A 115,343-nucleotide genomic window follows, 5' to 3' on the forward strand; every position below is an offset into this window, starting at 1 on the left:
CTGCCTGAGTATATGTTACCTGGCTTTATGATGCAGATTGATGCCTTGCCACTGACTCCAAATGGGAAGCTGGATGCAAAAGCACTGCCAGAACTAAATGCATTAGCAGGACAGGAATATATGCCACCAAGAACTAAAACAGAGAAAGTCATTACGGACATATTTGAAGAAATCTTAGGAATATCTCCAGTCGGAATAGAAGACAGTTTCTTTGAACTTGGCGGAGATTCTATTAAAGCGATTAAGGCCGTTTCGAAGTTACGGGAAAAAGGTTATAAGCTTTCTTTCGCCGCATTAATGTATCAGCAGACCCCAAGAAAGATTGGGGAAAATATTCAAATGGGAGAAGTAAATCAAGTATACGAACAGGGAGAAATCAATGGGGAAAGTCCATTAACCCCTATACAACTAGAATTTTTCAATAAGAATCACGTCGTACCTAATCATTATAATCAGGCCTTAATGTTAAGAAGTGATGAGCCATTTGACATACCTAGTTTAAAGACAGCAATTACTGAAATCATTAAACATCATGACGCTTTAAGAAATGTATATGACGGACAACGTCAAATCACGCTGTCTACAGAGGAAAGCAAGCTATATGATTGGTATGAAAAAGATTATACAAAAGTGCAAGATGTATCGAAAGAGATAGAGTATGCCAGCGATAAATTACAGGCAAGCATAGACCTAGCCACCGGGCCTTTAGTAAAAGTAGGGCTGTTCCATTCAGACAGTGGAGATCATTTACTAATTTGTGTACATCATCTGGTCATAGACGGTGTATCATGGAGAATTCTGCTGGAGGATTTATTTAGTGGATATCGACAAATACAAGAGACAGGTAAAATCACGCTGCCAATGAAAACGGCTTCGTACAAGGAATGGGCGAATGCTTTAACACAATATGCTAAGAGTGAAGTGCTTTCAGATGAAATAGCATACTGGAAAAATATATCGGATAAATCAAATAGTACTGAGACATTCAAGAGTACACAAACAGCAAGTGGTCAATATAAAAATAAAGTAGTGAAAGTGGACTCTGAAACGACGAAAAAGCTGTTGCTCGAAGCTGGAAAGACATATAAAACAGAAATAAACGACTTGTTACTGGCATCGCTGACCATTGCAGTAAAAGAATGGAGAAACTCTAAGTACCTAACCATAGAAATGGAAGGTCACGGGAGAGAGACAATAGATAGAGAGATCGCCATCGATCGTACAGTTGGTTGGTTTACAAGTGTATATCCTATTATTTTGGAGACAAAAGATACTGTTGAAGAAAGCATTTTGGAGACAAAACAAACATTGAAACAGGTCCCTAATCATGGAATTGGATATGGAGTTTTGAGATATCTTGGTGAGCATAGCGGACTTGAGATGAGCGCAGCAATAACATTCAATTATCTTGGAGAATTGGATAACGAGATAGACAGAATTGAAGGAATATCCATGTCGGGAATGCCATTAGGAAGAAGTATGTCAGAAAAAAATTCATCAGGAATGGGATTGTCTCTAAATGGGGCTGTTTTAAATGGGCAACTTGAATTTGACATCATATATGATACTGGATTGTATACTGACGAGGATGCTCAAACATTGGTATTGGCATATGAAAGAGCAATTAAGGATGTTGTCGAAACGTGTTTAACCAGAAAAGGAACAGTAAAAATGCCATTAGATGAAACATTAATTGGTGATAACCGTGATGGCGATCTAAAGTGCATGATACAAAAACAGTTGAATTATTATGGAGATAACCATATTAAAACACGTTCTACTTTAGAATGTCCTGTATTGACAGGACATGAGGACTTCTTGCGACCGGATACAGAAATTATTACTGAAATCATAACAATAGAAGGAACGGCAGAGAACGCTTCTTTATCACTCAGAGGAATAATTTCCAGGCATGGGGCATTAAGAACGAAATTAAATCAAAAAATGACCTATTTAGAAGAATACGATTATTCAGATGAGTGGGAAATTCCAGTAGTGAAAGGAACCTTAGAATTATCTGCAGAACAATTTAAAGAAATTGTGAATGAAATGAGTTTTCTAACTGATGATAAGCTGTTATCTAGATTTTTAATCGTAGAAATAGATGCAGACCATTGCTTAGTACTTAGTGCAATTCATCATTTAATATGGGATGGAGTCTCACAAGATTTGTTTAAGGTTATGCTTCATGAAACTTTGAACAACAGACTTACCACTCCCTATAACTATTCTTTCATAGAATATTGCAAAATGATTAAAAAGAAAGTTGACGAACTGGAAATTCCTGATGCTCAAGAGTCTAACATGGAAGAGTATATTGAAGCTGCTAAACAATCAGCTGATTTGGTCTCTCGACGAGACACTAAGAGGTCTACAGAAATTCATGTAAAACTAAATGAGTTACAATATCAGAAATTTAGCGAACAACCCATTAATACAGCAGTAGAATTTATATCAAGGCTTATGTATAGTGACTTACCTGAAGAATTAAATAACATCCCTGTTTCTGTTTTGACACATAACAGAGATGAATTCAATAAGGAAATGTTGGGGCTAACTTTAAATTTAGATTATTCAATTTATGATAGGAAAAGTAAAACGCAAAAACAGCTTTTATCAACATCAGAAAAATCGAGTATTAATCAATCTGCAATTACAGAAAAGTTGTTTCTTATAGCACAAAAGTACGGTTTTAATGAAATGTCCCATCGCATTCCAATCATTAATTATCAGGGAGTCCTTGATAAGTTTGCAAGTAGAGATGACATATCACTTGAGAAGATGTTTTTACAAACACAGATTATAGAGTCTGAAGATTTTGGAGTTAGCATGCACTTTTACATTCAAAATAGTACTCTAATTGCTCGCATTACAGGCATTACAATTGAAGAAGAGCTCCTTAATGATGTCATGAAGAATATTTAATGTTGGATCTTACCCGTAAAACCACCCGCTATGCGGGTGGAGGGGTCATAAAAAGACATATGATGCCGGATCATGTGCATATGCTCGCGGTCCCACCCAACATATCTGAAATATGCACATGATCTAGCAATAAACAATTGGAGTGTAAATTAGACATGCTCTAAATGAAATTAGAAACAAGAAGGGGGGCTTATAGTATGAATGAAAAAATTTCAAAAAGCATATACAAAAAGAATATAGGCTTATTTATTTTGTCCTGCTTACTTGGTATCATGACATCTATTCTGTTTATTGCATTGGCAATTATACTACAAAAGTTTATTGATTATTCTATTAATAAAGATATTGACAATATCTTTAAGGTGACTACTGTTTCCGTTATTTTATTGCCTTTAGGTGCAGTGGGAATGTATGTGGGGTATGCTGTTAAAAATTTATATACAAAAAGGGCAACGTTAAACCTGAAAAATACCCTTGTTGAAAATATTTTGCGGTTAGATATGAGAAGTTTCAACAAGGAGAGTAATGGAACCTACATATCACGATTGTCAAATGATATAACGATAATTCAAAACGATTATATAAAAGGGACCGTGGAAATATTTGTTCAGCTAGCTATGCTTGTAGGCGGAGTGCTTGCGATGTTTATCATTAATTCATTCCTTGCATTGAGTATATTACTCACTTGTATCATTCCACTTGCAGTTTCGAGTATATTTAATAATCGTATGCAAAAAGCACAAGGTGAAGTGGCTGAGCAAAATAAAAATTATGTATCTTTCATTAAAGATATATTGTCTGGAAATCAGGTTGTTAAGAGCTTTAACATCGAAAAGGAGATTTTTGAAAGGGCAAAGGCAAAGGCGAACAAGCAGGAAAAAGCAAAAATGGTATACGAAAATCTGTTGTCACTCATTATGTCACTTACTGATATTTCAACTTTTCTTGTTGCTGTAGTCATATTTATTGTGGGTACTCAGCAGCTAATGAAAGGAGAAATTACAGTAGGAGAGATTATGGCTTTTATTCAATTGTTAAATTGCGTAACAGTTCCCATTAATAGACTCATAACCGGTTTTACCAAAAGGCAGGCCAGTCGGGCTTTATTAATGAATTTCAATAAAATTGGAGAGGCAAAAACGGATCAAACTCAAAGAATTGATATCCCTAAATTCAGTAATAAAATTTCTCTAAATGGGCTTTCGTTAAGCGTAGATGGGAAAAAAATTTTAGATGATATTAATTTTGAATTTGAATATGGAAAGTCTTATGCCATTGTAGGAACAAGTGGGAGTGGAAAGACAACCTTATTAAAGATGTTGACTGGGTTTTATGATGGGTATGAAGGAAATATCAGGTATGACGGGGTTGATCTTGAGAAAATAAGTGATCAGTCCATTTTCCAAAATGTTAGTTTTATTCATCAGGACTGTTTTATCTTTGATGATACGATTGAACAAAATATTAAATTGTTTCGTGAATGTGACACAGATGAGTTTGAGCAAGTCATAAAGAAGAGTATGTTACAGAAATTGATTCATGACAGAGGCGGCTTTGATGTATTATGTGGAGAAAATGGAATCCATTTTTCAGGTGGGGAAAAACAGAGAATTTCTATAGCAAGAGCACTCCTGAGAAAATCACCTATATTTCTTATGGACGAGGCGACTTCAGCGTTGGACAATCAAACAGCTAGTGACCTTGAGTGTATGTTAAGTGAAATGCAGGGCATTACGAGAATTTCCATTACTCATAGGCTGGATGAATCAATTCTTAGTGGATATGATGAAATTGTCTTATTGAATAATGGGAAAATTGAAGAACACGGCACGTATCATAAATTAATGGAAGCCAAACAAAGATTTTATGCATTGAGTATGTTGAGTAGACATAATAATGATCTTTTAATAGAGAAGGTATAACTAGTCTTGTATTTTAAATCTCAATGGTTGTTTTGGACAGTTTTGATGCTTGTATAAGATGAAAGGGGTGTCGTACGGATGGAGCAAATCGCAGTTGTTGGGTGTGGCGGAATGATCGGTGAAGTCATCTGTAAGAACTTATGTAAAGACTTTATAGTTAAGGGCGGACAGCGGCGTGAACCTACAGCATTAATGAACCTTAATAATTTTAACTACCAATTCCTGGATGTTTCTGACTGGGAGAACTTGATTGCGTTCTGTACTGATTGTACGGTTGTCATTAATTGTGCAGGGCCTGAATTTGTAATTAAAGATAGAGTTGCTCAGGCAGCCATGAAAGTAGGAGCAAAATATGTTGATGCTTCCAATGCTTTATTATTGAATCAGGAGCAAAAGCTAGAGCTTAAAGCTAACGGTGTAAATTACATAGGAGCTGGTTTTTGTCCTGGAATTACAGGTCTGCTATTAAAACGAGTGATAAATCATTTATTAGACGAAACTAAGCATGTGAATTGTTATATTGGTGGTGCGGAACATTATACGAAAACTTCTATCTCAGATATATTAATGAGTGGCCATAGTGTAATTGGAAAAACAGACTCTTATTGGAGTGATCATTGTGTTAAAACGGAAAATATAAATATGATGCAGAAAGAATTTGTACCTGAAGTGGATGTTCCTGTCTATAAGAAACCGTATTTAAGTCAAGAGATCATTGATATTCTGGAAGTTAGTTCGGTACAAGAACTTCACTGGTACAATATAGCGGCAAATGATTATATTTTCCGTTTGGCAATGCAATTTTATCAAATGCAACTTGAGTCTTCGGTTGAAGAAGCAATGAAAAAACTAGACATTAGCTTAGAGGAGCAACCTAAAGAGGAATGGATAGCTTTAGTCATTGATGCTACAGGAGTGAAAGATGGAAAGAATGTTAGGTGCAGATTGAATTTACAAATGGAAACGAGTTCAGAGTTAACGGGTACAGTGGCTGCCGAAATCGCCCGACAAGCTGTTTCGAGTAATAGACCTAATGGTACCTACTGGGCTTATGAAGTGCTTCCTATAGATTTTATGAATCAATATGTTTTTTCTAATAAGCATGATTTTTATGAGGAAAAGTATGTTGAAATAAAGAAATGATATGACTAGGTTACATGGCGTACATCTGATATTTATTGGATAGGGGGGAGTACATTATAAAAAAGCTTTTACTTAAGAGATTACCGTTGATTTCACTTGGAGTTATAGCTTACATACTGACAAAATACGCGCAGAACCATCAGGATTGGGCGGAAAAATACAGTAGGTCTGTATATCCGTTATTGTCAAAAACAGTAGGATTTGTACCTTCTTGGGTCAAGTTTTCTGTTAGTGAATGGCTCGTCGTGTTGGTTGTGTTACTATTTCTATTTTATATCGTTTATTATGTGCGCAAGGTCATCATGAGTAAAGGTGCACGTAAGATGGTAGTTTATCGTGGTGCTCTAGGAATCGTTACGATCTGTAGCGTGATATATTTTTGTTATACTATTTTGGGTGGAATAAACTATTACAGATATTCTTTTTTGTCTTATACCGAATATAAAGAAGAGAACTACAGCAAGGAGGAACTGGTCAAATTGAGTAAGTCGCTTGCCGTTGAAATGGAATTGGCAAGGGAAAAGTTAGCGGATACTGATCTTTTGGCTCATGTACCAGAGGTTTTTGATTATTATGCACAACACGCAGTGTTCTCGATGCAAATGTTATCAAAGAAATATCCTGTTTTGGAGCATTCATATTCAACACCAAAACCAGTGGTGATGTCAAAACTAATGTCGCATGCAGGGATACATGGTATTTTTGTCCCTTTTACTTATGAATCCAATATCAATGTTAATGTGCCAGTTTTTTTGGTGCCTGCTACTATGGCGCATGAATTGGCACATCAGAGTGGTTTCATGCATGAGGATGAGGCTAATTTTATAGCTTATCTGGCATGTAAGCAGCAGGATGATCCAATGATACTATACAGTGGTTTATTTCTGGCATTTGATTATTCTATATCTGAGCTAAAGAAAGTGGATCCAGATAAGGCGTCTGATATAATGTCCAGTCTGTCCAAAGCGGTGCGGCATGATATAGAACAAAATGAGCAGTACCGGGATAAGTATGAGGGTGTTATTTCAAGTATTTCAAGAAATGTAAATGACGTATATCTGAAGGCAAATAATCAGACAGACGGTTTGAATAGCTATAGTGATATGGTGAATTTATTGCTGGCAGAGCAGCGAGAGATAGAGAAGTACAATTAAATGTATCTTGAATACTTATAGGTTTATATAGTAATGATAGTGGGCTCAAGTTGAACATAGGAGTGAGTGAAATAAATAAAATAAAAGTATTTCCTATTCCATATGCTGGAGCGTCGGTAAATGCATATTATGAATGGAAAAAACTACTGCCGGATAGATATGAATTGTGTATATGTGAATTGGCTGGAAGAGGAACTCGATTCACAGAGCCTTGTTACCAGTCTGTTGGTGAAGCAAGTGAAGATATCGCCAAAAGAATAAGTGAACAATTAGAATATGACGATGAATATGTTATATTTGGACACAGCATGGGAGCCTTATTGACTTATGAGATATATTATAAACTTAAGCAAATGGGAACTAAGGAACCAAGGCATCTGTTTTTTTCTGGGCGAGATGCTCCACATATTTTTGAAAAGAGAGAAGACATTGAAAATATGACTAATGAAACTTTCTTGACAAAGGTGGAACAATATGGGGGAATACCAGAGGAGTTTTATACAAAAGAGATTATGGATATGTTTCTTCCGATTTTGCGAGCAGATTTTATAATTTTGGACAATTATAAGTTTCAGCCCAAAGCAGAAAAAATAAGTTGTGGAGTAAGCGTTTTTTATGCGGATAGCGATTTTTCGACTCATATCAATGAAATGCATAAATGGAGTGAAGTTGTTGAAGGGAATGTGAAATTTCATAAGTTTAAAGGAGAACATTTTTTTTTGAATCGGTATCCTAATGATATTGTAAATACTATTGTTAAAGATACAGAGACTTATTCTTGTTCATGAGAGATTCCTCGTTTCGTCAATGTTGGTGTGGTAACTTACATTGTACAAGAGGAATCTCTCTTTCGCATTCATTTTTTGGTAGAATTTAGATAATCGACAGACGTGTTATTATATAAATCTAAAAAGATTTTGGTTTAGACTTTCTTTTCTTTGTACAGTTTGAATGTGTTTTGAAATATTATATTTAAAATAAATTTTATCAGTCTGAGAATCCTTCAATGATTGTTACTTAATTTTGCTTAATTATAAAAGTAATATTCAATAATTGTTTTAGGTAGGTTTTAGTAAGGAGAATTATGAAAAAAATTAAGAAAAAACATTGGAAATAATAAGCTTTCAGTTTTAAGCCCGGTGCCGCTAACAACACGGCGGCCGGGCTTTTTTCACGGCCGGATTACGATGTCAGCGCCGAACTTGATCGGAACTCTCAGCCATTTACATTCCCCTTTTCTCTTGTAAATAAAAAGATTCTAAAACTAGAAAAGGTTCCGGAAAGCAGATGCTTACGGAACCTTTTTCGTTATGCCGAATGGCTTTTTTTCGTCTGAACGGTTTCCCTGGACTTGATACCAAGTGATACGAACAAGCCGATCACAGAAACTCCGATCAATATGATAAACAGAATATGAAACCCGGAGATTAAACCGATCAGCGCTGAAGAAATAATGCTTCCGAAATAACGGAAGGTGGAGAAAATCCCGGATGCGATGCCGGACATGCCCGGTTCTACCGTCGCAAGAGAAGATACCTGCATGCTCGTCAGCCCCGCACCTGACGCGATGCCTCCGACAATAAGCGATGCCATAAGAAACGGAACGGAATGGGAATAAACCAAAAGCAGAAATAAGAGATTGGCTACAGCCATCAGCCCGAAGGACAGAAAAATCATTCTTCGCGCGCCCCATTTCTGATGCAGCTGAGCTCCGCCCCAGTTGCTGGCGGACATGAAAACAGAAAAGACTGACAGCGCCATGCCGCTGTGCGATGTATTCATGCTGAAGTGGCCGGTCATAAAGAGCGGCATAATCAATAACACGGCGTACATCATTAAATTGCTTAACAGAACCGACAGATTGGCGCTCGTAAAGGTCGTGTTTTTAAACAGGTCAAAATCAATAATCGGATGTTTCGTGCGCAGCTCCCGCCTGAAAAATAGCGGAACAAATACGAGAATGAGCAGTGCGTACACCCAATAGCCCAAAGAGCTTTCATTTTTCGTCAGAAGAATAATAGATACTATGCTTCCGGCAAGCAAAACGGACCCGATGATATCAAGCGGAGCGTCAGACGTTTCTTCTTTATATTTAGGAAACATCACTAATGCCGTCACAAGTGCGATTGCAAGAAACGGAATGTTGACCCAAAAGATCGAATGCCAGCTGAAGCTCTCAATTAAAAGAGAGCCGATAAACGGACCGAGAGCCGCACCAAGCCCGGCACCGAGGCCGAAAAAGCCGAATACTTTCGGAAGCCGTTTTTCAGACACGACATGGCGGATGATGGCGATGCTGTTTGGCGTAAGCAAAGCGCCGCCGGCAGCCTGAAGCGCCCGGAAGAAAATCAATAAGAAAAGACTTGGCGAGAGGGCGCACCCCAATGATGCGATGAGAAAAAGGCCGACGCCCCATAAATACATTTTTTTGTTTCCGTACATATCACCGAGTTTGCCGGCAATGGGCTGTGTCACGGCCATCACGATTAAATACACGGTCACTACCCATGTGATGCTGGCAATTGATTCGCTGAATGAGCGGGAAATGGATGAAAGGGCGACTGCGATCATCGTAGAATTGATGGGAACGAGTATGGCTCCCAGCAAAAGCGAAACGATCAGCGCCCATTCTTTCTTTGAACCCATCCTTCATCCTCCTTGGAGCCGGAAAATGACCGGCCGGTAATGCCTTTCATGAAAATCTCAGTGCTGTGTTTCAGCATCGTTTCCTCAGAGAGAGTAATGACTCTTTTTCCCAGCTGCAGCCGGTGTATAAAATAACCGAAAATCATCGTCATAAAGACGTCTGCATTAGCTTCTTCGCTGCCGGGGCTTATCATATTTTTCTTTGTCAGCTCCTTAAAGTAAACGATTAAATGCTTTTTCACGGATTGCGGATATACGACAATATCCTGCAGGACGTCTTCGAATAGTTCCGGTTCGCGCAGGCAGATGCGGAACACTTCTTTTTTTTGTTCCAATTGCTGAAGAAGGGTCGCGGCGAAATGAAGAAGATCCTCATACAAATCGCCTTCCGCCTTGGTGATCATGCTTTCCGGAACCGGCGTCTGCTGTTCAATCATGGCTTTCATTAATCCTTGTTTGTTTTTAAAATTACGGAAAATCGTTGCTTCGCTTACTTTTGCTTTTTCTGCGATTTCTTTTGTTGTCGCTGCGCGGTATCCTTTTTGGATGATCAGATTCATCGCGGCGTCAATAATTCTCTTGTTCGTCGTTCTCAACATGTTTCACCTCGCGTAAATACTGGCAGGACAAGTATACACCCGCCCTGCCCGTCAATAAAGAGGGAAACCTAGCATGAAGCGCGTTTGACAATCGTAATCTTGCCGTTTGTCCCGTCCACCGTGACGATATCTCCGTCGTTGAGCCTGTCAGTCGCGGCACGTGTGCCGAGAACGGCCGGGAGCCCGTATTCCCTCGCGATGATCGCCGCATGTGACAGGATGCCGCCCGTGTCCGTAATGACGGCCTTTGCATCCTGGAACAGACTGGTCCACAGCGGTGTCGTCATTTTGCAGACAAGCACGTCTCCTGTTGAAAAACGGGAAAATTCACTTGCGTCACGAATGACTTTCACAGGGCCGCTTGCGATTCCGCTTGACGCCGCAAGTCCGTAAATTTGATGTTCAGTGTTTTTTTCATCTTCTGTGATGGAGCCGGTAATCTGTTCAGCCGTTTTCAGCTGTTCCGAAGTCGGAGTCCCGAGATAAGCGGGGGCTTCAAGCAATTGATATTGCTGGAAGAGCTGTTTTCGTTCAGCGGCTTTTTCCTGCATCGGAACCGGCGACGCCAGCGCTTTCTCGACTTCATCGCTGTATAAGTACCACATATCCTCCCGATCATCGATTACGCCTTGTTTTTGAAGCAGCCCGCCGATTTTCAGAAGGCAAAGGCGTGCTTTGGCGTCCAGCATCGCATCAATATAAAAATGGTGATCATCTTTGATGACGGATGAAGACAATGTCCACTGATAATAGCGGTCAAACGTCTCCCGGAAGCCGTCATCTTCAATTCTATCCATAAAGTCGGCGTAGAGCTGTTTTCGTTTTTCTATCGTTTTATGAAACTCACTGTCAAAATCGTATCCGTTCCGGACATAGTTCTGAATGTTGGCCAAAGCGAAATAAGGGTTTTCCGCCCAAGTTTCTTCAATCAGATCATGACTTTTCACGGATCTCCAGCCGTATTCCTGTAAAAATTCACCGACTTGTTCGAGAAAGCGTTTTCCCTCATTTGATTGCAGAAGCGTCTGATGCAGCTCATCGGCATGAGAAACCGTAAAGACGCGCCGCAGCTCAGGGCTGTCTTTTACTTGTCCGGACAGCAGCCAGAGCTGTCTGTCGGTCTCCAATGACTTATTCATGACGCCAGCCAGCATTTCGTACAGAAGGGATGTGTTTTCTTTCTCAACCTGTCCGTACATGGATTCCAGTATCATGTTTAACGCAACCTGCGGAAAGACAATATTGAAATGTTCTGCGTATCCTTTTAAATAGAAGTCTTGCAGGTTTCGGAACGCATCAAGGGCAGTCTCCGGCGTATGGTCTGTATGCGCCAGTTCGTCCAGCTTTTGATAAAAAGGCAGAAAGGTTTCCTGAATAATATCGTACATGCGGTCAGCCAAGACGGGGAAAAGCGCTTCTAACTGTTCTGCGGGCAGCTTGTCGTCCGTCTTATGCTGTCTGGAAAAAACACGGCCCTGATGAAGTTTGACACGCTCGATTTCGATGCCCATTACAGGGAATGCCTTCGTGCTCTCTTTGAGGCCGTATTCCAAAGCCGGCACAATGAGTGAGGCGAATAACGGGCTGACGGGGCCTTCAATATTGGCCTCCATATTGAGCCAAAAATCTTTCTGATCCCGGGGCGTCATGATAAATTCCCGTTCTTCGTCTGCCGCCTTCTGATCCTGCACGATCGTTGTAATCGGCCTGGCCTGAAGCAGATACAGCTTATTTTCGGCAAATCCGAATTCGAGATCCACGGGATAACCGTACAGTTCTTCCGTCTTTATCGTCAGCATGGCAAGCTCTTTGACGCTCTCGTCATCAAGGCAGAAGCGGTTTCTCATGTCAGCGGTCGTCTCTTTTTCCGTCACGCCTTCGTCTTTAGAAACGATATACATTTCTTTTAAGCCGATTTCTTTTTCAATCTGAAATGTGTCTTTATTGACGATAAATGTGTCGGGCGTCACGCTGCCGGAGACGATTGCTTCTCCGAGACCGTAGCTCGCGCTGATCATCAGTTCTCCGTCATCGTGTGTGACGGGGTTGCGGCTGAAAATGACCCCTGAAACCTCGGAATTGATAAGCCCTTGCACGACAACGCCCATTAACGGTTCTGCGGTGTCATTGTTCATTTTCTCTTTATAACCGCTGACCCGCGCCGAGAAGAAGGAAGCCCAGCATTCTTTCACTTTTCCGAGAAACTCTTCTTCTGTTTTGATATTTAAATAGGTTTCGTACTGACCAGCGAAAGAAGCGCCTTCAAGATCTTCGGACGCGGAGGAGGAACGTACGGCGACAGAGGCGTATGATTCTCTCAATTCATAAAACGACGCGGTCAGTTCCTCCCGAAGCTCTTTTGAAAACGTGCCGTTCATAATGGCGCGCTCCATCTGTTCCTGATCTGCTTGAAGCCCGTTGTCTTCCATAAAACGTGTCAGGGCATTCGTCTGAATGATAAAACCGCCGGGAACGGGCAGCCCGTTTTTCGTCAGTTTAATCAGGTTCATTCCTTTTGCTCCTGCAGAGCGGCTCGATTCTTCCGCTTTTTGAAATCGCACTGAATACATGCGGTATGACCCCCTTTTTTTTCCTCATCCAAGAAAATGATAGTAAACACTATCATTACATTGTAAAGAGGGAGGAAGAAACTGTCAAAGATACAAAGACCTAAACCTTCTCATCCTTTCGGCTGAAGAAAGGTAATTCGATTCATCTGGTTAATGGTTCAATGGATTTATATTCACAATTTTTTTGACAGATGATTGAAGACTGCTGAAAAAGGGTATTGTGATAGCAGGGGAACGATTGTCCGATTCTTCATTTTTTACTATAATCAGATGAGATGAAGAATTCCCGAGGAGGGTTTTTGTGATTACAAAAGCCGTTTTTGCATTATGTTTCCCTTTTATGCTGGTCGTCCTTTTTACGCGCGTCACGTTTAACCACTATGTGGCGATCGCTCTCACAGCCGCACTGCTTTTCGCATCCTATTTAAAGGGTTACACCGAAACGTATTTTATCGTTGGATTGGATGTCGTATCGCTGGTGGCCGGAGGGCTGTACATGGCCAAAAAAGAAGCAGACAAAAAGAAAGACAATGCCTGACATGGTGAATATGAAATAGAATGCCTGCTTTTACGCCATAAAAGCAGGTTTTTTATACAAAAATTGACTTGGTAAAAACAAACCATCGAACTTTAGTTCGTATTTTTAGTGATTTTGCCCGTCATTGTGTTACTATATCAATAGGAAGATTTCGTAAAGAAACGGAGGCTTTTTTGTGAAAGATCGTTTTGAGTTAGTCTCGAAATATCAGCCCCAGGGAGATCAGCCGCAAGCGATTGAGAAGCTTGTCAAAGGCATACAGGAAGGCAGAAAACACCAGACTCTCCTGGGTGCGACAGGGACGGGCAAAACCTTTACCGTGTCCAATCTGATTAAAGAAGTGAATAAACCGACACTGGTCATTGCCCATAACAAAACCCTTGCCGGACAGCTGTACAGCGAGTTTAAGGAGTTTTTCCCGAACAATGCTGTCGAATATTTTGTCAGCTATTACGATTACTATCAGCCGGAGGCGTACGTGCCTCAAACGGATACTTTTATAGAGAAAGACGCAAGCATTAATGATGAAATTGATAAACTGAGACACTCCGCGACGTCCTCTCTGTTTGAACGGAGAGATGTCATTATTATCGCGAGTGTGTCATGCATATACGGTCTCGGTTCGCCTGAAGAATACCGGGAAATGGTTGTGTCGCTCAGGCCGGAAATGGAGATTGAGCGGAACGAGCTGCTGAGAAAGCTTGTGGATATCCAGTATGCCCGCAATGATATCGACTTTCAGCGCGGTACGTTCCGCGTGCGCGGAGACGTTGTGGAAATCTTCCCGGCTTCCCGTGACGAACATTGTATCAGAGTGGAATTTTTCGGAGATGAAATTGAGCGGATCAGAGAGGTCGACGCTTTGACCGGAGAAATTCTCGGCGACCGTGACCATGTCGCGATTTTCCCGGCTTCCCACTTCGTCACCCGTGCGGAAAAGATGGAAAAAGCGATTCTGAATATTGAACAGGAGCTTGAGGAGCGCTTGAAAGTGATGCACGAAAACGGCAAGCTCCTTGAAGCGCAGCGGCTTGAGCAGCGGACGAGATATGATCTTGAAATGATGCGGGAAATGGGTTTTTGCTCAGGGATCGAGAACTATTCAAGACATTTGACACTCCGTCCGCCGGGCTCTACGCCGTATACGCTGCTTGATTATTTTCCGGACGATTTTATGATTGTCGTTGATGAATCACATGTGACGATTCCGCAGGTGCGCGGCATGTTCAACGGTGACCAGGCGAGAAAACAGGTGCTTGTCGATCACGGGTTCCGCCTGCCGTCAGCGCTTGACAACCGTCCGCTCCGATTCGAGGAATTTGAGAAACACATGCACAATATCGTGTACGTGTCGGCGACTCCGGGACCGTATGAAATTGAGCATACGCCGGAAATGATCGAGCAGATCATCAGACCGACGGGACTCCTCGATCCCCTCATTGACGTCCGGCCGATCGAAGGACAGATTGATGATCTGATCGGCGAGATACAGGCGAGGATTGAACGGAATGAACGCGTTCTCGTGACGACTTTAACGAAAAAAATGTCAGAGGATCTGACCGATTATCTCAAGGAAATCGGCATCAAGGTCAATTATCTGCATTCCGAGATTAAGACGCTTGAACGGATTGAAATCATCCGTGACCTCCGCCTCGGAAAACATGATGTGTTAATCGGCATCAACCTGCTGAGGGAAGGGCTTGATATTCCGGAAGTGTCACTTGTCGCCATTCTCGATGCGGATAAAGAAGGCTTCCTCCGTTCTGAACGTTCGCTGATTCAGACGATCGGACGGGCGGCACGAAACGCGGAAGGCCGCGTCATCATGTATGCCGATAAAATCACGAATTCGATGGAAATCGCGATTAATGAAACGAAGCGCCGCCGGGAACAGCAGGAGCGCTTTAACGAAATTCACGGCATTACGCCGCAAACGATCAATAAGGAAATCCGCGATGTGATCCGCGCGACGCAGGCCGCTGAGGATAAAGAAGAATATAAAACAAAAGCCGCGCCTAAACTGGCGAAGATGACGAAGAAAGAACGCCAGAAAGTCGTTGAGCAAATGGAGCACGAAATGAAAGAAGCGGCCAGAGCGCTTGATTTCGAGCGGGCGGCAGAGCTTCGTGATTTACTGTTAGAGCTTAAAGCGGAAGGATGATGAACACATGGCAATTGACCGGATCGAGGTGAAAGGCGCAAGGGCGCACAATTTAAAAAACATTGATGTAACGATTCCGCGGGATCAGCTCGTCGTCGTGACGGGGCTGTCCGGATCGGGAAAATCATCCCTTGCCTTTGACACCATTTACGCGGAAGGACAGAGGCGGTATGTTGAATCGCTTTCTGCCTATGCGCGCCAATTTTTAGGACAGATGGATAAGCCGGACGTTGATGCGATCGAAGGGCTTTCTCCGGCGATCAGCATTGACCAGAAAACAACAAGCCGCAATCCGCGGTCAACCGTCGGAACGGTAACGGAGATTTATGATTATCTCCGGCTGCTGTACGCGAGAGTCGGGAAGCCGCACTGCCCGGAGCACGGCATTGAAATTACGTCGCAAACGATTGAACAGATGGTTGACCGGATTCTTGAATATCCGGAGCGGACGAAGCTTCAAGTGCTTGCGCCGATCATCTCAGGCAGAAAAGGCGCCCATGTCAAAGTGCTTGACCAAATCAGAAAGCAAGGTTACGTAAGGGTGCGGATTGACGGAGAAATGGCCGAGCTTTCCGACGATATTGAACTTGAAAAAAACAAAAAGCATTCCATTGAAGTAGTCATTGACCGGATTGTCGTCAAGGAAGGGGTTGCCGCCCGGCTTTCCGACTCACTGGAAACCGCGCTCCGCTTAGGGGAAGGCCGTGTCATGATAGATATCATCGGTCAGGAGGAGCTGATGTTCAGCGAGCATCACGCCTGTCCGCTGTGCGGTTTTTCTATCGGAGAGCTTGAACCCCGGCTGTTTTCGTTTAACAGCCCGTTCGGCGCCTGCCCGACTTGTGACGGTCTCGGCCTGAAGCTGGAAGTGGACCCTGAGCTCGTCATTCCCAATCCTGAGCTGTCATTAAAAGAACACGCCATCGCGCCGTGGACGCCGATCAGTTCACAATATTATCCGCAGCTGCTTCAGGCGGTCTGCCGCCATTACGGCATTGATATGGAGACTCCGGTCAAAGACCTGCCGAAGCATCAGCTTGATAAAGTGCTGTACGGCAGCGGCGATGAACGGATCTACTTTAAATACGAGAATGATTTCGGACAAGTGCGCGAAAATGAAATTGAATTTGAAGGTGTGCTGCGCAATATCGAGAGACGGTATAAGGAGACAAGCTCCGATTATATCCGTGAACAGATGGAGCAGTACATGTCACAGAAGCCGTGCCCGACGTGCAAAGGCTACCGGCTGAAGAAAGAAGCGCTTGCCGTTTTGGTAAACGGGCGCCATATCGGCACCATTACCGAGCTTTCCGTCGGCGATGCGCTGGAATTTTTCAAAAACCTGACGCTGTCTGAGAAAGATATGCAGATTGCCGATTTAATTTTAAGAGAGATTGTGGAGCGGCTCAGCTTCTTAGATAAAGTCGGTCTTGATTACCTGACGCTGAGCCGGGCGGCGGGAACGCTGTCAGGCGGAGAAGCCCAGCGCATCAGGCTTGCGACGCAGATCGGCTCCCGTTTGTCAGGCGTCCTGTACATTCTTGATGAGCCGTCCATCGGCCTTCACCAGCGTGACAATGACCGTCTGATCAGCGCGCTGAAAAACATGAGGGATCTCGGCAACACACTGATTGTCGTGGAGCATGATGAAGATACGATGATGGCTGCCGATTATTTGATAGATATCGGTCCCGGCGCCGGCATTCACGGCGGCCGCGTCATATCGGCGGGGACGCCTGAAGAAGTGATGAATGATGCGGACTCTCTGACCGGACGTTATTTGTCAGGGGCTCAATTCATCCCTATGCCTCCGGAGAGAAGAAAGCCTGACGGCCGGTTCATTGAAATCAAAGGCGCTTCAGAAAACAACCTGAAAAAAGCGAACGCCAAATTCCCGCTCGGCACTTTTACGGCGGTGACAGGTGTGTCCGGTTCCGGAAAAAGCACGCTTGTGAATGAAATTCTGCATAAGGCGCTTGCGCAAAAGCTTCATAAAGCCAAAGCGAAACCGGGAAGCCATAAAGAAATCAAAGGCCTTGACCACCTTGATAAGGTGATCGACATCGACCAGGCGCCGATCGGCCGGACACCGAGATCAAACCCGGCAACTTACACGGGCGTGTTTGATGATATCCGCGATGTCTTCGCGCAGACAAATGAAGCAAAGGTGCGCGGCTATAAAAAAGGCCGGTTCAGTTTTAATGTAAAAGGCGGGCGCTGTGAGGCCTGCCGCGGCGACGGCATCATCAAAATTGAGATGCACTTCCTTCCTGACGTGTACGTTCCGTGTGAAGTGTGCCACGGCAAACGTTACAACCGGGAGACGCTGGAGGTCACATACAAAGGAAAAAGCATTTCTGACGTTCTGGATATGACGGTGGAAGATGCTCTGTCTTTCTTTGAAAATATCCCGAAAATCAAACGCAAGCTTCAAACGCTTGCCGATGTCGGACTCGGGTATGTGACGCTCGGCCAGCCGGCGACGACGCTGTCAGGCGGAGAAGCGCAGCGCGTCAAGCTTGCTTCCGAACTGCATAAGCGTTCCACCGGCCGGACGCTGTATATTTTGGACGAACCGACGACAGGCCTCCACGTTGATGATATCGCAAGGCTTTTGGTTGTGCTTCAAAGACTCGTCGATAACGGAGATACCGTTTTGGTCATTGAACATAATCTCGATATCATTAAAACGGCGGACTACATCGTCGATCTGGGACCTGAAGGCGGAGCGGGCGGCGGCATGATCGTAGCCTCCGGGACGCCTGAAGAAGTTGTCGAAGTGAAAGAATCATATACGGGCCGCTATCTGAAACCGGTAATGGAACGTGATAGAAAACGAATGAAAACATTGCTGGCCGAAAAAGAAACGGCAGCCACGTAATAGATCAATAAAAACAGCCCAAAACTCATCGCGTTTTGGGCTGTTGTTGTTACAGGCTTTTTTTCTGTTGGGGAAGCTGTCTGCTTAAATGCATTAAGTCCTGCAGAATATGGGTGCTGCTGCTGTCCAGCAGCACTTTTATATATTGGATATCATGGGAAATGGGAAGAGGGGCTGCTTTGATCTGTTCCAATTCAGCCAGCATTTCGCTGTTCATTCTTTTCTGTTCGCGAATTAAATTTCGAAGACTCTCTTCCGTTACTTGGGCGTTTTCGGGATCTTTCTCCATTTGTATGTCCTCCTTGCATACGGTCAGGCTTTGTTACATATTGTAATCGGTTCGGGGAAAAGATTCTATAGTGAAATCTCTGAAATCAAAAATTACGTATAACGAAGCATGTCCTTAGCATGAAAATGAAACCCGCCCATTCGTCATACGTATGTATAAGGAAGGGTTTTTACATTACGGCACAGGGAGTGTTTTTATTGAACCGAAATCAAGCGATTATCGCATCAATCTGTTATTTCAGCGTGTTTCTCGCACCGCTCATTCTTCCGATTGTGGCTTACTTTGTCGTCGATGAAAAAGAGACGAAGCGGCATGCCATGCGCGCTCTGATTTCCCATATCATTCCGTTTGCGGGATTGCTGATTGTGACCGCGGGTGTTGTCGGCGGATTGATTACGGCTCAAGGGGAGAGTATGGTGCCCGTTTTTGTTATGATAACAGGAGCAGCTGTTTATTTTCTGATCCTCATCGGAATGGTCATTTGGAATATCGTGCAGGGAATTAAGGTGTTACGCCAGGTGTAAGAAAAGTCGGGGGAGGAGTTTTGTATGAAACAGGAGAAAGAACGGATTTTAAAGCTTGTGGAAGACGGCATGCTGACGGCGCAGGAAGCACTGACGCTCATTGAAAAACTGGATCATGAATATAAAGAAAAAGAAGAGCAGATCACCGCATTATCTGCGGAGGTCCAGGAACCTGCGGAAGATTTCGAAAGCGGGGCAAAAGGAAGCCAAAAGCCGTCGCTCGGGGCGAAGCTGTTCGACTGGATTGATTCTGCCGTCAAAAAAGTGAAGGAAGCGGATCTTGATCTGAATTTCGGCCACGCACACGAAGTGCAGCATATTTTTCAATTTAAAGACAGTGAATTCTCGGCCATTGATATGCAGATCGCAAACGGCAGCGTCAATATCGTGCCGTGGGCGGATGAAGATATCAGAGCGGAGTGCCAGGCGAAAGTGTACCGGGCGGACAGTCAGGAGGCGGCGCGCACCGCATTTCTTCAGCACATTGAGTGTGAAGTGAAGGGCAATAAGTTTTTTGTCCGCACGGAAAAGAAAACGATGAAAACCAATGTCACGCTTTATGTTCCCCAGAAAGAGTACGATAAGATAAGAGTGAAGCTGTTTAACGGACCGATCAGAGGGGAACATTTACATGTAAAAGAATTCTCGGCGAAAACGACAAACGGCGTTCTGTCATTTTCTCATTTGACGGCTGATAAAGCGTCGGCGGAAACGGCTAACGGACAAATCAAGCTGGCCGGACATCAATGCGGAGCGATTGAAGCGGAAACGATCAACGGCTTGATTGATTTGCGCGGATCGAGTGAATCCATTGACGTTCAAAGCTTTAACGGCAATATCATGCTTACCGTGACAGCGCCGCACTGCCGCTCCATCTACACGAAAACGACGACCGGAAACGTGGAGATCGCTCTGCCTGATGATTCGGCGGTGAAAGCGGAGCTGAAAAGCAATCTCGGCTCTCTCAGCCATGAGCTGATTGATGCGGAAATTTTAAAGGAAAAGAATGACACCATTCAAAAAGAACTGATGCTGGCATCAAATCAAGGCCATGATCAGCATCTCTCGATTTTCTCAGAATCGTTAACAGGAGCCATTAAGCTCAAGCATACTCAGAGGTGATTGGATGAAAAGACTTTACCGTTCAGAAAAAAATCGTAAAATTGCCGGCGTCGTCGGCGGTTTGGCGGAGTACATCAATATGGATGCGTCGCTTTTGCGCATTATCACCGTTGTATTAGCGCTTGTCATGCCGGGAATCGTGCCGATTGTATATATTATCTGGTGTTTTGTTGTACCTTTAGAAGGAGATTTGAAATAAATGATCAAATGGGCAGTCAGCATTTTAGTAAATGCGTTATTATTAATCGTTATCGCGGGATATTTTGATTCCGTCCATATCAGCAGTATCGGAGCGGCTGTCATCGCCAGTGTGATTCTTTCTGTGTTAAATGTGCTGATCAAACCGATCATCGTCATATTGACATTGCCCGTCACGGTTGTGACCCTCGGCCTCTTTCTGTTTGTCATCAACGCCATTACGTTAATGATGACCGCAGCCTTGATGGGAGACAGCTTTCAGATTGACGGGTTCGGCACCGCCATTTGGGCATCCGTCGTGCTGTCCGTTTTCCACTTGCTGATTCAAAAAGGCATATTGGAGCCGCTTAGAAAAGGGTAAAAAACGAGCTGTCCCGAGAGGGCAGCTTTTTTATGTGCGGTTTACATAAGCGGCGGCCTCCTGACGCAACATAATGCATAGGGAGGTAATGAGATGAAACTTGTGATGACGCTCTTTTTTCTGATTGGTTTGCTTTGTGTAAGTCCTTCTGCGGATGCGGCGCGCAAAGAATCGGCAATCCCCGTGAATCAGCAGGAATTCGGACAGCCGCCTCATTACATACCGCTTCTGGAGAATCCTCCCCAAATCGAAGTAAAGGCGGAAATGAAAAGAAACCTGTTCATACAGGCTCATGTACGGAATGCTGACTATCAAGCGTTTTCGGCGTTTCTTTTTTATAAACAAAGCAATGAGCTGGGGTTTAAAATGGTGCCGATGGAGCCCGCGCCAGGCGCAATCCGGCTGTTTACGGCCCAGGTTTCAAAGCGGGATATCTGGAATGGAGAATTGGAATATTACCTCGTATTCACCAACGGCAGACAGCGGGCGGAATCGGAGAAAAAGCGGCTGAAGCTGGACGGCTATCAAGCCGATTTGAATCATATTCCCGAGCTGATGATTACGGAGCTTGCGGTTGATACGAAAAATGAAGACGGCGCTGATGCCTATGAATTTATCGAGGTGTATAACACGACGGACAGACCCATTCATTTTAAAGACTATCACATCCGCTACCGCTATCCGAAGGAAGGGCCGGAATCAGATATGATATGGAGGCCGAAAGAAGATACCGTCATTCCGTCAGGCGGGACTTACGTGTTTTGGCTGAGACGCGCCGCATCAGAACTGACGATAGATGATTTCAATCGCTATTACGGGACACGCCTGAAGGAGGGAGAACATCTCGCCGTCATCGAAGGGACGGACGGAATGTCCAACGGCCGCCCGCGTACGGTGGTGCTGTCGGCAAATACCGGAAAGGGTATCGCCTCAGCGCATTACCGGAAACACGCTTTCCGCCGGCTGACTTCTTTGCTGTACAAATATCCGCTGAACGGAACGGGAGAATTGCTGAGGATCTCCACGAGTGAGCATAAGCCGTCACCGGGCTCTGTTTTTCAGGCGCAGATCCCGCAGCAGAAAAGGGTGATAAAACCCGACAAGGAAAAACCGGTCATCGAAGACCTTACAGACAGAAAGCCCGTCCGGCCCGCTGAAAGCATTGAATTAAAGGCTGACATAAAAGACAAAAACCTTGTCAAAACAGCCGCGTTTTATTACCGGACCAATGAGAAAAAACCATTCAAACGAATTCTGGCCGAAAAAGACCGCAACGACAGCTTATACCATCACATTCTTTATTCCCCGGAACTGCTCGGCCAGGATCAGCTTGAGTATTATATCGCAGCCAGTGATGGAGAAAATGAAGCAAAAACGCCCGTCAAGATGATTGACATTGAACAGACGAGCAAATCACACGGACTCAGAATGAATGTTGAACCCGAAGATACGATATCCGGCACCTATCTGCTCAAAGCGACTTCCGACGTCAGCCCCGATAAGATCAAGCTGTGGATTGACGGCAAACGGCAGGAGACCCGGCCGGCCTTGGAAAAAGAAGTCTATTTCGCCTTCGATGCCCGGAAAACGAATCTTTATTTTCAAAACACCGTCATGATGGAAAACGAGGTGCTGCACATTTTTGACGATCCGTCTCACCGCTACAGAACACACTCGGTTCTCCTTCCGGAACGTCTGCTGCAAAAAGGGGGCAAAACACAGAAAGTATCCATCCGTTCGGGCTCAAAGGTTTCTCCATATGACACGGGAGAGAATCGGGATGATTTTGTCGTGAAACATGCCCGTCTGGTGCTTTCCGACGGAACGGTGATCAAAGATGGGAAGACGGACCCGGCTGAGCAGCTGTTTATCGGTGACGGCAGGCGGGCGAATCAGCAGAAGACCTTCTCATTCAGCCTGCCGGATCATTTGTTTACGTCACGGCTGCTGCCGTGGAACACGGCGAAGCTTTCGGAAGGCTATCACCACATTTTTGTTAGCGACGGTGAGGAGCAGCTGAGCCAGTCTGTGCGGGTGGACAATACGGGGCCGAAGATTGTCCCGAATATTAAAGAAGGCGCGGCGCTGAAAGGTAATGTTGAGCTGAATGCGGACATCCGTGACAAATGGAGCAAAGTGGAAGAGGTCAAAGCGTTTTTGGACGGAGAAAGCATTACGCTCCCGCATCACACGTCATCAGCCGATCTTAAGCCCGGAAAACATACCCTTACTATCATTGCGGCAGACCTTGCCGGAAATGAAACAACCTCCGTCCGCACCTTCCATATCAAACGGGAGGAGCCGAACCAGCCGGAGCTTGCTGATCAAAAAATCGGCGCCCACAAAGCAAAGCTGTCCGTCCGGGTAAAAGACCCGACGAAGGATGACATGAATGTATCATTTTACCGGGGCTTCCGTTATACCGCGCGGAATCCGGGCAGCGTGAAAGTGTATAAACACGCCTCATTAACGGAACCGCCGAGGGGCATAAAAGAAAATGAAATGCCGTTTACCCTGCCGGAAATGAACCGCATCTCGGCAAATGACGGAAAAACCGTTTCGGCGGAAAGTATGGAGCGTTTTCCTTATCACCGGTTCGAAGTCTCCGTTGACCCGTCTATCGACGAAACGGATCTGGCCGAGGCGGTCTGGAAAGGAAGCTCTCTGCCCGGCCGAAAGGTAACCATGTATATTTGGAATTACCGGACAAGCCGCTGGCAGGAGGCGGACAGCGTCCTTGCCAAAGATAAAAAGCCGTTTACATTAAAAGCCGCCGTTTCCGCAGCGGATGTGGTGAAGAACTCAAAAATGAATGTCATCGTGCAGGATCAAATACCTGCGAAAGGCAATTATACGTTTGTCTGGATGTCGGATACACAGTATTACGCACAAGGGCACCCGCACATTTTTGACAAAATGACGGAGTGGATCAAAGAAAATAAGGAAAAGCACAATATTAAATATGTCTTTCATACTGGTGATATCGTCGATGATTCAATGGTGATGAAACAGTGGAAAAACGCCGATCACTCCATGCGGACGCTTGATAAGGCGGGGATTCCGTACGGAGTGCTTGCCGGCAATCACGACGTCGGCCATAAAGACGGCACATACCGAACCTTCGGGGATTTCTTCGGGAGCCGCCGGTTTGAACAGAACATGCATTACGGCGGATCATACAAAAATAACCGCGGGCATTATGATCTGCTGTCGGCAAGCGGGAACGATTTTATTATGATTTATATGGGCTGGGGCATTACGGAACAAGAGATTGACTGGATCAATCAAGTGCTGAAGAGGTATCCGGACCGAACCGCCATCTTATGCTTTCATGAGTACTTGCTTGTGAGCGGGAATCGAAGCCCGATCGGGGAAACGATCTATCGAAAAGTCGTCAAGCCGAATCGCAATGTGGCGATGGTATTAAGCGGCCATTACCATAATGCCATGAAAAAAACCGATGCGCTTGACGATGACGGGGACGGAAAACCGGACCGCCTCGTCCACCAAATTCTGACCGACTACCAGGACGGTCCGGAAGGGGGGCAGGGCTTTATGCGCATGATGCAATTCGATCAGGCTGCCAATCAGGTTCACATGTTCTCCTACTCGCCGTACACGGATGACATCAATTACTATGACACCGATCTGTTCGCTGATAAAGACGAATTCTCAGCAGAAATGGATTTACAGCCGAAGAGGAAAAGGGTGGCGACCGATTATTTTGAATGCAACGTCTATACGAACGAACTGCTCGGTCATAAAAAACACGTAAAAAGCGGAAAAACCGCAAATTGGGTCTGGGACGGCCTGCAGCCTGATTCCGTTTATTACTGGTACACCGTCGTTAAGGACCCGTACAACGGCAAAACAATATCACCGCTGTGGATGTTCAAAACGGGAAATACGCCGTATCGCCCGGCTCCGGATCAGTTTGATTTCAGGCATGCCTCAAACCCATAACGAAAAAAATACAGCCTGCTGATCACTCAGAAGAAAATCTGACGGTCAGCAGGATTTTTTCTGTACGTAAATGGCGGCGCCCTGCTGTAATAAGTGCTTTTGACTTTTTTATGTCCCTTTTCTATACTAAAATCGATTGGTTTTCGTAATATGCAGGAGGAAACATAATGAACAGTAAAACCGGGACAAAAGAAAGAATTATTCAAACCTCTGCATATCTTTTTCAGATTCAGGGATACCATGCGACTGGTTTGAACCAAATTATAAAAGAGAGCGGAGCACCCAGAGGGTCTGTGTATCATCACTTTCCAAACGGAAAAGCAGAACTCGCCATTGCGGCGATCAAATATACGGGAAGATGCGTTGAAAAGCAAATACAGAATAGTATGTCTCAATTCGCGGACCCTATAGAAGCGATTCAGCACTTTATTCATGTAACGGCTGAACAGTTTAATGATCCGCAGAATATTGAGGGCGTGCCGGTTGGATTGCTGGCGGGTGAGACCGCTCTGATCAATGAAACGTTAAGATGCACATGTGTTGAGGTGTTCAAGAAGTGGACGGATGTGTTTGCGGCAAAATTTCTTGAGCATGGGTTTGAACAAGAGGAAGCGGAGAAGCTCGGGGTGACAATCAACTCGATGATTGAAGGCGCAATCATGTTTTCACTGGCTCATAAAAACAAAGAACCGCTGCTGCTGATTTCAAAACAGGTTCCGTATATTGTCCAAAACAGAGGGTAGCATTTTATGACTCTTTTCTTTATAAAAATAGCTACCAGAACCCCAGCCTCTTTGTTTTGACAGAGTCATAGAGAACATTCACCGGCTTGATTTGAAAATGGCAGATCAAAAAAACATCTCCAACCCGTAACGGTTGGAGATGTTTCATTTCACCCTGTCCATATAATGCACGAATGTGTAGCGGTCGCCTCTGTAGGCGGATTTGACGTGCTCAAAGGCAGTGCCGTCCTGCAGATAAGTGGTCCGCTTGATATAGAGGACGGGGGCGCCGGGCTGGATACCGAGCAGCTCAGCTTCTTCCTCGGAAGCGGCTCCCGGTTCAAGCTCTTGTTTTGCCCGTGAGATCGGCATCTGATTGTACGCTTCAATATGCTCATACATGGATGATTGAAAATGGGAGGCGTCCAGTTTTCCCGCCTTGTCAAACGGGATGTACGAGGCTTCAATCGCCATCGGGATATCATTCGCCAGCCGGACGCGGATGATTTTATGAAGCGTTGCCGGATAGCCGCATCCCAGGATAGAAGATAATTCTTCCGTCGCCTGAATCAGCTGGTATTCGGCAAGTCTGCTCCCCGGCTTCATGCCCCGGCTTCTCATATCTTCCGTAAAGCTTGTCAGCCCTTGAAGCGGCTGTTCCATCTTCAGTTTGCTGACGAACGTTCCCCGGCCTTTCTGCCTGTATAAAAATCCTTCATTCACCAGATTGGAAAGCGCCTGGCGCACCGTCATTCGGCTGATGCCGAATTGTTCGGCGTATTCCCGCTCCGACGGAAGCAGCGCATCCGCTTTCAGCTCGCCGTTTTTGATTTGTGTTTTTAATTGTTCCATAATCTGAAAGTAAATCGGAATCGGAGATTGTTTATCAATCTGCATAGGTCAAATCCTTTCAATCGCCGCCCGCAGCCTGTTCATCAATCAAGACCGTCACATCCGGATGCGCGTGCAGGGCGGAGGCGGGGAATGCTTCGCTGATGCGCCCGTCCAGAAGCTGCTTCACCGCTTGGGCCTTGCTTTTTCCGGATGCCATGATCAAAATCCGTTTGCCGGACAAAATCGTCCCGATCCCCATTGTCAGGGCTTTTACAGGGACTTGATCAATTGACGGAAAGTACCGCGCATTCGCCTGTCTTGTCTCTTCATTCAGCTCAACAACATGGGTTCGGGATTCAAATGGCGTCCCGGGTTCATTAAAGCCGATATGGCCGTTGTGTCCGATGCCTAAAAGCTGTATATCCGCTCCGCCGAGTGTTTGAATCAATCGGTCATAGCGTCCGCATTCGGCATCAAGATCGTCTGCCCGTCCGTCAGGGAGAAAGTGGCGGTCCTTTCGGCTGTCGATATGTGCAAAAAAATGTGTATTCATATAATAATGATAGCTGTTTTTGTCCTCGGGAGAAAGCCCGGCGTATTCGTCAAGGTTGATCGTCGTGACATTTCGGAATGACAAGCCCTCTGAGCGGTGCATCCGCACAAGTTCTTTGTATACGCCTTCAGGAGTGCCCCCCGTCGCAAGGCCGAGAACGGCATCCGGCTTTTGTTTCACTGTTTCAGCGATAATCGATGCGGCTTTTTCACTTAATTCTTCATAATGTCTGCATGTGATAACGTTCATGTCCAATCAGCCTCCCTTGAGATATATGCGGTGTTTCCGCGGCAAATCGTGGCCAGCACGCCGCACTGTCCGTCCGTCAGAACAACGTCGGCGTCTTTTCCTTCGGCGATGCTTCCTTTACGGTCGAATATGCCGAGGCGGCGGGCCGCATTTGCCGATGTCATATTTGCTATATCCGGCCATGAGCAGTTTGTAAACCTGCGCATGAGCGCTGCGCCTTCATTCATTTTTAAAATGGAACCGGCCAGCGTCCCGTCAGAGAGAAGCGCCGTGTCCCCGCGAACGGTGACTTTTTGTCCGCCGAACTCGTATTCTCCGTCCTTAAGCCCTTTTGCCCGCATGGAGTCTGTAATCATGATCAGGTTTTGGCTTCCTTTCGCCAAATAGGCAAGCTTTACAGCCAGAGGATGGGAATGAATGCCGTCAGTGATCAGCTCCGCCGTGATGCGGCCGCAGGCGAGAGCCGTACCGATGCCCCCCGGCTCACGGTGATGAAAGGAGCTCATGGCGTTGAAGAGGTGCGTCATATGCACCGCCCCGGCATCCGCCGCTTTTTGTAAAAGCTCGGCTCCCGCGTCTGTGTGTCCCATTGACGGGATGATGTTTTGTTTTTTTAAATAACGGATCAGGCTGAAATCAGGATCTTCTTCCGGCGCAAGCGTCACAATTTTGATCAGCCCTCCCGAGAGCCGCTCCCATTTCTGAAAGAGCCCGGCATCAGCAGGAGTAATCCATTGTTTCGGCTGTGCTCCCGCCTTTTTCGGAGAGACAAACGGTCCTTCTAAATGAATGCCGATCAACTCAGCGCCTTTTTGGGCCTGCGGTGAGGAAGACGCCCATTTTCTGGCGTTGACGAGCGCTTTTTCAATGTTTTCGTGCTGCTGTGTGATCGTTGTCGCTAAAAAAGAGGTTGTTCCTTCTTCGGGCAGCCGGGCGGACATTGTATCAAGAGCTGCAACATCAGCATCCATCGTATCCGCGCCGTATCCGCCGTGAATATGGATATCAATCATTCCGGGAAGTGCATACGAACCCTCGGGCGCCTTCCATTCCTTCTCATACGTTTCTTGCGGTCTTGTTTTCCCCGCGTAAGAAATGATGCCGTTCTTTATACCGAGAAATCCGTTTCGGATGATTTCTTCTTCTGTTACGATGTCCGCACCGCTGATTAACAAGCTTTCAGCCACTTTAAAACACGCCTTTCTGGTTAGTTGTTAGTTTTATTTTACTCTTTTTCAGACTAGTTATCTAGACCAGTTATGCCGGAATTGTATAAATCTGTTTTGGTTCAGACGGTAAAGTGATAAAATATAACTGTTCAAAGCTCGGAACATCCCAGAACAGGAGGAACATATCTTGGCAAAGGTTCGGACCAAAGACGTAATGGAGCAGTTCCATTTAGAATTGATCAGCGGAGAAGAAGGGATTAACCGCCCGATTACGATGAGTGATTTATCACGGCCCGGTATTGAAATCGCCGGTTATTTTACATATTACCCGAGAGAACGGGTGCAGCTTTTAGGAAAAACGGAGCTGTCATTTTTTGATCAGCTTCCCGAGGAAGATAAGAAACAGCGGATGAAATCGCTGTGCACCGATGTGACGCCGGCTATCATACTTTCCAGAGATATGCCGATCCCGCCGGAGCTTGTAGAAGCTTCCGAGCAAAACGGTGTGCCTGTGCTCAGATCCCCTCTGAAAACAACCAGGCTGTCAAGCAGGCTGACGAATTTTCTTGAGAGCCGTCTCGCGCCGACAACGGCCATTCACGGCGTGCTTGTGGATATATACGGCGTCGGCGTGCTCATTACGGGAAAAAGCGGAGTCGGTAAAAGTGAAACGGCGCTGGAGCTTGTCAAACGAGGCCATCGTCTTGTCGCGGATGACTGCGTTGAAATCCGGCAGGAGGATCAGGATACCCTTGTCGGGAACGCGCCTGATCTGATTGAGCATCTGCTCGAAATCAGGGGGCTCGGCATTATAAATGTCATGACGCTGTTCGGAGCGGGCGCCGTCAGAAGCAATAAAAGAATTACAATCGTCATGGACCTTGAGCTTTGGGAGCAAGGGAAACAATACGACCGTCTCGGACTTGAAGAAGAAAAAATGAAAATCATTGATACGGAAATTACAAAACTGACCATTCCCGTTCGCCCGGGGCGGAATCTCGCCGTTATTATCGAAGTTGCGGCGATGAACTTCAGATTGAAGCGGATGGGCTTGAATGCTGCCGAGCAATTCACGAATAAGCTGGCGGATGTCATTGAGGACGGCGAACAAGACGAATAGGAGTTGGCAATGATATGAATGAAGCAGGAACACCAATCAATCCGATTGCCTTTCAGCTCGGGCCTTTATCCGTGCACTGGTACGGAATCATTATCGGCGCGGGCGCGTTATTAGGGCTTTGGATGGCCATGAGGGAGAGTGAAAAGCGGGGGCTGAATAAGGACATTTTTATTGATCTTGTTCTTTTCGCCATCCCGATCGCAATCATTTGCGCAAGGGCATATTATGTGCTTTTCGAGTGGAGCTATTACTCGGAACACCCCGGGGTAATCATTAAAACTTGGAAAGGCGGCATTGCGATTCACGGCGGATTAATCGGCGCGATCGCAACGGGAATTGTCTTTTCAAAAGTAAGAGGCATCTCATTCTGGAAGCTGGCGGATATTGCCGCGCCGAGTATTCTGCTCGGTCAGGCCATCGGGCGCTGGGGAAACTTTATCAACCAGGAGGCTCACGGTGAAGCGGTCAGCCGGTCATTTTTGGAAAGTCTGCATCTTCCGGATTTCATCATTAATCAGATGTACATAGACGGACAATATTATCACCCGACGTTTTTGTATGAATCGCTGTGGAGTTTTGCGGGCGTCGTGATTCTGCTTCTGCTCCGCCGCGTGAACCTGCGCAGGGGCGATCTGTTTTTGACGTATGTGATCTGGTATTCAATCGGCAGATACTTTATTGAGGGAATGCGGACGGACAGCCTGATGCTTACGAGCCAGCTTCGGATCGCGCAGGTCATTTCCATTGTGCTGATTGTACTTGCGATTATTTTAATGATTTTCAGACGCATGAAGGGGTATGCCGATAAGCGGTATGCCGACACGGACTGACGCCTGAAATCGGAAAGGACATAAGATGACTGATAAACGTGTAACCGCCATTTTATTCGATCTCGACGGCACGCTGATTGACACGAATGAACTGATTATCGCTTCTTACCTTCATACGCTTGATCATTATTGCCCGGGGCAGTTCAAAAGGGAAGATGTGCTTCCGTTTATCGGCCCGCCTCTGTATGAAACGTTTTCAGGCATTAATGCTGAAAAGTGCGATGAGATGATCAGCATGTACAGAGCATTCAACCATGAAAAGCACGATGAGCTCGTCACGGAGTACGAAACGGTTTATGAAACGCTTGATGAATTGAAAAAAGCGGGCTATCAGCTCGGGATTGTCACCACAAAGCTGAGGGATACAGTGAATATGGGATTGAAGCTGACAGGCATCGGGGCGTTTTTCGATACTGTCGTCACGCTTGATGATGTTAAGCATCCGAAGCCTGACCCCGAGCCTGTGCGGCTTGCTCTCAGCCGGCTGGGGTGCGATCCGTCGGAAGCCATAATGGTCGGTGACAATTATCACGATGTCATGGCGGGCAAAAACGCCGGCACGAAATCAGCCGGCGTCGCGTGGACGATTAAAGGCGCACAGGCGCTTTCCGCCTATGAACCCGATTATATGCTCGAGAAAATGAGTGATTTATTGCACATCACCGGAGTGAAGTAATCCGTGAGAAAAACAGACCGCCATCCGGTTGCAGGTGCAAATTCATTGTGGCATGTTTATCAGACGGTTCCCTTTCTGAAGGTGATGAAAAATTTCATCATCATTCAGATCGCAAGGTATACGCCGTTTTTAAGCGTGAAAAACTGGCTGTACCGAACCTTTTTGAAAATGAATGTCGGAAAACAGACGTCATTCGCGCTGATGGTGATGCCGGATATCATGTTTCCCGAAAAAATCACTGTCGGAAAAAACAGCATCATCGGCTACAATACGACGATTTTGGCTCATGAATACTTAATACATGAGTACCGGACCGGTTTTGTCACAATCGGTGACGAGGTGATGATCGGGGCAAACACAACCATTCTGCCCGGCGTCACCATCGGGAGCGGAGCCGTTGTATCAGCCGGCACGCTGGTGCACAAAGATGTCCCGGCCGGGGCGTTTGTCGGAGGAAATCCGATGCAGGTGATCTATACGGACGAAGAAATGAAAGAACGAATGGGAAAACCCCGCTGATTAAGGTCAGCGGGGTTTTTTTATGACTTGATCACAATGGCCTGGCTGCCCATCTGCTTCCAGGCTTTTTCAAAGTCAGATCGGTCTGTTTTTCTGTTTTTATAGCCGTAAGGATCATTGACGTATACATAATCGTGATCATAACCGGTGACGGCCACGCTATGCATGCTGAACGTAATGTCGATCTTTCCGTTCGGCGTATTCCAAGTCTGCATATTATCAACCGGCTTAAAGGATGTGGTGGTAATCACCCAGACCGGCCGTCCCTTTTCAAGCTGGCGGTACACTGAAGAAATGTCTTTTCCCGTCAGGTCATATACTTTGTTTCCCGCATATTCTTTGGCAAGTTTATCAATCGGCTCATGATAAACGCCTAAACCCGGGCCGTTTTCCATATCTCCTGCAAATCCTTCACTCGGATCTCCCTTCAGCCCGCTGCTGTATGTGAGCGGAACTTTATTGATTTTATCCGCCAATGTATTTTTTGACACATGATATCCGGCATTGTTCAAAATCATGGCAAGGCTTGTCACCTCACAGCCATTGTACAGTCTGGGAGAATCCATCTGTCTGTACAGAACGACATTCAGCGGTGACGCGCTCCCTTTTAACGGTGTTTTCTCATCAGGCTCGTCGGACTGCTGATTAAAAAAATTCAAATGAATATCGTTTGTATAGATGTTATATCCCAGATAGACAAGGATGGCTGTCAGAATCAGCACACATAATGTTCCAAGCGTCTTCATTATTACTCTCCCTTGTTTCTGATGAAGCTATTCTATGTATTATAGCACTTCTGCTCAATATGATTCGATCGTTCCGGTATGTTTACAGGTTTGTTCATTCTTTAGCCATGTTTATGGAAAAGAATAGGCGGACATTGGGCGTTGCAATTCATTCTTTTATCTGCTAACATATTATCATATTAGCGAACTAAAGGATTCGGAATTTTCCTTCAGATAAAGCGGAGGTGTAAAAGGCAAATGTTTATGTTTGAGAAACCGCATGGCATGAGAGATACGCTGCCCGGTTTATACGAAGCCAAGAAAAAAGTCCGTTCCACACTGACGGATTTAATTGATAAATGGGGTTATCAGTTTATGGAGACGCCGACCCTTGAATTTTATGAAACAGTAGGCGTCCAGTCAGCTATTGAAGAACAGCAGCTATTTAAGCTTCTCGATCAGGACGGAAAAACGCTTGTGCTTCGGCCTGACATGACCGGACCGATTGCCAGGGTGGCGGCGTCTAAGCTGCACAAACACAATCATCCGCTCAGAGCGGGGTACGCGGCAAGCGTCTATCGCGCTCAGGAGCGGGAAGGCGGACGTCCGGCAGAATTTGAACAGGTCGGCGCGGAGCTGATCGGCGACGGATCAACAAGCGCGGACGCCGAGGTGATTGCGCTGGCGGCCGGCGCTTTGAAAAACGCGGGATTGCACCGGTTTAAAATCGCGATCGGCCATGCCGGACTCGCTGATGAGCTGTTTGTCGAGGTTTTGGGCAATGCCGAGCGGGCGGATGTTCTGCGGCGCTTTCTCTTTGAAAAGAATTACGTGGGATACAGGGAACATGTCAAATCGCTTCCGCTTTCTTCAATAGACAAAAGCCGGCTGCTCGCACTTCTGGAATTGCGAGGCGGGAAAGAAATCTGCGCCAAGGCGGAGGAGATCATCGGCATCTCCGGACAAAGCTTGATTCAGGAGCTGGAAGACCTGTGGGACATTCTTGAGGATTACGGGTGTGCCGAGCATATTCGCCTTGATCTGAATATGGTCAGCCATATGAGTTATTACACGGGAATTTTATTCGAAGTGTACGCGGCAAATGTTGGTTTCGTCATCGGAAGCGGCGGACGCTATAACAATCTTCTCGGCCATTTCGGCAGTCCCGCTCCCGCCACGGGTTTCGGGCTCCGTATCGACAGGCTGATTGAAGCGCTCGGCATCCAGGAAGAAACTAGTGAAGCGGACGCTGTGATTTTCAGCAAGGAGCAGCGGGCGCAGGCCATTTTATTCGCGGAGGAAGAAAGGGCGAGAGGCAGAAAAGTCGTCCTGCAGGATTTAGCGGGCATTGAAAATATCGATCATATGACAAAATCATTCGTAAACGTCACATACTTTATCGGTGCAAGAAAGGAAGAGCAGAATGGGTAAGGTACTCACAATGGCAATGCCAAAAGGACGGATATTCGAAGAAGCGGCCGGGTTGCTGCGGCAGGCCGGGTACAGGCTCCCCGAGGAGTTTGAAGAATCGAGAAAGCTGATCATTGACGTTCCTGAAGAAAATCTCCGCTTTATTCTGGCAAAGCCGATGGATGTGACGACTTATGTCGAGCATGGCGTCGCTGATGCCGGTATTGCCGGAAAGGATGTCATGCTTGAGGAAGAGCGTGACGTGTATGAGGTGCTCGATCTGAAAATCAGCAAATGCCATCTCGCCGTTGCGGGGCTTCCCGGAGCGGATTGGAACGGAGTCGCCCCGAGGATTGCGACGAAATATCCGAATGTTGCGTCAAGTTATTTCAGAGAGCAGGGCGAGCAGGTGGAAATCATTAAGCTGAACGGTTCGATTGAATTGGCGCCTTTAATCGGCCTTGCTGACAGAATCGTCGATATCGTATCAACCGGGCGGACATTAAAGGAAAACGGTCTCGTTGAATCAGAACATATTTGTGACATCACATCGCGTTTTATCGTCAATCCGGTCAGCTACCGCATGAAGGATGATGTAATCGACGAAATGGCGGCCAGGCTGGCCAGGGTTGTGGAAGGAGAAACGGCACAATGAAAATAACCGCAGTAAAAAGAAGCGAGCGGTTCTCACTGAAGCGTTCCATCGACAGCGGAACCGAAGAGCAGCGGAAAACCGTCAGGGGGATTATTGAAGACGTCAGACAAAACGGTGACAAAGCCGTTTTGGCCTATACAAAAACATTTGACGGCATCAGCCTGAATCAAATGGCCGTGAGCGCAGAGGAAGTCACCGAGGCGTACCGTCTGCTTGATGATCAGCTACTGGAAGTGATCAGACAGGCGATTGCCAATATGAAAGAATATCACGAACGCCAGCTGCAATCTTCTTGGTTTTACCATCGCAATGACGGCACGATGCTCGGGCAGAAAATAACGGCGCTCGATTCCGCGGGCGTATACGTGCCGGGCGGGACGGCCGCTTATCCGTCTTCCGTTTTAATGAATGTCATCCCCGCTCTCGCTGCGGGAGTGGAACGGATCGTTCTCGTCAGTCCTCCGGGAAAAGACGGCCGCCTTTCGCCGGGCGTTCTGGCGGCGGCGTCTGAGCTCGGCATAAAGGAAATTTACAAAGCGGGAGGCGCTCAGGCGATTGCCGCGCTCGCTTACGGAACCGAAACGATACAGCCTGTTGATAAGATCACGGGTCCCGGCAATATATTTGTAGCGCTCGCGAAGCGCGAAGTCTTCGGCGTTGTGGATATTGACATGATTGCCGGGCCCAGTGAAATCGTGGTCCTGGCAGACGATACGGCGGTGCCCAAAGAAGTCGCTGCTGACCTGCTTTCACAGGCCGAACACGATACGCTCAGCTCAAGCGTGCTTGTCACCGACTCACGGAAGCTTGCCGAAGCTGTATCAGATGAGGTGAATAAACAGCTTCAGACACTGCCGCGTAAAGAAATCGCCGAAGCGTCGATCAAGGATCACGGCCGCATTTATATTACGGAATCGATGGAAGATGCGGTGGACACGGTGAATGCGCTGGCGCCCGAGCATTTAGAAATTATGACGCATTCGCCGGAGGCTTTGCTTGGAAGCATCAGACACGCGGGAGCGATTTTCTTAGGACGATACAGCGCTGAACCGGTCGGCGATTATTTTGCCGGACCGAATCACGTTTTGCCGACAAACGGAACGGCGCGGTTTTCAAGCCCGTTGAATGTAACAGATTTTCAAAAGAAATCGAGCATCATCTCTTACAGCCGGAAGGCATTTGAAACGCACGCAGACAGCATTTCCGCCTTCGCGAGACTGGAAGGGCTTGAAGCGCACGCAAGATCGATTGAAGCGAGAAACGGAGGAATGACCGATGAGAAAAGCGGAACGCGCCAGAACAACAAATGAGACCGATATTAAGCTGGCTTTCGAAATAGACGGAGAAGGAAAAGCCGACATCAGCACGGATGTGCCGTTTATGACTCATATGCTTGATTTGTTCACAAAGCACGGGCAATTCGATTTAACTGTTGACGCAAAAGGCGATACGGAGATAGATGATCACCATACGACTGAAGATATCGGCATCTGTTTAGGGCAGGCTTTTTTGGAGGCGCTCGGTGATAAAAAACGGATCAAACGGTACGGATCAGCGCTTGTGCCGATGGACGAAGCGCTCGCCCAAGTCGCCGTAGACCTGAGCAACCGGCCGCACCTTGAGATGCGCGCTGCATTTCCGCAAGCGAAAGTCGGAACGTTTGATACCGAGCTGGTACATGAATTCCTATGGAAACTGGCGCTGGAAGCGAGAATGAATCTGCACGTCATCGTTCATTACGGCACGAATACCCATCATATGATAGAAGCCGTGTTTAAGGCGCTTGGCAGAGCGCTTGATGAAGCGTCATCCATTGATCCGCGCGTCAAGGGTGTGCCGTCTACGAAAGGAATGCTGTAAATGATCGGTGTAATTGATTACGGTATGGGCAATTTATTCAGCGTATCGAAGGCGCTGGAACGCGTCGGCGTCCCGTATGTCGTATCAGACCGGCCGGAAGAGCTTGAAAAAGCGGATGCTTTTATTCTTCCCGGTGTCGGATCGTTCAGTGACGCCATGGACAATTTACGCAGCACGAAGCTTGATCAATTCATACACCGTATGGTTGACGAGGGTAAGCTGCTCCTCGGCATCTGCCTCGGCATGCAGCTCATTTTCGAAGAAAGCACCGAAAACGGCTCTGCAAAAGGACTTGGTTTATTAGCCGGAAAAGCTGTGAGACTCAAAGACAGAGATGCCGAAGGAAACAAGCTGAAGGTGCCGCATATGGGCTGGAACCGGCTGACGTTTCACCAAACGTCTCCTTTGCTTTCGGAAGCGGAAGAAGGCTTCGTTTACTTTGTCCATTCCTATTATATAGACGGGATGGAAGACGGCGATCTTCTGGCAAGCGCTGAGTACGGCGTTCGTGTTCCGGCCATCGTCGGGAAACGCAATGTCTTCGGTGCCCAGTTTCACCCGGAAAAAAGCGGTACGGCCGGAATGGCGATCTTAACGCAATTTACAAAAATGGCAGCGGAACAGAAGGTGAAGAAATGAACGCTTTTACATTATATCCGGCAATCGATATGAGAAACGGCAAATGCGTCCGCCTCATCCAAGGCGATTACGGCAAGGAAACGATATACGGTGACTCTCCTTTAGATATGGCGGCGCAATTTGCACAAGAAGGTGCCGAATGGATTCATCTCGTGGATCTTGACGGCGCGAAAGCAGGCAGGAAAGTAAACGACAGGCATGTTCTTGACATTGCGCGTCAGCTTGATGTCAAAGTCGAGATCGGCGGCGGGATCCGTTCTGAAGCGGATGTGTACGGTTATTTATCACAAGGCGTTGATCGCGTCATTCTCGGCAGCGCGGCCGTTTCCGATCCGGCATTTGTGAAGAGCATGCTGAAACAATACGGCGGCAAAATCGCGATCGGCCTTGATGCAAGGAACGGATATGTCTCGACGGAAGGCTGGCTGGAAACATCCTCGGTAAGAGCGGCCGATCTGGGCTGTGAATTGGCGGCCGAAGGAGCGGAAACCTTCATTTTCACGGATATTGCAACTGACGGCATGCTGTCAGGACCGAACATCGAAAGCACCGTTCAGCTCGCAAAAGCAACGGGAAAAACCGTCATCGCTTCAGGCGGAGTCAGCTCAGTCGCCGACCTCAAAGCACTGGCCCGCTTCAAAGACGCCGGCGTATCGGGAGCGATTATCGGAAAAGCGCTGTATACAAAACAATTTACATTGGCTGAAGCGCTCAGCGGGGTGAAGGACGCATGATCACGAAACGAATCATTCCGTGTCTCGATGTGAAAGAAGGACGCGTCGTCAAAGGCATTCAATTTCTCGGGCTGAAAGATGCGGGCGATCCTGTCGAGCTGGCCGAAGCTTACGACAGGGAGGGCGCTGACGAACTTGTTTTTCTCGACATTTCCGCCTCTCACGAAGGCCGCAAGACGATGACAGACGTCGTAGAACAGGTTGCGGCAAAACTGGCGATTCCGTTTACGGTCGGCGGCGGAATTAATCAATTAAGCGATATGAAACGAATGCTTCGCGCCGGCGCTGACAAGGTATCCGTTAATACAGCGGCCGTCCTCCGCCCCGAGCTGATTACGGAAGGAGCGGATTTTTTCGGCTCGCAATGCATCGTCGCGGCGATTGACGCAAAGTATGACGAAGATTCGGATTGCTATAAAGTGTACACACACGGCGGCAGACAGAAAACCGACTGGGAAGTCACGGCCTGGGCAAAAGAAGCCGTCAGCCGGGGAGCGGGCGAAATCCTGCTGACAAGCATGGACGCAGACGGTGAGAAAACAGGCTTTAATCATACGCTCACACAGCTTGTCACACGTGCCGTCCCGGTGCCCGTCATTGCGTCAGGGGGAGCCGGCAGCGCGCGCCATATGCTTGAAGCCTTCACGATCGGTGAAGCGGACGCCGCGCTTGCAGCTTCCATTTTCCATTACAAAGAGACATCTATAAAAGAAGTGAAAGATTATATGAAGAAACACGGGGTGAATGTGAGATGAAACGGGCAGATGAACTGCGGTTTGACGAGGCCGGACTGATTCCCGCCATCGTACAGGATGCGGCAAGCAAAGAAGTGCTGACACTGGCTTATATGAATCGTGAATCCTACGAAAAAACGATAGAAACGAAAGAAACCTGGTTTTACAGCCGTTCACGGCAGGAGCTGTGGCATAAAGGAGCGACATCAGGGAATACCCAAAAGGTGAAAGCCATCCGTTATGACTGCGATCAAGATGCCCTCGTCGTGCTTGCGGAGCCCTCAGGACCCGCCTGCCATAAAGGAAGTTACAGCTGCTTTTCTCCGGAAAAAGCGGACGCGCAGGATCGTTTCGGCATCTTAAACGAACTGGAAAGCGTAATCGCCAAACGGCAGGCGGAGATGCCTGACGGAGCCTACACAACGTATCTGTTTCGGGAAGGCGTCGATAAAATCCTCAAAAAAGTCGGCGAGGAAGCCGCAGAGGTTATTATCGCCGCCAAAAACCGCGACCATGAAGAATTAAAATGGGAAGCGGCGGATTTGCTGTATCATTTGCTCGTTCTTCTGCGTGAGCAGTCGCTTCCTTTGGACGACGTGCTTGACGTCCTTGCGAAACGCCATTCAGCATCTGAGTAAAACAAACCTCACGGAGAGATCCGTGAGGTTTTTAATCTATCAAACTTAAACATTCAATTAAATATTCCTTATTTCCGCAACCGGAGGCAGATGAATTTGATAATATTGACTAATAGAGTTTATTTTGGTTTTTGTCAAAAATGTACGTTTTGTTCATATTCCGTTCATGCACATCCGTTATAGTATAAACAGTGATATAGGAGGAAAACATATGCCGAATAAACAACCAAAACCTAAAGGGAAATTCAGCTCATTTTTTTCATTAGTCAAAAAAACAAAACCATCATACGGTATGCTGGCCTTCGCGCTGTCTCTCAGTATTGTGACAACGCTCGTCAGCCTGCTGATTCCGCTATTGACAAAGCAGCTCGTTGACGGCTTTTCCATGTCGTCGCTGTCAGGCGTGCAAATCGGAATCATCGCAGCCGTGTTTATCGTACAGGCCGCATTAAGCGCCTACGCCACCTACGCCCTGAACTACAGCGGCCAGAAAATCATCTCGGGACTGCGTGATTTGTTGTGGCAGAAATTAATTAAACTGCCCGTCTCTTATTTTGACAAAAACGCCACGGGAGAAACGATCAGCCGTGTCACCAATGACACAATGGTGGTAAAAGAGCTGATCACAAACAATATCAGCGGATTTATTACCGGAATCATTTCCGTTATCGGGTCACTGACGATCTTATTTTTCATGAACTGGAAGCTCACATTGCTCGTGCTGATCGTCGTGCCGCTGGCTGCGGTGATTTTAGTGCCGATCGGCCGGAAAATGTTTAAAATTTCTCGGGAAACACAGGATGAAACGGCGAGATTCACCGGATTATTAAACCACATCCTCCCGGAAATCAGGCTTGTAAAAGCGTCAAACGCTGAAGAAGCGGAATACGGACGCGGAAAAGCAGGCATTATGGCGCTCTTTAAACTCGGGCTGCGTGAAGCGAAGGTGCAGTCGCTCGTAGGCCCGCTTATTACACTTGTATTAATGGCGGCGCTGGTCGCTGTCATCGGGTACGGCGGGATGCAGGTGTCATCCGGTGAATTGACAGCCGGCGCACTCGTTGCCTTTATCCTGTATTTGTTTCAGATCATTATGCCGATGGGCCAGATCACTTCATTTTTCACACAGCTTCAAAAATCCGTCGGCGCAACGGAACGGATGATTCATATTCTTGCAGAAAAAGAAGAAGATATCCAAACCGGAAAAGCCATTGAAAACGCAGATCAGCCGATTAAGCTTGAACAAGTCTCATTCGGCTACAAAACAGATCAAGCCATCTTAAAAGACATTACGGCTACGATTGAGGCCGGCAAAGTCACCGCGATCGTCGGACCGAGCGGCGGCGGAAAAACAACGTTATTTAAGCTGCTTGAACGATTCTACAATCCGACTGCGGGCAGCATCCTGCTCGGAAATGAACCGATTGATGCGTATTCCCTTGAGTCATGGCGGGAGCATATCGGCTACGTGTCGCAAGAAAGCCCGTTAATGTCAGGCACCATCCGCGACAATATCTGCTACGGATTAAAACGCGAGGTGACTGATGAGGAACTGAGGCAAGCGGCTGACATGGCCTACGCCCTGCAATTTATTGAAGACTTACCGAAGAAATTTGAAACCGAGGTCGGTGAGCGGGGAATTATGCTGTCAGGCGGACAGCGCCAGCGCATCGCTATTGCCAGAGCGCTCCTTCGCAACCCGAGCATTCTGATGCTTGATGAAGCGACATCAAGTCTGGACAGCCAATCTGAAAAATGGGTGCAGCAGGCGCTGGAAGTTCTAATGGAAGGCCGCACCACCATCGTGATCGCCCACCGTTTATCCACGGTTGTGGATGCAGATCAGCTTCTCTTTGTCGAACAGGGTGAAATCACCGGACGGGGCACACACCATGAATTAATGGCATCCCATTCGCTGTACCGCGATTTTGCGGAGCAGCAGCTGAAGCTGAATGCCGACTTAGAAAACAAAGCTGTGTAAAGCAAGACTTTATGAATAAAAAGCAGCTGAAAAAGCTGCTTTTTATTTTGTAGACGGAGTTCTGTTCATAGAAAGCGGAGGTTAAATCATGAAAAAACGCACAAAGATTTTTTATTGTCACGCGGCCGTACTGCTCGTATTCATGACTGCCGGGTGTACGGGCGGTAACGATGATGAGCCAGGCCATTCTTCAAGTCCGGCCGGGGGAAGCAGCATCAACAAGGCTGAAACAGCATCAGCGGCAGAAAAAAACGAACCCGTAAACAAAGATTCACATCACGTCTCTGCGGACAAAAGCGAACCGGATAACATGTCGACAGATTATTCTCCTCTGCAAATTGAATATGCCCGCATCTGGCTGCAGCTTGGGGAAAATCAGCAGATAGATGAATTGAACGTTCGCCGCATTCCGGCCGGAGCACTCGTCAACCCTGACGATCACACGAGCGCCCGCTATCCGGAAGATGTTACGCAGTTAGCAGGCTCCCGGTTAATCGATGGGTCAGTCACTTACAGCAGCAACGGCGACGGCACCATTCAGGTATACAATGTTCCTTTGCGCTGGGAGTCTCGTGAAGATACTGATCAAGGCGTAATGAAAGAAGTGACGGAAGAGATGATCCGCCATACAAAAAAAGTGTCTGTTGATACAGGAGACAATGAAAAAATAAGACGGTTAATAGACATCATGTCGATTCATTAAAAGAAGACAGGCAAAAAAGCAGAAGGAGGGATTTTCATGGCTGTCATATTGGTTGCGGATGACGACCGCCATATCCGTGAGCTTGTCCGCCTTATGATGGAGCAGAGCGGTTTTGACGTCGCAGAAGCGGAAGACGGGGAAGCGGCGGTGCGGCTGATCGAATCCGCACCTATAGATCTCATCATACTGGATGTGATGATGCCGAAAATGGACGGGTTTGAAGTCAGTGAAGCCGTCCGCAGCTTTACGGACATTCCGATTTTGATGCTGACGGCAAAAGGCGAAACGCAGGACAAAGTGCAAGGTTTTACTTCCGGAGCGGATGATTATCTCGTCAAACCGTTTGAGCCGCTTGAGCTGGAAGCAAGGGTCAAAGCATTGCTGAAACGGTACCGGATCACCGCTGAAAAACTGCTGACCATCGGAACGGTCACATTAGATAAGCAATCCCGCACCGTAACGCGCGGCGGCGGAGCGGGATTGACACTGCCCCGGCGTGAATTTGAGCTTTTATTTAAGCTCGCCGGTTATCCGAATAAGACGTTTTCAAGAGAACAATTAATAGAAGATATTTGGGGCTTTGATTATGAAGGTGACGAGCGGACCGTTGATGTGCATATTAAAAGGCTGAGAGAACGGTTTCCGGAAAAAGACTATCCGTTTGCCATCCATACGGTGCGGGGGCTCGGGTATCGGTTTGTGGTGACAGGATGAAACGGATCTTCAGAACGGCTGGGAAAATCATCATCCTTCTCACCGTCACCGCATTCTTATGGCTGGCGGCTCATCTGATCGTTCAGGGATTCGGTCTCATATGGCCGATTTTGCTTGTGCCGTACGCCGAGCAGATTGTGACGCTTTGGCTTGTTTTCGGCCTGCTGTTTGTAACGATGTTTATTTTTTCAAAGTCAGCACGTGAAAGACATCATGCGATCTGGGATTCGCTGACCGCCACGATCAAGCAAATGTCGAGCGGCAACTTCACAGCGGCCGCTTCCCGGAAAATGGAGAAGATTGAGCGGAACCACCCCGTGACGAAATTGGCTGATGAACTGTCGACACTCGCCGCGGAACTGAGTGAAATGGAAAAACTGAAACAAGAATTTATTTCGAACGTTTCCCATGAAATCCAAACCCCGCTCACTTCATTAAAGGGCTACGCGCATCTTCTGAAAAAACCGGATTTATCATATGAGGAGCGGGGGCGCTACTTACACATCATCGAAACAGAAACAGAACGATTATCAAAAATCAGTGAAAATCTGCTGAAGCTCACTGCGCTGGACCGCCAAACCGAACCGATACAAAAAAAACCGTTCCGCATTGACAAACAGCTGCGGCGCACCATATTGACCTGTGAGCCTGAATGGTCCGCCAAACAGATTGAGTTTCTCATTGATTTACAGGAGTCGTATGTGTACGGAGATGAAGCGCTGCTCAGCCAAGTATGGATGAATCTGATTCACAATGCCGTAAAATTTACCGGTGAAGGCGGCCGCATTTCCGTTAAAATTGCAGATCTGCCGGGAGCGGCGGCTGTCGAAATCGCCGACGACGGAATCGGAATGGAGCCTGAACAGGCGGAGCGTGTATTTGAACGGTTTTATAAAGCGGACAAGGCGAGAAACGCAGGGGGAAGCGGGCTCGGTCTGTCCATCGCCCAAAAAATCGCAGAGCTGCACGGCGGTTCGATAGAGGTTGAGAGCAAGCGCGGCGAAGGAACCCTTTTCCGCGTCATTCTTCCAGCCGATCCTCGTGAAAAAAACAGCTAAAATCTGGTCGAACCAGCCAGTAAAAAACGAAGCCGATCCTGTCTTTTGAACTATTGAGGCGAAACCGTTTTATGGTATACTACTGACGGTAATACGTATAAAACGGAGGATATTTGTGGGAAAACACACTTCTGAACAGAAAAAGCACGCGCAAATTGTCCAGCTGCTTCAGGATGGACAATATTTTTTTCATAAAGGCTTAAAAGCATATAAAGATCGGAATTTAAAACGGGCCAGCAAACTGATTCAGCGGGCCGTCCACCTCGAGCCGAATGATTCCGAAATGCTGTCCCGGCTGGCCGTCATTTATTCTGAAATGGGCCACTACCAGCAGTCAAATGAGCTGTTTGACTTTATTTTGGTGAACCTGAAAGAAGAAATGCCCGAGTGTCATTACTTTAAAGCGAATAATTTCGCGCATTTGGGGCTCTTTCAGGAAGCATACAAAGAAGCAGCGGCTTATTCAGATGCCGATCCGGACGGGGAATTCAGCGAAGAGATTGAAAATCTGATGGAGCTTTTGGATTTCGGCGAAGCGGGTGAAAACGAATCGCTCTATGACCAGGATGAGCTGCTGATCAGGCAGGACCGGGCAAAAACGCTTCTTGAGAGCGGCCAGCTTCATGAAGCGGTTGTCATGCTTGAAGAGATTACGGCCGATTATCCCGAGCTTTGGTCTGCATACAACAACCTGGCGCTCGCTTACTTTTACTCAGGCAATGTCACAAAAGCGAAACAAACGGTATTCGAAGTGCTTGAGAAAAATGAAGGCAATCTCCATGCCCTGTGCAACCTCCTTGTATTCTGCTATTACGAGAGGGAAGATGAAAAAGTCGGAGAATTGAGCGAAAGGCTCGCTAATGTGTATCCGATTTTATTCGAACAGCGCTATAAGCTGGGGGCGACGCTTGCGCTTGTCGGCAGACATGATCTCGGTTATAAATGGCTCCGTTCTCTTTACAAAAGCGGGTTCGAAGGCGACGACACGTTTTATTACTGGCTTGCCGCCTCAGCCTACGGGACAGGCCGCACAGAATTTGCGGAAACCATTTGGAAAAAGGCAGAAGCCGAATTTCCCGAATCAGACCGGCCCGCGCCTTGGGCGGAGCGGCAGGAACCGCTGCCTGCTTCACTTGAACAGCGGCTTGCCGCCTATTATATCAGCAGCGCTGAAGGAGAGCGGAACCAGCTTGAAAAAGTTCTGACGGCAAAACGCGCCGTTTCACCGTTTGAACAAGATTTCGTCAGACTGCTGCTTTCCGGTGAAAAAGGCGCTTCAGGCGTTTCCGGTGATGCGCTGTTCACGTATCGGACGGTCAAGCTTCTGGAGAAAGCGGAAGCCGACAGTTTAAAAACTGACGTCATGAGCTGCTGGGTTTTTCACGTCATTCAGCACATCCGCGCCGCCGCTGCCGTACAGAATGAGCGGGCGTGGGCCGCAGCCATCGCATATGTATGGAAAGAAGCAAACGGCGAAAAAACGACGAAAAAAGAAACGGCCGCCGTTTACGGTATAACGCCGGCAACACTTTCGAAATACATCAGACAAATAGATGATATATTAGAATAAAACCGATTCTTTCTATATAAAGAGTCGGTTCTTTTTTTATCAGAAAGGGGCAAAACAGAACTTTACCGCCGAAAAAAGAGGTATTCATACGTATTTTTTTGCTTTTTGAATCGAAATCGGGCTGTAATCACCGTTTATTTTGCAAAATATGAGATTTGCAATCACATTGAAATATAACTGTAATAAAAATTGTCGAAACATGATGGTATAATGAGTCTCGTACATAAGAGATTAGTTTATTTTACATGTGCTGTATAATCTATACCAATTTAAAAGATTTAAAGATTCATACATAAAAATCATCAGCCTCACGGGTATGTGAGGGAGCGTAACTTTGATGTTCATAATAGAATTCCAAATGAGAACAGGTTTAAAGTAAAAGGGAGGAAAGAAAAAGTGAAAAAGAGTTTATTAACACTTGGTTTGGCTTCCGTCATCGGGACAAGCAGTTTTTTGATCCCGTTTACAAAAACTGCATCGGCGGAAACATTAGACAGCAAAAAAGCGAAAATTGAAAGCAAGCAATCTGAGGTGGCTTCAAGCCTTGAAGCAAAAGAAAGAGAATTGTCTAAGCTTCAGGACAAGCAGGCTAAGATTGAAAAAGAACTGAAAGACATTAACGCTAAAGCGTTGGATACAAGCAATAAAATCGAAGATAAAAAAGCTGAAAACGAAAAAACGAAAAAGCAGATCGCTGATTTGAAAAAAGAAATCAAAGAAACAGAAGCGCGTATTGAAAAACGCAATGACATCCTGAAAAAACGCGTTCGTTCTTTACAGGAAAACGGCGGTTCTCAAGGATACATAGATGTTCTTTTAGGGGCGACAAGCTTCGGAGACTTCATTTCCCGTGCGACTGCGGTATCTTCTATCGTTGATGCGGATAAAGAGCTGATCAAACAGCAGGAGCAGGATAAAGCGAAACTCGAAGACGCAGAAGCTGAACTTAACGTGAAGCTGAAAAAAGTTCAAGATGATCTTGCGAAACTCGAGTCTATGCAAAAAGACCTGAACAAACAGCTTGATCAGAAAGACAAGCTTTTTGACGAAGCGAAAAACGGACAGAAAAAAGCGGCTTCCGCTATCTCTGATCTGAAAAAAGAAGCATCAAAGCTTGCAAACGAAAAAGCTGACACTGAAAAAGAACAGAAGCGCATTAAAGCTGAGCAGGCTGCAGCGGCTGCCCTGATCAAAAAACAGGAAGAAGCGCAAAAAGCTTCTGAAGACCAAAACCAAAAAGATGACAGCCAGCCGGCACCGGCGGTTAAAACTGTGAAAAAAGCGGCTGTTTCAACATCATCTGATTCATCTGACAGCTCAAGCAAACCGAAGAGCACTTCAGGCGGATCATCTCATAACAGCGGCGGTTCAGATGATTCTGACGGCGGATCTGTTATTTCAAATTCAGGCGGTATTGAAGGCGCGATCAGCGTAGGTTCAAGCCTTGTGGGTCAATCCCCGTACAAATTCGGCGGCGGACGCACTCAATCTGATATTAACAACCGTATTTTTGACTGCTCTTCATTCGTACGCTGGGCTTATGCTAACGCAGGCGTTAACCTCGGACCTGCAAGCGGCACAAACACAGATACATTAATCGGAAGAGGTAAAGCAGTAAGCGCGTCTGACATGAAACGCGGAGACTTAGTATTCTTCAATACGTATAAAACAAACGGCCACGTCGGCATCTACTTAGGTAACGGAACGTTCCTGAACGATAATACATCACACGGTGTATCCATTGATTCTATGAGCAACCCTTACTGGAAGAAAGCATTCAACGGCAATGTAAGACGTGTCGTGCAATAATGAATAAGACAAGGGCCTTCTATCCCGGAAGGCTCTTTCTTTATTTGTATACCCGCTCAGGAGCCGACTAATCATGGTTTCTCAGAAAAATGAGCAAAAAAATAGCGAATTGCCCTCAGATTTAATAGGATATGGGTAAGGAATACGATTGATGGGGATTCTTATCCATATAGGGTGCGCCCCATTTCGAAAAGGAGTGAATCATGGTGTCAGAAGAAAAAATTTATGATGTGATCATTATCGGCGCGGGTCCGGCGGGGATGACCGCTGCTGTTTACACATCACGAGCGAACTTATCCACATTAATGATCGAAAGAGGAATTCCGGGCGGCCAGATGGCCAACACGGAGGATGTTGAAAACTATCCGGGTTTTGAAAGCATTCTCGGGCCTGAACTTTCTAATAAAATGTTTGAACATGCGAAAAAATTCGGTGCGGAATATGCGTACGGCGATATTAAAGAAATCGTTGACGGCAAAGAATATAAAACGGTCAAAGCCGGTTCAAAAGAATATAAAGCGCGCGCCATCGTCATTTCTGCCGGAGCGGAATACAAAAAGATCGGCGTTCCCGGCGAAAAAGAACTGGGCGGCCGCGGCGTATCGTACTGCGCGGTTTGTGACGGCGCGTTCTTTAAAAATAAAGAGCTTGTCGTTGTCGGCGGCGGAGACTCCGCCGTTGAAGAAGGCGTCTATCTGACACGCTTCGCTTCAAAAGTCACCATCGTTCACAGACGTGACAAATTGCGGGCGCAAAGCATTCTTCAGGCGCGTGCTTTTGACAATGAGAAAATTGACTTCAAATGGAACAAAACCGTAAAAGAAATCCATGAGGAAAACGGAAAAGTCGGCAGACTTACTCTTGTGGATACCGTGACGGGAGAAGAGGAAGAATTCAAAGCTGACGGCGTCTTTATTTATATCGGTATGCTTCCGCTTTCTAAACCATTCGAAAACTTGGGCATCACAAATGAAGAAGGCTACATTGAAACAAACGCTCAAATGGAGACAAAAGTTCCGGGCATTTTCGCCGCGGGAGACATCCGTGAAAAAACGCTCCGCCAGATCGTAACGGCGACAGGCGACGGAAGTATTGCGGCTCAAAGTGTTCAGCATTATGTGGAAGAGCTTGAGGAAACGCTCAAAACCGTTAAATAATCACTGTAATGTTCAGTTTTTGAATCGTTACTGTGTTTTAATTACGCTGTAACACGGGTGAAATACTGATGTTTTAAGATGAATGTAGTAATTGACCCCCTTTTTAATGAATACACTTTGGCACGGATTCCAGTATCCGTGCCCTTTTTTTGCGATTTTCTGTTTTCTGTCAAATAAAAGAAAAGGATGTCGGTGTCTCTGCATTGTGAGAGACATGCCGAAACGGTATAATGAAGAGACGATGATTTGTTGAGAAGGTTAGGTGACGTACTTGTGCAAAGAGTGACAAATTGTGTGCTGCAGACAGATGATCAGGTTCTCCTTCTCCAAAAGCCGAGACGGGGCTGGTGGGTCGCGCCCGGCGGGAAGATGGAAAGCGGCGAGTCCGTCAGAGATTCCGTCATCAGAGAGTACAGAGAAGAGACGGGCATTTATATACTGAATCCGCAGTTAAAAGGCGTGTTTACCTTTATTATTAAGGAACAGGAACAAATCGTGTCAGAGTGGATGATGTTTACTTTCGTCGCCGATTCCTACACGGGGCGGAATGTCGCTGAATCAGAGGAAGGCGTTCTGAAGTGGCATGACGTAAAAGATATCCACAGCCTTCCGATGGCCCCCGGAGACGGGCATATCCTTGATTTTATGATCAAGGGCCAAGGGCTTTTGCACGGCACCTTTACGTATACGCCGGACTTCGAGCTGCTCAGCTATCGTTTAGATCCGCAGCTTATCAAATAAAAGAAAGACCGCAGGGGGGAGAAAGATGAGTATGAATGAAAACCATGATATTCAGCTCGTCATCATTACGGGAATGTCTGGAGCGGGGAAAACCGTCGCCATTCAAAGCTTTGAGGATCTCGGCTATTTTTGCGTCGACAATCTGCCGCCTTCCTTGCTGCCGAAATTTTTGGAGCTGATGAAAGAATCAAGTTCAAAAATGAGCAAGGTCGCGCTTGTCATGGATCTGCGGGGACGTGAGTTTTTTGACAGGCTGATTGAGGCGCTGGATGAAATGGCGGAAAATCCGTGGATTACACCGCGCATTCTCTTTTTAGACGCTAAGGATTCCATCCTTGTGACGAGATACAAAGAAACGAGGCGTTCTCACCCGCTGGCCGCTACCGGGCTTCCTCTCGAAGGAATCGCGCTGGAACGCCAGCTGCTTGAAGAATTGAAAGGGCGCTCTCAGCTGATTTATGACACATCGGATATGAAACCGCGTGATCTGCGTGAAAAAATCGTGGCGCATTTCGCCACGAACCAAGGTGAAACATTTACAGTGAACGTAATGTCATTCGGGTTCAAATACGGGCTTCCGATAGATGCCGACCTCGTGTTTGATGTAAGGTTTCTGCCGAATCCGTTCTACATTGAAAGCATGAGGCCGCTTACGGGGAAAGATGAGGAAGTGTCATCCTATGTGATGAAGTGGAACGAAACACAAAAGTTTATTGAAAAGCTTGTTGATCTGCTCGGCTTTATGCTTCCGTCTTATAAGCGGGAAGGTAAAAGCCAGCTTGTCATCGCGATCGGCTGTACGGGCGGCCAGCACCGCTCCGTCACGCTCGCTGAGTATTTGGCTGACTATTTTAAAAAAGATTTCTATACTCATGTCACTCACCGGGACATTGAAAAGAGAAGCCGGAAATGAATAAGAAGCCGAAAATCGCAATCTTCGGCGGCGGAACGGGTCTGTCCGTGCTGCTTCGGGGGTTAAAGCATAAGCCCGTTGATATTACAGCGATTGTGACAGTTGCTGATGACGGCGGAAGTTCAGGCCGTCTGCGGGATGAACTTCAAATTCCGCCGCCGGGTGACATCCGTAACGTACTGGCCGCTTTGTCAGATGTTGAGCCGCTCGTTGAAAATCTGTTTCAGCACCGTTTCAACAAAGGAAGCGACTTAACCGGACATTCGCTCGGCAATTTGATTTTGGCAGCGATGACAAATATAACCGGTGATTTCTTTCACGCTGTCACCGAAATGAGCAAGGTGCTGAATGTCCGCGGCAGAGTGCTGCCGGCTGCTAACACCAGTGTCGTTCTTCACGCTGAAATGGAGGACGGGCAGGTCGTCTCCGGAGAATCGACAATCCCTTCTTACGGCCAGCGGATTAAACGGGTGTTTCTTACGCCTGAAAAAATTGATCCGCTCCCGGAAACGATTGACGTCATCCGTCAGGCCGATTTAATCATTATCGGTCCGGGAAGCCTGTACACAAGCATTCTTCCGAATCTGCTCGTGCCGAAAATCGGAGAAGAAGTCGTCAAGGCTGCGGCCAAAAAAGTATATATATGCAACGTCATGACACAGCCCGGCGAGACGCTGCAATACAGCGCGGCCGACCATGTCAAGGCGCTGAACGATCATATGGAGCAGCCGTTTATCGACACGATCTTAATCAACAATGAGGAGATCCCTGACGAAATCAAAAGCAAATATGCGAAAGAGCTGGCCCGGCCCGTCGACTTCAATATTGAAAAGCTGAAATCCATGGGGCTTGAGGTCATCAGGGATCAGATTATCACGTATAAAAATGGCGTAATCCGTCACGATACACATAAAGTGGCTTCTCTTCTTGTCGATTTATTAAGGGACTAGAGGCCTTTTGAAATGAGGTGGCTAATATGTCATTTGCATCGGAAACAAAAAAAGAACTGACGAATCTGGAAGTGAAGGACTGCTGCGCCAAGGCGGAGCTGTCCGCGCTGATTCGGATGAACGGTTCCCTGTCATTTTCAAACCGCCATCTCGTGCTTGACGTTCAAACCGAAAATGCGGCGATTGCCCGCCGCATTTATACATTGCTGAAGAAACAATATGATGTATCGGTCGAACTGTTAGTCAGAAAAAAAATGCGGCTGAAAAAAAATAATGTTTATATTGTGCGCTTTTCTGAAAATGCAAAGCTGATTTTAGAGGAATTGAAAATCCTCGGAGAGAACTTTGTATTTGAACGGAATATTTCTGAGGAACTGGTGGCGAAACGCTGCTGCAAACGTTCTTATATGAGAGGGGCGTTTTTGGCGGGGGGATCTGTGAATAATCCCGAAACCTCGTCGTACCACTTGGAAATCTTCTCGCTTTATAAGGAACATAACGATTCATTATGCGCGCTGCTGAATGAATTTCATCTGAACAGCAAAACGCTTGAACGGAAAAAAGGCTATATTACGTATTTAAAAGAGGCGGAAAAAATCACTGAATTTCTGAATGTCATCGGCGCTCACAATTCACTGCTGCGTTTTGAAGATGTGCGGATTGTCAGAGATATGAGAAACTCAGTGAACCGCCTCGTCAATTGTGAAACAGCAAACTTAAACAAAACCATCGGTGCTTCGCTCAGACAGGTGGAAAATATTAAATACATTGATGAACGGATCGGTCTTGAAGCGCTGCCGGAAAAGCTTCGCGAAATTGCGCAGCTGCGGATTGATTATCAGGAGGTCACGCTGAAAGAACTGGGGGAAATGGTTGCAAGCGGGAAAATCAGCAAATCCGGCATCAATCACAGGCTGAGAAAGCTCGATGAAATCGCAGAACAGCTGCGTACAGGACAAAGCATCACTTTGAAATAACCGTACAGAAAAGGGGAGATCTTATGGTTCAGGAGAAAGTGGAAGTGCGTTTAAAGACGGGTTTGCAGGCGCGTCCCGCTGCATTGTTTGTACAGGAGGCAAATCGCTTTGCATCAGATGTGTTTCTTGAGAAAAACGGCAAGAAAGTGAATGCCAAAAGCATTATGGGATTAATGAGCCTGGCGGTCAGCACGGGGACGGAAGTCACTCTGATCGCTGAAGGCGATGATGAAAAGGAAGCGTTGGAAAAGTTGTCCGCTTATGTGCAGGAAGAAGTGTAAACACTTTGTAAGGGGGACGGAACGATGAATGAGTTTCTGAAAGATTGTTATCAAACGATAGGCTGGGAAAAGGATTCCCTCGATTTCAGCAACCTGCCGGAGTTTTTAAAGGCGCTCGCGTATCGGTTTCCGTTTGAAAATCGCGCGGTTTTGTCCAAAAAAGAATATGACGTCACGAAAGAAGGGCTGTGGCGGCACATGGTGAAGGAACCTCATGGCGGCCTTTGTTATGACTTGAACGGACTGCTTTATTTCATCCTGAAAGATGCCGGATTTGATGTCAAATTGATCCGCGGAACGGTCTGGAAAAACGGCTGGGCGCTGCCCGGCACACATGCGGCCGTACTTCTTTCCGCCGGAGGGAATGAGTACATCGCTGATGCAGGCTTCGGCCTCAATCTCGCCATGCAGCCTGTGCCGATGTCGGGAGACGAGACGGTATCAGCGGCCGGAGCGTTCCGCGTGAGGATAGAAGAGACGGAATTCGGGACATACCTGCTTGAAATGAACAAAGGGGACGGCTGGCAGACAGGTTACGCATTTTCGCTTGAAGAAATCGATGAAAAGGACCTCAAGTCTATGAAACAAACAATCTTTGAACATGAACGCTCTCCTTTCAACAAACGCCTGCTTGCTTCTAAGCGGACACCGGAAGGGCACATGGTTCTGTCTGAACGCAATATAACAATAAAAAAACACGATGGCACGGCGGAAAACAGCAGAATAGACCGGTCAGAGTTTGAAGAAAAATTTACTGCTCATTTTATATGAAGCTCGCAGGTTCTCTGCAAAAAAAACGGCCTCCGCAGGGAAGCCGTTTTTTGTATGTGTTTATCTCATTTTTGTAAAGGTTTTATAATGATCTGTCGTCTTATAAATCAGCCAGTCGCTTGAGTAAAGAATCCGGTCTGAATTTCTGAAGCCTGATGTATAGTTAATATCCGCTTCACGCCACGTCCGTCCGCTTTTGGCAGGGAGTTTGCCTTCCCTGTTTGAGAAGATGTCTCCGCCGATGCTTTTCCCCGGAGCGACGTCTGCCAGATTCCCCTTTGATGCAACCCAGCCGAGGGCCTGTGCTTCTGACTTTGTAATGTAATTATCAGGAAGCTTATGATAGGTCTGAAGATAATCCGCAACCCCGTCAAACGTGTTGATAACCTGTGCTTCAGTGTGCGCCTTGTGAGAAGATGTATCCGTCTTGGCAGCCGTGGAAAACAGCATCCCCGCCGCGGAGAACAGCACCAGCAAACAAACGGAAATCCACGATAATCGTTTTTTCAAAGCAATACCTCCCATTTTTATCATGTGAAGCTGATTCCTTTTCATTGTATCAGCATCGAGAGAAAGGAATAGAAAGAATTTAAAAATAGTACTTTTGATCTAGCAAAAAAATAAACCCCGGCTGAAACGGCCGGGATTTTTCATCTCATTGAAATTCCTTCGTGAGGTTTTTCGGCGTTTTTCCGTATACGGCGTCAATCATGTTTTGTGCGGCTTGCTTGAACATATTCAAGCGGATTTTTGCCGTTGCTGACCCGATATGCGGAAGCAATGTGACGTTTTCCAGCTGCAGGAGCGGATTGTCTTCGGCGATCGGCTCTTTTTCAAACACATCTAAACCGGCGCCTTTTATCCAGCCCTCCTGCAATGCGCGGATGAGCGCTTTCTCATCAACCGTCTTTCCCCGGGAAATATTGACGAAACATGCCGTATCTTTCATCAATTTAAATTCCCGCTCTCCCATCATATGATACGTTTCGTCAGTAAGCGGCGTAATTAACAGCACAAAGTCTGATGTTTTCAGCAGTGTATCTAAGTCGGCATATGTAACCCCGAGTTCCTTCTCAGCGTCCGGTTTTCTGCTGCGGTTATAATACAGCACGTCCATATCGAAGCCGAATTTTGCCCGTTTGGCAGCTTGTTCACCGATTCTGCCCATGCCGATAATTCCTAATGTCTGATGGTGGACATCCATACCGAAAAGAGATTCTTCCTCAACGGTTCCCCATTTGCCGGCGCGGACGAATCGATCCAATTCGGCAACCCGTCTGGCGGAAGACAGAATTAATGAAAAAGCCAGATCAGCGACAGTGTCATCTAACGTGTACGGTGTATGCGTGCCGACAACCCCGCGTCTTTTCATTTCTTCAATATTAAAATTATCATAGCCGACAGAATTATTGCTGACGACCTTCAGCTTCGGCGCGTGATCCAGTAAATCACTGTCAATCGCCGTTCCGGATGTCAGCAGCCCTTCAGCATCTTTCATTTTTTCGTACAGTTCCTCTTTTGGAATGGTATCTTCTTTCCAGATGTCATAGCGGCAATGCTCGCCTATCATTTGTTCGACTTCCGGCGGTATCGGTTTCGCGATGAATACATAGGGTTTCAACGGGCTTCTCCTCCTTTGTCTTTCTTCTCTATTTTATTATATAAGAGAAGCGGTAACGTGAGAAATATTCAAACGTATTACGATAAATTTCTGGTTCTTTTGAACTTAAAATGAAAGAAAAAGAAACGTACATGCTGGATTTCTCCAAACAATAACAGAATCCGCCTATATTTCTGAAGGCAAAATGAGCGGAACCGCTGTTTTCAAAAGCTTTATAGGTTGGTGTAAAGATAAATTTTATTATTTTTGAAAGATATAAATGAACATAATCTGAATTTACAGTCAAATTATCGTGTCTTTTTTTGAAAGCGCTTTTGAGGCCTTTTTCTGTGCTATAATTCCTTACTGTAAGCTGGGTAAGAAGGCTTGCAATACAATCGGATGGGAGATGAATAGAAAAATGGTTTCTTTATCAAGCATTTTGGAGCACAACCAGCAGTTTGTCCAAGAAAGGAAATATGAACCTTACCAAACGACAAAATTCCCGAAAAAAAAGCTTGTCATCGTATCCTGTATGGATACAAGGCTGACGGAGCTTCTGCCGCAGGCGATGGGACTCAGAAACGGCGATGCCAAAATCATAAAAAACGCGGGAGCCATTGTTTCTCACCCATTTGGAAGTGTCATGCGGAGCATTTTGGTTGCCGTTTATGAACTGCAGGCAGAGGAAGTCTGCATCATAGGTCACCGCGAGTGCGGAATGTCGGGATTAAATGCGGCTTCCATATTAAATAAAGCGAAAGAGCGCGGCGTGGAGGACAAATGTCTCAGCCTTCTGCAACATGCGGGAGTCGATTTGGAAACATGGCTGACCGGTTTTCACAGCGTCGAAGAAAGCGTGGCCCACAGCGTGAATATGGTCAGGCATCATCCGCTCTTGCCTGAAGAGGTGCCGGTGCACGGGCTGGTGATCGATCCGGGGACGGGGACGCTGGATGTAGTCGTTGACGGTTATGAAACAGTCAAAGGAGGATGCAGCTGACGATGCAATTTACCGGCAGATATCAGGGATACAATTTGCAGAAATTTCAGAAAGACCTAATCGCGGGAATTGTGGTCGGAATTGTAGCGATTCCCTTGGGAATGGCCTTTGCTATCGCCTCGGGGGTCGGTCCGGAATACGGGCTTTACACCGTTATTGTGGCCGGAATTCTGATTTCGCTGTTGGGCGGCTCTAAATATCAGATCGGCGGGCCTACGGGGGCGTTTGTTCCCATTTTATTTGCCATTGTGATGCAGTATGGTTTTGAGAATTTACTTGTAGCCGGTTTTATGGCAGGCGTCATGCTCGTCCTGTTTGGCGTATTTAAGCTCGGAAAGATTATGAAATTCGTGCCGAAGCCGGTGATCGTCGGATTTACGGCCGGGATCGCGGTGCTGATTTTCTCGGAGCAGATTGCCCATTTTCTCGGTCTGCGCGATATCCAAAAGCATGAAAGCTTTATCCTCAACATTGCGGAAATAGGCAAGAAGATCGGAACCTTTAATTTGTACAGCATCCTCATCGCGGGAATTGCTTTGGCCATTTTGCTGTTATCAGCCAGGCTGATGCCGAAGATTCCGGGCGCGCTTGTGGCGCTGCTTGTCTCTACAGCCGCAGCGGTCATGTTTTTTCCTGACAAAATGGCGACAATCGGTTCTGCTTACGGGGAGATTCCGCGGCAGCTCCCGGCTTTTCAGCTTCCGGATTTCTCAATCGATAACATGATAATGATGTTCCCGTCTGCTTTGATCATTGCGCTTCTCGGCGGACTTGAGTCCATATTATCGGCGATGGTCGCGGACAATATGAAAGGATCACGGCATGACAGCAATAGGGAGCTTGTCGGGCAGGGCATCGCCAATATGGCAGCGCCGCTTTTCGGCGGCATACCGGCAACGGGAGCGATTGCGCGGACCGCAACAAATATTAAAAACGGCGCAGTTTCTCCGATTTCCGGTGTTGTCCACGGAGTCACCGTCCTCCTCGTCCTGCTCGTCTTCGCCCCGCTTGCCGTTCACGTACCGCTTGCAAGCATGGCGCCGGTGTTGATGGTTGTGGCTTGGAACATGAGTGAGCGGAGGGAAGTCGCCAATATGATGCGGCTGAAAAACACTGATTCATTCGTACTGGCGGCAACCTTTTTACTGACGGTTCTGTTTGATTTAATCATCGGCGTTTCTGCCGGTCTCGTGCTCGCTTTTGTTTTCTTTATCAGAAAAATGAGCGAATCAACAAGCATCAAAACACCGCATGCCGCTGTCAAATCGGTTAAAAATGATTCGTCCGTCAGCACATATTCCATTGAGGGGCCGCTGTTTTTCGGTTCAATTGATTCACTGGAATCATCGCTGCTGGAGAGGCTTCAGGAAAAGCCGAAGACGCTTATTCTGCTGATGAATAATGTACATTACATGGATACCTCCGCAGAAGCGGTACTGGGGAATGTGATGAACCGGATCAAACGGCATAACGGGAGATTGATGATCGTCGGATTGCAATCACAGCCGAGAGAGCTGATCCGGAAGACAGGGCTGTTTCATAAAATCGGGAAACAGCATTTCTTTGAGCATCAGGACGAGATAACGGGATAAATTCAGATACGGCCTGTCCATGAAAAAGCGGACAGGCCGTGTTTTTATTCGGTTTCAAAGCGTTTGATCAGTTTTTCCTGATGGGCTTTCATCGCATCTTCTAACGTGATTCCGTACTTATCGGCAAGGATGGCCAGATTTCCGAGGACGTCACCCATTTCTTCAATCAGCTCCTGCCTGCGTTCAGCCTGGGTCGCGTCCTTTTCATCCGGCCGGTCTCTGCCGATTTCATATGCTCTTACCGCCCGGGCGAGCTCACCCGCCTCTTCCATTAAAAAGCCGATTCTGATAAATGGCCCGTACGCCGTCCATCCTCGTTTTTCGTAAAAATCTTTCGTCCATCGTTCTGCTTCAGCCATCTGCATGTGAAACACTCCTTATGTCCTGTATGATTCTTATTGATATTATCATATAGAGATGGGACAATATATAGTGTATTTTGATTTATTGATGTACATATATAGATGTGGAGATGAAAAAATGAAAACCATTTGTGTATTTGCGGGGTCAAACCCGGGGGTAAATGAAGAGTACAAACGCAAAGCGGCCGAACTGGGTGAATATATGGCGGAGCAGGGAATCGGCCTTGTTTACGGCGGTTCACGGGTCGGTCTGATGGGAACCGTCGCCGACGCGTTAATGGCAGGCGGCGGAAAAGCTGTCGGCGTCATGCCGAGCGGGCTGTTCAGCGGGGAGGTTGTTCATCAGAATCTGACGGAGCTGATTGAAGTCAGCGGCATGCATGAGCGGAAAGCGAAAATGAGTGAACTTGCCGATGGGTACATTGCCATGCCCGGCGGTTTCGGAACATATGAAGAGTTATTTGAAGTGCTGTGCTGGGCGCAAATCGGCATTCATCAAAAACCGATCGGGCTGTACAATGTGAACGGGTATTTTGAGCCGATGATGAAGATGGTCAAGTACAGCATTCAGGAAGGATTTTCGAATGAGTCTCATTTAAAACTGATACACAGTTCCTCCCGGCCGGATGAGCTGATTGAGCAGATGAACAATTACTCGTACCCGATCCTTCAGAAAAAATGGACGGAAATATAAAAAAAGAGCCATCTGGCATGTGTGTGAGTCCCGGGCGGACTTCATGAAAATCGAGTGTATTTGACAATGTGAGATTTCCTTAGGGAAATCTTTTTTTATGTCCAGATTACCATCGTAGTATAATTTAACTAATTCGGATTGGCTATCTAAGCAAAAGCGGAAGGAGACGGAAAATGGCGACGTTGTCAGATGTGGCTAAGAGAGCGAATGTTTCGAAAATGACGGTGTCACGTGTGATTAATCACCCTGATACGGTAACAGATGAACTGAAAAAGCTCGTTCATTCCGCAATGAAAGAGCTGAATTACATCCCTAATTATGCGGCAAGAGCGCTTGTGCAAAACAGAACACAGGTTGTCAAATTGCTGATTCTTGAGGAAATGGATACGACCGAACCCTATTACATGAACTTGCTGACCGGAATCAGCCGGGAGCTGGATCGCCATCATTATGCTTTGCAGCTTGTGACAAGAAATTCACTCAATATCGGGCAATGCGACGGCATTATTGCCACCGGCTTGAGAAAGGCCGATTTTGAATTTGTCATCAAAGCTTTTGAAAAGCCGTTAGTCGTATTTGGAGAAAATGAAATGGGCTATGATTTCGTCGATGTGAATAACGAAAAAGGGACTTTTATGGCAACCCGCCATGTCATGGGGCTGGGGGAGCGTGAGGTTGTCTTTTTCGGCATTGATTTGGATGAGCCATTCGAACGCTCAAGAGAACAGGGGTATATTCGGGCGATGAAAGAGAGCTGCAGAGAAACGAAGCTGTTTCGGATCGCTAACAGTTCAAAAAAAAGCGAAAGCCTGGCAAGAGAAGTTTTGAAAACGCTCGGCCGGCAAGCCGCGTTTGTCTGCGCCACCGACCGAATCGCGCTCGGGGTCATTCGTGCGGTGCAGTCACTCGGAAAACGAATACCCGAAGATGTGGCCGTTACTGGAAATGACGGTGTTTTTCTTGACCGCATTTCCTCCCCGCGGCTGACTACGGTCAGACAGCCGGTTGTGGAAATGGGAGAGGCCTGTGCGAAAATGCTGCTGAAAAAAATGAATGAAGGCGGCGCAGCTCAAGGTCATTTGTTTTTTGAACCGGAGTTAATTGTGCGGGAATCAACTTTGTGAAAGCTTGATTCTGTTATCGGTAACAAGAGAAAAACGATTGCTTCTCCCGATTTCATCATGCTACCTTCAAAGCATAAGCCAGCCTATAAAAAGGGGGAAACATGATGGAATATGCCGCAATACATCATCAGCCGTTCAGTGCTGATGCTTATTCTTATGACGGGCGGACGGTGCATATCAAAATCCGGACGAAAAAAGGTGATGCTGATCAGATTCGATTGGTTTGGGGCGATCCTTATGAATACAGCGGCGGCAGATGGTCGGCAGCCGAGCAGCCAATGAGAAAAACAGCCGCAACCCAAAATCATGATTATTGGTTTGCTGAAGTGTCGCCGCCATTCAGGCGTTTGCAATATGCATTTATTGTCTCAGACCAGTATGAAAACATCTTTTTCGGAGCGTCAGGGGTCTGTCCTGTAAATAAAAAAACGCTGGAAACGATTCATTATTATTTTAAGCTTCCGTTTGTACATGAGGCGGATACATTTCAAGCGCCTGAATGGGCGAAATCAACGGTTTGGTATCAAATTTTTCCGGAACGTTTTGCGAATGGAAGAGAAGACCTGTCACCGGAAGCTGCACTGCCTTGGGGGAGCAAGGACCCGGACGTTAATGATTTTTTTGGCGGAGATTTGCAGGGGATTATCGACAAGCTCGATTATTTAGAAGAATTAGGGGTGAACGGAATTTATTTAACTCCGATCTTCTCCTCTCCATCCAACCATAAATATGACACGCTGGATTACTATTCCATCGATCCGCATTTTGGGGATCGGGAGCTTTTCCGGACATTGGTCAGCCGGCTTCATGAGCGGGGAATGAAAATTATGCTTGATGCTGTTTTTAATCATATAGGCAGCGCTTCTCCGCAATGGCAGGATGTTGTAAAACACGGGGCCCGGTCCCGCTACAAAGACTGGTTCCATATTCACTCTTTTCCTGTGAAAGAAGACAATTATGACAGGTTTGCGTTTACGCCTGATATGCCGAAGCTGAATACGGCTAATCCGGAAGTACAGAGGTATTTGTTTGAGATTGCTTTGTACTGGATTCGTGAATTTGACATTGACGGCTGGCGTTTAGATGTGGCAAATGAAGTGGATCACGCTTTTTGGAAGGCATTCAGGCAGGCGGTAACGGCAGAGAAGCCCGATCTTTATATTTTGGGAGAGATATGGCATTCCTCCGAACCTTGGCTCAGAGGAGATGAGTTTCACGCTGTGATGAATTATCCTTTCACAGAGCCGATGATTGCTTATTTTGCTGACCGGGAGATTTCTGCTTCATCCATGGCCTATCGATTAAACGCGCACTTGATGAATGGGATGCGGCAGGCCAACGAGGTGACGTTCAATTTACTGGACAGCCATGATACAGAACGTCTTCTGACAAGGTGCGGAAATGATGAGAAAACAGCCCGCGCTCTGCTGGCCTTTATGTTTGCCCAGACAGGAGCGCCCTGCATCTACTACGGAACGGAAATCGGTCTGGACGGCGGGAGAGATCCATTATGCCGGAAGTGTATGGTTTGGGAAAAGGAAAAGCAAAACCGGGAAATGCTCAGCTTTATGAAACGCTTAATCACCTTACGCAAAAAAGAAAACGCTTTATTGACGTACGGAAGTCTTGAGTGGCATCTGCTTGATGATCAAAACGATTGTATCAGTTTTTCGAGGGTTTTCAATGGCAGGCAATTGATTTTCTATTTTAATCAGGGGAACCGGGCCGGGGAAATCCGTTTGCAAGATTTTAATATGGAGAGAAGCAGAAAAGTTTACGATGCGTGGACGGATCAGATCCTTCAACATGATGCCGCTATTGCTGTTCAGCCGGGAGAATTTTTGATTTTAAGCGCTGATGCCCCTGTCTGAATTCTGTTATCGGTAACAGGCTGAAAGGCTTTGAAACCGCTTTCTCTAACAGAGTAGAATTGTAATAGATTCATAATAAAAGGGGGAAAAGATATGGCGGGGTTCGTCAAAATGGGATTGGCTTTATTGACGGCATCAGTTTTGGCATTCTGTCTCGGGGCCTGTTCAAATTCAAAAGAATCGGCCGGCTCTGACGGCAAAAAGGTACTGACCGTGTCCGTTGAAGAAACCTATAAAAAATATATTGAAAGCATTAAAGGAGAGTTTGAAAAAGAGAATCACGTCACAATCAACATTGCAGAAAAGCAAATGTTCGATCAGCTGGAGGCGCTTCCTTTGGACGGCCCGGCCGGCAATGCGCCTGACGTTATGCTTGCCGCATATGACCGGATCGGCAGTTTGGCGCAGCAAGGCCATTTGCTTGATCTAAAACCTGCTGATACAAAAAGCTTTGGAGATAAAGAGATGCAGCAGGTAACGGTTAACGGAAAGGTGTATGGAATGCCGCTGGTGATTGAGACGCTTGTTCTGTATTACAACAAAGATCTTATAAAAAAAGCGCCGGCAACATTTAAAGACCTTGAAACATTAACAGAGGATCCCCGGTTTTCATTTGCTTCTGAAAAAGGAAAGTCAACGGGATTTTTGGCAAAGTGGACTGACTTTTATATGTCGTACGGTTTGCTGTCCGGTTACGGCGGATATGTATTCGGGAAAAACGGCACAGATCCCGGGGATATCGGCCTGAACAATAAAGGGGCTGCAGAAGCGGTGAAATATGCGGAGAAATGGTTTAAAACGTATTGGCCAAAAGGCATGCAGGATAACTCAAGCGCAGACGATTTTATTCAGCAAATGTTTTTGGATAAGAAAGCGGCTGCAATCATCGGCGGGCCTTGGTCGGCTGCCAATTTTCAAGAGGCCGGCCTGAACTATGGCGCCGCTCCTATTCCGACATTGCCAAACGGAAAAGAATATGCTCCGTTTGCGGGCGGCAAAGGCTGGGTTGCTTCAAAATATACAAAGGAACCCGAGCTGGCTGAAAAATGGCTTGAGTATGCAACAAATGATGCCAATGCTTACGCCTTTTATGAGGATACAAATGAAGTTCCGGCCAACACAGCCGCAAGGAAGAAAGCGGGGGAGCAAAAAAATGAGCTGGCGTCAGCTGTTATTAAACAATATGAGTCAGCGGCACCTGCGCCGAATATTCCTGAAATGGCCGAGGTATGGACTGGCGCTGAAAGTTTAATGTTTGATGCGGCTTCGGGGAAAAAAACAGCAAAAAAATCGGCGGATGATGCGGTAAACGTCATAAAAGAAAACATCAAAGAAAAGTATGTGAAATAAAATCGGAGGGGAAGTGTCCGTAAGAATAGAGGGCGAAAAATGAATAAAGATGATACACTTTTACACCAAAAACGGAAGGCGCCATGGTTTTTATCGATCATTCCGGGAATTGGACAGATCGCGAATCAGCAGATATCAAAGGGGATCTTATTTCTGGTCATTACGAGTTTGTTTGCTGTTGAATTATGCGTTTTCGGTATTGAGGCGCTGACCGGATTGGTTACCTTGGGAAGTGTTCCCGGTGAAGATCACTCATTATTTATGCTGATTGAAGGCACGCTGCAATTGATCTTAACGTTGATTTTTCTCATGTTCTATATCTTTTCAGTTTATGATTTCCGTCATACCGCCACTATGAAAGCGGCGGGTTTGAAGGTGAATACAGCGGCCAAGGATATCATCCGCCATGCGGGAGATAAAGGGTTTCCTTATTTATTTACACTGCCGGCATATCTCATGATGGTGTTTGTGATTATTTTTCCTGTTCTGGTGACTCTGTTTGTTGCCTTAACAAACTATGATTTTTATCATATACCGCCTAACAGTCTGATTGACTGGGTCGGCTTTAAAAATTTCTTGAATATCTTTTTTGTCGGTTCCTACCGGGAAACATTTGTGAATGTACTGGGCTGGACCATGATATGGACAATCTGTGCAACAACGCTGCAAATCATTTTGGGGATCGTGACGGCACTTTTTGTGAATCAAGATTTTATTAAAGGCAGACGGATATTCCGAATGATTTTCTTATTTCCATGGGCTGTTCCGGCCTTTATCACAATTATGAGCTTTTCCAATATTTTTAATGACAGTATTGGGGCGATGAACACGCAGGTGATCCCATTAATTAACCACCTGCCGTTTGTGGAACTGCCGGCGATCGCGTGGAAGACTGATGCTTTCTGGACGAAGACTGCTCTGATTATGATTCAGACCTGGCTTGGCTTTCCTTATATTTATGTCATGGTAACGGGAGTCTTGCAGTCGATTCCGGGTGAATTGTATGAAGCCGCAAAGATTGACGGGGCTTCTTTTATGCAGCGTTTTCGCAATATTACATTACCGATGATTTTATTTGCGACGGCACCGGTGATGATTACACAGTACACATTTAACTTTAATAATTTTTCGATCATCTATTTGTTTAATGAAGGCGGTCCGGGAAGCGCGGGAGCCGGTGCCGGGTCGACCGATATTTTAATTTCCTGGATCTATAAACTGACAACCGGCACTTCTCCGCAATATGCTGTGGCAGCGGCCGTGACATTGTTAATTTCTTTCGTCGTCATTGGAATTTCACTGATTGCTTTTAAAAAGTCAAATGCTTTCGGCAATGAGGAGGTGATGTAGATGGGTTCCAGAACGGCCGGAATGCTTACGAAAATCTGCACCTATTTATTTTTGCTGGTTTTAAGCATTGTCATTTTATATCCGCTGCTGATTACGGCTTCCTCCGCTTTCCGTGCGGGAAATGTGACGGCTTTTCAGCTCGATTTCTCAGGTTCCTGGACTTTTGATCATTTTAAGCGGCTGTTTGAAGAGACGCTCTATCTTCATTGGTACAGCAATACGCTGATTATCGCGCTGTCAGTCATGGTATTGCAGGTCACGATTGTAACGCTTGCCGGGTATACGTACAGCCGCTATCGGTTTGCGGGGCGAAAAAAGAGTCTTGTCTTCTTTTTAATCATTCAAATGGTGCCCACAATGGCAGCGCTGACTGCTTTTTATGTATTGGCCATGCTGATAGGCGCTCTTGATCAATACTGGTTTTTGACAGCGATCTATATCGGCGGCGGAATTCCGATGAACACGTGGCTGATGAAAGGTTATTTTGATACAGTTCCGAGAGAAATTGATGAGGCTGCGCGAATGGATGGAGCGGGGCATTTCAGGATATTTGCCTCCATTGTGCTGCCGCTTGTGAAGCCGATGCTTGCCGTTCAAGCGCTTTGGGCGTTTATGGCGCCGTTCGGGGACTATTTGCTGGCGAAGTTTTTGCTTCGCTCGCCGGAAAGGCTGACCATTGCAGTAGGGTTGCAGTCGTTCATTTCAAATCCGCAGCAGCAAAAAGTCGCCCTGTTTGCGGCGGGAGCTATACTTGCCGCACTGCCGATATGCATCTTGTTCTTTTTTCTCCAAAAGAACTTTGTATCCGGGCTGGCGGCGGGCGGAACAAAGGGGTAGTTCAATGAAGAATGTGCAAAATGAAAGCTTTATGATCCGCAGTCTTAAAGCGTCGGTGTCTCCGTCAGGTATTTGCCGTTACGGGAAAACATTCAGCTGGCTTCAGCTTTCCTTTCTCTTTATGTTTTTGACGTCCTGCCTTATGGCGCCGTTTACGATGTCGTTTTTGAAAATGGACCGCTTCAGCCTCAAATTGGTTATGCCTGCGGCGCTTTCTGCAGTGAATGATCGTTTTGCCGAACAATTAAACGGTATTCAAATCAGGAACGGAAAACTGACAGGCGGACAGCGTTTTGATCAAATTGAAGAGGGCAACCATCTGATGGCAGTCGATATGGAGCATGAATGGAAACCAAACGGTGAAAATGGGCGTTTGCGTGTAAAAGGATATGACAACGCGGTCATATTCCAGCCTGACCGGCTGATTATTACCGACCAAAACGGAATGGGGTTTTCAGTTCGCTATGGGAAAGCGGACGCCAGGCTTACGGACCCGGGCGTATATGAAACGGAGGCTGTTATCGGTCAATTGTGGCTGGCACAGTATAAGCCGATGATCATGATGCTGGGGTGCGCAGTAATTTTTTTGATCCAGCTATTTTTTACAGCTGTGCTTGCGGGAGGCATCTGGATGGCAAAATTATCAAAAATGATCGATATCGCGTCATGTAAGGAAGCTGCTTCTGCAGCGATATGCGCATCGGCTCTGCCTGCATTCGCGGCAGCTGCTATCGGGCTGATCCGCTTTGATTTGATTACTGTATTAATGGTTCATACATGCGGCGTCACGTTGATGATTGCTTTTTTATTCAGATATATGGCCAAAACCCGCCGTCATAATGAAAATGTTCATTCGGGAGGAAGACATGATAAATCAGCGGTTGTTTGAGATTGATGAATGGAAAATCAAAACCAATACATTTCAAAAAGAGTATATACGGCTGCAGGAAAGCCTGACTTCTCTTGCCAACGGCTATATGGGCATCAGGGGGAATTTTGAAGAGGGGTATTCAGGCGGCAGCCATCAAGGCACATATATTGCGGGCGTGTGGTTCCCTGACAAAACGCGGGTAGGCTGGTGGAAAAACGGGTATCCGGACTATTTCGGAAAAGTGATCAATGCGATGAATTTTATTGGTATAGATGTGTATGTTGACTGTGAAAAAGTCGATCTCTATCAAAACCGACTCGAATCATTTGAGTTAGAGCTTCATATGAAAGAAGGAATTCTGAGGAGGAGCGCTGTTGTCCGTATTCAGGATAAAACCGTGCGAATCAAATCAGAACGATTTCTTAGCCTGGCCGCAAAAGAGCTATGTGCGATTCATTATGAAGCGGAGTGTCTGACAGGGGACGCCGTTATTACGCTTGTTCCTTATCTTGATGGCAATGTTGTAAACGAAGATTCAAACTATCAAGAGCGGTTTTGGCAGGAAAAAGAGACAGGAGCGGATTACCGCCGCGGGCACATAACGGCAAAAACGCTCGACAATCCGTTCGGAACGCCGCGTTTCACTGTCTCAGCCTTAATGGAAAATTTGACAGAAGGCTATGTCAGTCAAAGCTTTCAAACTTCCGGCATGTATGCTGAAAATCGCTTCAGCTACCAAAACAAAGCTTCATTGAAAAAGTTTATTGTTGTCACGACTTCACGCGATGTTCAAGAAGCAGAGCTTACTTCGAAAGGGGAGGAGCTTTTGGCGGCTATTCTTAAGCAAGGTTATGAAGAAGCGAGACAGCAGCATATTGCCAAGTGGAAGGAAAGATGGGCAAAAGCGGATATAGAGATAAAGGGAGATGAGGAACTTCAGCAAGGCATCCGCTACAATATCTTTCAGTTATTCTCGACATACTACGGGGCAGATGCCCGTTTGAACATCGGACCGAAAGGATTTACAGGCGAAAAATACGGCGGTGCCGCCTATTGGGATACTGAGGCGTATGCCGTTCCGATGTATTTGGCGACAGCCGAGCCGGAAGTCACGAAAAACCTGCTTTTGTACCGCTATCATCATTTGGAGGCTGCCAAACGGAACGCCGCCAAGCTGGGGATGAAGGGGGCGCTTTATCCGATGGTGACGTTTACCGGAGATGAATGCCACAATGAGTGGGAGATTACGTTTGAAGAAATTCACCGCAACGGCGCGATTTGCTATGCGATCTGCAATTATGTCCAATATACAGGCGACCGCGCCTATATGGAAGAATACGGTATAGATGTTCTTGTTGAGATCAGCAGGTTTTGGGCCGGCCGTGTTCACTTCTCGAAACGAAAAAATAAGTATATGATCCATGGCGTCACAGGGCCGAATGAATACGAAAACAACGTTAACAACAATTGGTATACGAATGTCATTGCGGCTTGGACGTTGGATTATACTCTGCAAAGTCTCGAAAGGATCTCAGCGGAGAAACGCCGCCTTCTGGATGTGCAGGAAGAAGAATTGAAAGTCTGGAGAGAAATCATCCGGCACATGTACTATCCGTATAGTGAAGAACTGCAAATTTTCGTTCAGCATGACACATTTTTGGACAAAGACCTGCAATCAGTTGACGAATTAGATCCAGCTGAACGGCCTCTTTATCAAAATTGGTCATGGGACAAAATCCTCCGCTCCGGCTTTATTAAACAAGCCGATGTGCTGCAAGGCATTTATTTATTTCCTGACCGTTTCTCTATAGACGAAAAACGCCGCAACTATGAATTTTATGAACCGATGACGGTTCATGAATCAAGCTTATCGCCCTCCATTCACGCGGTGCTCGCTGCCGAATTGAGGATGGAAAAGAAGGCGCTTGAATTATATAAGCGTACAGCAAGGCTTGATCTCGACAATTACAATCGCGATACGGAGGAAGGTCTTCACATTACTTCAATGACGGGAAGCTGGCTGGCGATCGTCCAAGGGTTTGCCGGCATGCGTACTTTAAAAGGAACGCTCTCATTCACCCCATTTTTGCCGAATGAATGGGACGGTTACTCGTTCCATATCAATTATCGAAACCGCTTGATCAAGGTGACGGTCGAAGAAAGGCGCGCCATTTTTGAGCTTGTCAAAGGAGAACCGGTGTCCATCACAGTTTATGGAGAACCGATGGTGCTGAATGAACGATGTGAAAGGAGAATGCCTGATGAGTGAATGGTGGAAAGAAGCTGTCGTGTATCAAATTTACCCGCGCAGTTTTTATGATTCCAATGGAGATGGATTTGGGGATTTACAAGGCATTATCAAAAAGCTTGATTATATCAAAAGACTTGGCGCGGATGTGATCTGGCTGTCGCCCGTGTTTGATTCTCCGCAGGATGACAACGGTTATGACATCAGTGACTACAGAAACATGTACGAAAAATTCGGAACAAATGAAGATATGTTTCAGTTAATTGATGAAGTGCATCAGCGCGGAATGAAAATCATCATGGATCTGGTCGTGAACCACACGTCGGATGAACATGCCTGGTTTGCTGAAAGCCGCAAGTCGAAGGACAATCCTTACCGGGATTATTATTTTTGGAAAGACCCGAAATCGGACGGTTCTGAGCCGAATAATTGGGGATCGATTTTTTCAGGCTCGGCGTGGACGTTCGATGAAGGGACAGGACAGTATTATTTGCACTACTTTTCGAAAAAACAGCCTGATTTAAATTGGGAAAATGAAGCCGTTCGCCGGGAAGTGTATGATCTGATGAAGTTCTGGATGGATAAAGGCGTTGACGGCTGGCGGATGGATGTGATCGGCTCCATTTCCAAACATACCGATTTTCCGGACTATGAAACAGATAACAGCAAAAACTTTATTGTCGGCCGTTATCACTCTAACGGCCCCCGCCTGCATGAATTTATTCAAGAGATGAACAGGGAAGTGCTTTCTCGTTATGACTGCATGACAGTCGGAGAGGCAAACGGTTCTGATATTGAAGAGGCGAAAAAATATACGGATGCAGGCAGGCAAGAGCTGAATATGATCTTTACATTTGAACATATGGATATCGATACAGAACAAAACTCGCCAAATGGGAAATGGCAGATCAAGCCGTTTGATGTGATTGCTTTAAAACAAACGATGACAAGGTGGCAGACCGGGTTGATGAATAGCGGCTGGAATACCTTGTATTTTGAGAACCACGATCAGCCGCGGGTGATTTCCCGCTGGGGCAATGACGGTGAGCTGCGAAAACAGTGTGCGAAAGCATTCGCAACGGTTCTCCACGGGATGAAAGGCACACCGTTTATTTACCAGGGAGAAGAAATCGGCATGGTCAACAGTGATATGCCGCTGGAGATGTATGACGATCTTGAAATAAAAAATGCATACCGTGAACTAGTCATCGAAAACAAAACGATGTCAGAAAAAGAGTTTGTCAAAGCCGTGATGATAAAAGGAAGGGATCACGCGAGGACGCCGATGCAATGGGATGCAGGAAAACATGCCGGATTCACAGCCGGAGACCCTTGGTTAGCGGTCAATTCCCGCTATCAAGAAATCAATGTGAAAGAATCCTTGGAAGATCAAGATTCAATTTTCTATTACTATCAGAAGCTCATTCAATTACGAAAGCAACATAAGATCATGGTATACGGAGATTATCAGCTGCTGCTGGAAGATGATCCGCAAATCTATTGTTATATCCGTAAATATCAAGGGAAAAAGCTTCTCGTCGTTGTGAATTTGTCGGAAGACAAGGCCCAGTTCGAAGCGCCTCCGGAACTGATCCATGAGCGTTGGAAAATCCTGATTTCGAACTATCCGCAGGAGCCGGCTGACTTGAAGAGTATCAGCCTCAAACCTTATGAAGCTGTGATGGGCATCAGCATATGAAAGCGGTTATTTTTGATTTAGACGGAGTGATAACAGATACTGCGGAATATCATTTTCTTGCTTGGAAGCACATCGCAGAACAAATTGATATTCCCTTTGACAGGAATGTGAATGAAGGCCTAAAAGGAATCAGCCGGGAAGAGTCACTGGAAAGCATACTGATCTTTGGCGGAGCGGAAAAAAGGTTTACACATGTGGAGAAACAAGAACTGCTGCATCAAAAAAACCAATATTATCAAACGTTGATCAGCAGATTGACGCCGGAAGATCTCTTGCCGGGAATCGGCAGGCTTCTTTGTGAATTAAAAAATGAACATATAAAAATCGGGTTAGCATCTTCTAGCCGCAATGCCCGCGCGATCTTAAAACGTTTGGCGGTTATCGATGATTTTCAAGCTATTGTTGACCCGGCGGCTCTTGCGAAGGGGAAGCCTGATCCCGAAATCTTTTTAACAGCTGCAGCGCTGCTCGGTGTTTCCACGGCTGAATGCGCGGCAATAGAAGATGCTGAAGCAGGAATATCTGCAATCAAATCTGCCGGGATGTTCGCGGTCGGTGTCGGGCGTGAAGAGTCGATGCTTGGTGCTGATCTGGTTGTGAGGCAAACCGGTGAATTGTCGTTTGAGCTGTTGAAGGAAGAATGGAAGCAGTATAGGGGAAAGGTTTTAAAAAGCATCAGAGAGTGAAAAAAACCTGCAAGAGACATCATCTCTTGCAGGTTTTTTGGGCATTACTTCTGGTCTTCTGTATTGCGTGTCAGCACTTTATCGATTAAGCCGTATTCTAAGGCTTCATCAGCTGATTTGAAGTTGTCGCGGTCTGTATCACGCTCAATGACTTCAAGCGGCTGGCCGGTACGTTCAGCAAGCACTTTGTTTAATTTGTCGCGAAGCAAGAGAATGCGTTTTGCCGCGATTTCAATTTCTGTCGCCTGTCCTTGCGCTCCGCCAAGCGGCTGGTGAATCATAACTTCACTGTTAGGAAGCGCGTAACGTTTGCCTTTTTCTCCGGCTGCAAGTAAAAATGCTCCCATAGAAGCGGCCATACCGATGCAGATCGTGGATACTTTCGGTTTAATGAACTGCATTGTATCATAGATTGCCATACCGGCAGTGATTGATCCGCCAGGGCTGTTAATGTAAATGGAAATATCTTTTTCAGGGTCTTCCGCTTCAAGGAATAAAAGCTGTGACACGATGGAGTTCGCAACGTTGTCATCAATCGCAGATCCAAGCATGATAATACGGTCCTTCAAAAGACGGGAGTAAATGTCATAAGCTCTTTCTCCGCGGTTCGTTTGTTCAATGACTGTAGGTATTAAATTCATAATGCTCCTCCTTCACCTTTTAGGTAAGTATGTATTTACATGATACATTTTTGGTCAATAAAGGTCAAACAAAACGCTGACCAAAATGCCAACCTTTTCTTCTAACACCATTTTTCCCATAAAACAAAAAGTTCAAACAGCAAAGTGGAAATGAGGATGATCAGCACCGGCGCTTGAGAAAATGATATGGCCGGAGCGCTCAAAATAGACCGCAATCGCGTCGCTACGTACGGCTGAAGGGTCTGACTACGTTGTCCGCCCTTCCAAAAGCCGTACCGGCAAATACGTTTCCAGCGGCAAATCATCAAATTCGCCTTCAATTTCTTTTGCTAAAATCTCGATGGCTGTTTTGGAAATCAATTCAATCGGCTGCTGGATGGTTGCCAAGTCCGGCAGAACCGATTGAACGGTTTCAGTGCCGTCATAACCGATCACTTTTAATTGATTCGGGATGTCTATTCCCCGTTTTTTGGCCTCAGTCATCACGGCAGCCGCCATGATATCATCGCTGGCAAAAATTCCGTCGGTGTCAGGCTGTTCATCGAATAATGTTGAAATAATGTCATGGTAATGCTGATAAAAGGGTACTTCATATGTAATAGGCTTCCGTCCGTGTTCGTGCATGACGTCTTCGTATGCTTTTCTTCTGAGGTTTGCCGGTGTCTCGAGTTCAAGCGGGCCGTTGATATGGACGATGTGCCGGCACCCTTTTTCAATCAGCAGTTCTGCCGCCTTTTTTCCGCCGTCATAGTTATCTGAGCCGACGACGGGAATCGTGTCCGATAAGTAATGATCAATGGCGACAATCGGCAGATTTTGCTTGTGATCATTGAGAATTCCCCGGTTGTAAGTCACGGCGATCACGCCGTCCACTTGGTTTCTTATCAGCATCTCCAAATATTTTTCTTCCTTATCCTTTCGATGTAAACTGTTGCAAAGCAGCAGTTTGTAGCCCATGGACGTACAAATGCTTTCAATATGAAAGGCGAGTTCGCCGAAAAACGGATTGCTGGAGTTTGGGATGATAAGTCCTATTAAATTGGTTCGTTTTCGGAATAAAGAGCGGGCCAGATCGTTTGGAAAGTAATTGATTTCTTCCATCGCCTTGTACACTTTTTCTTTTGTTTTTTCGCTGATATAGCCGCGGTTATTTAATACCCGCGAAACGGTTGTAGATGAAACTCCCGCTATTTTCGCAACATCATGAATGTTAGGCTTCATTCCCGTGCCCTCCTGCTTACTGAAATGGCTTACAATTTCCGTCACGCACTTATTTTAGAGAATCAGGCTGACATGTGCAAGGACATTCCATGTTTCTGTTTTCATATAAAGAGGGTGCGTTTTTGTTTGATTGAAATAATCAGAAAATTATATGTCAACCGATTGACATATGGAACCGGTTGGCATACAATTCTCTTTGAAAGCGCTTTATTTAAAGGTTGAAGGGAAGTGGCGGGTATGGAGAGAAGGCTGGCGGCAATAAAGTGAAAGAATTAAGCAGCGATGTTAGGTAAGCGCTTACTCGGAGCTCGCATGTATGTGATGAAAATGAAGAAGGAAGTATGCGGCTCTAAAACGGCTATTAAAAGGTCCTATTAAAGGAGCGGTGCAAATGAAAAGCTCAAAAAGTCTGTATTGGAAACTGAGTGCTTATTTCTTCTTTTTCTTTTTTACTTGGTCTTCCAGCTATTCTTTATTTGCGATTTGGTTAGGGCAGGAAATCAATTTAAACGGATCAGCGACAGGCATTATCTTTTCTGTAAACGCCGTATTTGCCCTGTGCATGCAGCCTCTTTACGGTTTTATCTCTGACAAATTGGGGCTGAAGAAAAAGATATTGTTTATGATCAGCTGTCTTCTCATATTCACGGGTCCGTTTTATATCTTCGTCTATGGACCGCTTTTACAATACAACGTCTTTCTTGGCGCCGTTGTCGGAGGCTTATATTTGGGAGCCGCTTTTTTGGCGGGGATAGGCGCGATTGAAACGTACATTGAAAAGGTCAGCCGTAAATATGATTTCGAGTATGGAAAATCTAGAATGTGGGGCTCGCTGGGCTGGGCGGCGGCTGCATTTTTTGCAGGTCAGCTTTTCAATATCAATCCCAATATCAACTTCTGGATCGCGTCTGTTTCAGCCGTCATATTAACGGCCATCATCATGTCTGTAAAAATAGAAATGACCGATCATGAGAAAAACAGAGCGGGTTCGGTCCGGTTAAAAGATGTGGGGCGGCTCTTTTTACTAAGAGATTTCTGGTTTTTTATGATGTACATTATCGGGGTGACTTGCATTTACGGTGTATATGATCAGCAGTTCCCGATCTACTATGCGTCTTTGTTTCCTTCAGTGTCGACGGGTAACCAAGTATTCGGCTATCTGAATTCATTCCAAGTGTTTTTGGAGGCCGGTATGATGTTTCTTGCCCCTTTTATCGTCAATAAGTTCGGGGCGAAAAACAGTTTGATTTTAGCGGGGTTTTTAATGGCTTTCCGCATCGTCGGGTCGGGAATTGCAGTTGAACCTGTAGGCATTTCATCAATGAAACTCATCCACGCACTGGAACTGCCGATTATGCTGATCGCCGTTTTTAAATATTTGGCTGCCAATTTTGATACGCGTCTGTCGTCCGTCCTTTATCTCGTCGGTTTTCAATTCGCATCTCAGGCAGGCGCGTCGATTCTGTCGCCGCTTGCGGGAGGATTATATGACAGTGCGGGGTTCCGTCAAACCTATCTCATCATGGGAATCGTCGTCTTCGGTTTTACCGTCATTTCCATATTTACTTTATTGGGCCCGAAACAAAACAGCAGGCGTGTCCAGCGTCTGCAAAAAATCGGATAGAGAGGATGTTACAAATGGATAGAATTCAGCAGGCGGAAGAAGCTTTGAAGGAAGCCGAGGGTAAAGTGAAACAAAGATATCGATTGGGGTACCATATTATGCCCCGGGCGAATTGGATCAATGATCCGAACGGACTTATTCAGTTTAAAGGAGAATACCACGTCTTTTTTCAGCATCATCCGTATGATGAGCATTGGGGGCCGATGCATTGGGGACATGTAAAAAGTAAAGATCTCATTCATTGGGAGCACCTGCCGGTTGCCTTAGCTCCGGGGGATGAATTCGACCAAAGCGGCTGTTTTTCGGGAAGCGCGGTCGATGATCATGGAAGATTGGCCCTCATCTATACAGGACATAATATAATTGATCAAGAGAAAGACCTATTCTATCAAACTCAAAATATCGCTGTCAGCCAAGATGGAACCGTGTTTGAAAAGCTTCAGGAAAACCCTGTTATTGCGGAACCGCCGGAAGACAGCGCCCGTCATTTCCGCGATCCGAAAGTATGGAAGCATCGCGATGTTTGGTATATGGTCATCGGCAACTCCTCAAAAGAAAACGTCGGACGGGTCGTTTTATACCGTTCACCTGATTTGCGTGATTGGGAATACGCGGGGGTTCTCGCCCAAAGTGACGGTAATCTCGGCTATATGTGGGAATGTCCTGATTTCTTTGAATTAGGCGGCAAACATGTCCTGCTGATTTCGCCCCAGGGGATCGAGGCGGACGGTGATTCCTATCAAAATTTACATCAAACCGGTTATTTAATCGGTGACTATCATGATGAAACAAACAAATTTACACACGGCGCTTTTAAAGAACTGGATCACGGCCATGACTTTTACGCCGTGCAAACATTATTAGATGATAAAGGACGCAGAATTGCCATCGGCTGGATGGATATGTGGGAATCTGAGATGCCGACAAAAGCGGACGGATGGTGCGGTGCACTGACTTTGCCGCGAGAACTGACTTTGCGTGATGATCATAAACTTTTGATGAATCCCGTGGAAGAAACCAAGCAGCTGCGGAAAATGGAATATCGGGAATGTGCCGGACGATCGGTTTCAGGGAGTTACTTGGCAAAGACGTCCGAAGACCTGCTTGAAGTCCGAGTCGTGTTTGATATAAACGATTCTGATGCCGAAACGGCAGGTTTTAAGATTGGCGGCCTTGACGAAGAAGAACTTGTGCTGACATACAATCTGACGGATAAAAAGCTGACACTTGATTGCACCAAGATGGGGAAAGCGAAAGACGGTGTGAGAAGGGTGCAGACGGATACAAACGGCAAGCTGGCGCTGCGTATCTTTATTGACAGATCCTCGATTGAAGTATTCGCCAATCATGGAGAAACAACGATGACAAGCCGTATCTATCCGAATGAAGGCAGATTGGGGATTGAGCTGTTTTCTGAGAAAGGCGCCGTAAAGGTTGAGGAATTCACCTATTGGACGTTAAAGGACATTTGGAAAAAAAGCTGAAATGTGCTTTTTCTGAAGTGGCTGGAAATGTACCGATCCGGGGGCAGTCCGCCTGAAATGGTTTTTTTGTGAAAATCAATGCCGTTATACGATGCAGGATTATGCTGCATGAGGAAGCTGCATAATCCTGTTGTTGCATTATCAAAAAAGAGTTGCTTTCTGTGCGTTTCTTTATTATAATATAAAGGTATCTGATTGAAAAAACGTGCGCTCGTAGCTCAGTTGGATAGAGCGGTGGTTTCCGGTACCACGTCTGTCGGGGGTTCGAATCCCTCCGAGCGCGTCTCAGTTAAGACGATAGGAAAAACCTCGCAGATGTTAAATCTGTGAGGTTTTTTTATTTTATCTTGTTTTGAAACTGTTAACGAATGTGTCTCTGTTATGTTCGGTGCCGGCAATCAGCCGCGCACTTTCACTGATCCGCTGCGCGAGAGCTTTTTGCGCCTTGCCTTCAAAGCTGTTCAATAGTGCTGAATACACTTCATATAATTCATCTTTCAACGTATCCATTTCGAATGTCGGTTTCAGCGTTCGGCGCACTGTCTCCAATTTTGTCCCCGCTGCCTGCGTCATCCCTGTTTTCAGCATCTGCCGCTGCAGCATTTTCTTCATTGGATCGTCCTTGTGTTCTAAAAGTTCGTCTAATGTCGGCATTATGTATCCACCTCTATCATCTTAACCAGTTTGCGAGCATCTGGTCTTTTTCCTGAAATTCGTCTGCTATTTTATGTAAGAATCCGCCGATCTCTTCAAGGTCTGTGATCGCTGCCTGCAAAGAATCAATAAACGCCTGCTCAGCCTGAGTGTCATAAAAAATCGGGCCTTTATCGTAAGATAGCGCAATATCTTCAATGGTATTGGTCACGTCCTGTGCTTGAAGCTGATCATACAAGCCGTGTCCGACTTGGCCGTAAAATTCCGTTTTCAGCTCGGCGATTTTTTCATCGTGTTCTTGATAGGCGTTTTGCGCTTCTTTTTTCATCGTCCGCAAATCCTCAGTCATAGCCTGCACCTTTTCAGCCAGCTTCTTTGCGTTTGTCGGCGTTACTTTTATTGTATCTGCGCTTCCGATTGCACCGGCCGGCAGAAGAGCGCCGAGGTTTTTATCAAAGACTAATTCATCTCCGTTCGGATTTGCGATAGTTCCGTTTCTGTCGAACACGAAATTTGCTTCGTTTAAGCCGTGTGTATCCGGATTTCTCAGAATGACGGTAGTGAAGAAATAAGCGAGATTTTTTCCGATCTGCTCGCTCAATTTCCCATCAAGCCGCTGCTTTCGGCTGAACTGTGAGAGAGAGGGGTTTTTCGTGTAAATCGTTGTCCCGTTGTGGCGGTCATATTCGTTCCAATAACCTGCCCCGACCATGTCGTCCGGATTGATAATTGACCGGATGTAAGGATCATATATGCCGCTGTTGATCTCTTTCTGTGTTTCTTCATCGTGCAGCTTCACGACGGAAGGACTGTTAAACGCGACGGCATACACATCATTATTCACCGCGCTGTATTCGGCCTCAGCGCCGCCGAGTGAATGGCCGGTTGTTGAAATAATCGTTGACGTTCCGGCATACTTTTTCTTTACGCTGCGTACCAGCTGATCAGCTTGATCAATTTGCGATGTTTTCGTCATCAGCTTATACTTTCCGGTTGTGAGCATGGCGTCTTGAGAAGGTGTGCCGTTATATTTTCCGAGTGTTTTAGACGTGTCTTTCGCATCTTTTTTAATGACATATTGACCTTCTTTGGTGGGATCGATTCCCAAAACAATGTTGCCGCCGTCGGCTTTTACTCCATCACTGATCGAGTCTTTTGCGAGATCAGTGCCTGCGAAGGCGACGACCACGTTTTCGGGGTTTTTTGATTTTATCCATTTTCCGTTTTTGGACTTGATGCCTTTTGAGAATACAAAGGCATCAAGACCCGTATCAGAATCCTGCTTCACTTTCTCAACGTACCAATATGACGTCTTACTTATTTTATAAGGAGTTTTATATTTCATATGCAGGGCTAACATTTTATAATTGTAAGCTGCTTGACTCAAACGGTAATATTCTTTATCTGTGACATTAGAGACGGTTATTTCTTTTCCTTTTGGCATATATACATCACCTTTCTTATATTGTAAAATAGTTCCGAAAGGATGATACGCATGAGAAAATACATTATTATCCTAATTGTTATAATTATAGCAGTGGGAGGTTTTTTCGTGAAGCGTCAATATGATAAACATAAAAACGAAGAAAAACTTGTGATTGAGGCGCAAGAGCACATGAAGAATTACTTAAAAAAAGACTATAAAAATGTACAGGAAGTTCATTTTTCAAAAGACTACAATATCGATCCGACAGGCGGAGTTGAAGTTTCAGGCTACATAAATAATAATAAAGAAAAAGAATTTTCCGGTATATATGATCCAACGAACAAGGAGATAGGTATTTCAGTGGTCAATGCCGAAGAAAGGTAAAATACCCACATCAGGGATGAGTGGGTATTTATTTTGTTTAATTATCTTACAAAATTCGTGATATGTTTCTCATACAGTTCAAACCTATTCCTGAGACCAATCGCCTCTACCGTCTCATTTGTCGAGGTATCTCCGATATTAACGGTACAAATATCATGACAACTCAACGATAGGAAAAACGTCAGATCAGCATTTCACTCGCTTTAAGTTCCAATCTTAACTTGTCAGCAACAATCGCGATGAATTCTGAATTGGTTAGCTTTGCTTTTGACATGCTGAAAGTATATTCATATCAAGTTTTCGCTCATTTCGTTTACTTAAGAACGACAGTTATTTATAGGAAAGGGTTGATTTCCAAATGAAAAAGAAAAAGTACATAATTATCCTTATTTTAATAATTATAGCAGTTGGGGGACTTTTTATGAAGCATCAGTATGATCGAAAGGAAAAAGAGATTGCGTTATTCGAAGAAGCCCAGAATCATATGAAAAAGTTTTTAACAACGAACTATAAAAATGTGAAAGATATCCATTTTTCTGAGGATTACTATATTAACCCAATGGGCGGTATTAGTGTTAAGGGTTATACTAATGGAAAAAAAGAGTTTGAAGGTCTATATGACCCAGGCAATAAAGAAATATTGTCATATACGGTTGATGCCGAACCAAAAGAAGAATGTAAAGATAAGCTTTGTACAAGATAAATTAGCCCGCTCAATCGAGCTGGGCTAATTTTGTTGTATTGCTCTTCCTCTAATCTCCTGGACATAAAACAAATTTTTCATAGGTACATTTTTTAATCCTCTGTTAATAATGAATAGTGTTGTGATATCATATCTTGTATTTGTTTTAAATCTGCTTATCATAACCTCAGTTGAACCAACTAAATCAGCCAATTCCTTCTGGCTTTGAATTCCCTTCTCCTTCATTAAATCTCGATCTGACTATAAACTTTTTTAGAAGTTCACACACCCTTTAGGCTAGTCTAACTAACGCTTATATAAAAGTAATCTCGATCACTGATATTTGATACATTGATGTTTTTTAGACATGTACAACACTCTGAGGTTAATGTAAATTTAATTTAAGAAAGGATGAGTCTGTGAAGAAATACATGATTGTCCTGATATTTGTAATAACTATAGCGTCAGGAAGTATCTACATGAAGTACCAACATGATAAAAAAGAAGCAGAACAAGAACTTTTTATCCAAGCGAAAAATAAAATGGAAAGCTTTATAAAAGCTAATTACAAAAATATAAAGCAAATTACATACATTAACGATTATAAAATAAATCCTATGGGTGGTATTTCCGTGAAGGGATACTTGAATGGTAATAAGGAAAAAGAATTTTTCGGACTTTATGACAAAACGAATGATGAAATAGGAGTTTCGTCAGTCGATGCTGAAGAGAAACCCGAATGTCAGGAAAAAGAATGTGAATACTAAAAAAGACGCTGGAATAAAGAAGTACTCTGGAATGCCGCTTATATGATCCTCTGTGGACACTGAAGAAAAATCTTAAGACGCCTAAATGCAGCGGATGTCACCGGTCATTTTTTCTAGTCCGCGAACTTCATCATAACTCATGGAACGGATGATTCTGTGAAAAAATACATTATTATCTTGATAGTTATTTTTATAGCAGCCGTAGGTTTTATAATGAAGAGTATGAATGATAAAAATGTTTAGGCTGAAGAGATAAAGATTGTGCAAGAACGAATGGAGAAATTTATCAAAGCGAATTATGAAGGCATACATAACGTTACATTTAAAGATAAATACGAAATAGATCCAATGGGCGGGATAGAGGTATTTGGCTATTACAACGGTGATACATCGAATAAATTCGATGGTATGTATGATAAGGCAAATGACAAGATCATGGGGCACTCAATAGACGCTGTAAGAAAGAAAGAATGCAGAGATAGAGATTGCGATTACTAAGAAGACGCTCGTCTGGCGTTTTTTGATATGAGCATACAGCAAATGAAAAAGACAAGGATTTCGGCATGTGCCGCCCTTGTCTTTTTTTATTGAACACTGTAAAACATAACCGGAAACAGCTCATTATTTGACAGTCCATTTTAACAGCGTTACAATTAAATGTGTAAATAGTTACATGTTTAAGTAAACATAATAACTCGGGAGGTGATACGTCTTGAAGGAACCTTCTTTAAAAAAAGTGATGTCTCTGCAGATTGAAGTGGATGAACCGATCGTTGCGGGGCAGACTGGATTAGGGAAAAGGCAGTTGATTCCGATACGGGGCGGAACGGTCAGCGGCGCCGTAAAGGGACGTGTGCTTCCGGGCGGGGCAGATGCCCAGATCATCCGTCCGAACGGCCGGGTCGATCTTTCTGCCAGATATGCGCTGGAGACGGAGGAGCATGAAGTCATCTATGTAGAGAACAACGGCATCCGCCAAGTCAGTGAACCGTTCCGCCAACAGGCTGCAGAGGGGCGCATCATTGATCCCGAGCACGTGTATTTCCGCACTGTGCCTGTGTTTGAAACAAGCAGTGAGGCATATCAGTTTCTGCAGGACCGGCTGTTTATCGGGGCTGCGGTCAGATTGCCGGATGACATTCGGTTAGATATTTATGAAGTTCAATAATAATATGGAGAGTGAGTCAACATGGAAAACTTTATCGGAAGCCATATGATTTACACGTATGAAAACGGCTGGGAGTATGAAATCTATATTAAAAATGATCATACGATCGACTATCGGATTCATAGCGGAATGGTAGGCGGCCGCTGGGTGCGCGATCAGGAAGTGAATATCGTCAAGCTGACAGAAGGCGTATACAAAGTGTCATGGACTGAACCGACAGGCACAGACGTTTCCTTAAACTTTATGCCGAATGAAAAACGGATGCACGGAATTATTTTCTTCCCGAAATGGGTGCATGAGCATCCGGAAATCACGGTGTGCTACCAAAATGATTACATTGACGTGATGAAAGAGTCACGTGAGAAATATGAAACATACCCGAAATATGTCGTTCCCGAGTTTGCGGATATTACGTATCTCAACAATGCGGGAATCAATAACGAAACATTGATTTCAGAAGCGCCGTACGAAGGAATGACCGATGATATTCGCGCGGGAAAATTAAAATAAGAGAAAAAACCCGGCAGCTTGTCCGGGTTTTTTTGTATCCTTTTACGAGAGGGTTTTGGTCATGATAAAGTCGACTTGTTTATCATCCCCCATATAAAAAGAGTGTTCTCCGGTTTGGACAAACCCCATTTTTTGATAAAAGGCGATTGCATTTTCGTTTTTTTCCCATACGCCCAGCCAGATGTTCTTTTTATTGTGTGCTGTTGCGATTTTCACAGCTTCATTCAGCAGATATTTGCCAAGCCCGTGTTTCTGATGGTTTTTTCTTATATAAATTCTCTCAATCTCAAGAGAATCTTCCCCCATTTTTTCTGACTGTGCTTCGTTCATGTTGACTTTTATATACCCCGCAAGGTCATCATGATAATAAACAAAATAGAATTGAGAAGACAGATTGGATAATTCCTTTTTCAGCTGTTCAGAGCGGAATGCATTTTCCAAATAAGCTTTCATATTTTCAGGTGAATTTTGATCCTTAAATGTATCATTGAATGTTTCAATGCTTATCTCCCGGAGCTCTGTAATATCGTTAAGGCTGCACTTTTTTAATTGAATACTCATGGTCATACAGCTCCTTTCTTCATTTATCATATCAGCTGATTTTTTGTTGTATTTGCAATGAAAATACCGTATAGTAAACATACCGTAATTTTGTTGTATTTGCAACATAAAATAAGAAAATGAGGACGATAAAGTGAAATATGTTTTTTATGTTTTAGGAATCATGATCTTGACCTTTGGTATTTCTGTCACGATTCAATCAGATCTTGGAACGTCGCCTTTTGATGCGCTTATTGTGGGATTGTCCGTCCATGCAGGGCTTACCGTGGGAAGCTGGGAAATCATCATCGCTTTCCTGTTAATTTGCTGTAATTCAATGTTAAAAAGGCAAAGGCCGGAATTTTCAGGGATGATTACGGCGTTTATAACGGGAATCGGGATTGATATGTGGCTTTTTTTTCTGCATCGAGTCATAACGCCTGAACTATGGTACGGAAAAGCGGGCTGTTTTGCAATCGGTTTAGTTGTGATAGGGATAGGAACCGCAACCTATCTGCACACAAATTTCGCCCCGATCCCGGTTGATCGGTTAACGCTAATTGTCCGCGATTTAACCGGGAGAAGCATCTTTTTTTCAAGAACGGTCATTTACTTCATATTTTTCATACTGGCCGTGATGCTAAAAGGTCCGGTAGGCATCGGAACGTTATTAACCGTTTGTTTAGGCGGGATCATCCTTCATTTCTTTATGCCGATTACCGGAAGATGGATAGACGGCATATTAACAGCATCTCCAAAGCAGGAAGAAACGAAAACCCGGTAGCAGGGGTTTTTATCCGGTTCTATCATTTTTCATTTCATCCGCATGTTCAAGGTATAATAAAAAAGGGGGAGGGATTTTTATGAGCGGTCAAAGAAAGCTCGTTTTTTACGGAGCTGTCAGCGCAGATGGCTATCTTGCGCGGGAAAATCACTCTTTAGATTGGTTAATCGGAACTGAAGGTGAAGACGGCACCGATTATGAAGCTTTCTATGAATCTGTCGATACGATCATCATGGGCAGAAAAACATACGAAGAAATATTGGTTTTATTGCCTGAGGAATTTCCGTACAAAGGTAAAGAATGCTATGTGTTTTCGCGGACATTGACCGGGTGCACTGAACATGTGCGGTTTATTCATGAAGAGCCTGCCGATTTTATAAAAGCATTGAAACGCCAAGAAGGCAAGCGGATTTGGATTGTCGGCGGGAGTGATCTGCTGCACCCGGTTTTGGAGGAAAAACTTGTCGATGAGTTTATCATTCAGATCGCCCCCGTTCTGCTCGGCCGCGGAATTTCTTTGTTCAAACCCGGAGACCGGGAGACAGGGCTGAAGCTGACTGATGTCAGGCGCTATAAGCAATTTGCGGAGTTGCATTATGAAGTGAGATGAAATGAAGTGTATGAAAGAAACCCAGTAAAGGTTACCGGGTTTCTTTTTCATGTTTGTTTTTATGTTTTGAAATGGTGTGGGCCGGCCCGCATGAAAACCCTGCAACCATGATAACAACCCCTATCCACCTCACAGCATAGAAATCAGTGTCGCGCAGGAAGATAAATGAAACTAAGGTCATAAGCGCCCCAATTATAACGGCAGCTGTGCCGATAATACTTGATTTCTCCATATAAAAACTCCTTTATGAATGTTTGTTTAACTTATTGGGTTAGAATATAACATATCAGGGGTAATGTGGAAACGGATATTCTGCGATGTCTGAAGTAAGATGAAAACGAAACGCCAAGGGAGCCGGCTCCCTTGGCGTTTTTTATGCTTGAAACAGGATGCGGCGTTTTGCTGCATCGGGATCACTTTCGACAGCGGTATCCGTGTTGAAAAGCAAAGTTTCGCGTGAATCGGTTTCATATTCAGGCCAATTGAAGTGAGAGGTGTTCGGGTTTCCGGTTTTTGCAAAAGCGAGCCATGCGGATTGGATTTGTTTGGAAAGCTGTTCTGCGTCGTCACCGAGCGGTTCTTGCAGCGTCTTTCTCAAAGAATCAAAGTTTCCGAACACAAACGGCAATTCCAGAGCGTGAACGGCTTTATGAAACGGCGGTGTTTCGCCATGCCAATCAAAGCGGTACATCCAGACCGGTGCATGCTGGGACTGTCCTTGTGCGAAAGCGACAGCCGGCCGCCAGAAAATCAGATCCGTCATCATATCGATTTGTCCCTTTAATGAATGCGGATATAAATCTGCCGCTTGCTCGGTGCAGTTTTCTCCGAGGTGATAATGCAAATAATCTTGCTGCTTTTTCTCGGAATGAATATCTGTATCAGGGGTGAAAAACAAATATGCTTCATCACGATTGGTTCCGATAATCATAGGTATGCCTTCTGCGGCCCCGTCTGCTATGGCTTTCACCGGTTCCGCAGGCAATGTGGCCGGATCGATGGCGGGCTGAAACAAAAGCTGGAAAATGTTTTGATCTAGTGAGCGCCGCACTTTATCCGCAGTCTTAAGCAGGTCATTAACGGAAAGCTCCTGCAATTGATCAGTGCCGGCTTCATGAATAAATGCCGCCGCGATGTCTTTTGCCATGTCCGCCGGGATCGTATGAGAGGCGCCGCTTTCTAAAATGGCTTTATGAAACAGGCCTTTTGCGTCAGGCATTGCCATAAGGGAGGCGATGCTCATGCCGCCTGCCGATTCACCAAATATCGTGACGTTATCCGGGTCTCCTCCGAATTCGGAGATATTGTCCTTCACCCAGCGCAGCGCGGCGATCTGATCGAGCAGCCCGATATTGGAGGAATACGCGTCATGAATAGAAGACAAATGTAAAAAGCCTAACGGTCCGAGCCTGTAATTGAGTGTCACTACAATGACATCTCCGTCAGCGGCAAGGGCAGATCCGTCGTAAAGCGGTTCGCTTCCGGCACCTAAATAAAATGCCCCGCCGTGTATCCATACCATGACAGGCTTTTTTTCGCCCTCTGAATCGGGGGCGAAAACATTGAGGTAAAGGCAATCTTCAGATTGAGCCGGTATATCTCCGGAAAACGATATAGACAGCATATCATCCGGCTGCGGACAAATCGGCCCGAACGAGTCGGCATGTTTTACGCCGTCCCAAGGTGCGGGCGGCTCCGGCGCTTTAAATCTGAGCTCTCCGACGGGCGGCTTCGCGTACGGTATGCCCTTCCATGTGCGGACGCCGCGGCCGGCAGTTCCTTTCAGTGCGCCGAAGCGGGTTTGAACGGTAAGTTTTGTCATCATTTCATCCCCTTTTTTCTTTTCATTATAAACAGAGATGAAGACATGAAGCGAATAAAAGCCTTTTCATCAGCATATCATTAGTAACGCTTCCGTTCTAAAAATGATCTGACTTCCTGAACGGACAAGCCGAGTTCTTTGGCTTCCTGCATCAGCGCTTTCCATTCCTCAATGTTGGATTCAGTCAGTTTTCTGTTGCGGTAGGGTGCGGGCTCCGGGCGTTTTTCAGTCAGTTTGTTCGTAAAGGTGAACAGTTCTTCTTTCGGCATGCCTGACTGCACGGCCTGCACAAGGTGGATGCGCCACTCATCTTCCGTGTCTCCCATGTGATGCAGCATCGTTTCGGCATCAAAAAGCTCCGTCAGATCGACCTGCAGGGTGGCGGATACTTTTTTCAGAAACTGGATGGACGGATTTGAGTGAACCCCCCGTTCTATCTTGCTTAAATAAGATTTAGAGACACCTGCTTCAACTGCTAGCTGATTAATAGAGTAGCCTTTTCTTCTGCGGTATAAACGAATTATTCTTCCAATCATTGTGCTGAATTCTCCCCTGTATACTGGCATTTTTTTGTTCATTATAAGAAATTTTTCGTTCTTTATAAAATTTAAAATTATAAGGTAAGTGCAGTAAATAAGAGGAAAATCATGATAATGTTCTCTAAAAAGAACCAAATGGCTTAATTTGAAATTTTCAAATTTCGACCTTTTCTTTTATAATCCAATCATTAACAGAAGGGGGCGTTTAAGCCTGATGCAATAAGGATGAGGCTGTAATTACATGAATGAGAATATGAGTTTTAAAGAATTATTTGACATTATTAAACACAGACTTTTACTGATTTTTATCATGACAGCAGTTGTAACGCTGGTGACGGGATACATCCAATTCCGGGTGATTTCGCCCGTTTATCAGTCATCGACCCAAGTGCTCATTCATGAAACAAGCGGTGAAAAAAATTCGAATCTCAGCGACGTTCAGCTGAATCTTCATTACAACAATACGTTTCAAACGATAATGAAAAGCCCGGTAGTGCTTGAGAAAGTGAAACAGACGCTGCATCTTTCTGAGACGGCATCCGCTTTAAAAGCAAAGATCACGACAAGCAGCGAAACCGATTCAGAGATCATTACCGTAGCGGTGCAGGACGAGAACCCGAAACAGGCCGCCGCTATAGCGAACACGCTGATGAAGACATTTAAAAAAGAAGTCCGTGACAGGATGAATATAAAAGGCGTCATTGTTTTGTCTGAGGCAAAAGCATCGGAAAGCCCGATGGTCAAGCCTTCGCGCATCAGGAATATCATGATGGCGTTCGGTGCGGCTCTCATGGCGGGTGTGACGCTTGCGTTTTTTCTCCATTTTCTTGATGAAACCGTTAAAAGCGAGCGGCAGCTCAGCGAAAAAACAGACTTGCCTGTTTTAGGGGTTGTGTATGACATCAAAAATCAGCAGACACGGTCTGATGAAAAACATTTCGGGGAGTGAGGCGTTTGGGATTCAGAAAAAAGAAATCAAGAAGGGGACTGGCTCAAATATCCGTTTTACATCACAAATCATTGGTGGCTGAACAATACCGCACCATTCGGACAAATATTGAGTTCTCCTCTGTTCAGACCCATTTGCGCTCTATTCTCGTCACTTCTTCCGTTCCGGGAGAAGGAAAATCATTCAGCGCCGCCAACCTTGCCGCGGTATTTGCGCAGCAGGAAAAAAAGGTGCTGCTCGTCGATGCGGATTTACGAAAACCGACGATACACGAGACCTATCAGCTTGAAAATGTACAAGGCCTGACGAATGTGTTAGTCGGAAACGCTTCCCTCGGCGAAACGGTGCAAAAAACGCTGATTGACAACCTCTATGTCTTAACGAGCGGGCCGACGCCGCCGAATCCGGCTGAGCTTTTATCTTCAAAGGCGATGGGAGAGCTGATTCAGGAGATGTACAGCCGGTACAGTCTGGTTATTTTCGATTCACCTCCGCTTTTGGCGGTGGCGGACGGACAGATTTTAGCGAACCAGACAGATGGAAGCGTTCTCGTCGTCTTGAGCGGAAAAACGAAAATGGATACCGTCCAAAAGGCGAGAGACGCGCTCCAGCAGTCAAAGGCAAAGCTTTTGGGGGCGCTGCTGAATAAAAAGAAAATCAAAAAAACGGAGCACTACTCGTATTGAGCGGTGCAGGTGATGTCTCCTTACCTTTATCAACGGAGGCACTCGGCTCTGCTGTGGGCGGCGTTTTTCGCTGCCTTAGATGCTGGTCGTCGGTGGCGGGGTGTGAGGACGGGTTAAATGCCCAATTTATCTTAAGATGATGCATTGTTATCGGCTTAGCTGTTATGTCTGTTTTTTTACGAAAACCGTATCAGCTAAACCGATAAATGAGGAGGGGAAAGATTGACTTACCGGAGAAGACTTTCAATGATTTTTGCATTGGATACGTATCTCGTTTTACTTTCCGTTGTTATAGGATATCAATTTTTTGAGGATTCTTATCACTTTTATGACTCCGGAGCGTTGCTGCTGACTGCCGTGAGCATGCTGATCAGCCATCATGTATGCGCTTTTATGTTTCACCAGTATAAGCAGGTATGGACGTACACGGGAATAGGCGAGCTGCTTGATCTGCTGAAGGGGATCACGCTGTCCGCAGCTGTGACAGCCGCCGTCCAATACGGGGTGTTCCACACGATTTTGTTCCGGCTGTTGGCCGTCAGCTGGATGGTTCAGCTATTGTTCATCGGAGGAAGCCGGATGATTTCACGGGTGCTGAAAGAAACGATCGGCAGGAAGCAAAATGACTCTTCCCGGGCGCTGATCATCGGCGCAGGTGCGGGAGGGACGCTGCTCGTCCGTCAGCTTACCCAGAAAAACGATCTCGGAATCATGCCTGTGGCTTTTATTGATGATGATCAGACGAAGCATAAGCTCGAAATCATGGGCCTGCCCGTCATCGGCGGAAAAGAAAGCATTATGCCGGCGGTGCAGAGGCTGAGAATTCACCATATTATCATCGCCATTCCGTCTCTTTGCACCCATGAGCTTCAGACGTTATACAAAGAATGTGTGCAGACGGGCGCCCATATTAAAATCATGCCGCAATTTGATGAGATCCTGCTCGGAACGCAGGCTGCCGGACACATCAGGGATGTAAAAGCCGAAGATCTGCTCGGCAGAAAGCCGGTCACCCTTGATACGAGCAAAATTTCTGACAGCATCAAGGGAAAAACGATTCTGGTCACGGGCGCCGGCGGCTCAATCGGTTCTGAGATCTGCCGCCAGATCAGCGCGTTTCTTCCGCGGGAAATCGTCCTTCTCGGCCACGGGGAGAACAGCATTCATTCCGTACATACCGAGCTGTCCGCACGCTTCGGCAAAGAGGTGCTCTTTCACGCGGAGATCGCCGATATTCAGGACAGAGATAAAATCTTTACTTTGATGAAAAAATACGAGCCGCACGTCGTCTATCATGCGGCTGCCCATAAACATGTGCCGTTAATGGAACATAATCCGGAAGAAGCCGTTAAAAACAACATCATCGGCACGAAAAATGTCGCCGAAGCCGCCGACATGTGCGGAACGGAAACATTCGTGCTGATTTCTTCTGACAAAGCGGTCAATCCGGCCAATGTCATGGGCGCGACGAAACGGTTTGCGGAAATGGTCATCATGAACCTCGGAAAGATCAGCCGCACCAAATTCGCCGCCGTCCGTTTCGGAAATGTGCTCGGAAGCCGCGGCAGCGTCATTCCGATTTTCAAAAAGCAGATTGAAAAAGGCGGACCCGTCACCGTCACGCATCCGGCGATGACAAGATATTTTATGACGATCCCCGAAGCGTCAAGACTCGTCATTCAGGCGGGGGCGCTTGCAAAAGGGCGGCAGATTTTCGTTCTGGATATGGGAGAACCCGTCAAAATCGTCGATCTGGCCAAAAACCTGATTCATTTATCAGGCTATACGACAGAACAGATTCCCATCGAATTCTCCGGCATCCGTCCGGGAGAAAAGATGTATGAAGAATTGCTGAATCATAATGAAGTACATACGGAGCAGATTTTTCCGAAAATCCATATCGGGAAAGCGGTGGACGGGAATTGGGCCGTGCTCATCCGTTTTATGGAGGAATTCAGCCGTCTGCCTGAAGAAGAGCTGAGAAAAAGGCTGTTTGAGGCGATCGAATCAGTACATGAAGAAGCGGCCGCAGGCGTGTGATGGGAGGACAGAAAGATGACGAAAAAAGTATTATTCTGCGCCACAGTCGATTATCATTTTAAAGCCTTTCATCTTCCGTATTTTCAATGGTTTCAGGATATGGGCTGGGAGGTGCACGTCGCGGCAGGCGGCAATATGAATCTTCCGTTCGTTGATGAAAAGTTTTCCATTCCGATCCGGCGCTCGCCGTTTCATCCCGAAAATCTTTCTGTTTACAGGCGTCTGAAACGGCTCATTCAGGACAACGGCTACGACATGATTCACTGTCATACGCCGGTCGGCGGCGTGCTTGCACGCCTTGCGGCGAGACAAGCGCGCCAAAAAGGGACAAAGGTGCTGTACACCGCGCACGGCTTTCACTTCTGCGACGGAGCGCCTCTGAAAAACTGGCTTCTTTATTACCCGATCGAAAAATTTCTTTCTTCTTATACGGATTGTCTGATTACGATTAATGAAGAGGATTACGAACGGGCCAAGCAAATGAAAAAAACAGATTGCAGCGCGAAAAAAATACACGGCATCGGGGTGAATACAGACAGGTTTCGCCCTGTGAGCCGGGAAGAGAGTGAACGTCTGAGAGAAAAACACGGCTTCGGCGCCGGGGAATTTATTCTCGTATACCCCGCTGAATTAAACGGCAATAAAAACCAGGGACTTCTCATTGAGACTGCGGCACTGCTGAAGAACCGCATCCCGGAGCTGAAACTCGTATTTGCCGGAGAAGGCGCGATGGAAGAGCCGTACAGAAAAAAGGCTGAATCACTCGGTGTATCCGACATGGTGCGGTTTTACGGTTTTTGCCGCGATATTCATGAACTGATTCAGCTTGCTGATCTGTCTGTCGCCTCAAGCATCCGCGAAGGACTCGGCATGAATCTGCTTGAAGGAATGGCTGCCGAAAAGCCCGCCGTTGCCGCGGACAACAGGGGGCACCGCGAGATCATCGAAGACGGCGTGAACGGTTTTCTCGTGCCGGCCGGGGACAGCGCGGCGTTTGCCGATCGGATTGAAAAGCTGTACCGCTCCCCGGGGCTGCGAAAAGCAATGGGACAAGAAGGGCGCAGGACGGCGGAATGTTTTTCAGAAACACGTACGGTAAAGGAAATGGCGAACATTTACGCCGGTTATATGGATAAAAAGGAGAAAAGCGTATGAATGCAGGAGCACAACCGAAAATTTCCGTCATCATGGGAATTTATAATTGCGAAGAGACTTTAGCGGAGAGTATTGAATCCATCCTGAGCCAATCGTATAAGAATTGGGAACTGATCATGTGTGATGACGCGTCAACTGACGGAACGTATCAGATTGCGCGCCGTTACGCGGATCATTACGGCGACCGGATTACGCTGATTCAAAATAAGACAAATCAACGGCTTGCCGCTTCGCTTAACCGCTGTCTGACATACGCAACGGGGGATTATATCGCCAGGCAGGACGGTGATGACATCTCCAACCCGAGGAGACTGGAAAAACAGGCCGCTTTCTTAAACAAGCACGCCCACTATCAAGTCGTAGGCACGGGCATGCTCGTATTTGACGAATTCGGTGTAAGGGGCGCCCGGCTTTTGCCGCCCGTGCCGAAACCGGGAATTATGGCGAAAGGCACACCGTTCTGCCACGGCACCATTATGATGCGAGCTGAAGCGTACAAAGCGCTTGGCGGCTACCGGTCAGTCAGGCGGACGCGGCGGATGGAGGATATTGATTTGTGGCTGCGCTTTTTTGAAGCGGGTTTCCGGGGATACAATCTCCAAGAAACGCTGTATAAAGTAAGAGAGGACAGTGATGCGTTTAAAAGGAGATCGTTTACGTATTCCATTGATAATGCGGTGCTCGTTTTTCAGGCGTGCAGACGGCTGAAGCTGCCGCTTTCCCATTACGCGTATATCGCAAAACCGCTCATCCGCGCCATTACGCCGCCCGCGGTCATGAACCGTTATCATAAAAACAGGGACATCCGCCAAAAAGAAGGGCTTGCCGAACATGACTGACAAACCGATGCGGGTGCTGCACATCTTCAGCGGGATGAACAGGGGCGGCGCAGAAACGATGATGATGAATTTGTACCGGAAGATGGACAGAACGAAGGTGCAGTTTGATTTTTTAACCCATAGGAACGATCCGTGCGCTTATGATGAGGAAATTCTCGCTCTCGGCGGACGGCTTTTTTATGTGCCGAGCATCGGCAGCACAAACCCGATTACATTTGTAAAACAGGTCAAGCGGGTGATTCAGGAAAAAGGCCCGTTTGCCGCCGTGCACGCCCATACCGATTTTCAGTCTGGATTCATCGCGCTTGCCGCTCGTTTAGCCGGCGTCCCGGTGCGGATCTGCCATTCGCACAGTACGTCGTGGCGGGGGCGGGCGTCGCGGCTTGCCGGGATGCAGCTGTTTGTTTTCAGACGGCTGATTACGGCAAACGCCACGGCACTGTGCGCCTGCGGAAAAGACGCGGGCCGTTTCTTATTCGGGAAAGAAAAAGACGTGCATCTTTTGCCGAACGGCATTGATCTCGACTTATTTGCCGGCGGGTGCGCGGACACAGAAGCTGAAAAAAGGAAGCGGGGCATTGCAGACGGCCGTTTGGTGATCGGCCATATCGGCCGCTTTACAGAAGAAAAAAACCACGAATTTCTGCTCCGGCTGGCCGCTGATATGAAAGAGCGGGGCATCGGTTTACAGCTGATTCTCGCCGGAGACGGTCCGCTTCGCACCGACATGGAAAATCTGGCGGCGAAGCTGGGGCTTGATGATGATGTGCGTTTTATCGGCATAGAAGAACGCGTTCATGCCCTGCTGAAAACGCTGGATGTATTTGTCATGCCGTCTCTTTATGAAGGGCTGCCTGTCACGCTCGTTGAAGCGCAGGCCTCCGGGGTGCCGTGCGTGATATCAGACGGCATAACGGAAGAAGCCGATGCCGGGCTCGGGCTGGTCAAAAGGCTCAGCCTTAAAGAACCGCCCCGACAATGGGCATCCGTGGTTTTACGGGCAGCAGAGGCGACAAAGCCTGACGGGGCGCGCATTAAAGAAACCCTCAGACGGCAGGGATATGACGCGGGAGAAAATGCGGGGGCTGTTATGAAGCTTTACAATATGAATTGGAAAAAGGAACAGTAACGAATGATTGTATACGTAGTCAATATGGGAATTGTGTATATTTGGTCATGGTTCGCGAAAATGTGCGGCGGGCGTGATCAATCGCTTTCGACTGGATACCGGCCGAATCAGCTCGTCATGATCGTTCCGCTGCTATCGCTCGTATTGGTCTCCGGTTTGCGCTACAGAGTCGGGACGGATTTTCAGACGTACGCGCTGATGTACAAGCTGGCGGGAAATTACGGCAGCATTTGGGAGATCTTCGGGTTCGGAGCGAAAAAAGCAGCCGTTGATCCGGGGTTTACGGCTCTCATCTGGCTCATGAATTTTATCACGAAAGATCCGCAAATCATGTATTTCACCGTGGCGGTCGTGACGTGCAGCTTTATTTTAAAGGGGCTCGTTGAGTTCGGCCGTCCGTTTGAGCTGAGTGTGTTTTTGTTTTTGGGCACGTATCACTATTATGCTTCCTTTAACGGGATCAGGCAGTATATGGTGGCGGCCGTTTTGTTTTGGGCCGTCCGCTACGTGATCAGCGGAAGCTGGAAGCGTTATATGTCAATCGTGCTGCTGTGTTCGCTTTTTCATTCCTCAGCGCTGATTATGATTCCGGTTTATTTTCTCGTCAGAAAAAGAGCCTGGTCGCCCGCGATTTTCGGACTGTCGGCATTGTTTCTTCTTATGACGTTTCTGTATCAGAAGTTCATTTCGCTGTTTGTCGTCGTGCTGGAAAACAGCTCGTACGGCCATTATGAGAAATGGCTGATGACCAATACGAACGGGATGAACGTCGTAAAAATCGCGGTGCTGCTTCTGCCGCTGTTTTTGGCTTTCTGCTATCGGGAGCGGCTGCGGAAGCTCTGGCCTGACATTGATGTCATCGTGAATTTCTGTCTGCTCGGCCTGCTCTTCGGTCTTTTGGCGACAAAGGATGTTATTTTTGCCCGGTTTAATATATATTTCGGCCTGTATCAAATGATCTTGATCCCTTATTTTGTGAGGATTTTTGATGAAAAATCAAATGCGCTGATTTATATCGCCATTATTGTCTGTTATTTTCTTTACAGTTACTTGCTTATGCCGGTCGATTCGTCTGTGCTTCCGTACAGAACGATTTTTTCCCGGTAATGGACACTGGAGGTTTATATGGAAACACCCGCGGTCAGTTTATTAATTGCTGTGTATAATACGGAAACTTATTTAGAAAGATGCTTAGATTCATTGCTCAATCAGTCGCTCGCCAATATCGAAATCGTGGCCGTTAATGACGGGTCAACGGATCAAAGCCCGGCGATTCTTGAAACCTATCAGAAGCGGGATGAGAGAATCAGGGTCATTCATCAGCAAAACCGGGGGCTCGGCGCGGTCCGCAACAGGGGAATCGAGGCGGCGCGCGGCGAATTTATCGCTTTTATTGATGCGGACGACTGGGTTGAACCTGATTATTGCCTCAGCATGTATAAAAAAGCGAAGGCTGATCAGGCTGATCTCGTGATTTGCGAATATGCGGCCGAATTTGCGGATACGGGGAAAACCGCCGTTTCAACGATCGCTTCAGCGTACGCGGGCCGCCCGAAACAACGGTACCTGAAAGATTTATTTGAAGGAAGAGTCAGCGGTTTTTCATGGAACAAGCTGTACAAGAGAACGATGATCGAGCATCATCAGCTGCGCTTTCCGCTTCGTGATGAGCTGGAGCATGTGGAGGATCAGTACTTCAGCCTCAGGGCGCATGTTTTCGCAGGTGCGGTCTCGTACGTGGATCAGCCGCTCTATCATTATTGGATTCACTTGACTTCCATTGTGCAAAGCTATCAGAAAAAGCTGTTTGACTCAGGTCTCGTTCTCTATCGGCTGAACGAGGCTTTTTTGCGTGAAAACGGCTGCTTACAGGAATACCGGCAGGAGCTGGATTTTTTCATCGTTCAGCACGGAACAGTCTGCCTGCTGAATGAATGGAAGCGGAATAACGGCGGCCGGTTTTCTGAGAAATGGAAGAATATCAGCCGGATATGCGCTGATCCCGTGTTTCGCCTGAGCCTTTCCAAAACCGGAACGGCGCCGTTTGACGCCAAACGTTCATGCCTTCTGCTTTTGGCGAAGCTGAAGCTGATTCCGTTTGTGTCGCTGGCATCAGCCGCATATCAGCGGGCAATCGAGTACAAAATGAAAATCAGAGGGTGAAGACATGTCGATACAATCTTTAAAAATCAATCTCGCGGAATGGCTGTTGCTTAAGGTCAAATACCCGTCCCAATTTCATTTCGGAACGGCAGCGGATGGGGCGGGGCTTTCAGCGGCAAGAAAAAAGATCATTCTGACGCTGCTCCCGTCCCACGATAATCTCGGTGATCACGCCATCGCCTACGCAAGCAAAACGTTTCTTGAACGGGAGTATCCCGACTTTGACATCATTGAAGTGGATATGAAGGATATATACAGATCGGCAAAGGCGCTGATCAAAAAGCGCCACCCCGATGATATGGTATTCATCATCGGCGGCGGGAACATGGGGGATTTGTACCGGTATGAGGAATGGACGCGCCGCTTTATCATAAAAACATTCCGGCAATATCGGATCGTTCAGCTTCCGGCGACGGCTCACTTTTCTGAATCAAAAAAGGGACGGAAGGAACTGAAGCGCGCCCGAAAAGTGTACAATGCGCATCCTGACCTTTTGTTAATGGCGAGAGATGAGACGACGTATCAATGGATGAAGCGTCATTTTCCCGGAAAAACAGTGCTCAAACAGCCTGACATGGTCTTATATTTGGATAAAAGCGAGCGGCGCATCCCGAGGGAAGGGATCTACCTCTGTTTACGGGAGGATAAGGAGAGTGCGCTGACGGCTGAGGACAGAACGACGGTAAAAGAAGCTTTGGCAAAAGAGTACGGAGAGCTGCATTCCTTTACCACGACGGTCGGCCGGAGGGTCAGCCGCCATACACGCGAAAAGGAGCTGGAAACGCTTTGGAATACGCTGAAAGGCGCGGAGGCCGTCGTCACTGACAGACTTCACGGGATGATTTTTTGTGCGCTGACGAAAACGCCTTGTGTCGTCATTCGTTCGTTTGATCATAAGGTAATGGAAGGCTATCAATGGCTGAAAAACATACCGAACATGACATTGCTTGAACGTCCCGACCCTGAAGCCGTAACGTCCGCCGTAAACCGGCTGCTCAGCGGCAAGCATGAGGAAGGCGGTTCATTGCGAAGTGTTTATTTTGCCGGGCTGCGCTCGAAAATCAGCGGTGATGCCCAATGACCGCGCCGCTTGTGAGCGTGATCGTGCCGATGTATAAGACAGAGCCTTTTATTAAAGAATGCGCGGTTTCTTTAACAAAACAGACGCTGAGAGACATCGAAATCATTTTTGTCAATGACGGTTCACCGGATCAGTCAGGCCGGATTGCCGAACAATTCGCCGCAGAAGATACGAGGATCCGGGTGATTCATAAAGAAAACGGCGGCCTCAGCTCGGCCCGCAATGCCGGAATAAAAGCCGCCCGCGGCCGTTATATCGGTTTTGCGGACGGCGATGACTATGTGACGGAAACGATGTTCGAGCGGCTTTATGAAGAAGCGGAGAAGAACCGGCTGGATATCGCCGGCTGCGGTTATTATAAGGAAACGCCGTCTAAAGAAAGAACATATATGCCGCCGTCCATTCCGGCGGGCCGCGTCTTCACAGCGGATGAAATGACTGCATTGCTGACACGCGCGCACGAACATCGGTTTATTTGGTATGTGTGGCGCTATATATACTGGCGAGAAGCATTGCAAGGGCTGTTGTTCCATGAAGATATCCGTTTTGCCGAGGACTCTCCGTTTAACTTGGCAGCGTTCCGCCAAGCCGCGCGTGTCAAAGTGATAGACGAAGGGCTGTATATCTACCGGGAAAATCCGCAAAGTCTTACAGAAACACCGTTTAAGCCCCACTTAGATCAAGAACTGCAAAAGCAATATAAAGCGAAAATGGCTTTTTATGAGGAAAACGGGCTGACGGACGCCTGCCGGAGCGATATCGATACATATTTGTGCAAGCATCAGATTCCGATGCTGATCGCCAACGCATGCGCCGCGCCGCAGCCGTCACACCAGATTACGGCGCACATCGGCAGAATCTTAACGTATGACATGGTAAAAACGGCGGTGCGCAGGACGCCGTGCCGCCATAAACAGCTGCTGGCGGGGGAGCGCGTGGTGCTCGGCCTGTGCAAAATGCGCCTTCCTCTTCTTCTGCATGCGTTTTTCGAACGGAAATCGAAAGAGAAAGGCAGTGCGGAAGGAGCATGAAATTTGCCATTAATTTCGGCGCCAATGTGACGGCGTTTTTACTATCGGTGTTTTTATCAGTGTGGATGACTCCCTTTATTGTGAAAACATTAGGTGTGGAGGCTTTTGGGTTTGTCCATCTGACACAGAATATCATTAACTATTTCTCTATAATTACCGTTGCGCTGAGCTCTGTCGTTGTGAGGTTTTTCTCCGTCGCCGCCCACAGGGGGAACAAGGACGAGGCCAATGCGTATGTAAGCAATTATTTAGCCGCGTCTGTCGTGATATCTCTATTGCTCGCTGTGCCGCTCGCCGGGACGGCTTTTTTTATTGACAAGATTATGAATGTACCGGCCGGGCTCTTAACGGATGTGAGGCTCTCTATCGTGATCGGCAGCGTGCTGTTTATGCTGACGTTTTTTATGGCGGGGTTCGCGACGGGGCCGTTTTTCGCCAACAAGCTTTATATCACAAGCTCCATTCAGGCCGTGCAAATGCTGGTCAGGGTGCTGTGTGTGCTCGCTCTGTTTACGTGCCTGCCGCCGAAAATCTGGCAGATCCAGCTTTCGGCATTAGCGGGAGCCGTCTGTGCGGCCGTGCTGACTTTTTTCTTTTTTAAGAAATTGATTCCGTGGTTTTCTTTCAGCCGTAAAACCTTGTCATTACAGACGAGCAAAGTGCTGTTTTCGGCCGGTGCCTGGAGTTCTGTCAACCAGATCGGCGTGCTGCTGTTTCTGCAGATTGACCTCATGACGGCCAACCTCGTGCTGGGGCCGTCTGAAGCGGGTGTCTATGCGGCGATTATTCAATTCCCGCTCCTGCTCAGAAGTCTTGCCGGGACGCTTGCTTCACTGTTTGCGCCGGTTTTGACTTCCTACTATTCAAAAGGCGATATGGAAGGCCTCCTGTCTTACGCCAATAAGGCCGTGCGGCTGAACGGGCTTCTGCTCGCGCTTCCCGCCGCATTATTAGGAGGGCTCGCCGAACCGTTTCTGGCGATTTGGCTGGGCCCGTCGTTTGTGCAGACGGCGCCGCTTTTATACATTCACGCCGCGTATTTGGCGGTCAGTCTCTCTGTCATGCCGCTTTTTTACGTATGGACGGCTTTTAATAAACAAAAAACGCCCGCCGTCGTTACTTTATGTTTAGGCGGACTGAATGTCATATTGGCCGTGGTTCTCAGCGGACCGGCACATCTCGGGCTGTACGGCATCACCATCGCCGGTGCAGTCTCGCTCATTTTGAAAAATGCCGTCTTCACGCCGCTGTATGTTTCGCATATTACGGGCTTTCAGAAAACCGCGTTTTACAAAGGCATGTTCGGCCCGTTGGCGGCGGCCGTATTTGCCTGGGCTGTCTGCCGGGGTATCCGGCTGTTTTCACCGCTTGACAGCTGGGCCGGCCTGATCGCCGCGGGGCTTGCCGTATGCATAAGCTATGCCGCATTCGCTTTTTTCTTCATTTGTACGAAAGAAGAAAGGCGGCTTGCTTTACAGAAATGCCGAAAAGTGAAAGGAGCTGTTCAGATTTGAAGGCGAAACGTGTATTTGATATAGCGGCCGCGGTGTTGTTATTGTGCGGCGCGAGCGTTATCCTTCTCTTCGCCATGGCCGCCGTCAGATGCGCCATCGGGTCTCCGGTATTGTTCAAACAGACGAGACCGGGGCATAACGGGCGTCCGTTTACGTTGTATAAACTCAGAACGATGACGGATGCGCGTGATGAAAACGGTGTGCTGCTTCCGGATCATCTCCGCCTGACCAAAACGGGAAGGCTGATCAGAAAACTGAGCATCGATGAGCTTCCCCAGCTTTTTAATGTGCTCAAAGGAGATATCAGTCTGGTCGGCCCCCGCCCTTTGCTGATGGATTATCTGCCGCTTTACACGGCGGAGCAGGCGCGGCGCCACGAGGTGAAGCCGGGGATTACGGGCTGGGCGCAGATTAACGGGAGAAACGCGATTTCATGGGAGGAAAAATTCAAGCTCGACGTGTGGTACGTCGACAACCGCACATTTCTTCTCGACTTAAAGATTCTGCTTTTAACAGTGAAAAAAGTTCTCGTGTCAGAAGGCATACACCAAGCCGGCCATGTGACGGCAAAGCGCTTCACAGGCAGCGGAGATATGTCATCGTGAAAAAGATCGTGCTGATCGGAAACGGCGGACACGGAAAAGTCGTGAAGGAAATCGTGCAGGCCCGTTCCGATATGGAGCTTGCGGGCGTATTGGATGACGGATTCAGCGGTTTTGCCGTTCGGAACGGTTTATATACGGGCCGGACGAAAGACGTGCACATGCTTCGGAAACTCGTCCCCGAGGCCGTGTTCACGATATGCATCGGCCGCAACGGCGTCAGAAAGCAGTTCGCTGAAACGCTTGGGCTTGAAGATGACGATTATGCCGCACTCATTCACCCCGGGGCGATCGTCAGTGAAACGGCTTCCGTCGGACACGGAACGGTTGTGATGGCGGGCGCCGTCATTCAGGCGGGCGCTGACATCGGCGCCCATTGCATCATCAATACGGGCGCGGTTGCCGATCATGACAATGCAATCGGAGATTACGTCCATCTTTCACCGCGCGCGGCGCTTGCCGGCGGAGTGAAAGTCGGGGAAGGAACGCACATCGGAATCGGCGCGTCCGTCATACCGCAGATTGACATCGGCTCTTGGTCCGTTATCGGCGCGGGGGCTGCGGTCATCAGCCGGCTTCCCGGCCATGTGACGGCGGTCGGCGTTCCGGCCCGCGTCATCTCCCCTATCCATAATGAAAAAGGATGATTTCATGCAAACAAACAAACGGATTTATTTGTCTCCGCCTCATATGAGCGGAAAAGAACAGGAATACATCGCAGAAGCCTTCCGATCCAATTGGATTGCCCCGCTCGGTCCGCTCGTCAATTCGTTTGAAGCGCGGCTCGCGGAATATGCGGGAGTGAAAAGCGCGGCTGCCGTAAGCTCGGGAACGGCGGCCATCCATCTTGCCCTGCGGCTTGCGGGTGTGAAAAAAGGAGACGCTGTATTTTGTCCTTCCTTTACGTTTGTCGCCACGGCGAATCCGATTGTGTATGAGCAGGCTGAGCCCGTTTTTATTGATTCGGAATGGGAGACGTGGAATATGTCGCCTGATGCGCTTGAGCGGGCGCTGCGGGATGCAAAGCGGCGCGGCAGACTCCCGAAAGCGGTGATCGCCGTCAATCTTTACGGCCAAAGCGCGAAAATGGATGAATTAATGAGCCTTTGTGACGCATACGGCGTCTGTCTGATTGAAGACGCTGCCGAGTCCTTAGGATCAACATATAAAGGCAGGCAGAGCGGCACGTTCGGCCGTTTCGGTATTTATTCCTTTAACGGCAACAAAATCATTACAACATCGGGAGGCGGCATGCTCGTGTCTGACGATGAAGCCGCGATTGAAAAAGCGAGGTTTCTTGCGTCTCAGGCGAGAGATGCCGCCGTTCATTACCAGCACAGCGAGCTCGGTTATAACTACAGGCTCAGCAACATTCTCGCGGGCGTGGGGATATCGCAGCTGGAAGTGCTTGAAGATCGCGTCCGGGCGAGGAGAGAAATTTTTCACAGGTATCGGGAAGCGCTGGAAACGTATCCGGGCATCCGCATGATGCCGGAGCTTGAAGGAACGGTTTCAAACCGCTGGCTGACGGCTCTGACGCTTGATAACGGCGTGACGCCGGAAGAAGCCGTCGCCTGTCTTGCGGAACAGAATATTGAGGCCCGGCCGCTGTGGAAACCGCTGCATACGCAGCCGCTTTTCTCATCTTCCGTCTTTTATCCTCACAGCGAACATGAGCGTGTCTCTGAGAACCTTTTCAGCCGGGGCATCTGTCTGCCGTCCGGGTCTGACTTGTGTTCTGAGGATCAGCAGCGTGTCATTGACGCACTTGCGCAACTGTTTGAAACGAAAGGGGAGAAAACATGGACAGCCGCCATGTTATGAGCCGATTAAAAGAAACGCTGACGGGTCTGCTCAGCGTTATACCGCCGCAATCTGACATCATATATGCCGACTATCCCCTCTACGGAAATGTAGGGGATTTATTGATAATGAAAGGGACGGAGGCGTTTTTTAAAGCACACGGCATCTGCGTGAAACAGCGCTGGAATCCCGACAATTTTCCATTCGGGCGCCGGGCGGACAAAAAGACGATCATCGTCTGTCAGGGTGGCGGAAATTTCGGGGATCTCTATCCGTACTATCAGACGTTCAGGGAAAAAATCGTCCAATCCTTTCCGGAAAACAGGATCGTCATCCTGCCGCAATCCATTTATTATCAGGATGAGACACGGCTTGGGAAGACATCGGCGCTTTTTGCGGGGCACAAGGATCTCCACCTGTTTACGAGGGATCATGTGTCATACGAGACCGCGAAACGCTTTTTTTCGGCGAATCATATCGGGCTTATGCCTGATATGGCCCATCAGCTGTATCCGATCGCGGCGTCAGCGGCTCCGTCACGCGGCAGGCTTCATTTTATCCGCACGGATGGGGAAATCAATCCGAAGCTGCAAAACAATCCTTCCGTTAAAAGCTGCGACTGGCAGGATGTGCTGTCAGCAAGCGACCGCAGGGGAATCGCTTTTTTTCAAACGCTGAATGTTTTGAATAAAAAAGCGGGAAACCCGCTGCCGATTGCGCGGTTTTGGAAACGCTATTCCGATTTCTTGACGAAAAAAGCGGTTCTGTTTTTCAGCAGGTACGAATCGGTGGAAACGTCAAGGCTCCATGGCCACATTCTGTCCTCACTTCTCGGGAAACCGAATACCGTCATTGATAATTCATACGGGAAAAACGCCAACTATTATTATACCTGGATGCACGAAGCGCCGGACGTCCGTCTGATCGGGGAAACCGCCGGCACGAAGGAAAACCTTCCGCTTTGAATGAGCGGAAGGTTTATTTTGTTTCTCCGCGTTTTACTTTGTTGTACGCCTCATCCAAATGCTGAATTCTTTTGAGCACAACCGAGTTTTTCGTCAGCTGATCCTGAACAAGGGTTGAGACGACGGAGCGGTAATAGCTGTTCATCGCATGAATTCGGTCTTCATTCGGATTCATTTCAATGTGCTGTGTAAAGTTTTCAATAAAATAAGGAACAGAAAAAAGTTCTGACATCTATAAAGCAACTCCTTTTAATAAGTATATACGGTATGAAACCAATCATGTACAATGAAAAAAGGGGAGTGAGCATGATGGATATCAAACTTCAGCAAACACAAATGTTAAAGCCTCAATTAACGCAAGAGCTTAAACAGGCTATCACATTACTCGGATACAATTCCGCGGAACTGGCCGGATATATTGATGAGCTCTCACTGGAAAACCCTCTGATTGAACGAAAGGAAACAGACACGCCGCCACTATCTTACCATAAAACAAATAAAAACAGGATGAAAGAACGGGACGGAAGCCAGCAGATCAGACTTACCCGCAAAACGCTGCAGGATTCGCTCAAACAGCAAGCCTTAGATATGAAGCTGTCCGATGATGAGAAAAAGATTTTCAATTATCTGATACATTCATTGGACTCAAACGGATATTTAAAAGAGGACATACCAGCTGCCGCCGACCATGTATCCGCTTCACAAGAGGAGACGGAAGCGGTTCTGAAAAAGCTTCAATCCCTTGAGCCCGCGGGAATCGGCGCCCGGTCTTTGCAGGAATGCATCCTTCTTCAGCTCCGCCGTCTTCCCGAGCGGAACGAACAGGCGGAATGGATTGCCGACGCCTATTTTGAGCTATTTGCAAGAAAGAACTGGAAAGCGCTTACAACGAAAACGGGCATTCCGCTTAAAGACATTCAGGACATCGCTGACATGATCAGCGCGCTTGATCCGAGGCCGGGGCTCCGTTATGCGCATGAGGAGCCGGGTTTTTACGTGGAACCGGATATTTTCATCACAGTGAAAAACGGCATCATTCAAGCGCGGCTCAACAGCCGTTCGTTTCCTGACATCCAGCTTCATACCCATTATCAGCCGCTCTTGTCAGCTGCCGGGTGCCGTGACACGAAAAATTATCTGTCGGCAAAATATCAGGAATGGCGCTGGCTGAACCGGGCTTTGTCGCAAAGAAAACAAACGATCACGAGAATTATCGGCGTCCTGACTGAACGGCAGGAATCCTTTTTTCTCACAGGAAAAAGCGGAATGCAGCCGCTGACCTTAAGAGAGGTGGCGGAAACGCTGGAGCTCCACGAATCAACGATCAGCCGGGCCATCAAAGGGAAGTACGTTCAGACGCCGTACGGACTGTATGAAATGAAAACATTTTTCTCGGCGAAAGCTGAATCATCGGGGGACGGCGGCGCCTCCAATTATGCCGTAAAAGCGCATCTGGAGGAATTGGTCCATAAAGAAGATAAAAAGAAACCTTTTTCAGACCAAAAGCTTGCCGATCTGCTGCATGAACAATATGACATCCGAATCTCAAGGCGCACCGTCGCCAAATACCGTGACCAATTAAATATTCCGCCGTCATCGGCGAGAAAACGGTACAGCTGAAACCTCCCCGAGCCAAACCCCGGGGAGGTTCTCCGTGTTACGGGATCATCCATGAAAACAGATGATGCTGTAAAAATGTAATAAGACAGACGAGCAGAAGCAAAAACAGACTGTGCTTAATCGTAAAGCGGAAAAGGTCGGCTTCCTTGCCCGCCAGACCGACAGCGGCACAGGCAACCGCAATGGATTGCGGAGAAATCATTTTTCCGGTGACACCGCCTGATGAATTGGCGGCAACGGAGAGAACCGGGTCCATTCCGACAGAGAGCGCCGTCACCTTTTGCAATCCGCCGAACAACAGGTTGGCCGACGTATCAGAGCCGGTAATAAATACGCCGAGCCAGCCGAGCACCGGCGAAAAAAAGGTAAACATCGCGCCCGTCATGGCAAGCGCAAGACCGAGTGTCGTGCTCATGCCGGAAGCATTCGTCACATAAGCGAAGCCGACAACAGAAACAATGGTCACGACCGGAAGCGTTAACTCTTTCACCGTTTCTATAAACGCTTCGCCCCACGTCTTCCACGACATGCCGAGGGCGAACTTGGAGATGACGGCGGCAATCAGAATCGCCGTTCCCGCTGAACCGAAAAGCTCAAGTTTGTACACGGCTTCAATCGGCGTGCCGTCCGCCTGAAGAATCTGCTGATTTACAAATGGTACGGGAGGCGTGAAGGTCAATGCACGCCCGGCTGCATTCAGCCAGGAAAGCCACATTGACGTTCCTTCGTAATGACCGGTTAAGGCAGCCTTCACGCCGGGAATCCCCCAGACGGATATCATGGCCGTCAGAAGAAGGAAAGGAGACCACGCTTTAAACACCGCGGCGCCCCCGTACTTGATCGGCGCCCGGTCAGCGGCCGCTGCTGATTCCCGTTCTGCCGCGAAACGAAAGGCCGTTTTCGGTTTCCAAAATTTCAAAAACACAGCGAGCGCGGCCATGGAAACAAGCGCCGACAGCACATCCGGCAGCTCAGGCCCTAAAAAATTCGAGCTTGCGTACTGCACGGCCGCAAAGGAGACGCCGGAAACAAGAATGGCCGGCCATATCTCAAAAGCCTTTTTAAACCCGCTCATCAAAATGATTAAGTAAAGCGGAATAAAGACGGATAAAAACGGAAGCTGCCGGCCGACCATTTGAGAAATTTCCATTGCCGGTATCCCGGTCGGACCTTCGACAGCGGTAATCGGAATGCCGATCGCGCCGAAGGCAACGGGCGCCGTATTGGCAATCAGGCAAATCCCCGCCGCATACAGCGGCTGAAAACCAAGTCCGACGAGCAAAGCGGCCGAGATCGCGACGGGAGCGCCGAAACCGGCGGCGCCTTCTAAAAACGCCCCGAATGAAAAGGCGATGAGCAGCGCCTGCAAACGCCGATCATCTGTAATTGAGAGCACCGAACTCCGGATAATCTCAAACTGTCCCGTTTTCACGGTGATTTTATACAGAAAGACCGATGTGACGATAATCCAGCCGATCGGAAGCAGCCCGTACACCGCTCCCTGAGAAGCGGACATCACCGCTTTTTCCGCCGGCATGCCGTAAACAAATACAGCGATTAAAAGTGAAACGGCTAACGTGAAAAGCCCCGCGATGTACCCCTTCATCCGTTTCACCGCAAGCGCCCAAAAAAAGAAGATAATCGGCACGAGCGCGCAAGCTGCCGATAAAAGCAAATTTCCCCCTAAAGGAGCGTACCCCTGTGTCCATTGCATCCCTAAAAAACCCCTCCTTATGTCATGTAAGCGATTACTTTTTATGATAAGGTCATCTGATGACCGGGTTAATTAGCATTATATTTTGAAAGTTTTGAAAGTACAATACTTTTCTTGAACAAATTGTCTGAACCTGTCGGCGGTGCGAAAAAAGAAGTATAATAGACGATAAACATCAAGATTCACAAGTGACGGGGTGATCGCGTTGAAATATAAACAAATTAAAACGAAAAAAATCTACGAAGAAGTCGCTGACGCATTGCTGGAGAAGATAAAAGCGGGCGAGCTTAAGCCGGGTGAAAAGCTTGATTCCGTTCAGGCGCTTTCTGAGAGTTTTCAGGTCAGCCGCTCGGCGGTCAGAGAAGCGCTGTCGGCTTTGAAAGCGATGGGGCTCGTCGACATGAAGCAGGGAGAAGGCACATACATAAGAGAATTTGAGCCGTCTCATGTTTCCCAGCCGCTTTCTTCCGCCCTCTTGATGAAAAAAGAGGACGTCAAACAGCTGCTCGAAGTCAGAAAGCTGCTTGAACTCGGCGTCGCCGCCATGGCCGCTGAAAAACGCACCGAAGACGATTTACAAAAAATCCGCCAAGCTCTCCTGGAGATGAAAGGCATTGACGGAGACGAAGAATTGGGCGAAAAAGCGGATTTCTCCTTTCACATGGCGCTGGCGGAAGCATCACAAAACGGGCTGCTCAAGCATCTCATGAATCATGTCTCCGCGCTTCTTTTGGAAACAATGAGAGAAACGAGAAAAATTTGGCTGTTTTCTAAACGAACGAGCGTGCAGCGATTGTATGAAGAGCATGAACGCATTTACAGCGCCGTCGCCGCCAAAGACGCGGATGAAGCGGAAGCGGCGATGACGGCGCATCTGACGAATGTGGAAGAAGTGCTGGGGGCTTATTTTGAAGAAAATGTATAGAAGCTGACTTGTGAAAGGGGATAACATCACATGCAGGCCGAATCTTTTTTTTCTGACCATGTAAAGAAAGCTCTGACAAACGATCCTCCCGGGGAATGGATGCCGGCAGTTCCGAAAGCGTGCATCCCCCTGCATTCCGGCTATCCCGATCCCGCACTCGTTCCTGATAAGGAGCTGAAAGAAGCCGCCGCCCGCCTTCTGGATGAGGAGCGCGATCTGCCGCTGCATTATATGGGAAGCCCGAGGACGGCCGTTTTAAAAAAGCAGATTCAAGAACGGTTAGCCACCCGCGGCATTCACTGTCGGGACGATGAGCTGCTCGTGACGTCAGGCGCCTGTCAGGCGATAGATCTGGCAGCCCGGGTTTTCCTCGATGAACAAACCGCCGCTGCCGTTGAAGCTCCGGTCTATATGGAAGCGCTCGAGATTTTTAAAAATTACACACCGCATATCATGAGCATTCCGACAGATCAAGAGGGCCTGCAAACAGAAACATTAGCGTTCATGCTTGAGGAAAGAAAACGAAAAGGGCTTCTGATTCCCCGTCTTCTCTACACGATACCCGCTTTTCAGAATCCTGCGGGAACCGTAATGTCAGCGAAGCGGAGAACCCGCCTGCTTCAACTTGCCGAAGCGTATGATTTTCTCATCTTGGAGGATGATGCATACGGTGAGCTCGGATTCACTGATATTCCGCCGCCTTTGAAAGCTATGGATCAAAACGGCCGGGTGCTGTACGCCGGTTCATTATCAAAAGTCATCGCCCCGGGTATGAGGATCGGCTGGATTGCAGGGGACGCCGCATTCATCACGGCATTGTCATGGTTAAAAAAAGACTTAGGCCACCCGTTTTCCCAAGCGGTGACCGCCGTCTATCTGGAACAAACGAATGTGGAAGAACGGCTCGCCGCCTTGCGGGAAGCATATCGAAGCAAACGTGATGTTTTGCTCGCCGCATCAGCGCGATATCTTCCGGAATCCGCATCCTGGCACGTGCCTGAAGGCGGTTACTTTGTATGGGTGAAAGCGCCTGGGGCGGATACATCCGCAATGCTGGCGAGGGCTCTTTCTCACGGCGTTTCCTATGTACCCGGTAAATATTTTTTTCTGCATCAGGAAGACGGTGCCGAATATCTTCGCCTGTCGTTCAGTTATGCCGGTAAAGCCGCGATAAAAGAGGGTGTGCAAAAACTGGGACGTCTGCTGGAAAACGGGGTGTAGAGCAGCATGAGGAGCTTTCGGGCTTCTCTTTTTTTGTCCCCTTCAGCACATCAGGCGAAAGGATTTTTCAGAAAAACCTTCCAATCCATATTCAGAATAGTGTAGGATATTCATAGAGCTTTCCTAAAAACAGGTCATCAGATGACCGGATCACATATTGAGGATGAAAGAGGGGTTCATCATGAAAGTCTCATTATTTGTCACGTGCCTTGTGGATATGTTCCAGACCAATGTCGGAAAGGCGACGGTTGAGGTGCTGGAACGGCTCGGGTGTGAGGTGGATTTTCCCGAGGGGCAGATTTGCTGCGGGCAGCCCGCATACAACAGCGGGTATGTGACGGATGCGAAAAAAGCGATGAAGCGGATGATTGCCGCGTTTGAAGAAGCGGAGTACGTTGTCAGTCCGTCAGGTTCCTGTACGACGATGTTCCGTGAATATCCGCATCTGTTTCAGGACGATCCGAAGTGGGCGGCAAAAGCGCAGCAGCTTGCGGACAAAACATATGAGTTAACAGATTTTATCGTCAACGTTCTCGGGGTGGAGGATGTCGGGGCGGTGCTGCAAAAAAAAGCGACAGTCCATACATCGTGCCACATGACGAGGCTGCTCGGCGTGTCGGAGGAGCCGATGAAGCTTTTGCGCCATGTCAAGGGGCTCGAGCTGACCGCGCTTCCCGGAAAGCACCAATGCTGCGGATTCGGAGGAACGTTTTCTGTGAAAATGGCGCAAATCTCTGAACAAATGGTGGATGAGAAGGTCGCCTGCGTGGAAGACACGGAGGCCGAAGTGCTGATCGGGGCGGATTGCGGCTGTCTGATGAATATCGGCGGGCGTCTTGACCGTAAGGATAAAAACGTCAGAGTCATGCACATCGCCGAAGTGCTGAACAGCAGATAACACGGGAAACAACAAGGGGGGAAAATCATGGCGATGAAAATCGGTACCGCCGCTTTTAAAGAGCGGGTATCAGAAGGAATAGATAATGAGTTTATGAGAGGAGCCGTCTCCGGAGCGCAGGAACGGCTCAGGACAAGAAGGCTTCAGGCGGCCGAAGAATTGGGAAACTGGGAGGATTGGCGTTCCCATGCGGAAGAAATCAGACAGCATGTGCTGGACAATCTTGATTTCTATTTGGAACAGCTCGCCGAAAACGTCGCCAACAGAGGCGGACATGTCTTTTTCGCCGAAACGGCGGAAGAAGCGTCCTCCTATATCCGCGATGTCATCCGGCAGAAAAACGCCAAAAAAATCGTAAAATCCAAATCCATGGTGACAGAAGAAATCAATATGAACGAAGTGCTTGAGGAAGAGGGCTGTGAAGTCACAGAAACGGATCTCGGCGAATACATTCTCCAGATTGACGACCACGATCCGCCGTCACATATCGTTGCTCCCGCTCTTCACAAAAACAAAGAGCAGATCCGTGACGTGTTTAAAGAGAGACTCGAATACAAACAGACGGAAAAACCGGAAGAGCTCGTCATGCACGCGCGCAGCGTTCTCCGGAAAAAATTTCTCGAAGCGGATGTCGGCATTACAGGCTGCAACTTTGCGATCGCGGATACCGGATCGGTCAGTCTCGTGACGAACGAAGGAAACGGCCGTCTTGTGTCCGCGCTGCCGAAGACGCAGATCACCGTGATGGGAATGGAGCGGATCGTTCCGTCATTTTCTGAGTTTGAAGTGCTTGTCAGCATGCTGACGAGAAGCGCGGTCGGCCAGCGGCTTACAAGTTACATTACGGCGCTGACGGGACCTCGTCAGCAAGGAGAAGCTGACGGGCCTGAGGAATTCCACCTCGTGGTTGTGGACAACGGGCGTTCCCGCATACTCGGCACGGAATTTCAATCGGTGCTGCAATGTATCCGCTGCGCCGCCTGCATCAACGTCTGTCCCGTGTACCGGCATGTCGGCGGACACTCGTACGGGTCCATCTATTCGGGTCCGATCGGCGCCGTCTTATCGCCTCTTCTCGGCGGATATGACGAATACAAGGAGCTCCCGTACGCATCTTCCTTATGTGCGGCCTGTACGGAAGCATGTCCCGTTAAAATTCCGCTGCACGAGCTGCTGCTCAAGCATCGGCAGAACATCGTGGAAAAAGAGGGCAAAGCGCCGATCAGCGAAAAACTGGCGATGAAAGCCTTCGGGCTCGGCTCGTCATCCCCGTCCCTTTATAAAATGGGATCGAAATGGGCGCCTGCCGCCATGACGCCGTTTACGGAAGATGACAAAATATCAAAAGGGCCGGGGCCGTTAAAAGAATGGACGGCAATACGGGATTTCCCGGCGCCGCATAAATCGAGATTCAGAGATTGGTTTAAAGACCGGGAAAAACAAAAGGGGGAAGAATGATGATGAAAGGGACGGTTACACATCAGGAATCCTTTTTAAACCGGATCGCCGAAAATCTGGGCAGAGAGCGCAGAAAATCAGGCGTGTCCCTGCCTGAATGGAAGTATCAGCCTCAATATCAAACGCATGCGGACTGTACGGAAGACGATCTTGTCACGATGCTGAAAGACCACTGCGTCAACATTCATACCGAACTGATCGAAACGGATGCAGCCGGGCTTTACGACGCTTTGCGCACGCAGGTGAACCGTTTTGAAGGAGGGCCTGTCATCATTCCGAAGGACAGCCGGTTTGAAACGTACGGCTTGCAGACCCTTATGACAGAAGAGTGGCCGGATGAAGGGATTCCCGTTTGGGAATGGGACGCGGAACAAGGAGCGAAAAATATTGAAAAAGCGGAACAAGCGAATGTGGGCATTACATTCAGCGAGATCACGCTTGCGGAATCAGCCACCGTCGTTTTGTATGCGTCAGAGCATGCCGGCCGTTCCGTCAGCCTGCTTCCGACCACCTATATCGCAATCATCCCAAAATCTTCCATTGTGCCGAGAATGACACAGGCCAGCGATATACTGAAACAGCAGATCAGAGACGGCGTCACCGTTCCTTCCTGCATCAACTATATTACTGGACCGAGCAACTCGGCCGATATCGAAATGGATTTGGTTGTCGGCGTCCACGGACCCGTTAAAGCCGCTTATATCCTTGTGAATGACCGATAAAAAAACAAACCCCGGTTTTCGGCCGGGGTTTGTTTTTATATAAACGCGTTAATGATCATGATAAAACAGATCGCACTGACAGAAATAATCGTTTCCATCGCCGTCCATGTCAGGAACGTTTCTTTTACTGTCATTCCGAAATACTCTTTAATGAGCCAGAAACCGGAGTCATTGACATGTGACAGAATCAAAGAGCCCGCTCCCGTTGCCAAAACGAGAAGCTCACTGCTGACGCCCGGCATGACAGATGCAATCGGTGCAACAATGCCGGCCGCCGTCATCATGGCGACAGTCGCTGAACCTGTGGCGACGCGGATGACCGCCGCGATCGTCCAGCTTAAAAGAACGGGAGAGAAGCTTGAATGCTTCGCCATGTCAGCGATATACGTGCCGACGCCTGAATCAATCAGGACGTTGTTAAAAGCGCCGCCGGCTCCGATCACAAGCAGAATGGAAGCGATCGGCCCGAGACAGTCATTGCTGAATTTTAAAATGCTTTCTCTGTCAAAGCCCTGATAAAAACCAAGGCTGAAAAAGGAGTAAACCGTGGCGATCAAAAGCGCCGTGACAGGGTCGCCGATAAATTTAAAAGTTTCATAGAGCGCGCTTTTTTCCGGAAGCGCAATTTCGGCAAGCGTTGCCATAAGCATCAGGATCACCGGTACCAATATCGTAAACAATGTATTTGCGAATCCCGGAAGCTTGCGTTTTTCATTCCGTTCAATAAATTGTTTTTTCAACAGTTCGGGAACGGGTTTATGAATGCGCTTACCAATCCATTTTCCGTAAAGCGGCCCCGCGATGATGGCAGTCGGAATGCCGACGATTAAAGAAAACAAAATCGTTTTTCCGACATTGGCGTGATAAATGCCGACAGCCGCCATCGCCGCCGGGTGGGGCGGAACCAATCCGTGCACGACGGAAAGTCCCGCAAGGAGCGGAATCCCGATCGTCACTAATGAAACGCCGGTTTCAATCGCAATCGTAAACAAAAGCGGCACGAGCAGGACGAAGCCGACCTGGAAAAAGACCGGGATGCCGACGATAAAAGCGACGGCCATCATCGCCCAATGCACTTTCTTTTTGCCGAAGCGGCTGATCAGGGTGTGGGCGATACGCTCCGCACCGCCTGATTCAGCCATCATTTTTCCGAGCATCGTACCGAGGGCCAGCACGATCGCAAGCAGCGACAGCGTATTGCCGAGCCCGGTTTTCATCGAAGCGATAATGTCCGGCAGATTCATGCCCGTTGCGAAACCGACAAGGATGGATGTAATCAAAAGACTGATAAACGGATTTAATTTAGCGACCGTAATCAATAAGAGTAAAACGATAATAGCGGCAATGACAATAAACAGTAACATGACCTTTTCACCCTTTCAAAGAAGAATTAACGGCTTTGTTTGAGCTGAAATTCACTGATGACGTCAAATTCATCTTTGAGCTTGTCATACAGCCGCTCGTATAAGTAAAACAGCTCAATATATGTTTCGCTGTTTTTGACGTTCGGTTCATGGCGGTGAGAAATTCTGATCCAGTCCTGAACATCCTCGATCCGTTCCATTTCGCCAAGGCTGTGCAAAGCGAGAACGGCCGCTCCGAGCGCCGAGGCTTCGTAACTTTCCGGAACGAGGACTTCCCGTCCCATCGTATCGGACAAAATCTGCCTCCAAAGCGGCGATCTCGCAAATCCTCCCGAAGCCCGCACGTCTTTTGCGGGGCCTGCCAAATCTCTCAGTGCGACACCGATTGAAAAGACGCTCATGATGACGCCTTCCAGCACCGCTCTGATAAAATGCTCCCGTTTATGGCGGAGGCTGATGCCGAAAAACGTTCCGCGGGCATTCGGATTCCAAAACGGCGCGCGCTCCCCAGATAAAAACGGCAGAAACAGCAATCCCTCAGAGCCTGCGGGCACTTTATCAGCGATATCAATCATTAAATCGTACGGATCAATGCCGAGCCGCTTCGCCGTTTCGACTTCCGGAGAAGCGAATTCGTCTCGAAGCCAGCGCAGCATAATGCCTCCGTTATTCGTCGGGCCTCCGATGACCCAATGCTTGTCAGTCAGCGCGTAACAGAATGTCCGCGCTTTTTCATCCGTAATCGGCGCATCCGTCACCGAACGCACGGCTCCGCTCGTTCCGATCGTAACGGCCACTTCGCCTTTGCCGATCGCGCCGACTCCAAGGTTGGCGAGCACGCCGTCATTTGCGCCGATAATAAACGGTGTATCCGCATGAATGCCCATCCGTGCAGCGATTTCCGGCGCAAGGCCGCGCAGCTGATGAGTGGTCGGCACGATGTCCGACAGCTGATCTTCCCGGATTCCGGCAATCCGGAGCGCTTCTTCATCCCAGGAAAGCGTATCTAGACGGAACAGCCCTGTTGCCGAAGCGATCGAATAATCGACGACATAAGTTCCGAAAAACTCGTGCAGAATATATTCTTTAATACTGATGAATTTGGCGGTTTTCGCGAATGTCTCCTTGTCCTGTTCTTTCATCCACACAATTTTGGAAAGCGGAGACATCGGGTGAATCGGCGTACCCGTTCTTTTATAAATATCAAAACCGTTCATCTCTTTTAAAATCCGTTTTGATTGCTCGGCGCTGCGGTTGTCCGCCCAAATGATGCTTTTGGTCAGCAGGCCGCCGTTTTGATCGACAGCTATCAATGAGTGCATGGCGGTGCTGATGCCGATTGCAAGCAGATTGTCAGGACTCAGTCCGGCCTTTGTGACGGCGCCCCTGATGCTTCCGATAACCGCTTCCAAAATGTGCTCAGGATCCTGCTCGGCCCATGCCGGCTTTGGCTGTATTAAATCATAGTGAACCGAATGCTTGGCTAACACTTTGCCTCTTGGTCCGAACAGAACGGCTTTCGTACTGGTCGTGCCGATATCCAGACCGATAACAGCTTGGGTTTCCTTCATAATATATCCCGCCTAATCTGATTGAATAATAAGATAGATTGATAATGTATGCCCTTACAAAGTCAATTATAGGAATAATTTTTTTATAAATCAACGATGAAGAAGAAAATTTTTTTCATAAAATTGCCTCAATTCCCGCTGTATCGGTATTCTCTCTTTTGAAAAATAAATATTCAGAAAGCGATTACAAACGTTTGTGCGCGATCATTTTTCTGATTCGCTGCAAGTTGGCGAGCGTTTTCTCCTGCCGCAGCCGGGCCGTGGCGAAATACAGTGTATCAATGACCGACAGCTGGGCAAGCCTTGCGGACATTGCTTCCGTTCTGAAAGCCGTCTCCCTTGTTGACGTATACAGCACCACGTCGGAAATCTGGGTGAGCGGCGACTTTTGGTAGCTTGTAATGCCGATCGTACCGGCGCCGAGCGATTTGGCCATTTTCACCGCGTCAAGCACGTCCTTATTGCTCCCCGAATGAGAAATGCCGATGACTGCGCTTTCGGGACCGAGAAGACCCGCTGACATCGCCTGAAAGTGAGAATCCGTGTGTGCGATGCAATTTATACCCGTACGCATAAATTTGTGATACGCGTCAGTGGCGATCAGCCCGGAACCGCCGTTTCCGTAAAATTCGATTCTGTCTGCGCGGTGGATCATTTCTACCGCTTTTTCAACGTCGGCCGGATCTAATAAATGAAAGGTATCGGTCAGACCGGAAATGTTTGTGCGGAAAACTTTCTGGATGATGACTTCGATATCGTCGTCGGGGCTCATTTCTTCATGAATGTGCTGCACCGGCTCCTGAACGATCTCCTGAGCAAGCGCGATTTTTAAATCCTGATAGCCGGAAAAACCGAGCCGTTTGCACAGCCTGAAAATCGTCGCTTCAGAGCTTTTCGTTTTTTCCGCCAGCTGAATGATGGAAAGGTGAACCACGTCTTTCGGTTCCTTCACGATATGGTCTGCAATCGCTCTCAATTTTGGCGACAAACCTTTGCTGGCCGCCTGAATCTTCCCGATGCTGCTTGAATTCACAGGGGTCATGCTATAACCTCCCTACTCGAATGTAAACGCATACTTTTATGATAAAGCAAGTTTCAATATAAGGAAAACAGAATTTTAAAATTGTTTTTTCAATTTTGTATATAAAAAAAGAGAAAAAGCCGCCGATGATAGAAAGTGAGGAGGCACCTGAATGAAAAAAGTATGGATTCTCGTCATATCATTCGGCATTGCGCTTGCGCTGTTTTTATACGCAAACACAAAGGTGAAAGCGGAAAGCGCGGCGCCCGGAAAGCAAAGCCTTGTGTCCGGATTTCAGCTGAAATTTCCGAATCACCGGGTAGGACAATAGGCGGCAAAAATTAGTATTGACTTTGAAAATAGAAGACTGTATATTATGATACTATATTCAGAAAATAAAAACTCAAGAGATTCATTTAACATAAAACACTGTGAACGGGAGCAGTAAAAGAATCCAGTCAGAAAAAGAGAGCCGCGGGTTGGTGCAACGCGGACTGATTGTTCTTTGAACTCGCCCGGAAGTGGCAGGGCGGAACGGAATTGTCGGAATATTCCCTATGTCCTAACGGCTGACCTTCGTTAAAAGGTTTTTAAGCTGGATTCCGGATATTCGGGATCAACAAGAGTGGTACCGCGGCTGCCTGAGGCACGCCGTCTCTTTTCCTAAAGAGGCGGCGTGCTTTTTTATGTGATGAACACTTTTTGCGAGAGGGCGTGTGATAGATGGAAAAGGACAAGCAAACGTTAAAACGGACGATGTCGTCCAGACACATTATGATGATGGCGCTTGGAGGCGCGATCGGGGCCGGGCTCTTTAAAGGCAGCAGCACGGCGATTGATGAAGCGGGGCCGTCCGTGCTGCTGGCCTACCTCCTCGGCGGAATCATTCTGCTGTTTATTATGCAAGGGCTGGCCGAAATGGCAGTCAGAAACAAACATGCAAGGACGTTCCGTGATTTGGTTCAGCAGTCTCTCGGGTCGTACGCTGCATACTTTTTAGACTGGATCTATTGGAAAATGTGGGTGCTCAATATTGCCGCGGAGGCGGTCGTAGCCGCCATTTTCATTCAATATTGGCTGCCGGAATGTCCGATATGGATATTGGCTTTGATCATTTCCATCGTGGTGACGGTCGTAAACATGCTTTCTGTGAAACTGTTTGCCGAGACGGAGTACTGGCTCGCGCTTATTAAAATTACAGTGATTGTCATCTTTATTTTATGCGGGATTCTGCTTTTATTTTTCTCATTCGGCAATCACACGGCGCCGGGGCTGTCTCATTTAACGGATCACGGAGGGTTTTTCCCGCATGGAGCGGGGGGCGTCATTACGGCGATGCTCGTCGTGATCTACTCATACGGCGGAACGGAAATCATCGGCGTCACGCTGGCGGAGACAAAAAATCCCGAAAAGGTGATCCCGAAAGCTGTCCGAAGCACGTTAACGCGGATTGTCGCTTTTTACTTGCTGCCGTTTTTCATCATCGTCAGCCTGATTCCTTGGAATCAAGTCAACAGCGTTCCCGAAAGCCCGTTTGTCATAGTATTTAAGATGATCGGAATTCCGGGTGCCGACCATATTATGAATGCCGTCATTCTTCTTGCGATTATCTCGTCTATGAATTCGGGACTGTACGGATCATCCCGCGTCTTGTTTACGCAGGCTTCTGACGGCCGGGTGCCGAAAGTTTTTTCAAAACTATCGAAGAAAAAGGTTCCCGTCTATGCGATTCTGACTTGTACGTCATTTTTATATGTAGGCGTCCTGATTTCTTTATTCGCAGGAAGCCGGACGTTTAATTATTTGATGGGTTCACTCGGCTATACCGTGCTGTTCATCTGGCTGATTATCGGATTCGCCCATTTGAAATCAAGAAAACATTCAACAGAACAGCCGGCTTATTACGTCAAATGGTTCCCGTATACGACATGGTTCGCGGTGCTTGCGCTTTTAGCCATCCTGATCGGCGTAATTGCGACGACATCCATCGTCATCACATGCATCACCGCGGCCATCTATCTCCTCATTACGGCTGCGTATC

At 47.1% G+C, this 115,343-nt stretch carries 109 protein-coding genes, 1 tRNA gene, 1 pseudogene and 1 other annotated feature (1 of these 112 running past the window's edge); of the genes and pseudogenes, 85 read left to right on the forward strand and 26 right to left on the reverse strand.

What is annotated here, in order from left to right; all coding sequences use genetic code 11:
* The 5 genes from ACNFN4_RS07760 to ACNFN4_RS07780 form a co-directional block, all read left to right on the forward strand.
* On the forward strand, positions 1 to 2,925 hold a 2,925-nt coding region (locus ACNFN4_RS07760), incomplete at its 5' end, for a condensation domain-containing protein (protein ID WP_263908389.1).
* Positions 2,926 to 3,122: 197 nt separating this feature from the next.
* On the forward strand, positions 3,123 to 4,847 hold the full coding sequence (locus ACNFN4_RS07765; RefSeq protein ID WP_448200103.1) for an ABC transporter ATP-binding protein: 1,725 nt from the start codon (positions 3,123 to 3,125) through the stop codon (positions 4,845 to 4,847).
* A 78-nt stretch (positions 4,848 to 4,925) separates the two neighbouring features.
* A complete protein-coding gene (locus ACNFN4_RS07770) occupies positions 4,926 to 5,990 on the forward strand; it encodes a saccharopine dehydrogenase NADP-binding domain-containing protein (protein ID WP_014418993.1) in 1,065 nt (354 codons plus the stop codon).
* Positions 5,991 to 6,076: 86 nt separating this feature from the next.
* A complete protein-coding gene (locus tag ACNFN4_RS07775) occupies positions 6,077 to 7,144 on the forward strand; it encodes a DUF3810 domain-containing protein (protein ID WP_448200104.1) in 1,068 nt (355 codons plus the stop codon).
* A gap of 50 nt (positions 7,145 to 7,194) precedes the next feature.
* The gene (locus tag ACNFN4_RS07780) at positions 7,195 to 7,932 is read left to right on the forward strand and encodes a thioesterase II family protein (protein WP_014418991.1); all 738 of its coding nucleotides are present in this window, start codon (positions 7,195 to 7,197) and stop codon (positions 7,930 to 7,932) included.
* 520 nt (positions 7,933 to 8,452) lie between these two features.
* On the opposite strand, the gene ACNFN4_RS07785 is transcribed toward ACNFN4_RS07780, so the two are convergent.
* From ACNFN4_RS07785 to ACNFN4_RS07795, 3 genes are all read right to left on the reverse strand, one after another.
* Entirely contained in the window at positions 8,453 to 9,790 is a 1,338-nt protein-coding gene (locus ACNFN4_RS07785; RefSeq protein ID WP_017418828.1) for an MFS transporter, read from the reverse strand.
* On the reverse strand, positions 9,763 to 10,386 hold the full coding sequence (locus ACNFN4_RS07790; protein WP_015240677.1) for a TetR/AcrR family transcriptional regulator: 624 nt from the start codon (positions 10,384 to 10,386) through the stop codon (positions 9,763 to 9,765). Before ACNFN4_RS07790 ends, ACNFN4_RS07785 begins: the two co-directional genes overlap by 28 nt.
* Before the next feature lie 71 nt (positions 10,387 to 10,457).
* Entirely contained in the window at positions 10,458 to 12,959 is a 2,502-nt protein-coding gene (locus tag ACNFN4_RS07795) for a PEP/pyruvate-binding domain-containing protein (RefSeq protein ID WP_448200105.1), read from the reverse strand.
* Between the two features lie 301 nt (positions 12,960 to 13,260).
* Between ACNFN4_RS07795 and ACNFN4_RS07800 the strand changes: the two genes are divergently transcribed.
* The 3 genes from ACNFN4_RS07800 (at position 13,261) to uvrA (ending at position 18,539) form a co-directional block, all read left to right on the forward strand.
* Entirely contained in the window at positions 13,261 to 13,497 is a 237-nt protein-coding gene (locus tag ACNFN4_RS07800; protein WP_003151438.1) for a CsbA family protein, read from the forward strand.
* A gap of 175 nt (positions 13,498 to 13,672) precedes the next feature.
* On the forward strand, positions 13,673 to 15,658 hold the full coding sequence (gene uvrB, locus ACNFN4_RS07805; protein ID WP_003151439.1) for an excinuclease ABC subunit UvrB: 1,986 nt from the start codon (positions 13,673 to 13,675) through the stop codon (positions 15,656 to 15,658).
* Positions 15,659 to 15,665: 7 nt separating this feature from the next.
* Positions 15,666 to 18,539, forward strand: coding sequence for an excinuclease ABC subunit UvrA (uvrA, locus tag ACNFN4_RS07810; protein WP_021495269.1), 2,874 nt, complete (start codon positions 15,666 to 15,668; stop codon positions 18,537 to 18,539).
* 49 nt (positions 18,540 to 18,588) lie between these two features.
* Here uvrA and ACNFN4_RS07815 read toward each other — a convergent pair whose 3' ends face one another.
* On the reverse strand, positions 18,589 to 18,828 hold the full coding sequence (locus ACNFN4_RS07815) for a hypothetical protein (protein WP_003151443.1): 240 nt from the start codon (positions 18,826 to 18,828) through the stop codon (positions 18,589 to 18,591).
* Positions 18,829 to 19,025: 197 nt separating this feature from the next.
* Between ACNFN4_RS07815 and ACNFN4_RS07820 the strand changes: the two genes are divergently transcribed.
* From ACNFN4_RS07820 to ACNFN4_RS07845, 6 genes are all read left to right on the forward strand, one after another.
* On the forward strand, positions 19,026 to 19,352 hold the full coding sequence (locus ACNFN4_RS07820; RefSeq protein WP_003151444.1) for a hypothetical protein: 327 nt from the start codon (positions 19,026 to 19,028) through the stop codon (positions 19,350 to 19,352).
* 24 nt (positions 19,353 to 19,376) lie between these two features.
* Entirely contained in the window at positions 19,377 to 20,474 is a 1,098-nt protein-coding gene (locus ACNFN4_RS07825) for a DUF4097 family beta strand repeat-containing protein (RefSeq protein ID WP_007407448.1), read from the forward strand.
* A 4-nt stretch (positions 20,475 to 20,478) separates the two neighbouring features.
* Entirely contained in the window at positions 20,479 to 20,673 is a 195-nt protein-coding gene (locus tag ACNFN4_RS07830; protein ID WP_014418985.1) for a PspC domain-containing protein, read from the forward strand.
* Entirely contained in the window at positions 20,674 to 21,033 is a 360-nt protein-coding gene (locus ACNFN4_RS07835; RefSeq protein WP_014418984.1) for a phage holin family protein, read from the forward strand.
* A 93-nt stretch (positions 21,034 to 21,126) separates the two neighbouring features.
* A complete protein-coding gene (locus ACNFN4_RS07840; protein WP_022553855.1) occupies positions 21,127 to 24,996 on the forward strand; it encodes a metallophosphoesterase in 3,870 nt (1,289 codons plus the stop codon).
* Positions 24,997 to 25,163: 167 nt separating this feature from the next.
* Positions 25,164 to 25,739 (forward strand): TetR/AcrR family transcriptional regulator, encoded by a 576-nt coding sequence (locus ACNFN4_RS07845; RefSeq protein WP_007614041.1) that lies wholly within the window; start codon positions 25,164 to 25,166, stop codon positions 25,737 to 25,739.
* 144 nt (positions 25,740 to 25,883) lie between these two features.
* Here the strand turns inward: ACNFN4_RS07845 and ACNFN4_RS07850 are convergent, their stop codons facing one another.
* Genes ACNFN4_RS07850 through nagA form a run of 3 tightly spaced genes read right to left on the reverse strand, consistent with a single transcriptional unit; the run spans position 25,884 to position 28,541 of the window.
* Positions 25,884 to 26,615, reverse strand: a complete 732-nt coding sequence (locus ACNFN4_RS07850; protein WP_012118554.1) for a GntR family transcriptional regulator — start codon at positions 26,613 to 26,615, stop codon at positions 25,884 to 25,886.
* A 13-nt stretch (positions 26,616 to 26,628) separates the two neighbouring features.
* Positions 26,629 to 27,354 (reverse strand): glucosamine-6-phosphate deaminase, encoded by a 726-nt coding sequence (gene nagB, locus ACNFN4_RS07855; protein ID WP_017418833.1) that lies wholly within the window; start codon positions 27,352 to 27,354, stop codon positions 26,629 to 26,631.
* A complete protein-coding gene (nagA, locus tag ACNFN4_RS07860; RefSeq protein ID WP_094296328.1) occupies positions 27,351 to 28,541 on the reverse strand; it encodes an N-acetylglucosamine-6-phosphate deacetylase in 1,191 nt (396 codons plus the stop codon). The genes nagB and nagA overlap by 4 nt, the downstream gene beginning before the upstream one ends.
* 169 nt (positions 28,542 to 28,710) lie before the next feature.
* Between nagA and hprK the strand changes: the two genes are divergently transcribed.
* Genes hprK through ACNFN4_RS07880 form a run of 4 tightly spaced genes read left to right on the forward strand, consistent with a single transcriptional unit; the run spans position 28,711 to position 31,668 of the window.
* Positions 28,711 to 29,643, forward strand: a complete 933-nt coding sequence (gene hprK / locus ACNFN4_RS07865) for an HPr(Ser) kinase/phosphatase (protein ID WP_003151456.1) — start codon at positions 28,711 to 28,713, stop codon at positions 29,641 to 29,643.
* Between the two features lie 14 nt (positions 29,644 to 29,657).
* A complete protein-coding gene (gene lgt / locus ACNFN4_RS07870; RefSeq protein WP_014418979.1) occupies positions 29,658 to 30,473 on the forward strand; it encodes a prolipoprotein diacylglyceryl transferase in 816 nt (271 codons plus the stop codon).
* Between the two features lie 25 nt (positions 30,474 to 30,498).
* Entirely contained in the window at positions 30,499 to 31,149 is a 651-nt protein-coding gene (gene ppaX / locus ACNFN4_RS07875; RefSeq protein ID WP_063636484.1) for a pyrophosphatase PpaX, read from the forward strand.
* 3 nt (positions 31,150 to 31,152) lie between these two features.
* Entirely contained in the window at positions 31,153 to 31,668 is a 516-nt protein-coding gene (locus tag ACNFN4_RS07880; protein WP_094296327.1) for an acyltransferase, read from the forward strand.
* 20 nt (positions 31,669 to 31,688) lie between these two features.
* Here ACNFN4_RS07880 and ACNFN4_RS07885 read toward each other — a convergent pair whose 3' ends face one another.
* On the reverse strand, positions 31,689 to 32,414 hold the full coding sequence (locus tag ACNFN4_RS07885; RefSeq protein ID WP_021495261.1) for a C39 family peptidase: 726 nt from the start codon (positions 32,412 to 32,414) through the stop codon (positions 31,689 to 31,691).
* Positions 32,415 to 32,651: 237 nt separating this feature from the next.
* Between ACNFN4_RS07885 and ACNFN4_RS07890 the strand changes: the two genes are divergently transcribed.
* The 21 genes from ACNFN4_RS07890 to ACNFN4_RS07990 all read left to right on the forward strand — a co-directional run bounded on the left by ACNFN4_RS07890 (position 32,652) and on the right by ACNFN4_RS07990 (position 52,688).
* The gene (locus ACNFN4_RS07890; RefSeq protein ID WP_022553850.1) at positions 32,652 to 33,824 is read left to right on the forward strand and encodes an ATP phosphoribosyltransferase regulatory subunit; all 1,173 of its coding nucleotides are present in this window, start codon (positions 32,652 to 32,654) and stop codon (positions 33,822 to 33,824) included.
* On the forward strand, positions 33,817 to 34,458 hold the full coding sequence (hisG, locus tag ACNFN4_RS07895; protein WP_012118547.1) for an ATP phosphoribosyltransferase: 642 nt from the start codon (positions 33,817 to 33,819) through the stop codon (positions 34,456 to 34,458). The genes ACNFN4_RS07890 and hisG overlap by 8 nt, the downstream gene beginning before the upstream one ends.
* Positions 34,455 to 35,768 (forward strand): histidinol dehydrogenase, encoded by a 1,314-nt coding sequence (gene hisD / locus ACNFN4_RS07900; RefSeq protein ID WP_022553849.1) that lies wholly within the window; start codon positions 34,455 to 34,457, stop codon positions 35,766 to 35,768. Before hisG ends, hisD begins: the two co-directional genes overlap by 4 nt.
* Positions 35,734 to 36,318: an imidazoleglycerol-phosphate dehydratase HisB gene (hisB, locus tag ACNFN4_RS07905; protein ID WP_022553848.1), complete on the forward strand. Its 585-nt coding sequence runs from the start codon at positions 35,734 to 35,736 to the stop codon at positions 36,316 to 36,318. The genes hisD and hisB overlap by 35 nt, the downstream gene beginning before the upstream one ends.
* On the forward strand, positions 36,319 to 36,957 hold the full coding sequence (hisH, locus tag ACNFN4_RS07910) for an imidazole glycerol phosphate synthase subunit HisH (protein WP_022553847.1): 639 nt from the start codon (positions 36,319 to 36,321) through the stop codon (positions 36,955 to 36,957).
* Positions 36,954 to 37,691: a 1-(5-phosphoribosyl)-5-[(5-phosphoribosylamino)methylideneamino]imidazole-4-carboxamide isomerase gene (gene hisA / locus ACNFN4_RS07915; protein ID WP_022553846.1), complete on the forward strand. Its 738-nt coding sequence runs from the start codon at positions 36,954 to 36,956 to the stop codon at positions 37,689 to 37,691. Before hisH ends, hisA begins: the two co-directional genes overlap by 4 nt.
* Positions 37,688 to 38,446, forward strand: a complete 759-nt coding sequence (hisF, locus tag ACNFN4_RS07920) for an imidazole glycerol phosphate synthase subunit HisF (RefSeq protein WP_014418971.1) — start codon at positions 37,688 to 37,690, stop codon at positions 38,444 to 38,446. Before hisA ends, hisF begins: the two co-directional genes overlap by 4 nt.
* Positions 38,443 to 39,063, forward strand: coding sequence for a bifunctional phosphoribosyl-AMP cyclohydrolase/phosphoribosyl-ATP diphosphatase HisIE (gene hisIE, locus ACNFN4_RS07925; RefSeq protein ID WP_021495256.1), 621 nt, complete (start codon positions 38,443 to 38,445; stop codon positions 39,061 to 39,063). Before hisF ends, hisIE begins: the two co-directional genes overlap by 4 nt.
* Positions 39,064 to 39,274: 211 nt before the next feature.
* Positions 39,275 to 41,044, forward strand: coding sequence for an ABC transporter ATP-binding protein (locus tag ACNFN4_RS07930; RefSeq protein WP_094296324.1), 1,770 nt, complete (start codon positions 39,275 to 39,277; stop codon positions 41,042 to 41,044).
* Between the two features lie 88 nt (positions 41,045 to 41,132).
* A complete protein-coding gene (locus ACNFN4_RS07935; protein ID WP_103526603.1) occupies positions 41,133 to 41,747 on the forward strand; it encodes a hypothetical protein in 615 nt (204 codons plus the stop codon).
* Between the two features lie 36 nt (positions 41,748 to 41,783).
* Positions 41,784 to 42,461 (forward strand): response regulator transcription factor, encoded by a 678-nt coding sequence (locus tag ACNFN4_RS07940; RefSeq protein WP_159354630.1) that lies wholly within the window; start codon positions 41,784 to 41,786, stop codon positions 42,459 to 42,461.
* Positions 42,458 to 43,519 carry a sensor histidine kinase gene (locus tag ACNFN4_RS07945; protein WP_154817966.1) on the forward strand — a complete coding sequence of 354 codons (1,062 nt, stop codon included), beginning with the start codon at positions 42,458 to 42,460 and terminating at the stop codon, positions 43,517 to 43,519. The genes ACNFN4_RS07940 and ACNFN4_RS07945 overlap by 4 nt, the downstream gene beginning before the upstream one ends.
* Positions 43,520 to 43,634: 115 nt before the next feature.
* Positions 43,635 to 45,089, forward strand: coding sequence for a tetratricopeptide repeat protein (locus ACNFN4_RS07950; protein ID WP_448200106.1), 1,455 nt, complete (start codon positions 43,635 to 43,637; stop codon positions 45,087 to 45,089).
* Between the two features lie 396 nt (positions 45,090 to 45,485).
* Positions 45,486 to 46,898 (forward strand): C40 family peptidase, encoded by a 1,413-nt coding sequence (locus tag ACNFN4_RS07955; protein ID WP_026092297.1) that lies wholly within the window; start codon positions 45,486 to 45,488, stop codon positions 46,896 to 46,898.
* Positions 46,899 to 47,104: 206 nt separating this feature from the next.
* Positions 47,105 to 48,055: a thioredoxin-disulfide reductase gene (trxB, locus tag ACNFN4_RS07960; RefSeq protein WP_007407423.1), complete on the forward strand. Its 951-nt coding sequence runs from the start codon at positions 47,105 to 47,107 to the stop codon at positions 48,053 to 48,055.
* 273 nt (positions 48,056 to 48,328) lie between these two features.
* Entirely contained in the window at positions 48,329 to 48,796 is a 468-nt protein-coding gene (locus ACNFN4_RS07965) for an 8-oxo-dGTP diphosphatase (RefSeq protein WP_003151491.1), read from the forward strand.
* A 25-nt stretch (positions 48,797 to 48,821) separates the two neighbouring features.
* Positions 48,822 to 49,709 (forward strand): RNase adapter RapZ, encoded by an 888-nt coding sequence (rapZ, locus tag ACNFN4_RS07970; protein WP_012118535.1) that lies wholly within the window; start codon positions 48,822 to 48,824, stop codon positions 49,707 to 49,709.
* Positions 49,706 to 50,659 carry a gluconeogenesis factor YvcK family protein gene (locus tag ACNFN4_RS07975; protein WP_014418964.1) on the forward strand — a complete coding sequence of 318 codons (954 nt, stop codon included), beginning with the start codon at positions 49,706 to 49,708 and terminating at the stop codon, positions 50,657 to 50,659. Before rapZ ends, ACNFN4_RS07975 begins: the two co-directional genes overlap by 4 nt.
* 26 nt (positions 50,660 to 50,685) lie before the next feature.
* Positions 50,686 to 51,636: a DNA-binding protein WhiA gene (gene whiA / locus ACNFN4_RS07980; RefSeq protein WP_007407421.1), complete on the forward strand. Its 951-nt coding sequence runs from the start codon at positions 50,686 to 50,688 to the stop codon at positions 51,634 to 51,636.
* 23 nt (positions 51,637 to 51,659) lie between these two features.
* Entirely contained in the window at positions 51,660 to 51,917 is a 258-nt protein-coding gene (locus tag ACNFN4_RS07985; RefSeq protein WP_012118534.1) for an HPr family phosphocarrier protein, read from the forward strand.
* A gap of 24 nt (positions 51,918 to 51,941) precedes the next feature.
* Positions 51,942 to 52,688, forward strand: coding sequence for an arylamine N-acetyltransferase family protein (locus ACNFN4_RS07990; RefSeq protein ID WP_007407420.1), 747 nt, complete (start codon positions 51,942 to 51,944; stop codon positions 52,686 to 52,688).
* A 60-nt stretch (positions 52,689 to 52,748) separates the two neighbouring features.
* On the opposite strand, the gene ACNFN4_RS07995 is transcribed toward ACNFN4_RS07990, so the two are convergent.
* Positions 52,749 to 53,138, reverse strand: a complete 390-nt coding sequence (locus ACNFN4_RS07995) for a ribonuclease (RefSeq protein ID WP_223204413.1) — start codon at positions 53,136 to 53,138, stop codon at positions 52,749 to 52,751.
* Between the two features lie 205 nt (positions 53,139 to 53,343).
* Complete coding sequence (locus ACNFN4_RS08000; protein WP_012118532.1) at positions 53,344 to 54,309, reverse strand: 2-hydroxyacid dehydrogenase; 966 nt, start codon at positions 54,307 to 54,309, stop codon at positions 53,344 to 53,346.
* 400 nt (positions 54,310 to 54,709) lie between these two features.
* Here ACNFN4_RS08000 and ACNFN4_RS08005 point away from each other — a divergent pair, with 400 nt between their 5' ends.
* Positions 54,710 to 55,291, forward strand: a complete 582-nt coding sequence (locus tag ACNFN4_RS08005) for a beta-class carbonic anhydrase (RefSeq protein WP_003151503.1) — start codon at positions 54,710 to 54,712, stop codon at positions 55,289 to 55,291.
* A gap of 2 nt (positions 55,292 to 55,293) precedes the next feature.
* Positions 55,294 to 56,883 (forward strand): SulP family inorganic anion transporter, encoded by a 1,590-nt coding sequence (locus tag ACNFN4_RS08010; RefSeq protein ID WP_448200147.1) that lies wholly within the window; start codon positions 55,294 to 55,296, stop codon positions 56,881 to 56,883.
* 44 nt (positions 56,884 to 56,927) lie between these two features.
* Here ACNFN4_RS08010 and ACNFN4_RS08015 read toward each other — a convergent pair whose 3' ends face one another.
* Positions 56,928 to 57,248 carry a MazG nucleotide pyrophosphohydrolase domain-containing protein gene (locus tag ACNFN4_RS08015; RefSeq protein ID WP_014418960.1) on the reverse strand — a complete coding sequence of 107 codons (321 nt, stop codon included), beginning with the start codon at positions 57,246 to 57,248 and terminating at the stop codon, positions 56,928 to 56,930.
* A 115-nt stretch (positions 57,249 to 57,363) separates the two neighbouring features.
* Between ACNFN4_RS08015 and ACNFN4_RS08020 the strand changes: the two genes are divergently transcribed.
* The 10 genes from ACNFN4_RS08020 to pgmB all read left to right on the forward strand — a co-directional run bounded on the left by ACNFN4_RS08020 (position 57,364) and on the right by pgmB (position 69,975).
* Positions 57,364 to 57,939, forward strand: a complete 576-nt coding sequence (locus tag ACNFN4_RS08020) for an LOG family protein (RefSeq protein ID WP_014418959.1) — start codon at positions 57,364 to 57,366, stop codon at positions 57,937 to 57,939.
* Between the two features lie 173 nt (positions 57,940 to 58,112).
* Positions 58,113 to 59,063, forward strand: a complete 951-nt coding sequence (locus tag ACNFN4_RS08025; protein WP_014418958.1) for a LacI family DNA-binding transcriptional regulator — start codon at positions 58,113 to 58,115, stop codon at positions 59,061 to 59,063.
* A gap of 101 nt (positions 59,064 to 59,164) precedes the next feature.
* Positions 59,165 to 60,934, forward strand: a complete 1,770-nt coding sequence (locus ACNFN4_RS08030; protein WP_014418957.1) for a glycoside hydrolase family 13 protein — start codon at positions 59,165 to 59,167, stop codon at positions 60,932 to 60,934.
* A gap of 93 nt (positions 60,935 to 61,027) precedes the next feature.
* Positions 61,028 to 62,284, forward strand: a complete 1,257-nt coding sequence (locus ACNFN4_RS08035) for an extracellular solute-binding protein (protein WP_173613778.1) — start codon at positions 61,028 to 61,030, stop codon at positions 62,282 to 62,284.
* Positions 62,285 to 62,323: 39 nt separating this feature from the next.
* Positions 62,324 to 63,634, forward strand: a complete 1,311-nt coding sequence (locus ACNFN4_RS08040; protein WP_072177058.1) for a carbohydrate ABC transporter permease — start codon at positions 62,324 to 62,326, stop codon at positions 63,632 to 63,634.
* Entirely contained in the window at positions 63,635 to 64,471 is an 837-nt protein-coding gene (locus tag ACNFN4_RS08045) for a sugar ABC transporter permease (protein WP_014418954.1), read from the forward strand. It abuts the gene before it with no gap.
* Between the two features lie 4 nt (positions 64,472 to 64,475).
* On the forward strand, positions 64,476 to 65,360 hold the full coding sequence (locus tag ACNFN4_RS08050; protein WP_285002120.1) for a DUF1189 family protein: 885 nt from the start codon (positions 64,476 to 64,478) through the stop codon (positions 65,358 to 65,360).
* Positions 65,338 to 67,611, forward strand: coding sequence for a glycoside hydrolase family 65 protein (locus tag ACNFN4_RS08055; RefSeq protein WP_448200107.1), 2,274 nt, complete (start codon positions 65,338 to 65,340; stop codon positions 67,609 to 67,611). Before ACNFN4_RS08050 ends, ACNFN4_RS08055 begins: the two co-directional genes overlap by 23 nt.
* Positions 67,604 to 69,289, forward strand: a complete 1,686-nt coding sequence (locus tag ACNFN4_RS08060) for a glycoside hydrolase family 13 protein (RefSeq protein WP_448200108.1) — start codon at positions 67,604 to 67,606, stop codon at positions 69,287 to 69,289. The genes ACNFN4_RS08055 and ACNFN4_RS08060 overlap by 8 nt, the downstream gene beginning before the upstream one ends.
* Positions 69,286 to 69,975 carry a beta-phosphoglucomutase gene (gene pgmB, locus ACNFN4_RS08065; RefSeq protein WP_448200109.1) on the forward strand — a complete coding sequence of 230 codons (690 nt, stop codon included), beginning with the start codon at positions 69,286 to 69,288 and terminating at the stop codon, positions 69,973 to 69,975. Before ACNFN4_RS08060 ends, pgmB begins: the two co-directional genes overlap by 4 nt.
* A gap of 44 nt (positions 69,976 to 70,019) precedes the next feature.
* Here pgmB and clpP read toward each other — a convergent pair whose 3' ends face one another.
* Both clpP and ACNFN4_RS08075 read right to left on the reverse strand, forming a co-directional pair.
* Positions 70,020 to 70,616 (reverse strand): ATP-dependent Clp endopeptidase proteolytic subunit ClpP, encoded by a 597-nt coding sequence (gene clpP, locus ACNFN4_RS08070; protein WP_003151513.1) that lies wholly within the window; start codon positions 70,614 to 70,616, stop codon positions 70,020 to 70,022.
* A 246-nt stretch (positions 70,617 to 70,862) separates the two neighbouring features.
* Positions 70,863 to 71,837: a LacI family DNA-binding transcriptional regulator gene (locus ACNFN4_RS08075; protein WP_014418949.1), complete on the reverse strand. Its 975-nt coding sequence runs from the start codon at positions 71,835 to 71,837 to the stop codon at positions 70,863 to 70,865.
* A gap of 391 nt (positions 71,838 to 72,228) precedes the next feature.
* Here ACNFN4_RS08075 and ACNFN4_RS08080 point away from each other — a divergent pair, with 391 nt between their 5' ends.
* The 3 genes from ACNFN4_RS08080 (at position 72,229) to ACNFN4_RS08090 (ending at position 75,228) form a co-directional block, all read left to right on the forward strand.
* Positions 72,229 to 73,461, forward strand: a complete 1,233-nt coding sequence (locus tag ACNFN4_RS08080; RefSeq protein ID WP_448200110.1) for an oligosaccharide MFS transporter — start codon at positions 72,229 to 72,231, stop codon at positions 73,459 to 73,461.
* A gap of 14 nt (positions 73,462 to 73,475) precedes the next feature.
* On the forward strand, positions 73,476 to 74,945 hold the full coding sequence (locus tag ACNFN4_RS08085) for a glycoside hydrolase family 32 protein (protein ID WP_448200111.1): 1,470 nt from the start codon (positions 73,476 to 73,478) through the stop codon (positions 74,943 to 74,945).
* 207 nt (positions 74,946 to 75,152) lie between these two features.
* Positions 75,153 to 75,228 (forward strand) — tRNA-Arg (locus ACNFN4_RS08090).
* A 59-nt stretch (positions 75,229 to 75,287) separates the two neighbouring features.
* Here the strand turns inward: ACNFN4_RS08090 and ACNFN4_RS08095 are convergent.
* Positions 75,288 to 75,599: a hypothetical protein gene (locus ACNFN4_RS08095; RefSeq protein ID WP_007407407.1), complete on the reverse strand. Its 312-nt coding sequence runs from the start codon at positions 75,597 to 75,599 to the stop codon at positions 75,288 to 75,290.
* 16 nt (positions 75,600 to 75,615) lie between these two features.
* Complete coding sequence (locus tag ACNFN4_RS08100) at positions 75,616 to 77,043, reverse strand: lipase (protein WP_448200112.1); 1,428 nt, start codon at positions 77,041 to 77,043, stop codon at positions 75,616 to 75,618.
* Between the two features lie 51 nt (positions 77,044 to 77,094).
* Between ACNFN4_RS08100 and ACNFN4_RS08105 the strand changes: the two genes are divergently transcribed.
* Positions 77,095 to 77,409 (forward strand): DUF1433 domain-containing protein, encoded by a 315-nt coding sequence (locus ACNFN4_RS08105; protein WP_012118522.1) that lies wholly within the window; start codon positions 77,095 to 77,097, stop codon positions 77,407 to 77,409.
* A 181-nt stretch (positions 77,410 to 77,590) separates the two neighbouring features.
* Here ACNFN4_RS08105 and ACNFN4_RS08110 read toward each other — a convergent pair.
* A pseudogene (locus tag ACNFN4_RS08110) lies at positions 77,591 to 77,701 on the reverse strand (sporulation transcription factor Spo0A); the annotation flags it as partial.
* Positions 77,702 to 77,767: 66 nt separating this feature from the next.
* On the opposite strand from ACNFN4_RS08110, the gene ACNFN4_RS08115 reads away from it, so the two are divergent.
* Positions 77,768 to 78,112, forward strand: coding sequence for a DUF1433 domain-containing protein (locus ACNFN4_RS08115; RefSeq protein WP_060674026.1), 345 nt, complete (start codon positions 77,768 to 77,770; stop codon positions 78,110 to 78,112).
* A 24-nt stretch (positions 78,113 to 78,136) separates the two neighbouring features.
* Here the strand turns inward: ACNFN4_RS08115 and ACNFN4_RS08120 are convergent, their stop codons facing one another.
* On the reverse strand, positions 78,137 to 78,337 hold the full coding sequence (locus ACNFN4_RS08120; protein WP_076983211.1) for a transcriptional regulator: 201 nt from the start codon (positions 78,335 to 78,337) through the stop codon (positions 78,137 to 78,139).
* A gap of 233 nt (positions 78,338 to 78,570) precedes the next feature.
* Here ACNFN4_RS08120 and ACNFN4_RS08125 point away from each other — a divergent pair, with 233 nt between their 5' ends.
* The 4 genes from ACNFN4_RS08125 to ACNFN4_RS08140 all read left to right on the forward strand — a co-directional run bounded on the left by ACNFN4_RS08125 (position 78,571) and on the right by ACNFN4_RS08140 (position 80,536).
* Positions 78,571 to 78,858, forward strand: coding sequence for a DUF1433 domain-containing protein (locus ACNFN4_RS08125; RefSeq protein ID WP_025649313.1), 288 nt, complete (start codon positions 78,571 to 78,573; stop codon positions 78,856 to 78,858).
* 252 nt (positions 78,859 to 79,110) lie between these two features.
* On the forward strand, positions 79,111 to 79,356 hold the full coding sequence (locus ACNFN4_RS08130) for a DUF1433 domain-containing protein (RefSeq protein WP_311689479.1): 246 nt from the start codon (positions 79,111 to 79,113) through the stop codon (positions 79,354 to 79,356).
* Positions 79,357 to 79,570: 214 nt separating this feature from the next.
* Entirely contained in the window at positions 79,571 to 80,026 is a 456-nt protein-coding gene (locus ACNFN4_RS08135) for a DUF3237 domain-containing protein (protein ID WP_094296313.1), read from the forward strand.
* Between the two features lie 21 nt (positions 80,027 to 80,047).
* The gene (locus tag ACNFN4_RS08140; RefSeq protein ID WP_014305882.1) at positions 80,048 to 80,536 is read left to right on the forward strand and encodes a phenolic acid decarboxylase; all 489 of its coding nucleotides are present in this window, start codon (positions 80,048 to 80,050) and stop codon (positions 80,534 to 80,536) included.
* A 42-nt stretch (positions 80,537 to 80,578) separates the two neighbouring features.
* On the opposite strand, the gene ACNFN4_RS08145 is transcribed toward ACNFN4_RS08140, so the two are convergent.
* Positions 80,579 to 81,097 carry a GNAT family N-acetyltransferase gene (locus ACNFN4_RS08145; RefSeq protein WP_021495236.1) on the reverse strand — a complete coding sequence of 173 codons (519 nt, stop codon included), beginning with the start codon at positions 81,095 to 81,097 and terminating at the stop codon, positions 80,579 to 80,581.
* A gap of 133 nt (positions 81,098 to 81,230) precedes the next feature.
* Here ACNFN4_RS08145 and ACNFN4_RS08150 point away from each other — a divergent pair, with 133 nt between their 5' ends.
* Both ACNFN4_RS08150 and ACNFN4_RS08155 read left to right on the forward strand, forming a co-directional pair.
* Positions 81,231 to 81,860 (forward strand): YczE/YyaS/YitT family protein, encoded by a 630-nt coding sequence (locus tag ACNFN4_RS08150; RefSeq protein ID WP_014305880.1) that lies wholly within the window; start codon positions 81,231 to 81,233, stop codon positions 81,858 to 81,860.
* A gap of 79 nt (positions 81,861 to 81,939) precedes the next feature.
* A complete protein-coding gene (locus ACNFN4_RS08155) occupies positions 81,940 to 82,470 on the forward strand; it encodes a dihydrofolate reductase family protein (protein ID WP_017418861.1) in 531 nt (176 codons plus the stop codon).
* A 31-nt stretch (positions 82,471 to 82,501) separates the two neighbouring features.
* Here ACNFN4_RS08155 and ACNFN4_RS08160 read toward each other — a convergent pair whose 3' ends face one another.
* From ACNFN4_RS08160 to slrR, 3 genes are all read right to left on the reverse strand, one after another.
* Entirely contained in the window at positions 82,502 to 82,702 is a 201-nt protein-coding gene (locus ACNFN4_RS08160; protein WP_014418938.1) for a hypothetical protein, read from the reverse strand.
* A 141-nt stretch (positions 82,703 to 82,843) separates the two neighbouring features.
* On the reverse strand, positions 82,844 to 84,292 hold the full coding sequence (locus tag ACNFN4_RS08165) for a carboxylesterase/lipase family protein (RefSeq protein ID WP_072177062.1): 1,449 nt from the start codon (positions 84,290 to 84,292) through the stop codon (positions 82,844 to 82,846).
* An 80-nt stretch (positions 84,293 to 84,372) separates the two neighbouring features.
* A complete protein-coding gene (slrR, locus tag ACNFN4_RS08170) occupies positions 84,373 to 84,828 on the reverse strand; it encodes an HTH-type transcriptional regulator SlrR (RefSeq protein WP_007407395.1) in 456 nt (151 codons plus the stop codon).
* 244 nt (positions 84,829 to 85,072) lie between these two features.
* Between slrR and ACNFN4_RS08175 the strand changes: the two genes are divergently transcribed.
* From ACNFN4_RS08175 to ACNFN4_RS08245, 15 genes are all read left to right on the forward strand, one after another.
* A complete protein-coding gene (locus ACNFN4_RS08175; RefSeq protein WP_007613932.1) occupies positions 85,073 to 85,780 on the forward strand; it encodes a YveK family protein in 708 nt (235 codons plus the stop codon).
* 5 nt (positions 85,781 to 85,785) lie between these two features.
* Positions 85,786 to 86,466: a CpsD/CapB family tyrosine-protein kinase gene (locus ACNFN4_RS08180; protein ID WP_007407393.1), complete on the forward strand. Its 681-nt coding sequence runs from the start codon at positions 85,786 to 85,788 to the stop codon at positions 86,464 to 86,466.
* Between the two features lie 222 nt (positions 86,467 to 86,688).
* The gene (locus ACNFN4_RS08185) at positions 86,689 to 88,506 is read left to right on the forward strand and encodes a polysaccharide biosynthesis protein (RefSeq protein WP_021495233.1); all 1,818 of its coding nucleotides are present in this window, start codon (positions 86,689 to 86,691) and stop codon (positions 88,504 to 88,506) included.
* A gap of 15 nt (positions 88,507 to 88,521) precedes the next feature.
* Positions 88,522 to 89,661, forward strand: coding sequence for a glycosyltransferase family 4 protein (locus ACNFN4_RS08190; protein WP_014418934.1), 1,140 nt, complete (start codon positions 88,522 to 88,524; stop codon positions 89,659 to 89,661).
* Complete coding sequence (locus ACNFN4_RS08195) at positions 89,658 to 90,500, forward strand: glycosyltransferase family 2 protein (protein WP_012118512.1); 843 nt, start codon at positions 89,658 to 89,660, stop codon at positions 90,498 to 90,500. The genes ACNFN4_RS08190 and ACNFN4_RS08195 overlap by 4 nt, the downstream gene beginning before the upstream one ends.
* Positions 90,493 to 91,629, forward strand: coding sequence for a glycosyltransferase family 1 protein (locus ACNFN4_RS08200; RefSeq protein WP_448200113.1), 1,137 nt, complete (start codon positions 90,493 to 90,495; stop codon positions 91,627 to 91,629). Before ACNFN4_RS08195 ends, ACNFN4_RS08200 begins: the two co-directional genes overlap by 8 nt.
* Positions 91,630 to 91,632: 3 nt before the next feature.
* Positions 91,633 to 92,736 carry an EpsG family protein gene (locus ACNFN4_RS08205; RefSeq protein ID WP_007613926.1) on the forward strand — a complete coding sequence of 368 codons (1,104 nt, stop codon included), beginning with the start codon at positions 91,633 to 91,635 and terminating at the stop codon, positions 92,734 to 92,736.
* Between the two features lie 18 nt (positions 92,737 to 92,754).
* Positions 92,755 to 93,792 carry a glycosyltransferase family 2 protein gene (locus ACNFN4_RS08210; protein WP_103526608.1) on the forward strand — a complete coding sequence of 346 codons (1,038 nt, stop codon included), beginning with the start codon at positions 92,755 to 92,757 and terminating at the stop codon, positions 93,790 to 93,792.
* Between the two features lie 4 nt (positions 93,793 to 93,796).
* Positions 93,797 to 94,873, forward strand: coding sequence for a polysaccharide pyruvyl transferase family protein (locus tag ACNFN4_RS08215; protein WP_021495230.1), 1,077 nt, complete (start codon positions 93,797 to 93,799; stop codon positions 94,871 to 94,873).
* The gene (locus tag ACNFN4_RS08220) at positions 94,870 to 95,904 is read left to right on the forward strand and encodes a glycosyltransferase (RefSeq protein WP_448200114.1); all 1,035 of its coding nucleotides are present in this window, start codon (positions 94,870 to 94,872) and stop codon (positions 95,902 to 95,904) included. Before ACNFN4_RS08215 ends, ACNFN4_RS08220 begins: the two co-directional genes overlap by 4 nt.
* Complete coding sequence (locus ACNFN4_RS08225; RefSeq protein ID WP_014721830.1) at positions 95,901 to 97,418, forward strand: MATE family efflux transporter; 1,518 nt, start codon at positions 95,901 to 95,903, stop codon at positions 97,416 to 97,418. The genes ACNFN4_RS08220 and ACNFN4_RS08225 overlap by 4 nt, the downstream gene beginning before the upstream one ends.
* Positions 97,415 to 98,023 carry a sugar transferase gene (locus ACNFN4_RS08230; RefSeq protein WP_007407383.1) on the forward strand — a complete coding sequence of 203 codons (609 nt, stop codon included), beginning with the start codon at positions 97,415 to 97,417 and terminating at the stop codon, positions 98,021 to 98,023. The genes ACNFN4_RS08225 and ACNFN4_RS08230 overlap by 4 nt, the downstream gene beginning before the upstream one ends.
* Positions 98,020 to 98,667 carry an acetyltransferase gene (locus ACNFN4_RS08235; RefSeq protein WP_448200115.1) on the forward strand — a complete coding sequence of 216 codons (648 nt, stop codon included), beginning with the start codon at positions 98,020 to 98,022 and terminating at the stop codon, positions 98,665 to 98,667. The genes ACNFN4_RS08230 and ACNFN4_RS08235 overlap by 4 nt, the downstream gene beginning before the upstream one ends.
* A 4-nt stretch (positions 98,668 to 98,671) precedes the next feature.
* Positions 98,672 to 99,844: an aminotransferase class I/II-fold pyridoxal phosphate-dependent enzyme gene (locus tag ACNFN4_RS08240; protein ID WP_014418926.1), complete on the forward strand. Its 1,173-nt coding sequence runs from the start codon at positions 98,672 to 98,674 to the stop codon at positions 99,842 to 99,844.
* Positions 99,823 to 100,788: a polysaccharide pyruvyl transferase family protein gene (locus tag ACNFN4_RS08245; RefSeq protein WP_448200116.1), complete on the forward strand. Its 966-nt coding sequence runs from the start codon at positions 99,823 to 99,825 to the stop codon at positions 100,786 to 100,788. The genes ACNFN4_RS08240 and ACNFN4_RS08245 overlap by 22 nt, the downstream gene beginning before the upstream one ends.
* A gap of 13 nt (positions 100,789 to 100,801) precedes the next feature.
* On the opposite strand, the gene yvfG is transcribed toward ACNFN4_RS08245, so the two are convergent.
* Positions 100,802 to 101,020 (reverse strand): protein YvfG, encoded by a 219-nt coding sequence (gene yvfG, locus ACNFN4_RS08250; protein WP_003151570.1) that lies wholly within the window; start codon positions 101,018 to 101,020, stop codon positions 100,802 to 100,804.
* A 77-nt stretch (positions 101,021 to 101,097) separates the two neighbouring features.
* On the opposite strand from yvfG, the gene rpoN reads away from it, so the two are divergent.
* Complete coding sequence (rpoN, locus tag ACNFN4_RS08255) at positions 101,098 to 102,408, forward strand: RNA polymerase factor sigma-54 (protein WP_448200117.1); 1,311 nt, start codon at positions 101,098 to 101,100, stop codon at positions 102,406 to 102,408.
* Positions 102,409 to 102,445: 37 nt separating this feature from the next.
* Here rpoN and lutP read toward each other — a convergent pair whose 3' ends face one another.
* The gene (gene lutP / locus ACNFN4_RS08260; protein WP_021495226.1) at positions 102,446 to 104,122 is read right to left on the reverse strand and encodes an L-lactate permease LutP; all 1,677 of its coding nucleotides are present in this window, start codon (positions 104,120 to 104,122) and stop codon (positions 102,446 to 102,448) included.
* A gap of 205 nt (positions 104,123 to 104,327) precedes the next feature.
* Between lutP and ACNFN4_RS08265 the strand changes: the two genes are divergently transcribed.
* The 5 genes from ACNFN4_RS08265 (at position 104,328) to ACNFN4_RS08285 (ending at position 109,346) form a co-directional block, all read left to right on the forward strand.
* Complete coding sequence (locus ACNFN4_RS08265) at positions 104,328 to 105,047, forward strand: FadR/GntR family transcriptional regulator (protein ID WP_014418922.1); 720 nt, start codon at positions 104,328 to 104,330, stop codon at positions 105,045 to 105,047.
* Between the two features lie 30 nt (positions 105,048 to 105,077).
* A complete protein-coding gene (locus tag ACNFN4_RS08270; protein ID WP_021495224.1) occupies positions 105,078 to 106,268 on the forward strand; it encodes an aminotransferase-like domain-containing protein in 1,191 nt (396 codons plus the stop codon).
* A 181-nt stretch (positions 106,269 to 106,449) separates the two neighbouring features.
* On the forward strand, positions 106,450 to 107,166 hold the full coding sequence (locus tag ACNFN4_RS08275) for a (Fe-S)-binding protein (RefSeq protein WP_014418920.1): 717 nt from the start codon (positions 106,450 to 106,452) through the stop codon (positions 107,164 to 107,166).
* Positions 107,167 to 107,193: 27 nt separating this feature from the next.
* Complete coding sequence (locus ACNFN4_RS08280) at positions 107,194 to 108,624, forward strand: LutB/LldF family L-lactate oxidation iron-sulfur protein (RefSeq protein ID WP_007407375.1); 1,431 nt, start codon at positions 107,194 to 107,196, stop codon at positions 108,622 to 108,624.
* The gene (locus ACNFN4_RS08285) at positions 108,624 to 109,346 is read left to right on the forward strand and encodes a LutC/YkgG family protein (protein WP_021495223.1); all 723 of its coding nucleotides are present in this window, start codon (positions 108,624 to 108,626) and stop codon (positions 109,344 to 109,346) included. Before ACNFN4_RS08280 ends, ACNFN4_RS08285 begins: the two co-directional genes overlap by 1 nt.
* 35 nt (positions 109,347 to 109,381) lie before the next feature.
* On the opposite strand, the gene ACNFN4_RS08290 is transcribed toward ACNFN4_RS08285, so the two are convergent.
* The 3 genes from ACNFN4_RS08290 to ACNFN4_RS08300 form a co-directional block, all read right to left on the reverse strand.
* Positions 109,382 to 110,710 carry a GntP family permease gene (locus tag ACNFN4_RS08290; protein WP_160183029.1) on the reverse strand — a complete coding sequence of 443 codons (1,329 nt, stop codon included), beginning with the start codon at positions 110,708 to 110,710 and terminating at the stop codon, positions 109,382 to 109,384.
* Positions 110,711 to 110,736: 26 nt separating this feature from the next.
* Positions 110,737 to 112,281 carry a gluconokinase gene (gene gntK, locus ACNFN4_RS08295; RefSeq protein ID WP_007407372.1) on the reverse strand — a complete coding sequence of 515 codons (1,545 nt, stop codon included), beginning with the start codon at positions 112,279 to 112,281 and terminating at the stop codon, positions 110,737 to 110,739.
* Positions 112,282 to 112,465: 184 nt separating this feature from the next.
* On the reverse strand, positions 112,466 to 113,323 hold the full coding sequence (locus ACNFN4_RS08300; RefSeq protein ID WP_061862583.1) for a MurR/RpiR family transcriptional regulator: 858 nt from the start codon (positions 113,321 to 113,323) through the stop codon (positions 112,466 to 112,468).
* 151 nt (positions 113,324 to 113,474) lie between these two features.
* On the opposite strand from ACNFN4_RS08300, the gene ACNFN4_RS08305 reads away from it, so the two are divergent.
* Together ACNFN4_RS08305 and ACNFN4_RS08310 are read left to right on the forward strand one after the other, a co-directional pair.
* Entirely contained in the window at positions 113,475 to 113,633 is a 159-nt protein-coding gene (locus tag ACNFN4_RS08305) for a hypothetical protein (protein ID WP_014418916.1), read from the forward strand.
* A gap of 91 nt (positions 113,634 to 113,724) precedes the next feature.
* Positions 113,725 to 113,964, forward strand: a binding site (T-box leader).
* Positions 113,965 to 114,025: 61 nt separating this feature from the next.
* Positions 114,026 to 115,343, forward strand: the 5' portion of a protein-coding gene (locus tag ACNFN4_RS08310; RefSeq protein ID WP_029973563.1) for an amino acid permease. 23 nt of this gene lie beyond the right edge of the window; 1,318 of the gene's 1,341 nt are visible here — the first part of the coding sequence; its start codon is at positions 114,026 to 114,028; its stop codon lies beyond the right edge, outside the window.

This window comes from Bacillus sp. N1(2025), assembly GCF_053470005.1.

Bases quoted from the DNA above. Each gene is read 5' to 3' on its own strand.
- ACNFN4_RS08035 (WP_173613778.1), top strand. From the start codon at position 61,028: ATGGCGGGGTTCGTCAAAATGGGATTGGCTTTATTGACGGCATCAGTT.
- ACNFN4_RS08085 (WP_448200111.1), top strand. From the start codon at position 73,476: ATGGATAGAATTCAGCAGGCGGAAGAAGCTTTGAAGGAAGCCGAGGGT.
- ACNFN4_RS08155 (WP_017418861.1), top strand. From the start codon at position 81,940: ATGAGCGGTCAAAGAAAGCTCGTTTTTTACGGAGCTGTCAGCGCAGAT.
- rpoN (WP_448200117.1), top strand. From the start codon at position 101,098: ATGGATATCAAACTTCAGCAAACACAAATGTTAAAGCCTCAATTAACG.
- ACNFN4_RS08280 (WP_007407375.1), top strand. From the start codon at position 107,194: ATGGCGATGAAAATCGGTACCGCCGCTTTTAAAGAGCGGGTATCAGAA.
- ACNFN4_RS08200 (WP_448200113.1), top strand. From the start codon at position 90,493: ATGACTGACAAACCGATGCGGGTGCTGCACATCTTCAGCGGGATGAAC.
- yvfG (WP_003151570.1), bottom strand. From the start codon at position 101,020: ATGTCAGAACTTTTTTCTGTTCCTTATTTTATTGAAAACTTTACACAG.
- ACNFN4_RS07940 (WP_159354630.1), top strand. From the start codon at position 41,784: ATGGCTGTCATATTGGTTGCGGATGACGACCGCCATATCCGTGAGCTT.
- ACNFN4_RS08095 (WP_007407407.1), bottom strand. From the start codon at position 75,599: ATGCCGACATTAGACGAACTTTTAGAACACAAGGACGATCCAATGAAG.
- ACNFN4_RS07770 (WP_014418993.1), top strand. From the start codon at position 4,926: ATGGAGCAAATCGCAGTTGTTGGGTGTGGCGGAATGATCGGTGAAGTC.
- lgt (WP_014418979.1), top strand. From the start codon at position 29,658: ATGAATGAAGCAGGAACACCAATCAATCCGATTGCCTTTCAGCTCGGG.
- ACNFN4_RS07840 (WP_022553855.1), top strand. From the start codon at position 21,127: ATGAAACTTGTGATGACGCTCTTTTTTCTGATTGGTTTGCTTTGTGTA.
- ACNFN4_RS08300 (WP_061862583.1), bottom strand. From the start codon at position 113,323: ATGACCCCTGTGAATTCAAGCAGCATCGGGAAGATTCAGGCGGCCAGC.
- ACNFN4_RS08245 (WP_448200116.1), top strand. From the start codon at position 99,823: ATGGACAGCCGCCATGTTATGAGCCGATTAAAAGAAACGCTGACGGGT.
- ACNFN4_RS07975 (WP_014418964.1), top strand. From the start codon at position 49,706: ATGAATAAGAAGCCGAAAATCGCAATCTTCGGCGGCGGAACGGGTCTG.
- hisIE (WP_021495256.1), top strand. From the start codon at position 38,443: ATGAAACGGGCAGATGAACTGCGGTTTGACGAGGCCGGACTGATTCCC.
- ACNFN4_RS07845 (WP_007614041.1), top strand. From the start codon at position 25,164: ATGAACAGTAAAACCGGGACAAAAGAAAGAATTATTCAAACCTCTGCA.
- ACNFN4_RS08125 (WP_025649313.1), top strand. From the start codon at position 78,571: ATGAAGTACCAACATGATAAAAAAGAAGCAGAACAAGAACTTTTTATC.
- ACNFN4_RS08060 (WP_448200108.1), top strand. From the start codon at position 67,604: ATGAGTGAATGGTGGAAAGAAGCTGTCGTGTATCAAATTTACCCGCGC.
- ACNFN4_RS08045 (WP_014418954.1), top strand. From the start codon at position 63,635: ATGGGTTCCAGAACGGCCGGAATGCTTACGAAAATCTGCACCTATTTA.
- ACNFN4_RS08055 (WP_448200107.1), top strand. From the start codon at position 65,338: ATGATAAATCAGCGGTTGTTTGAGATTGATGAATGGAAAATCAAAACC.
- ACNFN4_RS08210 (WP_103526608.1), top strand. From the start codon at position 92,755: ATGGAAACACCCGCGGTCAGTTTATTAATTGCTGTGTATAATACGGAA.
- ACNFN4_RS08275 (WP_014418920.1), top strand. From the start codon at position 106,450: ATGAAAGTCTCATTATTTGTCACGTGCCTTGTGGATATGTTCCAGACC.
- ACNFN4_RS08115 (WP_060674026.1), top strand. From the start codon at position 77,768: ATGAAAAAGAAAAAGTACATAATTATCCTTATTTTAATAATTATAGCA.
- ACNFN4_RS08050 (WP_285002120.1), top strand. From the start codon at position 64,476: ATGAAGAATGTGCAAAATGAAAGCTTTATGATCCGCAGTCTTAAAGCG.
- ACNFN4_RS08225 (WP_014721830.1), top strand. From the start codon at position 95,901: ATGAAATTTGCCATTAATTTCGGCGCCAATGTGACGGCGTTTTTACTA.
- ACNFN4_RS08190 (WP_014418934.1), top strand. From the start codon at position 88,522: ATGACGAAAAAAGTATTATTCTGCGCCACAGTCGATTATCATTTTAAA.
- ACNFN4_RS08030 (WP_014418957.1), top strand. From the start codon at position 59,165: ATGATGGAATATGCCGCAATACATCATCAGCCGTTCAGTGCTGATGCT.
- lutP (WP_021495226.1), bottom strand. From the start codon at position 104,122: ATGCAATGGACACAGGGGTACGCTCCTTTAGGGGGAAATTTGCTTTTA.
- ACNFN4_RS07825 (WP_007407448.1), top strand. From the start codon at position 19,377: ATGAAACAGGAGAAAGAACGGATTTTAAAGCTTGTGGAAGACGGCATG.
- ACNFN4_RS08165 (WP_072177062.1), bottom strand. From the start codon at position 84,292: ATGACAAAACTTACCGTTCAAACCCGCTTCGGCGCACTGAAAGGAACT.
- ACNFN4_RS07935 (WP_103526603.1), top strand. From the start codon at position 41,133: ATGAAAAAACGCACAAAGATTTTTTATTGTCACGCGGCCGTACTGCTC.
- ACNFN4_RS08215 (WP_021495230.1), top strand. From the start codon at position 93,797: ATGTCGATACAATCTTTAAAAATCAATCTCGCGGAATGGCTGTTGCTT.
- ppaX (WP_063636484.1), top strand. From the start codon at position 30,499: ATGACTGATAAACGTGTAACCGCCATTTTATTCGATCTCGACGGCACG.
- whiA (WP_007407421.1), top strand. From the start codon at position 50,686: ATGTCATTTGCATCGGAAACAAAAAAAGAACTGACGAATCTGGAAGTG.
- ACNFN4_RS07795 (WP_448200105.1), bottom strand. From the start codon at position 12,959: ATGTATTCAGTGCGATTTCAAAAAGCGGAAGAATCGAGCCGCTCTGCA.
- ACNFN4_RS07885 (WP_021495261.1), bottom strand. From the start codon at position 32,414: ATGAAGACGCTTGGAACATTATGTGTGCTGATTCTGACAGCCATCCTT.
- hisH (WP_022553847.1), top strand. From the start codon at position 36,319: ATGATCGGTGTAATTGATTACGGTATGGGCAATTTATTCAGCGTATCG.
- ACNFN4_RS08305 (WP_014418916.1), top strand. From the start codon at position 113,475: ATGAAAAAAGTATGGATTCTCGTCATATCATTCGGCATTGCGCTTGCG.
- ACNFN4_RS08005 (WP_003151503.1), top strand. From the start codon at position 54,710: ATGGTTTCTTTATCAAGCATTTTGGAGCACAACCAGCAGTTTGTCCAA.
- ACNFN4_RS08195 (WP_012118512.1), top strand. From the start codon at position 89,658: ATGAATGCAGGAGCACAACCGAAAATTTCCGTCATCATGGGAATTTAT.
- ACNFN4_RS07815 (WP_003151443.1), bottom strand. From the start codon at position 18,828: ATGGAGAAAGATCCCGAAAACGCCCAAGTAACGGAAGAGAGTCTTCGA.
- ACNFN4_RS08080 (WP_448200110.1), top strand. From the start codon at position 72,229: ATGAAAAGCTCAAAAAGTCTGTATTGGAAACTGAGTGCTTATTTCTTC.
- hisG (WP_012118547.1), top strand. From the start codon at position 33,817: ATGGGTAAGGTACTCACAATGGCAATGCCAAAAGGACGGATATTCGAA.
- ACNFN4_RS08120 (WP_076983211.1), bottom strand. From the start codon at position 78,337: ATGAAGGAGAAGGGAATTCAAAGCCAGAAGGAATTGGCTGATTTAGTT.
- ACNFN4_RS08140 (WP_014305882.1), top strand. From the start codon at position 80,048: ATGGAAAACTTTATCGGAAGCCATATGATTTACACGTATGAAAACGGC.
- ACNFN4_RS08010 (WP_448200147.1), top strand. From the start codon at position 55,294: ATGCAATTTACCGGCAGATATCAGGGATACAATTTGCAGAAATTTCAG.
- ACNFN4_RS08220 (WP_448200114.1), top strand. From the start codon at position 94,870: ATGACCGCGCCGCTTGTGAGCGTGATCGTGCCGATGTATAAGACAGAG.
- ACNFN4_RS08270 (WP_021495224.1), top strand. From the start codon at position 105,078: ATGCAGGCCGAATCTTTTTTTTCTGACCATGTAAAGAAAGCTCTGACA.
- hisF (WP_014418971.1), top strand. From the start codon at position 37,688: ATGATCACGAAACGAATCATTCCGTGTCTCGATGTGAAAGAAGGACGC.
- slrR (WP_007407395.1), bottom strand. From the start codon at position 84,828: ATGATTGGAAGAATAATTCGTTTATACCGCAGAAGAAAAGGCTACTCT.
- ACNFN4_RS08240 (WP_014418926.1), top strand. From the start codon at position 98,672: ATGCAAACAAACAAACGGATTTATTTGTCTCCGCCTCATATGAGCGGA.
- ACNFN4_RS08100 (WP_448200112.1), bottom strand. From the start codon at position 77,043: ATGCCAAAAGGAAAAGAAATAACCGTCTCTAATGTCACAGATAAAGAA.
- ACNFN4_RS07850 (WP_012118554.1), bottom strand. From the start codon at position 26,615: ATGCAGATTGATAAACAATCTCCGATTCCGATTTACTTTCAGATTATG.
- ACNFN4_RS07835 (WP_014418984.1), top strand. From the start codon at position 20,674: ATGATCAAATGGGCAGTCAGCATTTTAGTAAATGCGTTATTATTAATC.
- ACNFN4_RS07765 (WP_448200103.1), top strand. From the start codon at position 3,123: ATGAATGAAAAAATTTCAAAAAGCATATACAAAAAGAATATAGGCTTA.
- gntK (WP_007407372.1), bottom strand. From the start codon at position 112,281: ATGAAGGAAACCCAAGCTGTTATCGGTCTGGATATCGGCACGACCAGT.
- hisD (WP_022553849.1), top strand. From the start codon at position 34,455: ATGAAAATAACCGCAGTAAAAAGAAGCGAGCGGTTCTCACTGAAGCGT.
- ACNFN4_RS07995 (WP_223204413.1), bottom strand. From the start codon at position 53,138: ATGCTGTTTTCCACGGCTGCCAAGACGGATACATCTTCTCACAAGGCG.
- ACNFN4_RS08105 (WP_012118522.1), top strand. From the start codon at position 77,095: ATGAGAAAATACATTATTATCCTAATTGTTATAATTATAGCAGTGGGA.
- uvrA (WP_021495269.1), top strand. From the start codon at position 15,666: ATGGCAATTGACCGGATCGAGGTGAAAGGCGCAAGGGCGCACAATTTA.
- ACNFN4_RS07830 (WP_014418985.1), top strand. From the start codon at position 20,479: ATGAAAAGACTTTACCGTTCAGAAAAAAATCGTAAAATTGCCGGCGTC.
- pgmB (WP_448200109.1), top strand. From the start codon at position 69,286: ATGAAAGCGGTTATTTTTGATTTAGACGGAGTGATAACAGATACTGCG.
- ACNFN4_RS08290 (WP_160183029.1), bottom strand. From the start codon at position 110,710: ATGTTACTGTTTATTGTCATTGCCGCTATTATCGTTTTACTCTTATTG.
- rapZ (WP_012118535.1), top strand. From the start codon at position 48,822: ATGAGTATGAATGAAAACCATGATATTCAGCTCGTCATCATTACGGGA.
- ACNFN4_RS08175 (WP_007613932.1), top strand. From the start codon at position 85,073: ATGAATGAGAATATGAGTTTTAAAGAATTATTTGACATTATTAAACAC.
- ACNFN4_RS08025 (WP_014418958.1), top strand. From the start codon at position 58,113: ATGGCGACGTTGTCAGATGTGGCTAAGAGAGCGAATGTTTCGAAAATG.
- ACNFN4_RS07945 (WP_154817966.1), top strand. From the start codon at position 42,458: ATGAAACGGATCTTCAGAACGGCTGGGAAAATCATCATCCTTCTCACC.
- hisB (WP_022553848.1), top strand. From the start codon at position 35,734: ATGAGAAAAGCGGAACGCGCCAGAACAACAAATGAGACCGATATTAAG.
- ACNFN4_RS08040 (WP_072177058.1), top strand. From the start codon at position 62,324: ATGAATAAAGATGATACACTTTTACACCAAAAACGGAAGGCGCCATGG.
- nagB (WP_017418833.1), bottom strand. From the start codon at position 27,354: ATGAACGTTATCACATGCAGACATTATGAAGAATTAAGTGAAAAAGCC.
- ACNFN4_RS08145 (WP_021495236.1), bottom strand. From the start codon at position 81,097: ATGAGTATTCAATTAAAAAAGTGCAGCCTTAACGATATTACAGAGCTC.
- hisA (WP_022553846.1), top strand. From the start codon at position 36,954: ATGAACGCTTTTACATTATATCCGGCAATCGATATGAGAAACGGCAAA.
- ACNFN4_RS07985 (WP_012118534.1), top strand. From the start codon at position 51,660: ATGGTTCAGGAGAAAGTGGAAGTGCGTTTAAAGACGGGTTTGCAGGCG.
- ACNFN4_RS08205 (WP_007613926.1), top strand. From the start codon at position 91,633: ATGATTGTATACGTAGTCAATATGGGAATTGTGTATATTTGGTCATGG.
- ACNFN4_RS08020 (WP_014418959.1), top strand. From the start codon at position 57,364: ATGAAAACCATTTGTGTATTTGCGGGGTCAAACCCGGGGGTAAATGAA.
- ACNFN4_RS08015 (WP_014418960.1), bottom strand. From the start codon at position 57,248: ATGCAGATGGCTGAAGCAGAACGATGGACGAAAGATTTTTACGAAAAA.
- ACNFN4_RS07785 (WP_017418828.1), bottom strand. From the start codon at position 9,790: ATGGGTTCAAAGAAAGAATGGGCGCTGATCGTTTCGCTTTTGCTGGGA.
- ACNFN4_RS07930 (WP_094296324.1), top strand. From the start codon at position 39,275: ATGCCGAATAAACAACCAAAACCTAAAGGGAAATTCAGCTCATTTTTT.
- ACNFN4_RS08075 (WP_014418949.1), bottom strand. From the start codon at position 71,837: ATGAAGCCTAACATTCATGATGTTGCGAAAATAGCGGGAGTTTCATCT.
- ACNFN4_RS08160 (WP_014418938.1), bottom strand. From the start codon at position 82,702: ATGGAGAAATCAAGTATTATCGGCACAGCTGCCGTTATAATTGGGGCG.
- clpP (WP_003151513.1), bottom strand. From the start codon at position 70,616: ATGAATTTAATACCTACAGTCATTGAACAAACGAACCGCGGAGAAAGA.
- ACNFN4_RS08285 (WP_021495223.1), top strand. From the start codon at position 108,624: ATGATGAAAGGGACGGTTACACATCAGGAATCCTTTTTAAACCGGATC.
- ACNFN4_RS07890 (WP_022553850.1), top strand. From the start codon at position 32,652: ATGTTTATGTTTGAGAAACCGCATGGCATGAGAGATACGCTGCCCGGT.
- ACNFN4_RS07990 (WP_007407420.1), top strand. From the start codon at position 51,942: ATGAATGAGTTTCTGAAAGATTGTTATCAAACGATAGGCTGGGAAAAG.